Raw genomic sequence first — 114,756 nt, 5'->3', positions numbered from 1 at the left:
AACGTCTCGCAAACGCGCGCGCGTTTGCGAGACGCGCGCAAAATTGCCCCCGCACGGGTCACCAATCTGCGCGCACCTGACGAATGCGCGCGCGTTTGCGACTGGCCGACCGAGAAACGGGGAACGCCGAACGATGTCGCGCCGCGGTATTCAGCTTCCGCCCACACCCTCCGCCCCCCGACCCCCGCAAATGCGCGCGCGTTTGCGAGACGCGCGCGGAATCGCCACCGAGCGGATCACGAATCCGCGCGCACCCGACGAATGCGCGCGCGTTTGCGATAGCCGAACGAGAAACGGGGAACGGGGAACGCCGAACGGGGTCGCGCCGCGGTATTCAGCTACTACCCTCACCCTCCGCCCCTCGGCCCCCGCAAACGCGCGCGCGTTTGCAATACGCGCGCGGAATCGCCACCGCACGGGTCACGAATCCGCGCGCACCTGACGAATGCGCGCGCGTTTGCGACTGGCCGACCGAGCTCAGGCTGGGGCGAGGAATGCCGCCAACGCGTCGGCGTATGCCTTCACGTCGGCAGCTCCCATCAATTCTCGTGACGAGTGCATGGCGAGCTGAGCTGCTCCGACGTCCACCGTCGACAGGCCGGTGCGCGATGCGGTGATGGGTCCGATGGTCGATCCGCACGGCAGATCGGCGCGATGTACGTAGCGCTGCAAGGGAACCCCGGCCTGATCGCAGGCGAGCGCGAACGCACCAGCACCCGCGGAATCCGTTGCGTAGCGCAAGTTCTGGTTGACCTTGAGCACCGGTCCCCCACCGAGTTCGATGCGATGCGCGGGCTCGTGCCGGTCCGGGTAGTTGGGATGCGTCGCGTGCGCCATATCGCCCGAGGCACAGATGGATCCGGCCATCGTGCGCAGGAATTCCTCACGCCCACCGCCGCGTCCGAGCACGATGCGCTCGAGCACGGTGTTCAGCAGATCCGAGAACGCGCCGCGGTCGGACATACTGCCGACTTCCTCGTGGTCGAACAGTGCCAACACCGGCGTGACTGCGGTCGGATTGTCCACTGCGGCAAGCAAAGCCTGAGTTCCGGCGTAGCAGGTTCCTTGATTGTCCAGACGCGGCGCACTGACCAGTTCGGACTCGACGCCCACGACGGCACTGGGTGCGAGGTCGTGGGTCATCAACTCCCAACCCAGTACCGAATGCGGGTCGACGCCTTCTCGCTCGGCGACGTAGGCGATGAACGACTGAGGTGAATTGCCTACGCCCCAAATGGCATTGACGTGTCGCTGCGGATCGAGGGTGACGCCCTTGCGATCCTCGGACAGGTGGATTGCCAGCTGCGGAACTCGCAGAATGGGCTCGTCGACCTTCACCAGTACCTCGCGGGCGGTGTTGCCGTCGCGCACACTCAACCGGCCGGAGATACCCAGATCGCGATCGAGCCAGGAGTTGAGCCAGGCACCGCCGTACGGTTCGAGGCCCACCATCTGCCAGCCCGCGGATTGCAGATCTGGATGTTGCTTCACGCGAAGGTTGGGGCTGTCGGTGTGTCCGCCGACGATTCGGAACGGGCCGTCAGGAGTGGAGCCTGCGGAACGACCCGAATTACTGTGCTCGGTACTCCACGCGACGAGTGATCCGCCGCGAACGAGGTAGTAGCGGCCCGGGTCCGTCGACCAGGCGTCGGTCTCCTCGAGGCGTACGAATCCGGCGTCCTCGAGCTGCACCGACACCGTGTTGCAGACGTGGAACGGGGACGGCGAGACGTCGACGAAGTTGCAGAGACCGGTTGCGGAGGCGTGAGTCGACATGGGAACCATTGTGGCAGCCGCCGCGTCGAACACCTCGAGAGCACACACCGACCGGGGGGACGACGTCATGAAATTTCATTCTTTGCCCGACTACGGCGCAGTTCACGCGACCACATTCGCCATCGTGCGGATGAAGACGATCGAAGCATTTCGCAAGCGCGGGGTGGTGGTTCACCGCGAGGACGCGACGACTTTGGCGGTGGGCTCGGGCGTTCGCATGTCACTGAACAATGTGTTCGCCCGATGCTCCGGGGTGAGTCGATCGGCGTGGGACGGCATCATCGCCGGCCATGTCGACCTCATGATCGAGACGATGCGCGAGGCGGATCCCACGTTCTTCACCGGATTGTCGGACGACGAATTCCACTCGAGGCTGCGCGAGCGCGTCATCGCTCCGTCAGCCCTGGCGGCTATGGGTGAGTGCGAGTACGAGTATTCCGTCCCACTACTCGACGTGCCGGGCGCACCGCGACGGGTGCTGAACCTGTCTTCTCCGAATCGCGCTGTGACACTGGCAGATCGGCATCTCGTCGGCCGAGACCTGAACGCCGCCTGGGCTGCCGGACGAAGGAACACCGCGGCGCTGAAGTTCGAGGACGGCCGAATTCTCAGCAGAAACAGCATCGACATCGAGGTCCTCAGCGGTGATTCGATCTACCTCGCGTCGAAGGTTGCCGATATGACCACGCTGATCTCCGCGCACCTCGGCGAATGTCTGTACGGCGTATTGTTCGTGGTTCCCAATGCCTACGAGTTCGTTTTTCACCGGCCGCGCAACGCCGACATGGCGCTCACGGCAGCAGCCGAGCTCGCCGATCTGGCGGATATGTTCAGTCGTGATACACCGAGCCCACTGTCTCGCTCGGTGTTCTTCTGGAGAGACGGCGAGTACTGCCAGGTGTTCGACGGGATCTCGATCGAACCCACCGGCATCTTTGCCTCGACTGTGACCGAGCTGCGAGAGTGTGCGGCATGACTGTGTTCGACGGTCCGAACGCCTGGCATTCCCGACGAACGCCCCGCATTCCAGAGACGGAATGCTGGGCGCTCGTGTCCTGATAGGACGCGCGCTATTCGGGCGGCGGGACGGTGGGTCGTCCCGCTGCGGCGTCGCGAATCCACTGAGGTACCTCACGCCCGTTGCGTTCACGGATTGCGATCGATGCGCGAGCGGCGGCCGCGGCGACTTCCGGACGCCCAGCTTTGATCTTGCGTTCCTCGGCGGTGGTCATCGCGGTTCCTCCAGTTCATCGACTCGATTGTCAGTGTCCCCGCATTCAGAGGGTTCCGCCAGTGCGCGTCGGAGGGCGCGATCGGCAACGGCAACGAGAACGTCCTGTTCTGTTCTGGTTATGAGTGGCGAATCTGTGACCGCCCCGTAGATATCCCACCCCAGGGCAGCTTCGGCGTCGTCCGTGCTGACTGTGTGGTCGAGGCACCAGGTGATCCGCTGCCATGCCTGCGCTCGTTTGTCGGCGACGGTGCGCTGACGAATGGTGAGAGCGACTCCGACGACGGCGAGGACGCCCACCACCAGAGTCACCCATGCCCGGGCCGGCATTCACTGCTCAGTGCGACCCGGACACGCAGAACACGTTGCCGTCGGGGTCGCTCAGCGTCACCCAGCGAAAGTCGCCCATGGTGTGCTGCGCAACTTCGCGTGCACCCGCCTCGACCAGCCGCGCGACCTCGCCGTCGAGGTCAAGGGTGGTCATGTCGAGGTGGACGCGATTCTTGCCCGGCGTCGGGTCCTCGATCTTCTGGAAGGCCATCCGGTACGGGGCCGCAGCGAGAGCGACGACGTAGAACCAACCGTCGTTCTCCTCCACGATCGTTCCGTCCACTTGTGCCGCCCACCAGTGTGCGAGCGGTTCCGGATCGGCGGTGTCGAACGTGATCATGCCCAAGGTCAGTGTCATGGCGGCACAGTAACTGCGACCACCGACACGTTCGGGTCAGGCGTTGACGATCGTGTCCAGTGCCGAATAGAAGATGCCGAGGCCGTCGTCGCTCGGTCCGGTGAGCGGCTCGGTTGCGTGTTCGGGGTGCGGCATCAAGCCGACGACTCGACCGTTGGCCGAGGAGATCCCGGCGATCCCACGCTGCGATCCGTTCGGGTTGCTGCCGCTGTAACGGAAGACCACCCGGCCCTCGCCCTCGAGCTCGTCGAGCACGTTCTGCGGTGCCTGGAACCGGCCCTCGGCATTCTTGACCGGGATCAGAATCTCGGCACCGGGCTCGTAGCGCGACGACCATGCGGTGTCGGTGTTCTCCACCTTCAGCCACTGATCGCGGCAGACGAAGTGCAGACCCTCGTTACGGGTCAGCGCGCCGGGGAGCAGGCCGACTTCGCAGAGCACCTGAAAGCCGTTGCAAATGCCGAGGATCGGCATGCCACCCTCGGCGGCCTTCACGACGGACTCCATCACGGGGGCGAAGCGAGCGATCGCACCGGCCCGGAGGTAGTCGCCGTACGAGAATCCGCCGGGGACGACGATGGCGTCGACGTTCTTCAGATCCGCATCGGCATGCCACAGACTGACGGCCTCGCCACCGGCGAGGGTGACGGCGCGCGAGGCGTCGACGTCGTCGAGGGTCCCGGGAAACGTGATGACCCCTACGCGGGCGCTCATGCGGCGGGCTCCACCGAGACGCGAGTGACCGTCCAGTCCTCGATCACGGTGTTGGCCAGCAGTGATTCTGCGATCTTCTCGAGTTCAGCGTCGTCGACGGTGTCGTCGACCTCGAGCTCGAAGCGCTTGCCCTGGCGGACGTCGGACACGCCGGAGATCCCCAGACGGCCGAGCGCTCCTGCGATCGCCTGACCCTGCGGATCGAGAATCTCGGCCTTGGGCATGACATCGACAACGACTCGGGCCACGAAAGCGCTCCTTGAAATACGTACGGCTGGTTACCGGCAGGTGGGAGTCTACGCAGCCCTGGCGGGAGGCGCGAAACCGCGCTTACTGTGGAGTCCATGCGGCTGACACACTTCGGACATTCCTGCGTTCTCGTCGAACTCAACGGCACCACCGTGTTGTTCGATCCCGGCACGTTCTCTCACGGGTTCGAGGGCATCACCGGACTCGACGCGATCCTCGTCACCCATCAGCATCCGGATCACGTTGATCTGCAGCGACTTCCCGAACTCGTCGAGGCGAATCCGCGAGCGGCACTGCACGCCGATCCGATGACCGCAGGCCAGCTCGGCGGCAGATGGGCGGCAGCTCCCGCAGGCAAGGCCTTCACCGTCGGCGGCATCACGGTTACCGGCGTCGGCGGCACGCACGCCGTCATCCATCCCGAGCTGCCCGAGATCGACAACACCGGCTACCTGCTCGGCACCCCGGAGAACCCCGGCCAGCTCTTCCATCCGGGCGACTCGCTGTTCGTCCCAGAACAACAGGTCGACGTGCTCGCACTTCCTGCGGCAGCGCCCTGGTCGAAGCTGTCCGAAACCGTCGAATTCCTGCGTGCGGTGGCGCCGCGGATAGCCTTCCCCATTCACCAGGCCGTGGTTGCGGAGCAGGCCAGGGGCATCTATTACGGCCGCTTCAAGGAGATGTCCGACGCCGAAATCCGCGAGCTACCCGAGGAATCCTCCGTCTCGATCTAGCCGATGACCTCGGGCGGGAGGGTCCCGATCATGGTCACTTGCGTCCCGTCCCACCGATAGTCGATCGTCACCGGGCCGCCGGTCGGATTCGCGTTGGCGTCGTTCGCGAGAGGCCAGCGGTAGTTCACGGTGACGGTGTCGGCGGTCTGGCCCACCACCGAGGTGAACGCGGTGGGCTCGAGCGTCGCTGTGCCCAGGTAGTCGTAGTTGTGACCTGCGAAGAAGAGAAGGTGCGTCGGAGACGACACGGTCCCGCCGGTGTCGGCTCGCACCCAGGTGAACGGCGCGCAGGCGTCACCGATTTTCGTTGCGATCCACGGCTCGCCCGGGAAGTACTCCGGCAACGACGCGACCGCGTCGACCACCCTCGTGGAGTCCAGCCCCAGGCAGATGGGGTACTCCGAGCCCGGTGCATGCTGTTCGCCGTCGGGCAGGGAGTTGTTCTCCGGTAGTTCCTCGGTGTTCGAGTCGACCGGACCGTTCGGCTCTGCGCCCCCGGCGTCGACGATCGGCCGGCCCTCGTCCTGCTGGGCCTGTGGCTGGGTGGCCGGGGCCTGAGCGCTCGAGGTGAACGCCGTGGTGGGGGCAGCAGTGACCGGCGCTGCGCTCGGTTCGTCCGAGTTTCCGCACGCGACAAGGCTGAGAGCAGTGAGGGTGACGAGGAGAATTCGCTTCATGAGACCACCTGGTTCGATTTGCCCGACGCCAGGTATGTCCGCCCGCAAACATGTTCCGTTACATCACGTTTCGGTCAAGAGGGCGTTACCTTCGCAGCGATCTGCATTTTTCGCACCACTACGCGCACATTTCGCGACATTCCCGCGGATACTGCGGCACAGTGCAGCACCAGGTGCACACTGGAGCGCGCGTCATTCAGGCCAGCCGATGTCGAGCCGAACCAATTCACGAATTGCCGACTCGTCGACCGTGTCGAGTCCGTCGAGGAACGCGGCTGCGAAGGATCCCGGCCGCGACGTCGACCGGGCCGCGATCTCCGACGCCACCGCGACATGCGCGTGCGCCGCGACGGCACCGATCAGCGCATTCGGTGACACCGAGCAGTAGGCAGCCGTCAGTGCACCGAGCGCACACCCGGTCGCCGTAACTCGCTGCAGCAGTGCACTTCCGCCGCCCACCTTCACCAGGCCGCCGGGGCCGAGGATGTGATCGATCTCCCCCGATGCAGCCACCACGTCCACTCGATCGAGCAGCGACCGGGCCGCTTCGACCGAATCTGCCACGGCTGCAGACGAATCCACCCCGCGCGATCCGCCGTCAGCGCCCGCCAGTCCCATGACTTCCGACGCATTTGCGCGAATGACGCTGGGCCGGTTGGCAAGCAGCTCCACGGCCACCTGGGTTCGCCACGGCAGACCGCCCGCTCCCACCGGATCGAGCACCCACGGCTTCCCCGCTGCCCTCGCCGCGGCCGACGCCAGCCGAGAACTCTCCACCTGCGCCGCCGTCGGAGTTCCGAGGTTGACCAGCACTGCATCGGCGATCTCGGCGAATCCGGCCGCTTCCTCGGGGTTGTCCACCATCGCCGGAGCGGCCCCTGCGGCCAACAGCGCGTTCGCGACGAACTGCACCGACACGGTGTTGGTCAGACACTGCACCAGCGGATTGCGATCGCGCAGAATACGATGCGCGGCGACGATGTCGTCCAGGGTCACAGTCGAGACACTCATTGTTGCGAGTCTACGACCGCGCCCACCCCGTTCGCGTCAATGGACCGTTGCATACGTCTGGGCGCTGCAAAGTGCCATTCACGCCACAACCCCGTGCGCGTGAATGTCGCATTGCATACGTCTGGGGAGTGCAATGGTCCATTGACGCGAGAGCGAGCGAAGCGAGCGAAACGGTCCGCTAGGCCACGCGGGATTTGGTGCGTGGGGTCCATTCGTAGACCCCGGCCTCGGCTCCGTGGTGCAGGGAGAGGTCGATGGCGTCCAGGATTGCCTGGCGCGGTCCGGGTCGTCCGAGTTGCTTGGCGCTGATGGCCAGGCGTACCACTCCGTCGCGGCGGGCGGTGCGGCCTGCGCCGAGTACCAGTGCTTTAAACCACCAGGGTTCGGCTTTGAATCCTTCGCCGATTCCCCAGACTCGGGCGCGGACGACATCGTCCCGGTCGAGGTCGTGAATACCGTTGAGCGCAGCCAACGTTCGGAATCCCGCGTCGGGCAGTGCTTCCACGGCGCCGGGTGAAGCGATCCAGCGGGGAGCGGCGAACACCCGGGTGCGCAGGCCGGTCTGTTCCATGACGCGGTCGGCGGCCATCAGTCGAAGTCGGGCTTCGTGACGCGGCAGTGCGGAGAACTCGGAGCGTCGACGCTTCGTCGCGGCCTGGTCGTAGCCGTGCAGAACGATCGCGTCGCCGCCGTCGCGTCGCGCCCGCAACCATTCCTGGGTGGGCACGTCCGCTGCGAGACGGTATTTGTCCTTCAACCGAGGCGCGACGAGCAGTGAGAGCGGAACGCCTCGTCCGTCGAGGATCCGCGCGAACTCGGCGGCGTGCTCGTAGGTGTCGTTCTTGATACCGCTCACCGACACGATCAGACGTCCAGACATGACTCGAGCCTCGCACACCAGCGTGAACGAGACTCGAAGTCGATGCAGACAGAAGCTAAACGGTCATCGTTTCCTTCGGCAGGATCTTGTCGATCGCTGCGAGCACCTCGGGGGCGTCCGGCTCGGTGCGCGGACGGAAACGGTTGGTGACGACGCCGTCGGGCGAGATCAGGAACTTCTCGAAGTTCCACTGGACGTCTCCGGCCTTGCCTTCGGCGTCTTCGGTCTTGGTCAGTTCGGCGTACAACGGGTGCTGATTGTCACCGTTGACGTCGACCTTCTCGGTCATCGCGAACGTGATGCCGTAGGTGGTGGAGCAGAAGGTTTCGATCTCTTCTGCCGTGCCGGGCTCCTGGCCACCGAACTGGTTGCAGGGCACTCCGACGACCGACAGGCCACGAGAGGAGTAATCGTTGGCGAGCTTCTCGAGCTTTTCGTACTGCGGGGTCAGTCCACACTTGGACGCGACATTGACCACGAGCACGGCCCGTCCGGCGTACTCGTCGAGCGAGGTGGGCGCACCGCCCAGCGTGTTGATGCCGATGTTCTGAACTTCAGTCATCATCCGAACTTACCTGTGAGTACGCCGAGAACGGGAACCGACGTGGAAAACAAGAACGACCCCGCTGGTGGCGGGGTCGTTCTCGGTTTTCCGAACCGGGCGACGGGGGGATGCGCGGCGCCCGGCAGGCACTACGCCTTGGCGGCGTGCTTTTCGATGATGACCTGCTTGTCTGCAGGCCGGTCGTCCTCGGGGAGGTGGTCGTCGACCATGGTCTCCTCGTCGAACGGAAGGCCGCCGTCGAGCACCGTGTTGACCCGGTCCTTGTCGATGGTCTTGGTCCAGGTGCCGACCAGCAGGGTGGCGACGGCGTTACCCGAGAAGTTCGTCAGCGCACGGGCCTCGGACATGAAGCGGTCGATTCCGACGATCAGGCCGACTCCGTCGAGCAGTTCGGGGCGATGGCTCTGCAAGCCACCGGCCAAGGTGGCCAGACCGGCTCCGGAGACGCCGGCTGCGCCCTTGGAGGCGATGATCATGAAGAGCAGCAGCGAGAACTGCTCGCCGATCGAGAGCGGCATGTTCATGGCGTCGGCGATGAAGATCGAGGCCATCGTCAGGTAGATCGCGGTGCCGTCGAGGTTGAACGAGTATCCGGTGGGGACGACGATGCCGACGGTGGTGCGCTCGACTCCTACGTGCTCCATCTTGGCGATCAGACGCGGCAGGGCCGACTCGGAGGACGACGTGGCGACGATGAGCAGGTACTCACGGGCCAGGTACTTGACCAGCTTGAAGATCGAGAAGCCGGAGACGAAGCGCAGGATCAGTCCGAGGAAGAAGAAGACAAAGATGAAGCAGGTGATGTAGAAGGCGAGCATCAGGGTGCCGAGCTGGATGACGGCGTCGAACCCGGTCTTGCCGACAACACCGGCAATGGCACCGAAGGCACCGATCGGGGCGAGCCACAGGATCATGGTCAGGATGCGGAAGACGAGCTTCTGCACCGAACCGATGCCCTTGAGGATGCCCTCGCCGCTCTTGCCCATGGCCTGCAGCGCGAAGCCGACGAGGATGGCGACGAACAGCGTCTGCAGGACGGATCCGGCGGTCAGCGACGACAGCAGACTCTCGGGGATGATGCCGGCGATGAAGTCCATGGTTCCGCCTGCACCCTCTGCGGTTTTGGCGTACTCATCGCCACCGCCGGGCACGATATTGAGTCCCTCGCCGGGCTGAATCAGGTTGCCGACGACCATGCCGATACCGAGGGCGATGGTCGACATCGTGATGAAGTAGGCCAGGGCAAGGCCGCCGACCCGTCCGACGCTGGCTGCCGCTCGAACCGATCCGATACCGAGGACGATGGTGCAGAAGATGACGGGGCTGATCATCATCTTGATCAGGCTGACGAAGAGCGTGCCGAGGACCGCGAGCTCGACGGCGAAGTCCTTGGCGGTCAGTCCTACGATGACGCCGGCGACGACGGCGATGATCACGGCGATGTAGAGCCAATGAGTCTTGTCGCGCTTCTTCTTGGGCTCGGTGGGCGGATTGTCGAACCGCTCCGCATCGATGGTTGTCATGAATGTTCCTTCTGGTTCAGGTGAAGCGCGAGTCGAACTGCTGACTTCGTGACTACTGGGAGTGGAGTGAGGTGGATCACCCCTGCTGAGAGATGATGTTGCTGCACCGGGTGACAGGAGTCACCTATACGTTCATTTCGTTCACGTTCGATGTATTGCACGAAAGGATTGCGTTGTCCTCGAAGCGCCCACTGAGCGTCGCCGGCCAGGTGTTGGTGCTCCAGCTCGTCGTCATGGCGGTCGTCGTGTTCGCCGGCGGCATCCTGACGGTGCTCAACGAGCGGTCCAACAGCGACGACGCGACCCGACGCGAAGTCACGGCGATCGCGGTCAGTATCGCCAACGAACCGTCGACGCCCATTGCGATCGAGTCCGACGATCCGACGTCTCGGCTGCAGCCGGAAACCGAGAAGATCCGTCAGGTCACGGGTGTCGATTTCATCGTGGTCATGGCCCCGGATCGGACCCGTTTCACCCACACCACCGTCGACCTGATCGGTAAGCCGTTCAGCGGCAACATCGATCGCGCGTTGCAGGGTGAGACGTTCACCGAGACGTACGTGGGTTCTCTCGGCCCGTCGATCCGCTCGGTCACGCCGGTCACCGATTCCTCCGGCGAGATCGTCGGCCTCGTCTCGGCGGGCGTGACCAGGGCCAAGATCAGCGACCAGTTCTTCCAGGGTCTACCCCTCATCGTCGGGGTCGTTCTCGCCGCCTTCGTCGTCGCCGCCGCGGGATCGACGCTGCTCAGCCGCCGGCTCCGGCGTCAGACACTGGGGATGGCTCCTGCGGAGCTGCGCACGATGTACGAGCATCACGACGCCGTTCTGCATTCCATCGGTGAAGGCTTGCTGGTGTTCGGTCGGGGCGACGAGGCGGAGTTGGTCAACGACGAGGCCCGACGCCTCCTCGATCTGCCCGAGGGCCCTGTCTCGTTCGGCTCGTTGCCGGAGTCGATGCAGCAGATGGACACCGGCATCGTGCGCGGTGAACTGCATCTGACGAAGGATCGCGTGCTCGTGGTCAATCAGGATCCGGTGATGTGGGAGGGCCGACGCCTGGGCAACGTACTCACGATTCGCGATCAGACCGAATTGCGTTCGTTGATGGGTGAATTGGACTCGGTGCGCAGTTTCGCGGAGTCGCTGCGTTCGCAGGCTCACGAGTCGGCGAACAGGCTGCACACCGTCATCACGATGGTCGAGCTCGGCCGACCCGAGGAGGCAGTCGAATTCGCGACGGCCGATCTGGAGCTGTCGCAGGCTCTCATCGATCGCCTGATGAACGCGGTCAGCGAACCTGCACTCGCTGCACTGCTGCTGGGCAAGGTCAGTCAGGCCGCCGAGCAGGGCGTGGAGCTGACGATCACCGACGACACGGCCATGGAGCACGAGGGTGTGCTCACTGCACGTGAATTGGTCACGCTGGTAGGCAATCTGATAGACAATGCCATCGATGCCTCGAAAGAATCCGACCAGCCGTGGGTCGAAGTGACGGTCCGTGACGCCGATGGTGAACTCGTCGTCCGAGTCGCCGACAGCGGTCCCGGAATGCCGCCGGAAACGCTCAAAGCTGCTCTGCGGCGCGGCTACTCGACCAAGTCCGGCTCACGCGGTCTCGGCCTCGCCCTGGTGACTCAGGTGATCGGTCGCCATCGCGGCACCTTGACCTCGGAAGTGACGTACGGATCGGTCATGGTCGCCACCATCCCGGGATCGCTCTCGTGATCCGCGTCCTGATCGTCGACGACGAACCGCTGATCGCCGAAGCGCACAAGACGTACGTCGAGCGAACCCCGGGCTTCGAGGTGGCCGGGGTGGCGCACACCGGAGCGTCGGCCATGCGCTTCGCCAGCACCGAGGCCGTCGATCTGGTGTTGCTCGACATCGGTCTGCCCGACGCGAGCGGCATCGACGTGGCGGCGGCGCTCGGCGGTCTACGCCCGAGTCCCGACGTCATCGCCATCACCTCCGAACGGGATCTGTCGGTGGTGCGCTCCGCCGTGGCACACGGCATCGTGCTGTATCTGCTCAAGCCGTTCACGTTCGCCGCGTTCCGCGACAAGCTCGAGCGCTATCGCGAATTCCATGCCGCGTTGCCTGCCGGAGAGAACGCGTCGAGTCAACGCGACATCGACCGCGCGATGGCGCATCTGCGGACCGCCGACGAACGCGTCTCGACACCCAAGGGCATCGCCCCGCAGACGATGGACGGCATCACCGCGAGCATCAAGGAAGCGGCCGACGGACTCAATGCATCCGAGGCCGCCAAGGTCGTCGGAGTGTCCCGAGTGACGGCGTGGCGATATCTCGAGCGCCTCGCCGACGACGGACTGGTCACCCGACACACCGAATACGGCAAGGCCGGGCGACCGCAAGTCCGCTACGTGTGGCGTTAGAGCGGCTGCGCCGCATGTGAGCGGAAATTCGTAGCAGGCTACGAATTTCTATGCACGTGCGCCGGAGGCGCTCACGATCCACGCGTACTCGAAAGCCGCTTCTTTCCACTTCTCGTAGCGTCCGCTGACTCCGCCGTGTCCGGCGCTCATTTCGGTCTTGAGCAGCAGGTCCGAGTCACCGGTCTTCGTCGCACGCAGAGCCGCAACCCATTTGGCGGGTTCGACGTAGAGGACGCGAGTGTCGTTGATGGACGTGATCGCCAGGATCGACGGGTAGTCCTTGGCCTCGACGTTCTCGTAAGGGCTGTACGACTTCATGTACTCGTACACCTCCTCGTCGGCCAACGGGTTTCCCCACTCGTCCCATTCGATGACCGTCAGCGGGAGCGACGGGTCGAGGATGGAGGTGAGCGGATCGACGAACGGAACGTTGGCGAGGATGCCGTTGAACAACTCCGGTGCCATGTTCGCCACCGCTCCCATGAGCAGTCCGCCCGCGCTGCCGCCGTCGGCGACCAGATGCTTCGGTGAGGTGCGCCCGGTGTCGATGAGATGCTGTGCGGCAGCGATGAAGTCGGTGAAGGTGTTCTTCTTCTTCAGCGTCTTGCCGTTGTCGTACCAGTGCCGACCCATCTCGCCGCCGCCGCGTACGTGTGCGACGACGAACACGATGCCGCGGTCGAGCAACGACAACCGGGCGACCGAGAAGGACGGGTCCATCGACGCCTCGTACGATCCGTAGCCGTAGAGCAACGTGGGAGCCGGCCCCTCGGGGACATCCTTGCGCGCGATGACCGACAGCGGAACCTGAGTTCCGTCCGGCGCAGTGGCCCACTCACGATGCTGCACGTAGTCACCGGCGTCGAACTTGCCCAGGACCGGCTGTGATTTGCGGAGCAGCAGTTCGCCACTGGCGATGTCGAGGTCGTAGACCTGGCCGGGGGTGATGAATGAGGTGTACACCATCCGCAGCAGCGGCTGATCCCATTCCGGGTTCGAACCTGCGCCGACGGAGTAGAGCTCCTCGTCGAATTCGAGCTCGCGGTACTCGCCGTACCCCTCGTCGGTCAGCGGCCAGATCGCCATGCGCGTCAGGGCTTCTCGTCGGTACGTGAAGATCAGGTGGCCGGCGAACGCATCGATGTCCTCGACGCGGACGTCGTCGCGATGCGGAACCAGCGTGCGCTGATCGAGTGGGTCCGAGACCGGAGCCTCGGCGAGCAGGAAGTTCTCGGCCTTCTCCCCCTCGGTGCCCCAACCGTTCACCGAGCCGTTGTGGGTGATGAGGAATCGATCCTCACCGGCCACGACGGCGTGCTCGATGCTGTATTCGACGCCGTCCGTGCGGGGCAGTACGACGCGGAACTCGCCCTCGGGATCGGTGGATTCCAGCACCAGGCACTCGGAGGTGATCTTCGAGCCGACCCAGATCATCAGGTACTTCTCGCTGCGGGTGGAACCGAATCCGACCCAGTAACTTTCGTCGGGCTCGTGGAAGACCTGGACGTCCTCGGACTTGCCGAGGGTGTGCCGCCAGACGGTGTCGGGACGCCAGGATTCGTCGACCGTCAGGTAGAACACGTGGGTGGCGTCGGCCGTCCAGGTGGCCCCGGGCGCGACGTTCTCGATGGTGTCGGCGAGCAGCTCGCCGGTCTCGAGATTCTTGAAACGCAGTGTGTAGCGCTCGTCGCCCTCGGTGTCGGTCGAATAGGCCAGCAGGTTGCCGTCGAGGCTGATCGAGAACGCGCCGAGGGAGAAGAAGTCGTGTCCCTTCGCCTCTTCGTTGGCATCGAGCAGGATCTGCTCACCGGGGACGTCCACGTCGGACGACAGGGTGGGCGGGGTCCAGTCGTCGAGAGAGTCGACGGGACAACGGCATTGGAGTCCGTAGGACTGTCCCTCGACGGTGCGCGAGTAGTACCACCACTGCCCCATGCGCGTGGGCACGGACAGGTCGGTCTCCTGGGTTCGCGACTTGATCTCGTCGAAGATCTTTCCTCGCAGTGACTCGAGGCCGGCCGTCTGCTGCTCGGTGTAGGCGTTCTCGGCTTCGAGGTGGGCGATCACCTCGGGATCGTCCTTGGCCCGCAACCACTCGTAGTTGTCGATGAACGTGTCCCCGTGATGGGTGCGCTCGTGCGGCACCTTCTTGGCAACGGGAGGGGTGATCGTCATGGCGTGACCCAATCGTCGAAGTTCAGACCCGAGATGCGCTCGTAGGCCTCGATGTAGCGGCTGCGGGTTGCGGCGACGATGTCGTCCGGCAACGGTGGCGGTGGAGTGTCGGAGCTGCGATCCCAGCCGGATTCGCCCGTCAACCAGTCGCGGACGAACTGCTTGTCGAAGCTGGGCTGGACGCGGCCTTCCTGGTACGAATCGGCAGGCCAGTAGCGTGAGGAATCAGGGGTGAGAACCTCGTCGGCGAGGACCAGGTTGCCGTCGGCGTCGGTACCGAACTCGAACTTGGTGTCGGCCAGAATGATTCCGCGCTCCAGAGCGAAGTTGGCTGCGCGCGTGTAGATCTCGATGGTGTCCTCGCGCAGCTTGAACGCGAGTTCGGCACCGACCTGCTCGACGGCCTGGTCGAAGGTGATGTTCTCGTCGTGGTCGCCGATCTCGGCCTTCGACGCGGGCGTGAAGATCGCCTGGTCGAGCTTGCTGGATTCCACGAGCCCGGGGGGAAGCTGCACGCCGCACACGGCTCCGGTCGCGTTGTAGTCCGCCAACCCGGATCCGGTGAGGTACCCACGCGCGACGCATTCGATCGGCACCATGTTCAGCTTCTTCACCACCAGGGCACGGCCGAGCAGTTCGGCGGGAATGCGTTCGTCGAGCGGATCGCCGGCCAGGTGGTTGACGCCGCCGAGCTCCTCGAAGAAGAACACGCTCATCGCCGTCAGCACGCGTCCCTTGTCCGGGATCGGGGTGTCGAGGATGTGGTCGTAGGCCGAGATTCGGTCGCTCGCGACGAGCAACAGATGCGCGTCGTCGATCGTGTACAGATCGCGGACCTTGCCGCCGGCCAGATGCTCGTAGCTACTCAGTGATGGTCGCACGGTGTTCAACACTATCTGGGCCGGTGGCCGCGGGGGTGCCGGCAGGCATCAGACTGGTAGCTGTGGCAACGAACAACACGACATCGGATGTCGGATTCCGCTCCGAACGAGGACCGATACTGGTTGCGCTGATGCTCAGCACGTCTCTGGTCGCTCTCGACTCGACCATCATCGCCACGGCGGTGCTGTCCATCGTCGACGACCTGGGCGGGTTCACTCAGTTTCCGTGGCTGTTCTCCATCTATCTTCTGGCGCAGGCGGTATCGGTGCCGCTGTACGGCAAACTGGCCGACCTGTTCGGCCGCAAGAAGATCATGCTGTTCGGCATCGCGGTGTTTCTGCTCGGCTCGATCCTGTGCGGCCTGGCCTGGAGCATGCCCGCCCTGATCGCCTTCCGTGCTGTCCAGGGTCTCGGTGCGGGTGCCGTGCAGCCGATGGCCATCACCATCGCCGGCGACATCTACACCCTGGCGGAGCGCGCCAAGGTGCAGGGCTACCTCGCCAGCGTATGGGCGATGTCCTCGGTACTCGGCCCGGCGCTCGGCGGTATCTTCTCCGAGTTCCTGACGTGGCGTTGGATCTTCTTCGTCAACATTCCGCTGTGCGCGCTGGCCGCGGTGATGCTGTGGCGCAAGTTCGACGAGGGAGCCGTGGAACGCACCAAGCCCAAGATCGACTACCTCGGTGCAGGCCTGCTGACGGTGGGTGCGGCGATGGTGCTGCTCGGGCTGCTCGAGGGCGGACAGTCCTGGGCCTGGAACTCCCCCGTCAGCATCGCCATCTTCGTCGCCGGATTCTCCTTGCTGGCCGCGTTCGCGGTGGTGCAGACCAAAGTCGAGGAGCCGATCCTGCCGCTGTGGGTGTTCACCCGTCGGGTGCTGGTGGTCAGCAGTTCCATCTCGCTGCTCGTCGGGGCATTGATTCTCGGCCTGACGTCCTACGTTCCGACGTTCGTGCAGGGCGTGCTCGGCACCGGCGCGATCGTCGCCGGATTCGCCCTGTCCACCCTCACACTCGGCTGGCCCATCGCGGCATCGCTCTCCGGGCGGGTGTACCTGCGGTTCGGCTTCCGCACCACGGCGCTCATCGGTGCCTCCATCGCGGTCGTCGGAGCGGCATTCGCCACCGGCCTCGGTGCCGGTTCACAGGTGTGGCAGGTGGGCGCGGTGTGCTTCGTCATCGGCCTCGGTATGGGTCTGATCGCCAGCCCCACTCTCATCGCCGCTCAGTCGAGCGTCGAATGGTCCGAGCGCGGCGTCGCCACCTCGACCAACATGTTCGCCCGCTCCATCGGCAGCGCAGTCGGAGTCGCGGTGTTCGGTGCCATCGTCAACTCACGGATCTCCGCCGACCCGAGCCCCGAACAACTGTCCGACGCCATCCATCCGGTCTTTCTCGGTGTCCTGGCGGCGGCAGCGGTGATGGCCGTCGCGGCACTGTTCATGCCCAAGCGTGGAGCGGAACCGAGCCGATAGCGTTCTTTCGAATGCTTGTCGGCATGGCCCTCATTTCGTCGGTCCGGCGCGCGATCGTGCCGGGCACGGCCGGTCGTGCCGGTGCGTCTGCGAAAACTAGTCCGCCGAACCCTCGAACCAGTGCACCGGCGATGTCACCGTGACGTCGACGGCGGTGCCGGGGGCGAGTCGGTCGCCGGTCCGGGCGATGGCTCGAAGCCGCAGCCCGGTGGCGCTGTGCCGCAGGGTGACCGAGGATTCGGGGCCGGTGAAAAGCTCGTGTTCGACGACGAACGCGCCGTCGTCGAACTCCGAGACCAGCAGCTGCTCGGGCCGGAGCAACGCCTGTCCGTTTCCCGTCTCTCGAGTGGTGGATTCGAGACGCCCGAGGACGGTGTCGACGTGGCCGCCGTGGGCCGCAGCGTCGACGAAGTAGGCGTCGCCCACGAAGCGCGCGATCGCGGGTGTGGCGGGTCGCTCGTACACCTCACGCGGGGTGTCGATCTGGGCGCAGCGACCACCCAGCAGCACGGCGACCCGATCGGCAGTTCCGAGTGCCTCGGCGCGGTCGTGGGTGACCAGGATCGACGCGGTCTTGCTGGACTGCAACAACTCTCGCACGTCCTGCCTGATCGAGGTACGCAGCCCCGCGTCGAGGGCGGCGAACGGCTCGTCCATCAGCACCACCGACGGAGCAGGCGCGAGCGCCCGCGCCAACGCGATGCGCTGCTGTTGGCCGCCCGAGAGCTCGCTGGGTCTGACCCCACCGGCGTCGGGCAGTCCGACGAGCTCGAGCATCTCGTCGACCCGCCGCGTGCGCTCTGCGCGACCGGACAGATGGGGTCGCAGAAACCCTGCACGCAAACCGAATTCGATGTTTCGTCGTACCGTCAGGTGTGGGAAGAGTCCACCTTCCTGCGGCATCAGGCCTATTCCCCGCTTCTCCGGTGGCACCTGAATCTGCCCCGCCACCGAGATGTCCCTCCCGTCCGAGGTGATCCGGCCCGCGTCGATGCGGTGCAGTCCCGCAATGGATCGCAACAGCGTCGTCTTGCCGCAGCCGGAGGGGCCGAGAACGGCAAGCATCTCGCCGTCGCCGAGGTCGAGGTCGATCCCGTGCAGCACGGCCGTACTGCCGTACGAGGCAACGAGTCCGGAAATCACCATGCTCATGGCAGTGCTACTCGCTTCCGCGTCGTGCGCCCCAGCGCCCGTGTCAGTACGACGGTCGGGACCACCGAGATCAGGATCAGGGCCAGGGCGTAGGGAGCCGCCTCGCCGTATCGGAACGCCTCGGTGGTGGACCACAGCGTGGTCGCGAGCGTGTCGACTCCCCGAGGACGCAGCATCAGCGTCGCCGGTAGCTCCTTGGCGACGGTCAGGAACACCAGAGCGGCCCCGGCGGCGATGCCGGGAGCCGCGATCGGAATCGTCACTCGAAGGTCGGTCTGCAGCCGGCCCGCGCCCAGGGTCCGTGAGACATCCTCGAGGACAACGGGAGTGGCGTCGACGACCGCTCTCGTACTGCCGACGGCCAACGGCAGGAACAACACCACGTATGCCAGCACCAGCAGCACCGCCGTCTGATAGAACGACGGCAGGAACCTGATTCCGAGAAAGACCGTGGCGAGCCCGACGGTGATACCCGGTAGTCCGTGCGCGATGTAGGTGGACAATTCGGCACCGCGGGCGGCCCTCGACGTGGATCGGGCCGCGAACAGCGCGACCGGCAACGCGAGCACGGCCACCACCACCGCGGCGATCGCGGAGTACTGGACGGTCTTGGCCGTGACGGCCAGCACGTCCACCCAGTCGACGGTGAAGCGCAACGATCGACTCAGCCACCGCGCCAGGGCCAGAAGCGGTACCAGCACCGAAACACCAAGGGCTGCAACGACAACGGCCAGAGCAGGCACGCGCCACCGGCCCAGAACCACAGGCTCGGCCATCCGGTCCGTTCCCGATCCCACCCTCGCCGTGGCACCGCGTCGGGCACGCCGTTCGAGGAGGGTGAGCACCAACGCGCCCACCACGAGGACCAGTCCGAGAACCGCGGCCGCGGTGCGATCGAGTCCCCCGCGGTACGCACTGTAGATGCCGAGCGTGAAGGCGTCGTATCGCATCAGAGCCACCGCCCCGAAATCACTGATGGTGTACAGCGCGACCAGCAGCGCACCCGCCGCCGCGGCCGGAACGACGCGACGGCACTCGACGGTCAGCGCCGTGCGCACAGCGCCTCGACCGAGGGTGCGCGAGACCTCGGCCAACGACGGGTCCGCAGTGGCGAAGGCCGCGGACACCGGCAGCATCACCAGCGGGAAACAGGACAGCGTGAGGACCAGGGCTGCACCGGAAAAGCCTGCCAACGAGGGGAACTCGGCGATCCACAGATATCCGGACACGTACGACGGGATGGCCAGCGGGGCGGCGAGGACCATCGCGAAGAAGCGTCGCCCCGGTAGATCGGTCCGTACGGTCAACCACGCCAGCAGCGTCCCGACCACGACCGATGCAACGAGCACGGTGAGCGTCAGTGTTGCCGTGCGGATGGCGAGGTCGAGTGTGCGTTGCCGCAACAGCAGCCCCAGGACCTTCTCGGTGCCGCCGTCGAACGCTCGGACGAACAGATACACCAGCGGTGTCAGCGTCAGCGCTCCCACGCACAACGCGGCCGTCCCGAGAACGGGACGACCGCCGAAGTGGTGCCGCCGAAGCGGCTGGAGTGCAGACACGAGCCCGGAACCGAGGATTGCCTAGATGATTCCGACGTCGGTCAGCAGGGTCTGGGTGGCCTCGAGAGACGAGAGGCGACCCAGATCGAGATCGGTCGAGCCCAGCTCCGACAGCGGCGGCAGGTCGTAGTCGGAGGTGACTCCGTCGATGACGGGATATTCGGCGGTCTCGTTCGCGAAGTAGGTCTGCGATTCGGTCGAGAGCAACTCGCGCACGAAATCGAAGGCCGCTTCCTGGTTGTCCGAAGCAGCCAGCACACCCGCACCGGCGACGTTGATCAGTGCGCCGGGGTCGCCGGGCTCGAAGTAGTGCAGCTCGACCGGGGCGTCGTCGCCGTTCTCGTCCTTGAAGGGGTACCAGTAGTAGTGGTTGAGCAGACCGGTGGCCACCTGTCCGTCGTTGACGGCGGTCAGCAGCGGGCCGTTGCCCTCGAAGGCGACGGGCTCGTTGGCGACGAATCCCTCGAGCCAGGTGCGGGCACCGTCCTCGCCGCGCTGCACGCGCAGGGCGGTGACGAAGGCCTGGAACGAGGCGTTGGTCGGTGCGTAGCCGATCTGTCCGCGCCAGCGTGGGTCGAGCAGTCCGTCGATGCCGGTGGGCAGGTCGGCTGCCTGCACCGAATCGGAGTTGTAGGCCAGCACACGAGCCCGCGCGGAGGTGGCGACCCAGGTGCCGTCGGCACCGCGGTACTGCTCGGGGACCAGGGAGAGGATGTCCTCGGGCAGCGGTGCGAGAGCGCCCGCCTCGTCGAGGGCACCGAGTGCTCCTGCGTCCTGTCCGTAGAAGACGTCCGCCGGGGTCGCGTCGCCCTCTTCGAGGATCTTTGCGGCCTGGGCGTTGGTGTTGCCGGAGTAGTCGACCTCGATACCGCCGCCGATGCGCTCGATCAGGGGGTCGACGAGCTCTTCACCGCGGCCGGAGTACACCACGAGGGCAGACTCAGCGGAGGCGGACTCGGAGGTGGACGTGCCGTCGTCGGACGAGCCGTCCGAGCTGCATGCGACGAGACCGAGGGCGAGGGTTGCGCTGATCGAGAGCAGCGCCAGACGGCGAACGGTGAACACGGTTCTCCTGACGAAAACGGGACATTGAAGACAATTCGATGAAAGTACACCACAAAGGTGAGGCTCAGCTACTTTCCCTCCGGGATTGAACGACCGGCCGCCCGGGCATGCGCGCCCCATGACTTCTCGTGTTCTCGTCACCGGTGCCAGCATCGCCGGTCCCACCGTGGCGTTCTGGCTGGACCGAGCCGGCTTCGAGGTCACCGTCCTCGAACGCTCACCGCAACTGCGACTCGGCGGCCAGAACATCGACGTTCGCGGCTCCGGCCGCGAGGTACTCCGGCGCATGGGCCTGGACGCGACCCTCCTCGCGAACGGAACCACCGAGAAGGGCACCCGATTCGTCGACGACGCCGACGCCACCATCGCGGCCTTCCCGGCCGGCGACGGAACCCATGACGGGCCGACGGCGGAGTTGGAGATTCTGCGCGGCGAGTTCGCGCGGATCCTCGTCGCATCCGCCGGACCACGGACCGAGTATCGCTACGGCGATCGCGTCGTCGGCGTGGTCCAGGATGCCGACGGAGTCGACGTGACATTCGCAACGGGCGCAGCGGAAAGGTTCGACCTCGTTCTCTTCGCCGACGGAATACGTTCCAGCAGCAGGGAACTGGTGCTCTCCGGGGAGGCCGAGACCACACCCGTCGGCCTGTACACCGCCTACGGCGTACTGCCGAAGGGACCGAGCGACGACGGCTGGTGGCGCTGGTACAACGCCCCCGGATCTCGCGTGGCGAATCTACGACCGGACAACCTCGGCACGACGCGATTCAGCCTGTCCTGGGTGTCCGACGACAGCGGCTACGAGGGCGCGTCCACCGAACGCGTCATCGCCGCCCTGCGTTCGACATTCGCAGATGTCGGTTGGGAAGTGCCCCGGATCCTGGACTCGCTGGGACCGGACTCGGAACTGTACGTCGACTATCTGGCGCAGGTGAAGGCCCCGCGCTGGTCCGACGGCAGAATCGGCATGCTCGGCGATGCCGCGTGGTGCGCAACGCCGTTGAGCGGCATGGGAACAACGTTGTCGATCACCGGGGCGTACGTGCTCGCGGGCGAGCTCGCGCGGGCGAATGATCATCGCGCCGGTTTCGAGGCCTTCGAGGCGCGTATGCGTCCGTTCGTCGAGCAGGCGCAGAAGCTTCCGCCCGGTGTGCCTCGCGTCGCGCATCCGAAGACCTCGGCAGGAGTCGCTGCATTCCGCACCGTGCTGCGCCTGGCCGGATCCAAGCCTGTACAGGCCGTGACCAGCAAGTTCCTCGGTCCCGACGCGGCGACGCTCGAGCTGCCGGATTACGAGTTCGACGCAGCCCCACGTGAGCGGTAATTCGACCCCTGCTACGAAGTTCTGCTCACCTACAGTCCTACACGTTCCAGCAGCGCATCGAATGCTTCGCTGGCTTCCTGCTCCGAGCGGCCGGATTCGATGACGCCGTTGTACACCGCCAGCGCCTCCTCCTGATACTGCTTGTACTTCTCGAGCCACTTCTCGGAGTCGGCACGCCAATATCCGATGATGTCGAAGTACGCGATGTCGTAGCCCAATTCCTTGCGGAAGTACTTGCGCACCCGACGCGAGGACGACGCCTCGCCGGCGAACCACACGTAGCCACGTCCCTCGGGCAATGGGTACGCCAGCACCGAGTCGTCGAGAACGCTTGCGCTGTCGCCGTTTCCGGATCCGATACGCCAATCGAACGTCACGTCGGCGGGGGTCTCGAAGGATTGGATGTCGCCGCGCTCGAGCACCTCGACGATCGCGTGCGCACGCGTTCCGGCGGGCAACTGCTCGACGAGACGACCGAGTGCGGGCAACCCGGTCATGTCCGCGACCAACAGCAGCCATTCGACGTCGGCGGGCGGTGAGTACCAGGAGCGCGGGCGGGTGAACAGCACCGTCTGCCCCGGGGCGGCCTGCTGGGCCCAGGTCGATGCGACACCGCCCTCGTGTGCGAAGAAGTCGATGGTCAGCTCACCGCGCTCCTCGTCGAGGCGGCGAATGGTGTAGTTGCGTCCTTCGGGAGCGTCGTCGAGACCGTGGAACCACCAGAGACCGTCGACCTCGGTCATCGGCGGCGGGATCACTTCGCCTGCCCTGGGGAAATAGACTCCGACGCATTCGTCGGGCACCCCGAGCGTGCGGTAGCCGGCGACGTGCTCGCCGCCGAAGGTCACACGCACCATGTGCACCGTGAGTCGTTCCACCGCAACGACGTCGGCGTAGTGGAAGCCACGCGGTTGTTCACTCATCTTCGTCCTCGATACATATCTCGACGTCACTCCTGCGAGAAACCCTCAGGGCCGACTCGGGGCCGTTCTCCCTCAACTTTAAACTAAGCCTTGCCTAGCCTGCGACCGACCACCTTGGGGATCACCAGCGGAGTGTGCGATTCCGGATCGTCGATGATGCGGCACGGCAGCCCGAAGACCGCCTCGACCAGCTCGGCGGTGACGACGTCGGCGGGCGCGCCCTCGGTGACCACTGCGCCGTCCTTCATCGCGATGATGTGGTCGGCGTACCGGCAGGCGTGGTTGAGGTCGTGCAGCACGGCGACGAGAGTGCGGCCGTTCTCGCGGTTCAGAGTGGCCAACAGGTCGAGCAGTTCGATCTGGTGGGCGATGTCGAGAAAGGTGGTCGGTTCGTCCAACAGCAGCAGCGGTGTCTGCTGCGCCAGAACCATTGCCACCCAGACGCGTTGCTGCTGTCCGCCGGACAGTTCGTCCACCGGACGAGCCGACAGCGATGTCACTGCCGTTGCGTTCATGGCCTCGATCACCGCAGCCTCGTCCACCGCCGACCACTGCCGGATCAACTTCTGATGCGGATAACGGCCCCGCGCAACGAGATCGGCCACCGAGATCCCGTCGGGCGCGATGGAGGTCTGCGGAAGCAGGCCGAGGCGTCGGGCAACTTCTTTCGCGGGATACGACGAGATCGCCTTCCCGTCCAGCAGAACGGTTCCGTGCGTCGGCTTCAGCAGCCGCGAGAGCGCCCGCAGCAGAGTCGACTTACCACAGGCATTCGGTCCCACGACGACGGTGAACTTGCCGTCGGGAATCTCGACGGTCAGGTTCTCGCTGATGACGTTGCTGTCGTATCCGACCGTGATCTCGTCGGTGTGCAATCGAGGCTTCGTCACTGCTTCCTGCCTTCCCGCGCCAACAACCACACGAAGTATGCGCCGCCGACCGATACGGTCACCACACCCACCGGCAGCTGGGTGGGAGCGAACACGCGCTGCGCGACAACGTCGCTCACGACCAGCAGCAGCGCTCCCATGCACGCGGCAGGCATCAGCGCCACCGACGAGGTGCCGGTGAGGCGGCGAGCCAACTGCGGCGCGGCGAGCGCGATGAAGGAGATGGGTCCCGCGGCCGCGGTGACCATCGCGATCAACGCGACACCCAGAAACACCAGCATCAGACGGGTCGGCTCGGCGCGCACGCCGAGCGCCCTCGCCGCGTCGTCCCCCATCTCCAGCATCGGCAGCCGACGCGAGAGCACCGCCGAGCACGACGCGATGACGACCGACACTGCCAGTACAGGCCCTACCTGCGACCACCCCAGCCCGTTCAGGGTGCCCGCACCCCACACGGCGGCCGCGATGGCGTCGTCCAGATCGGCCCTGATCACCAGCCAGGTGTTGACGGAGGCCAGCACGGCGCTGACCGCGATCCCGACGATGATCAACCGAAAGCCCTGCACCCCGCGCCGGTACGCGAGCAGGTAGACCACGGCGGCCGTTGCGAGTCCGCCGACGAGCGCGCCTGCTCCGGTCCGGTAGTAGCCACCACCGAGAGTGAGGATGACGACGAGCGCGCCGGTGTAGGAACCGGTACCGAACCCGATGATGTCCGGGCTGCCCAACGGATTTCGCGTCAAGGATTGAAAGACCGCGCCCGATACACCGAGGGCGCCACCGAACAGGAAGGCCAGTGCCACTCGGGGAAACCGCCACTCCATCACCACGATCTCGGTCAGGCGTGGCGCATCGCCGAACACTGCGGCGAGCACCTCGTTCGGCGGAATGTAGAGGTCGCCGGTACCGACGGCGACGATGGAGACCACCGCCGTCACGGCAAACAGGGCCGCGCAGACGCCCACCGTTCGGATGCCGATGCGGCCGTCCACTCGATCCCGCACTCGCACGACCCACAACTTTCGGCCGAAATCGATGTTGCCGCCGCGTTGCTCACCGATCACAGTCCGCTCGCCTTCTTCCGGCGAACCAGCACGATCAGCACCGGTGCGCCGACGAACGCGGTGACGATACCGACCTGCAGCTCCCCCGGCCTGATGACGATGCGGCCGACCACGTCCGAGAGCAGCAGCAATCCCGGTGCCGCGAACACCGTGTAGATCAGAATCCAACGCTGGTCCGGTCCGACGATCCAACGCACCATGTGCGGGATCATCAGTCCGACGAATCCGATGGGCCCGGCCGCCGCCGTCGCGGCTCCGGCGAGCAGAGTCACAGCGACGACGCCGACGATTCGCGTCCGAACCACGTTCGCTCCCAGTGACCGGGCCAGATCGTCGCCGAGCGATATCGCATTGAGGGGACGAGCGATCAGGGCCGCCAGAAAGACTCCGAGCGCGATGAACGGGGCAACCTCGGACGCGATGTCCAGGCCTCGACCGGCCAACGACCCCGCGCCCCAGAACCTCATCCTGTCGAAGGCATCCGGATCGAGCAGCAGCATGCCCGAGGTGACGCCGCCCAGTACCGCACCGAGCGCAATTCCGGAGAGCGTCAAGCGAATCGGAGTGGCTCCGGCGCGCCCCAGTGACCCCAGCGCGTACACCACGATCGTTGCGAACACCGCCCCGGCGAACGCGAACCAGATGTACGAGCCGATTCCGGTGAAACCGAACACGCCGACGGCGATCGCGACGAAGAACGCGGCCCCGGCGTTGACGCCGAGAATTCCCGGGTCGGCCAGCGGATTTCGCGTCATCGCCTGAATCAGCGCACCGGCGACCCCGAGGGCGAGTCCGACGAGCAAACCCAGAACCGTACGCGGAAGCCGCAGTTCGCGGACGATCACGGATTCGGTGGATCCGTCGGCGTGTAGCAGCCCGTGCCACACCCGACCGATCGGGATGTACTCGGTGCCCACCGAAATGCTCACCAAGCACAGCGCTGCCAGAACACCCAGGACGACGAACAACCCTGCGGCCCGACGCGCATCGGTGCGAGCGAGACCACCGACTTCGGCCGGAACATCTCGCTGTTCCGGCTCGTCGCCCACGCTCGCACTCACCCGATTCACACCACCGATCGCACCCTCGCGCTCACTGCGGACTTCACGATCTCACCGCTGCGAACAGCGATGTTCGACAGCAACGACGAGGTCAGACCGTGCGTGTGCTCGGTACCGCCCTGCAGGTAGATCGAACCCGCACTCGGTTCGCGCGTCACGAGTCGGTAGTCCCGCGTCACGCGAGGACCGCGGGAGTCGTATTCGACGGCGTCGAACAGCGGACCGAGGATCTCGGGTAGATCGAGGGACGTGAAGCCGGTGGCATAGACGACAGCGTCGCACAGTATGTCCTCGGCCAGACCCGTCGGGCCGTGCTCGACGGCGACCCGGACGCCGGACGGCTCCTCGACGGCGTCGACCACTCGAGATGCTCCGTGCACGAACAGCCTGCGCTGCCCGCTGACCCGCTCCGCGTACTCGCGCGAGTACAGCTCCTCGATCAGGGGCAGGTCGACGGCGGAGTAGTTGGTACCGCGGTGATACTGCAGCAGCTGCTCGCGCAGCGTGTGGGACGACGAATAGAAGTCGTCGACGGCCGTCGGATCGAAGATGCGATTGGCATAGGGGCTGTCGTCGGCGGGGCTGTACCCGTACTTGCGGAGCACCGCGTGCACGGAGGAATCGCCGTACGACGAGTGCAGGTAGTCCACCACCTCGGCCGCGCTCTGCCCGGCACCGACGACGACGAACGTGCGATGCGTCCGCGACGGCAGGCGGTCCAGGTGCCCGAGGAGATCGTGGTTGTGGAACTGCCGCGCCGACGCCGTCACCCCGTCCGGCAGGGTGGCCGTCAAACCGCCGGCGAGCACGATGTTGCGACCCCGCACGGTCCCGGTTCGTCGTCCCTCGGTTCGGACGCCGTAACCGTCACCGGTGTCGACGACGTCCACTGCCCGGGTGCCGTAGTGCACCGTCGCGTCGACCTTTCCGGCGGCCCACGTCAGGTAGTCGTGGAATTCGAGCCTGCTGGGGAAGAACGTCTGCAGGTTGATGAAGTGATTGAGTCGACCGTGCTCCGACAGGTACGCCAGAAAGGTGTACTCGCTGCCTGCGTTGCGCTGGGTCGCCAGGTCCTTGAGAAACGAGATCTGCATCGTCGTCCCCGGCAACAACATGCCGGGGTGCCAGGCGAACTCGTCCTTGGACTCGACGAAGCAGGCCGTCAACCGTTCTGTGGGAGCGCAGGTTCGGTTGTGCTCCTCGATCGCGATGGCCAGTCCCAGATTGGAGGGCCCGAATCCGACGCCGACGATGTCGTAGTTCTCGTGCGACGTCATCGAACGCTCGCCCCCGACATCTGATCGACGGCACCCGGAACCGGCTCGGACGGGTCGACTCCGAGAGCGACGATCTCGTTGGCAGAATCGACGTGCACCACCGACGGGGTGTGCGAGGACAGCTCGGAGTCTTCCACCTGTCGGAACGACATGATGATCACCAGATCACCTGGAGACACCAGATGCGCTGCTGCGCCGTTGATTCCGATGACACCGGAACCGGGGTGCCCTTCGATCACATACGTCACCAGGCGCGCTCCGTTGGTGATGTCGACGACGTGAACCTGTTCGCCCTCGATCAGGTCGGCGGCGTGCATCAAAGTGGAGTCGATGGTGATCGAACCGACGTAGTGCAGGTCGGCGTGAGTGACAGTGGCGCGGTGGATCTTTCCACCCAACATGGTGCGATGCATCAGGCGTCTTCCTCCTTCTTACGGACGAGATACGGGGCGACGCTGCCGAGTTTCTCGCAGGTTTCGTCGAATTCACGATCGGGAGTCGACTGGCCGACGATGCCGGCACCGGCACGCAGCCATGCCGATCCGCGCTGTTCGTACACAGCTCGAAGCACCAGCGCCGCTTCGAGTTCCCCCGCGGACGACGCCTTCACGACGGCCCCGGAGTACAGGCCGCGAGGCGGGTCGTCGAGCCGCCCTATCGCCTCGATGGCCTCACGTTTGGGAATGCCCGATGCCGTGACGGCCGGGAACAGTGCCCCGAAAGCGTCCCAGCAGGACAGGTCGTCACGCAGACGTGCCCGCACGGTCGACGCGAGGTGCTGGACGCTTCCGCGCTCTCGCACACTCATGAAGTCCGACACGGCGGTCGACCCGGGTCGTGCGATCGATTCCAGCTCCTCGAACGAGGTACGAACGGACACAGCGTGTTCGGTGATCTCCTTGGGATCCTGCTCGAGATCGGATTTCGCTGCGGAGTCGGCATCGGAACCCAAGCCGAAGGCCCGCGTGCCTGCCAACGGTTCGGTGGTGACCACACCACGTGCGTCGACGGACGCAACCAGCTCCGGGCTGAAACCCGAGGCACGTAGGTCACCGAGGTGCAAAAGGAACGAGCGAGCCGGAGTGTTCGCTGCTCGCCCCGCCCGGTAGGTACCGGGCATGTCCAGATCGAACGGAATACGCACCGTGCGAGAGAGAATGACCTTGGCGTACTCACCTCGGTGAATCTCTGCAACAGCTTGCGCCACCCGACCGCGATAGTCGTCGAGGTCGCCGCCGACATCGAGCGGGTGGACCGTCGGTGGCTCGTCGACGGAGGCGGCGGTGAGTACGGCGAACACCGCGGCGCGGTCCTCCTCGGTCCCGGTGACCTCGATATCGTCGCAGTCATGTCCGAATCGGACCTCGACTCGCGGCACGACCAAATGGGCGAGCACCTCGTCGGACTCGGACTCGGCGACGGCGTCGTGCAGGTGGGCTGCGAACCCGAATCCGACGTAGCCGTACGCATTCCAGGATTCGCGAGTGAGACCGTCGCAGGCCTCACGCAACGCCGCCGCCGGGTTGCCGGACCACCGACGCACCGTCGGTGCCCCGCTCCCCCACGTTGTCGTGACGACATCCGGTTGCAGGACGATGCGAGCGACCACGCCACCCGCGAACACCCAGCGTCCTCTGTCCTCGTACACGACGTACTCGTCGAACAAGCCGGACTCGGCCAACGTGACCACCGTCTGCAACCCGCGCTGCAGGATGGTCGTATCGGCCGTGCCCGACGCCGTTTCTTCGACAACGGTCATGTGTATGTGCACTCCTGACGGTGAATCGGTCCGAGACCGCGCATCGCGCGCAACCGACATGCCGAGAGCATCGCCGCGCGCCTTCAGTAGGCAACGCTAACCTAACTAGGCCTCGCGCACAACGGCTTCGGACGCACGCCGCAGGTCGAGTACGGCGATGCCCCAACCGACCAGTCGAGACGCGGTCACCGTCAGTCCCGCCGCGGCTGCCACCGAGTCGAACTCGGCTCTGGTTCGCACTCCGCTGCCGTGCATGCACAGCATCAGCAGATCGAACTCGGCCTGGTCCTCGTTGATCGACTGCTCGTCCGACAGCCGTTCCACCACAATCAGTTTGCCGCTCTCGGAGACGCCCGATGCGGCACTCGCCAGCAGCAACGCCAGATCGTCGTCGCGGTAGTGCCCGGTGACCTCGAGCAACAGATACGCGTCGAATCCACCGGCCGGGGTCGTACGCGGTTCGGACACGACGCTCTGAGCGCACTCGGTCACGCGCGCCGGAAGTTCCGGCCTCGTCTGCAGATCACGTCGGACGAGGTCGAGCTCGCTCGGCAATCCGAGAACGGTTGCCGATATCGCGTCGTGGGCCGTCAGGATCGAGCCGAGCACCACACCGGAGGCCGCACCGGTCACCGCCAGCGTCGACACGTCGTCGAACGAATAGTCCTGCACGAGGGCCGGACCGAGGAACGCAGCCTCGTCGGCGATGTGGTTGTGATGCAGTTCGGTCAGCCGGGACGAACCTGCGAGGTCCTCACTCAACGTCCTGCCGGTGAGCAGGCTGGCGCTGGCACCGCCGGTGCGCAGGCTCTCCACGAGGCCGGTGATCGACAGTTCCACTCGCGCCTCGATTCCCTCGAGATCCAGCCAATGCGAGATCCAGTCGTCACCGAGCATGGCCTCACCGATATCGGCGAGGACCACACCGCCGTCCGAGTCCTCGCCGAGCACGTCGACGGCCCGCAGATAGCGGACGAATTTTGCCAAGGCTCGCACGTCGGTGCCGGTGACCGTCGCCAGCTCACCAACGGTGCGTACGCCGCGCGAGACATGCAGCGGGATGCGCAAGGTGTTGGCCGCTCTGATTGCGAAGGGCGAGAACAACTCCGCACGTTCGGCGAGCCTGTCGAACGGCTCGGATTCGCGGGCGGTCAGATCGGGAACTTCCGGATCGTCCGTGCGAGTGAGAACCTCTGCGCGACGCCAGTATCCGGTGACCTCGACCATTTCGGGCGGTAGGGCGCGATCCTCCCGCAGGTATCGCCTGATGCCCTTGAGGGCTGTGGATTCGCCTGCGACCCAGGCGAACACGGTTCCGTCCCACCAGGGCGCTCTGCGCACGGCCGTTTCGAGCAGATCCCCGGTGCCTGCAACTGCGCCGTCGCGGTGGAGCCAGGTGATCTCGGCGTCGGCGGCCGTCGGCAGCGGTAGTTCTCGCTCGGCGTCGGCCACCTCGACGAACACCCGGATTCGCTCCCCAGCCGCGGCCTCGTCGAGATAGCGAGCAACGGCAGGCAACGCTGTCTCGTCGCCGACGAGCAACACCCAATCCACCTCGGCGGGTGCATGACCCGACCGCACCGGACCGAGCAGCGGGATGGAGTCACCCACCGAGCAGCGACGCCCCCACGTCGATGCAATTCCGGTGTCGTGGGTGACGAAATCGAGCGTCAGTTCCGCACTGTCGGTATCGACGCTGCGCACGGTGTAGTTGCGAGTAACCGGCCGCGGGTCGCGCGGCCACTCCACCGTGCGCTCGTGCTGGACGGGCAGCGCCATCGTGCCCATGTCGTCGAGAGGAAAGAACAGGCGAACGAAATCGTCGAATCCCTCACTGCGCAGCGCCGGGAACTCGAATCCGTCACGCGTGAACTCACGCAGCTGCGGCCCACCCAACACGATCCTGCGCATTCCAGGACCGAGTTGCCGCGTGTCGATCACGGTGGCCGTACGGATGACTTCGGGAAAGACGACCTGAAGTCGGTGGGACCTTGCCACGGTGAAACACGCTCCTTCTCGGATGAATGCACGTCTGCGGTGCGTCGGGTGGGCCTGCGCTCGGATCAGCCCTGGACGTTCTCGGCGGCGGTGTTCAGCGCCGATGCCACGTCATCGAGGATGTACGGAATGGTGAGCACCGTCAGGCCGCCGAACGCGAAGTTCTTGTCTGCACTGAGGTTCTCGGTCGATGCAGTGCGCCCCTGCGCCAGCACGGGCTGCGAGGCCACGGCCGGTTCGACGAGGAAGGCACCCAGCGATTCCTTGTCGTAGGCGACGACGAACAACACATCCGACTTCAGCAGCGAGGCCTGCTCGAGGCTGAGCTCGAAGTACACGGCATCGGGATCCTCGACCGGGTCGGCCTCCTGGATAGTGGGCTCGTTGACCAGACCGAGCTGTTCGAGGAACTCGACGCGCACGTCGTCGTCCTTGCTGACGGCGAACGTGCCGGGCGCGTTGGGCAGCGCGATGGTGACCGTCTTACCCTTCAGCGCCGGATATTTCGCAGCCGCGTCGGCGATGGAACCCTCGACTCCGGACACCAGATCGGCGGCCTCCTTCTCCTTGCCCAGGGCCTTGCCCGCGATGGTCAGCTGGTCCTCCCACGAGGTGGTCCACTGCTCGTCCGGGTACGCGACGACCGGCGCGATGTCGGAGAGCTGGTCGAACTCCTCCTGGGTCAGTCCCGAGTACGGGGCGAAGATGAGATCGGGGGCGGCGGCGGCGAACTGCTCGACCGGGACCGCGCCGGTTCCGTCACCGGAGAGCAGCGTGGGTGTTTCGCCGCCCAGGTCGGCGAGCGCCTTCGCGTCCCACTGCAGAATGCCGCGGTCGTCCGCTCCGTACTGAGCGCCGTCGAAGGTCGGCATGGCGACGGGCACGACACCGAGGGCGAGAATGGCGTCCTGGTTGGACCAACCCCAGGTGGCGATCCGCTCGGGTGCCTCGGGGATCGTCGCGGATCCGAGTGCGGAATCGATGGTGACCGGGAATGCCGATTCCTGCGCAGCAGTCGTGGATTCGGCTGTGGGTGCCTCGTCGGTACTACCGCTGCACCCGGCGGCGAGGGCGATGGTCAGCCCTCCGGCGAGCGCGATCGACGCGGCGCTCCTCATCCACTTCGTACGAACCTTCATCGTTGCTCGGTACCTCTCGACTCGACCACGCGCTTCGGCGTCCAACACCCGACCGGGTGAGGCGACTGACAAGGTAACACTTATGAGGTAACCCTTGCCTCACTAGGAGCATCAGCAGTGAGTATTCGGCACGTGGCCGACAACGCGTCGTGCCACAGCCCTGCGAGTTCCTCGACACCGGACAGCACCCCCTCCGGCCAGCTCATCGTCACACCCAGCACGGACGAGCCACGGAGGTCGTGGATGTAACTGTCCACGATCAACGCGTAGCCGCAGGGGGTGTTCACCCCGGGGGTCGAGTCGAGGCTGCTGCGCAGCCGACTGGCGCCGAACGGCCCGTCGGTTGTCGCGTCGAAACGACCTAGGTAGTTGAATTCGATGTCTGCACCGGGTGTTCCGCGCAGAGTCTCGCCGGCGTCGCCGCCCATCCACCGCAACAGTCCATAGGTCGATCCATCTCCCGGCACCGAGTCCCTGGACGCCTTGGCGGCGGTTGTCAGTTCACGCAGAACGGACTCTGCCGCAGGGAGATTCCCCTCGTGCGCGGTCAAGGTGCGGTGATCCCGAGGCTTCGCGGTCAGACGGAGCGGGAACACCGCAGTGAGCCATCCGACCACGGCCGAGCCGTCCACTCGGTCGGAGGCCACTCCCGAGCGTCCGTGACCTTCGACATCGACGACGAACGACTGCGGGTCCACCGCATCGGGATTCGTCCAGTGTGCCGCTGCCGCAGCGAAAGTCGCCAACAGCAGGTGTTCGACGGAGACTCCGAGGTGAGTACGAGCCGCCGATATCAGCCCTGCACTCTCGTCCTCCGACAGGGCGAAGAGAGTGGTACGCACGCGGGCACCGGTGTCGATCGACGGGTCGAGTGGCCGCGTCGACGGAATCTGCGCCGCTCCGTCACCGATGCTCGCCCAGTAGTCGAGATCGGCGAGCACCTCGGGCGAGTCTGCGAGACTGCGCATCTCGTACGCCCACTGCCGCATCGACGGACCGACGGGGTTTCGCTCGACGGCGGCCTGCGTCCAGCAACCGACCAGATCGGGCAACAGTATCCGCCAACTCACTCCGTCGACCACGAGGTGATGCAGCGTGATCAGCAGCTCTCCCGACGACGCGGGATCGCGTCCGTGCCGCAGCCACACGACATCGACCATCCTCGCCGCGGCCGGATTCAACCGCGCACGTGCAGAACGTGATTCGGCAGCGACCCGATCCGCCGGCTCGGACTCGGTCGTTCCGTCGCAATCCTCGATGCGAATCCACTCGGTCACATCGGCGGTGCCGTCCGGCAACACCGTGAAGCCGGACTCCGAACCCGGGCTCCGCTGGAATCGAGAATGCAGAATCGGATGCCGAGCAACGAGGCGGACGAGGAGCTGCGTCAGCGAGTCCTCGGTGAGCGACGCCGGAGCATCGAGCAACACCGCCTGCGAGATCTCGTCGATGGGCCCGTCGAGTGCGTCCATCCACCGGACGATCGGTGTCAGCGGAACGTCCCCGTAGGGGCCGACAGCAGGGGTTGCGTTCGACGGTTCGCTCGACTCGAGCTGACCTGCAATGGTTTCCGGCGTACGGAGCGACACGATGTGCCGCGGTGACACCCCGACGCCGGCCGATCGGAGCCTCGCGGACAGCTCCATCGCCATGATGCTGTCGCCGCCCAGATCGAAGAAATCGTCGTCGGCACCGACCTGGGGCAGGTGCAACACCTCGGCCACGGCAGCGCAGATCCGCCGCTCGGCATCGGTACGTGGAGCACGCCCGGTCCGTATCGAGAACACGGGCTCGGGCAACGCGGAGGCATCGACCTTGCCGTTCGGCAACAGCGGAAAAGCATCGAGCACGGTCAGTGACGCCGGCACCATGTACGACGGCAGCAGAGCCCGCAACCGGGCACGGGCAAGATTCGTGTCGAGCTCGCGATCCGACGCCGCAACCAGATACCCGGCGAGCGTGGCGTTCCCGGTATCGGCACCTCGGACCACCACTCGCGCGTCGGCGACTGCGTCGAGGTCGCGCAATCGAGCCTCGACCTCCCCCACCTCCACTCGGTGGCCACGAATCTTGACCTGATCGTCCGAGCGGCCGCCGTATCGCAGCGCAGCGTTCTCGGTCCACGCCACGAGATCTCCGGTCCGGTACAACCGCGTGCCGTCCGCAGCGAAGGGATCGGCAACGAAGCGGTGAGCCGTACGCCCCGGTGCGTGCCGGTAGCCCCGCGCGACTCCGGGACCGGCCAGGTAGAGCTCGCCGAGCACGCCGGGCGGGACCAGCCGCAGATTGCGGTCCAGCACATATGCCCGCATGTTGGTCACCGGCCTACCGATCACCGGCTCGCTCACCAGTTCGGTGGAGGTGTACACCGCATCCACCGTCGCCTCGGTCGGGCCGTAGAAGTTGTAGGCCACCAGGGTTTCACTGGTGCGCAGTCGATTCCACAAGTCCGCAGATACCGCTTCTCCGCCGACCCCGACCGTGGACAGCGTGTCGATCGATCCCACTCGCATCATCTGCTCGAGCAACGACGGCACGACCTCGACGAAGTCCGCCGACAGCTCCGTCAGCCGGGCTGCCAGTTCCACCGGGTCGAGGACGGTCCCCGGATCGATCAGATGAAGTGTGTGACCGCCGAACAGCCACAGCTGCGGTTGCCAGGACGCGTCGAAGGCCATCGACCACGCGTGCGCAACGTTCAGTGTGGGCCTGCCCGCGCGAGCGATCGCCGGAGTGTGCACGTTCTCGCGGTGCGAGTGGTACAGATTGGCCAGGCCTCGATGCGAGACCAGAACGCCCTTGGGCACACCCGTCGTACCGGAGGTGTAGATCGTGTACACCGGATGATCGGGATGCAACGATGCCCGACGCTCCGCATCGGTCACGGCGACGGAATCCGTGGACGACGGCTGCAGCGCCGCAACGGAATCCGTGGTCACCGTAACCACCGGCTGTGCTTCGTCGAGGATCTGGCGAGTACGCTCGACCGGCCAGTTCGGATCCATCGGCAGGTAGGCAGCCCCCGACTTCATCACGCCGAGGATCGCTGCCATCGTCGTCGCCGTGCGCGGGGCCTCGACGGCCACGATGTCCTCGGCGCCGATTCCGGATCCGATGAGCGATCGTGCAATTCGATTGGACACGCGATCCAACTCCGCGAACGTCCACACCGTGGTGTCGTCCTGAACAGCGATCGAATCGGGCTGCTGCGCAACACGATCGGTGAACAAGTCGACCATTGTTCCGTCAGGGTAGGCGCGCTCGATGCCGGCGCACTCCGAGGTCAGCCGAGCCGCCGTCGACTCGTCCACGAGGGACACCGACGCGATGGGCGGGTCGCCCGGCTCGGCGAACGTTCGAAGCACTGCCGTCATGGCCGACGCCACCGCATGTGCGCGCTCCGCCGACACGGCGTCGCTGCGGTATTCGAGCACCAGCCGCAGTCTTTCGCCGGGGAACACCGTCAACGTCAGTGGGTAATGAGTCACCGTATGGAACCGGGCGACCGAGACCGAGAAGTCCTCCGAGTCGATACCGTTCGTTTCGGCGGTGGCGAAGTTCTCGAACACCACGAGGGTGTCGAACAGTGTCCCCCGGCCGACTGCCTTCTGGATGTCCGACAGGCCGACGTGATGATGCGCGGCAACGGCGATGGAGAACTCGCGCAGGCCCGCGAGAATCGACGACAGGGTGGCATCGCGACCGACCGCGGCGCGCACCGGGATGGTGTTGATGAACAACCCGACCATGTCCCCGACACGGTCCAGGTCCGTCGGGCGGCCGGATACCGTCGACCCGAACACGACCGATTCGCTGTCGGTGAAGGACGACAGAACCACGGCCCATGCCGCATTGATCAGCTCGCTCGCCGTCACCGATCGCCGACGGGCGGAGTCGGTGAGGCGAGCAGTGTCGTCGGCATCCCAGCCGATCTCGATCTCCCGAACCTCGGACCGGTCGTTCGAGGTCAGCGGTGCGGACGGCGCGATGGTCGTGGGAGCGACGTCCGGGCCGAGCGCCTCGCGCCATACATCGATCGACGAGTCGTCCCGACGCGACAGCCACTGCAGGTAGTCGTCGAACGGAGCCGGAGCCGGTAGATCTCGGCCTCGGTACAGCATGAACAACTCGGTGCCGACGGTCCCCATGGACCACCCGTCGACGAGCAGATGGTGCACGGTCAGCACCACACGGTGCAGCTGTTCTCCGCAGTCCAGCACGAGAACTCGCACGAGCGGATCGTGCTCGATATCGAAGGTACGGCGATCCTCTAGCACCGATGCGCGCGCCGAGTACGAATCCGGATCGTCCACCGCGTGCCTGACGACCTGCACCCGACCCGCATCACGGACGGCGACGGTGGTCCCCGTACTCAGCGTGAGAAAGCGTGAGCGCAGAGCAGGATGACGATCGAACAGCGCGTCCAGCGCGGCGTCGAGTCGATCGGTGCGTAGCTCGCCGCGCACCTCGAACTCGGTGGCGATGACGTAGATCTCCGCGACGCCGTCCCCGGCGGCAACGGACTGGAATGCCAGACCCTGCTGCAGCGGAGTCGCCGGACGTGCGAGATCGGCGTCGACACCGAGTCGGCTCAGTTCGGCCAGATCGTCTGCATCGAGCAACGGGGTAGTGCTGTCGGGTTCCGCTGCGCCGACGGCACATTCGGCCTGTCGGGCTCGTCGGACGAGTCCGGAGACGGTACGGCATTCGAAAACGTCCGCCGTGGTGATGGCCAACCCGGCTCCCCGCGCGTGATACACGAGCGTGATGGCGGTGATGCTGTCGCCGCCGAGTGCGAAGAAGTCGTCGTCGACGCCGATGGACTCGGCACCCGCACGAGTGGCGTCGACGAAAAGGCCGACGAGGCAACGCTCGTCGTCGGTGGCAGCTGCACGTGAGCGGCTGGGTTCGCTGTCCGGAATTCCTCTCTGTACCAGAGCGATCCGGTCCGTCTTGCCGTTGGGAGTGTTCGGCAGTCGGTCGAGCGGCACCCAGAACGTCGGCACCAGGTAGTCGGGTACACGGGCGCGCAGAGCGTCGCGTACTGCCGCGGTATCGACACTCTCGGGGGTCAGGTAAGCAACGAGCACGGTCGCGCCTGCGCTGTCCGTCACCGCCACCACCGCGCATTCGTTCACGGATTCGCTGTCGGCCGTGAGGTTCTCGACCTCACCGAGCTCGACGCGATGTCCCCGGACCTTGACCTGCCTGTCGTCGCGTCCCAGGAATTCCAGCGCTCCGTCGTCGACGATGCGGGCGCGGTCACCGGTGCGATACATTCGCCCACCGTCGACGCGAGGGTCCGCGACGAAGCGAGCCGCGGTGTCCGCAGGCCTGCCGGCGTACCCGCGGGCAAGTTGGGCTCCCGAGACGTAGATGTCGCCGCCGACGCCCGTCCGTACCGGGAGCAAGCGGCCGTCGAGCAACCCGAGGACCGTGTTGTTCACTGCCGTTCCGATGACCGTCGGATCACCTGCGACGCGATGCACCGCGACGTCCCCGGCCACCTCGGACGAGCCGTAGGAGTTGTGTACCGAGGCGTGGGGCGTGGCGTGTCCGATGGCGTCGATCGTGCTGCTGGTCAACGGCTCTCCGCTGAGTATCCAACCGGTCAGCGAACGGCATTCCGGCGTCGAGGTGGTTGCCAATGCCGCAGCGAGTGACCCCACGGCGGTGATCTGCTCGGCACCGGATCGATCGAGGAGCGCAGCCAACGCGCCCGCGTCGGCGTACTCGTGGTCCTGCGCCAACACCACTCGTTGACCCGCGAGGATTCCGGTGAGCAGTTCCGTGGCCCCGTCGATGAACGACAGCGAGCTCTTGGCAATCCGACTCGTGGGTCCGCCCCATCGCTCGGTCGCCCAGTGCAGGCGATTGGCGAGCGCGTTCCTCGAGCCGAGCACACCCTTGGGTGTACCTGTCGAACCCGAGGTGTAGACGAGATATGCCCCGCAGTCGCCCGGAATGCTCAGGGCGAAGGGTTCTTCCACCGCCCCCGTAGCCGAACTCGAACGGGTTCTCGTCGCGGTCTCGAGTTCGGCCAGCGCGGCAGGTGTGGCGTCGTCGACCAACAGGATGTCGTGGCACGAATCCGACAACAGGTGGTCGATACGCTCGCGCGGGTAGCGAATGTCGATGGGAACGAACACCGCACCCACGTCGATGGTCGCCAGCAGCGCGGCCACCATGTCCGTACCCCTGCCGAGGGCGATAGCGACACGGCTCTCGGTCCCGACGCCGTGGGCGCGCAGGAGCGCCGACACCTCGGACACCCGAGTCCGGAGTCGGCCATACGTCGTCTCATTGTCGCCGACCACCAGCGCGATGTCCTCGCTCGACCGCGCGAACCTCTCTGCAAGGGCCGCTTCCAGCGTCGGCACCGACCGGTGTGGCCCGATGCTGTATCCCTGGCCGTCCGGGGCCGACAAGAGCTGCGGCACATCGACGTCCGGACGGCTCGTCAGTCGGTCCAGCATCTCGACGAAGGTCTCGGCGCACACCGTGGCCGAACGATGATCGACGGCTGCGTCGTCGTGCAGGACGAATGCCCACAGCGTCGGGTCGGGCCCGACGATCAGAGCCATCGGAAAACTCATGTGCGCGCCCAGTACCGTGACCTCGTCCACGACGGGGTGCTCGACGGCCGCCTCGCTCGCATTCGGGACCGGTGCCGGATAGTTCTGGTACACGACGATGGTGTCGAACAATTCACCGCCACCAATGGTTCCGGCGATGTCGGACAGGCCGAGGAATCGGTGCTCGTCCAGGTCGAGATGGTCTGCCTGTAGGCTGTCGACCACCTCTGCGACCGCCGACGTCGAATCGAACCGAAGCCGCACGGGCACGGTGTTGAGCAGCAGACCGACCATCGCCTCGGCCCCGTCCAGATCGAACGGCCTGATGGAGCTCGCCATTCCGAACGACACGTCGACTGCTCCGGTGCGAGCTGCCAGCATCGACGCCCACGCCACCTGCACCACCACGTTCGTGGTCACTCCGCGGCTCCGCGCGTAGTCGGCGACGCGTCGTCCCAGCCGGTCGTCGATGTCGAGATCGATACGGGAGGATGAATTCGCCTGTGACGGTGCGCCGTCTGCGATCAGGGTCGGAGAATCGAAGCCGTCGAGATACTTCGCCCACCGCGCCAGCGCCGCATCACGATCCTGACCGGCCGTCCAGGCCAGGTAGTCGGAAAAGTCCGGAGCAGGGGGCAGAGCAGCCGACTCCACCGATGTGTAGAGGGCGATCAATTCACGAACGAAGATGGCCTCGGACCATCCGTCCATCAAGGCGTGATGGTAGGTGATCAGTACCCGTGGCGACCGAGGATCGGTGGAGTACGCGAATCGGATCAACGGACCTTCGAAGAACGCGAATCCGGCGGACCTGTCGCGGCCCAGATGATCGTTCCACTCTCCGACGACAGGTGTCGGTTCCGGTGTCGATGCGCGCGGAACCACCCACACCAGGTCGCCGTTACGGCGCTGGCGCAGCTGCGCTTTGATGTTCGGATGACGCTCGAGCAGATGTTCGAGGGCGCGGGTGAGACGGCCGCGATCCACCGGAGCAGACAGGTCGAGCACTGTCTGCGACAGGTACGGGTCCTGTGTCGCCGCAGCAAGACTCGACTGCAGGTACATGCCGGTCTGCAGCGCCGTCAGCGGGAGGACAGCGGCGATCTTGGATTGCGAAGCGGCCGCGGTATCGGTCGTCGTCTCGGTCACTCAGATACTGCTTTCGAATTCGTCGAGCTCGTCCTGGGACAGATCCACGGTGACCGCCGCAGCAGAGACCGCAGGCCGGGCGGAGTCGTCGGTGACGAGCTCCGCACCGAACATCCGCACTGTTCGGTTGCGCATCACCTCACGCGGTGCCAGCGGTATCGAGGCCTTGCGCGCCCGCGATGCCACGGCGAGGGAGGTGATGCTGTCACCGCCGAGGGCGAAGAAATCGTCGTCGATACCCACCCGGCCGACCCCGAGAACCGCCTCGACGATCTCGCACAACATCGTCTCCACCGGTGTTCGCGGCGGCACGAACGTACCGCCGCCCGCGGCGTCGACGGCGGGCAGAGCTCGTACGTCGAGCTTGCCGTTGATCGTCATCGGAACGCGATCCAGAGCGGCGAACAGCGTGGGCACCATGTACTCCGGCAGGACGGCCGCGAGCTCGTCCCGAATGGATCCGAACAACGCGGAATGGTCCTCGCCCGCAGCGGTATCGCGGGGAACCACGTACGCGGCGAGCGCCCGGGTACCCGCGCCGATCTCCACCGCTCGCACCACCGCACCGGCAACCGCGTCGCAGTTCGTCACTGCCCGCTCGACTTCCGCGGTCTCCACGCGATAGCCGCGGATCTTGACCTGGTCGTCGGCACGGCCCAGATAGTCGAACAGGCCATCGGGCCTGATCCGCACCAGATCGCCGGTGCGGTACATCCGCTCGCCCGGCGACCAGGGATCGGCGACGAAACTGGTTGCCGTCTGCGCGTATCGGTGCAGGTAACCGCGGGCCAGACCCACACCCGACAGATGCAGCTCACCGACAGATCCCACGGGGACGGGACGTAGCCACTGATCCAGAACGTACGCGCGGGTTCCGAGGATCGGTGCACCGATCGACGGGGTGTCACTGTCTCGGGTACCTGCACCGAGCGCATTGATCGTGTACTCGGTAGGTCCGTAGAGGTTGTAGCCGACACCGCCGAGCTGCTGCCACAACGAATCGGGCACCGCTTCCCCGCCGAGGAGCACCAGCGGAATCCGATGTCCGTCGTGCTCGTTCAGCAATCCCAGGTCCAGCAGGTGCCCGGCGTACGTGGGCGTCACGTTCACCACGTCGATCAGGTTCTGCTCGCAGTATCGCGCCAATGCTTCACCGTCACGGCGTAATTCCTCGTCGCAGACATGCACCTCGTGGCCTTCGACGAGCCACAGCAGCTCTTCCCACGACATGTCGAAGGAGAACGAAACGGTGTGCGCGATCCGCAGCGTCCGATCCCCGGCCGCGGCGATGGTCGGAACGAAGATCTCGTCTCGGTGGTTGATCTGCATGTTCGTCAGACCCCGGTACGGGGTGACGACGCCTTTGGGCGTGCCGGTCGAGCCCGAGGTGTAGATGACGTAGGCCGGGTGCTCGAGGCGGCCGGGTGTCCCGGGCGCGAACGGCCCCGAGTCGAACTCCAACGGCTCGATGCGTTCCGCCAATTCGGCTGCCACGGCGGGATCGTCGACGATCATCTCGGTGGCGTCGGTCGTCAGTCCTCGGGCCTGCGTCTCGGTGGTCGTCACCAGGATCGCGGGCCGCGCGTCGGCCAACATCAGGTCGAGGCGATCGCTCGGATAGTCGAGTTCGAGGGGCAGATAGGCCGAGCCGGTGCGCAGTACCGCGAACAGCGCCACCACCATCTCCACCGACCGCGGCAGCGCGAGGGCGACGATGCGTTCCGGACCGGCACCTCGGCGCAGGAGTGCCCGTGCGCACGCACCGACGCGCGCGTCCAAGTCTCCGAACGTCACTCGTTCGGCCCCGAACACCAGCGCGGTCGCGTCGGGCACGGATGCGGCCCGGTCGGCGAGCAACTCGGCGATCGTGGAATCTCCCAGGCGCTCGAGCCTGTCGTCGAAACCGTTGTCCACGATGCTCACCGATTCGGTGGCCGGTGCCGGCCACTGCGATATCGGCAGATCGGGCTGCTCGGCAACGGTTTTCAGAGCGTTCTCGAAGGACTCGAGCAGATACCCTGCGCGATCGTCGTCCACCGAGTCGGGCAGGTACGTCACCGACAGGTTCAGCTCGCTACCCGGGTCGACGGCAATCGACACCGGGAACTCCGAGCCGTCGACGGTCGAGACGTGTCGTACCCGATGCTCCGACGGAGCACCGGTGCCGACTGCAGGACCGGCCGCGTTGCGCAGCACCAGCAGGGTGTCGAACAGCGCACCGGCACCGATCGCCTTCTGAATTCCGCCGAGACCGAGGGTGTCGTGTGCCATCAGATCCAGGCGCTGATCCTGCACTCGCGCAGCGATGCTCGCGACGGTGTCGGATCCGCCTGCCGTGACCCGGAGGGGAACGGTACTGATGAACGCGCCGATGGCATGCTCCGAGCCCGGCACCTCCATCGGGCGCCCGGCAACGGCGGTACCGAACACCACGTCGGACCGACCGGATATGCGCATGAGCACGCCGGCCCACACGGCCGCCAACACGGTGAAGAGCGTCGACCCGGATTCGCGCGCAATCGAATCCAGTCGTCCGGAGACCGCCTGCGACAGTCTCCGTTCGACGCGTCGAGGAGCCTCGTCGCCGCCCTGACCCGATTCGGCCACCAGCGTGGGCGTGTCGACATCGCCGAACCAGCGCTGCCATGCCCGCTCGGACTCGACCCGGTCGCGAGAGGCCAACCAGCGCAGATACTCCCGGTAGCCGTGATCGAGGTTCGGGCTCGCGCCGTCGTACTGTTCCAGGACACGCGAGACCAACAACGCCGAGGACCCGCCGTCGAAACACCCGAACCAATAGGTCGTCAACAGGTGATCGACACCGTCGGGAAAGTGCACGAGCGTGACCCGGAACAGTGGCGGCGCAGCGATGTCGAACGACCGCTGCCGGTCGTCGGCGAGTATCCGGTTCCACTCTTGGTCGATCTCGCTCGCCGAGCAGCTACCGAGGTCCACCACCGTCAACGGTGCCTGCACCGTCGACAGAACCACTTGCACCGGCATGCCGCCGTCGGGAGTGACGAATGCCGTGCGCAGCGCCGCAGTGGAGTCGACCACCGACTGCAGAGCACGACGAACCCTGTCGCCGTCCAGAACCCGGTTCACCTCGACCACGGTACGAACGGTGTAGAGCTCGGTGGCGTCCGCATCCACGCCGACCTGATAGACCAGCCCGAGCTGCAGCGCAGACAACGGCCATACATCTTCGACGGAGCCGAATCGTGCTTTCAGCGAACCGAATTCGGTCGATTCGAGGTCGGCGAGAGGACCGCGCTCGATCTCGGCGGTCTCGCCACCTCGGGCGCGCCGGAGCCGATCCGCCAGCAACCGGCGCTTGATGTCGTCGAGATCGGTCGCCTTCATCGAGTCGCCTGCCGTTCGGAGGATTGCGTGACGAGCAAGGACTTGTCCACTTTGCCGATTGCCGTCACGGGCAGCGACGGTCGGGTCACCACACGGTCGGGCAGCTTGAACCCCGCGCAGCCTGCGGCCGTGAGGAATGCTCGCACCTCGGCGACGGTCGGAGCGCTGTCGTTTCCAGCGCCGTCGTTCCGAGCACTGTCGTTCGGCACGATCACGGCGCAGATGCTCTCTCCCACATCGGGATCGGGTACTCCGATCACCGCAGCTCGGGCAACTCCGGGATGGGTGAGCAGGAGATCCTCGAGCTCGTCGGCCGCGACGTTCTCCCCGTTGCGGGTGATGACGTCCTTGATCCGGCCGGTGACGACCAGGTGACCGGAAGGCAATCGTCGAACCTGATCTCCGCTGCGGTAGAAACCGTCGGGGGTGATGGCCGTCGTATTGTGCTCTGCCGCAGCGTAGTAGCCGTTGATGGTGTACGGGCCGCGGGTGAGCAGCTCGCCCGTCTGCCCTGCCGGGACGTCGTGACCGTCGGCGTCGACGATCCGGATCTCGTCGTGCTCGCACAGGGGACGTCCCTGGGTGCCGATCACCAGCTCCGGTGCGTCGTCGGTCCGTGTGTAGTTCAAGAGCCCCTCGGCCATCCCGAACACCTGCTGCAACCGGCACCCGAGCGACGGTTCGACGATCTTGGCGATCTCGGGTGTCAGCTTCGCTCCCCCGACCTGCAACAAGCGCAGGCTGGACAGGTCCGCCTCTTCCCAGTCCGTCGCCTCGCACCACAGATGTGTCAACGTCGGAACCAGCGCGGTGACCGTGACCCGATGCCGCTCGATCACCGCGAACACCTGATCGGGACTGGGGGTACGGGAGAACACCACTGTTGCTCCGACCCCGAGAGCACCGAGCAGACCAGGACAGGCCAGCGGAAAGTTGTGCGCGGCAGGCAGAACCGCGAGGTACACGTCCTCGGCCGTCAGCTCACAGACCTGCGCGCTGGCCCGTGCGTTGTACTCGTAGTCGTTGTGGGTACGCGGAATCAACTTCGGCAGACCCGTCGTTCCGCCGGATACCAACAGCACCGCGATATCCGCAGGGGACGCGCGCGGAAAATCCCGTGGCGTACCGACGACCTCGGACAACGGACTGTGCGAGCCGCACGATCCATCGACGAAGACGTCCCGAATGCTCGGTACCGCCGCCACTGTCTCGTCGGCGAGCGCACGGTAGTCGAACTGTCCGTCCCGGTCGGCGATCACGTACGCCACGGCCTTCGATGTGGCTGCCAGATGGATGATTTCGCGTCGGCGATGTGCGGGGAGAGTCAGTACCGGGACCGCGCCGCACTCGAGCAACGCCAGCAGTACGACCGCGAACGACACCGAATTGGGTAGTTGCACCACCACTCGATCCCCCGGCCCGATGCCGCGGTCGGCAAACCCTGCTGCGGTCGTTCGTACTCGCGAATACAGCTCGTCGTACGTCAGCTCCTCGGATTCGTCCACTACCGCGCGTCCGGAGCCGAAGCGGTGCACCCACGAGGTGAACACGTCGGGAAGTGTTGTCTCGCGCCAGAGTCCGGCGTCGAGGTACGTTCGGGCGCGGCCCCGGTCGAACGGTACGAAGTCAGCGTTGTGCTCGATGACTGGGTGCACTGTGGATTCCCGATCGTGAAAGGAGTGGGTGGGCATGTCGATTCAGGGGGTGTGCTGGTGGTCGAGTGCGGCCAGCAGTTGGTCCTCCGTCATGGATTCGATCGATACGTAGATCTCTGCGGTCGCCTCCAGCAGTTCGGCGTCACCTTCGGCTGCGATCATCGACTCCGCCAGACCCGACACGGTCGGCGCGGAGAACAGCATCCTCACCGTGACGGAGGTGATGTCGAAAGCCGCGCGGATTCGAGCGACGATGGTGGTCGCGAGCACGGAGTCGCCGCCCAGCGCGAACAGGGTGTCGGTGACTCCCACCTCCTCGGCACCGAGCACGCTCTGCCAGATCAGGGCGAGTGCACCCTCGAGTCGAGTTCGAGGCGCGACACGAGCCCTGACCCGCTCGGTATCACCTGCCGCCCGGCACAGTCGGACGATTTCCGCCGAATCGATCTTCCCGTTGACGGTCAGCGGCAGGGCCCGCAGTGCCACCATCCGGTCCGGCACCATGTGGGCAGGCAAACGGTCGGCAACCCTGGCGGTGATGCCCGCGACGGTCTCGTCGGAATCCGCGTCGGAATCGCCGAGCACCACCGCTGCCATCACCACCGCAGCGCCCGAGCGATCGACAACTGCCGCGGCGGCGGCTACGTCGGGATCGCCGACCAGGACCGACTCGATCTCTCCCAGCTCGATGCGAAACCCGTTGATCTTGATCTGATTGTCGACGCGGCCGATGAATTCCACCATCGAGTCCGTGCCGTAGCGAACCAGATCGCCGGTGCGGTACCAGCGATATCCCTCGACCTCGACGAAGCGTTCGCTCGTGCGCTCGGGGTCGTCCAGGTAACCGTCGGCCAATCCTGTTCCTGCCACCCACAGCTCGCCGGGCACCCAGTCCGGCACCGGATACCCGCGCGCATCGACGACCCGCAACGCCATCGAACGCAGCGGCAGTCCGAACGGCACCGTACGCCAGTGCGGATCGACCTCGACGACCTCGCAGATGCTGTTGTGGATGGCCGTTTCGGTTGCGCCGCCGAGTCCGGCGAATCGGCATTCCGGAACGGCTGCCCTCAGTCGGCGGTAGAGATCGACACCGACCTTGTCGCCGCCGAGCATGACGACCTGCAGCGAGTCACCCAGATCCTCACCGGCGGAGAGGATCATGTCCAGCAGCGGCGGTACGCAGCTGATCACCGTGACTCGATGCGCACGAATCAGAGCGGCCCACCGCTGCGGATCCTTGCGCTCGTGCTCCTGGACGAGCACGGCGCTGCCGCCGGCGGCGAACACCGAGAACAGGTCGAACGTGCAGAGGTCGAAATCCAACTCGGACAGGCACAACGGGCGGTAGCGCTCGTCCAGCGCGAATCGGTCGACCAGGTCGCCGATCGTGTTCATCGCCGCACGATGCGACACGACCACACCCTTGGGCTCCCCCGTCGAACCGGAGGTGAAGATCATGTACGCGGGAGCGGTGTCGGGTCCGAGATGTGGGGCGGGCAGAGCGTCACCGAGGACCGCGTCGGACACCGCGAGGCCGTCGCCACCCGATCCTCCGATCGTCACCGCGAACCCTGCTTTTCGCGCGATCAGTGCAGCGCGACTCGCCGGTTGGTCGACGCCGATCGGGACGTACACCCCGCCCGCGGCGAGCACACCGAGAACGGCGACCACTTGATCGGGCCCCTTCGGCAGCGTCACCCCTACGGTGTCGCCCACTGCCACATCTCGATCCTTCAGTGTCGCAGCCACTCTCAGCGCTCGGTCACACAGATCGCCGTACGTCATCGACTCGTTCTCGCCCCACTCGAGCGCCACCGCATCGGGATTCTGCGACGCGCGATCGAAGAAGGCGCGGTGCAGGGACTCGTTCCCGACTGCCTGCGACGCGTCCGTTCGGGGTACATCGGCCGACGGAGTTCGTGAGACCAGCTGACGCGGCGGAACCAGCCGACCCACCGGTTCCGCCCACACGGTGTCACCGTCGACGACGAGTCCGCGAACCAGCGCCTCGAAAGCGTCGAACATCGCCTCGGAAACCCCTGGTAGGAACTCGTTCTCGCGAATGTCCCAGTTGACCAGCACGCCGCCGTCGAGCTCGGTGATCTGGGCGTCCAGTACGACCTGCGGTCCCTGCGACATGATCCACACCGGGTCCCCGAAAATCTCCCGCGCGCGGGCGTCGAACAACTCGCCCAACCCGAGCGCACTGGTGAAGACCACGGGCGCGAGTACCGGTTCTCCCCGACGACGGCCGAGGTCACGGAGAACCTCGACTCCGGAGTAGTCGACGTGCGAGGCATCCTCGTGCAGTCGAGCCCTCAGTTGCCGGGACCGCTCGGCGAACGACAGGTTCTCGCTCAGATCGACGTCCAGCATGACCGAGGACGAGAAGTCGCCGACGAGATCACCGACAGCGGGGTGCGTCGGGGCGCGGTCGAACATCGGAACGTTGAGCAGAAATCGCTGCTCACGTGACCAGGCCCCGACCACCTCGGCGAACGCCGCTGCCACCGCTACCGCCGGGGTGACGCCATGTGCGCGAGCCCGCGACTGCAAGAGCGAATAGTTCTGCGAATCGAGGTGAAACGACCGCCTGGTCGCCGACGGAGATCCCGAATGATGTTCCAGCAGAGGAAGAGTGGGCGCACCGGGCAGAGCGTCGAGTCGATCGGTCCAGTATCGCTGTGCCTGCGCTCGCGCCTCGCGGCGATCCTGCGGGCGGTCGGCGAGGTAGCGCGCATAGCTGTAATCGACGGTGGGAAGCACCTGTCCGTCGTATGCCTTGGCCAGATCTGCGACCAGGATTCTGAAGCTGACGGCGTCGCCCGCAATCATGTCCATGTCGAGATGCAGTCGCGTTCGACCGTGCGGGAGCAACGACAGATCGGCCGAGAACACCTCTCCGGCTTCGATGTCGAGCATCTGGTGCGTCAGGCGTTGACGAGTTCGTTCCAGCTCGTCCGTTGCGTCGTCCTCGCTCCGCAGATCGTGCACCGTCAACCCGCGCCACCCTGGCGTGGACTCGATCACCTGCTGCCCGTTGTCGGTGATCCGAGCCCGCAGCATGTCGTGCCTGCGGGCCACGGCTTCGAGTGCTACACGGAGTCGATCGGGATCGACTGCGCTGCCGTCGAACTCGGTGTAGAGGTGCGGCGAGACGCCACCGAACCGCTCCTCAGCGCTGCGGCCGATCCAGTAGGCATGCTGCAGCACAGCGAGATCGAAGCTGTCCGTGTCGAGCGTGCGCGCGGCCGTTACCGCCTCGGGGGAGGGAGCCCGGGGTGCCGGTTCGTCTGCGGCACCGACCAATTCGCACCACGCCGATATCGTCTGCTGCGCCGCGAGATCGGCGAACGTCACCGCACTGCCCTGTTTGCGAAACCTACCGACCAACCGCATCAGCACGATCGATTCCAGCCCCAACTCGAACAGGTTCGCATCGACCGGCACAGCGTCGGGCTCGGAGCCGATCAGCTCTGCGACCGACGTTCGCAGTTCGTCGAGCCCTGTTCCCTGCTGATCCATTCGGTGCGTCCCCTTCGATCGGCTGCTGTGCGTCGTACCGGTCGCGGCCAGGAGGTTTGCCACCCCAAAGGCATAAGGAAAGGCTACCCTCGCTTAGTCGACCCTCAGCAGGCTAACATCTGTCCGCCCGGAGGAGTGGTCGGACCTGCATCACCCGCCCAGGACTTCGGACCGGCAGACCCACAACGGAAGTGACTCATGATTTCCCACCACAACCACAGGACGGGCCACTTCGGATCCCGACAGCACGCACTCGTCGGAGGCGTCGCGGTCCTGGTTCTTCTTGCTGCATCGGCGTGCAGCAGAAACGACACGGACCTGGAAGACCACCGCACCCAGGTCGTCGACCTGAACGCCAACCCGGCCGCGTGCAGCGAGAACGACCGCGTCGACACAGTCGATCGAGAAGAAGGACCGTTCACCTACACCGACGGCCGCGGTCGGACCATCTCGCTCGAGTCGCAACCGACCAGAATCATCGCCGACGAGGAATCCGCCGCAGCGCTGATGTCGTACGGAATCAAACCCGTCGCCATCTGGTCGACGACGCCGATGAGCACCAGCCCCATTCTGAGCTGCTCCGACCTGTCCGGCATCGAATCGGTCGGCGAGAGCTGGGGGACATTCGATTTCGAGAAGGCTGCGAGCCTCGACCCGGATCTGGTCGTCGGTGAGTTCAACCCTCGATTCGGGCAATTCGGCAAGCTGACCACCACGGCGGATTCGTCCGAGGCCGACACCATCGATCAGCTCGCTCCCACCCTGGGAGTCACCTTGGACACGACCTCGACGGCAAAGACCATCGAGAACTACGCGGGGCTCGCGTCCTCACTCGGAGTCGACCTCGACACCCCACAACTGGCAGACATCAAGGCCGAATACGACGCTGCCGTCGCGAATTTCGAGAAGGTTACTTCCGAACGCCAGGACCTCACCGGCGTCGGAGTCTGGCCACTCGACGTCGCGTACGTACTCGATCCGTCTGCGGACCCCGACTTCGGCGACTACCAACGCTGGGGACTGGAGATGTACACCCCCGACGGTACCGACGACGGGTACTGGAAGAAGGTGTCGTGGGAGAACGTGTCGACCGTCGACGCCGACGTGGCGTTCGTCTACCACGACGTCGCCAACGCTGCCGACGTGAAGCTTGCGGACATTCCCGGCCGCTACCCCGGCTTCGACGCCATCTCGGCCGTCGACAACCAGCAGATGGTGCTGTGGGACTACGGCGCCAACAAGAGCTACAGCCGGTACACCAAGACCATCGACATCTACGCCGACGCACTGTCCAAGGCGAAGAAGGTCACGGCCGAGTGAGAGCCGCGGCGATCTCGGCGGCCTGCCTGTCCAGTTCGGATCGCTGCGGCGACGACGGCCGAGCCCGCAGCCCGAAGCCGTCGCCGATCATCCGGGGGATGACGTGCAGGTGCACGTGGAAGATTTCCTGACCGGCCACCGTGCCGTCGGCGAGAAAGAAGTTGACGCCGGCGACACGCGGGTTGCTCGCTCGCACAGCGGCGGCCACCTTCTGCCCCACCACGAACAGGTGCGCCCCGATCTCGGGTGGCAACTCCGCCAATGTCCGGAACTGCTGCCGGGGCACCACCAACACATGTCCGCTGGTGAGCGGGCGAATGTCCATGAACGCAACCGCTGTCTCGTCCTCGTGGACGCGCGACGCCTCGGCCGTCCCGGCAATGATCTCGGCGAAAATCGTGTAGGGGTTCACAGTCACCGACTCTAGGGCTTTCGCTCCCTCTCGATTTCTTCCATCGGGAAAGGCGTTTCCTTGCTGTCGCTGACGAGGCGTCGGTGGAAGGCATTCAGCAGGGCTGTCGGACGAACGTGGCGATCGATCAGTGCGGCGAGGTCCGACGTGACGCCATCGGGGCGTGCACGTCCGATCCAAGTGTCCGGAAATTCGGCGCGTTCGGTCTCGGTGAACTTTTCGGCGATCACGCACCGAAGCAAATGCCCGGCGCAGTAGACACTGTCGTACAACAGGTGGCGGGCGAGAAACGTGGACTCGCGCATCGACAAGTCGAAGCTCGAGCTCAGGGCGAGTCCGAAATCGGCGAAGTAGAGCTGCTGCCCGTCGGTCAGAATGTTGGCGAAGTGAGCATCGAAGTGGACGAGACCATGCGCACTCATGAAAGCAGTTCCGCGAGCGAGTGCGTCCTCCATCCAGAAATACATCGAATCGTCGTCGGTGTCGGAATTGTTGTGTTGCAGGGCAATCCATTCGGCGAGGGTGTGTGGCACATACTCCAGGAACAGCACCACACTGTGCGTGCACTCGCCGATCGCCTTCAAACGACTCCGCACTGCAGGCGACCGCTCCCAGTAGGTCACCGCGCGTTCCACGCCTCCGAATTCGTCGACGAATCCTTCGGGTATCGAGTCCGGGAGAATCCGCCAGTGATGCATCAACGGAAATCCTGAAAAGGTCCCGCCGAGGACCCACTCGGTCGTCATGGTGTGAGCGGCGAGTTCTCGCCACGCACCGAAACCGGACGACCCCAACCCGTACTGATAGAACGTCGGGAGTCCGAAAACGTTCGCGGTCGAGAACATGTTCTGCGGCAGCATCTCGATGTCGGTCAGGGGGATTCGTTTGACGAAGACCCGGTCACCATCGAGGTCCATCGCCATCGAGCGACCGCCGATTCCTGCACCGAGCGGAGCGGCCGTTGCTACTGCCCGCGCGAGTTCTCGGTCGCTCATCGATGACAGAAGTGCACTCGCAGCCATGTGGCGGGCGCAGCGCGCGACATGGTGTGCATCCATCGCGGGCTCCTCACTGCCTACATCGGGCGCTGTCGACCCTACGTGGACGAGATGGCTGAGGCTGCAGGCGTTCGGTAACCCGACTACTGTTTGCCGATGAGCATCGGCGGGGTTCTCTTCGACATCGACGGCGTCCTGGTCACGTCGTGGCAGGCGGTGCCAGGGGCAGCGGACACTCTGAAGTACCTGGACAGCAAGGACATTGCGCGCGCGTTTCTGACCAATACGACGTCGAAGACGCGTGAGCAGATCGCTACGGCACTGCGCGAGGTGGGGCTGGACGTGCACTCGGACGAAATCGTCACGGCCGCGTCACTCACTGCGGACCATCTCCGGGAGAACTATCCCGACGCGCGGGTGGTGCTGATCAACAACGGCGAGATCGCAGGCGACATGCCGGGAATCGAGTTCGTCGACGAGACGTCCGATGATCCCGATGTCGTGGTCGTCGGCGGCGCAGGCCCGGAGTTCACGCACGAGCGGCTCAGCCGCGTCTACGACTGGCTGTGCCGAGGCATACCCGTCGTTGCGATGCATCGATCGCTGATGTGGAGCACCGGTGCCGGGCTGCGCATCGACACCGGCATGTACCTCGGCGGTATGGAGCAGGCGTCGGGGCACACCGCGAAGGCCATCGGTAAACCTGCACCACTGGGATTCCGGACGGCGTCCGAGCGAATGGGCGTCGACCCGGACGACGTCGTCATGGTCGGGGACGATCTCGACAACGACGTACTCGCCGCCCAGGTCGTCGGGATGACGGGAGTGCTCGTGCGCACCGGAAAGTTCCGTCAGGACATGCTCGATCGACGCATCACGGACGAGTTCGCGATGGAACCCGACCACGTGATCGACTCGGTCGCCGACCTGCCCGACGTCCTCTCCTGACTACAGAATCGGCGACGGCGTGTACGACGCCCCGGCCGGGAATTTCGCGATCAGCCGCTCCACTGCCGAGACGACGGCAGCGACCTGGGCGTCGGCCGCCCCGATGAAGGCCGTCTTGTCGGCCAGCGCCGCATCGAGGGCAGCGCGATCGAGGGGCAGGCGATCGTCGGCGGCCAGACGGTCGAGCAGGTCCGGTTCCAGTCCCTGCTCACGCATGGCCAGCGCCACCGCGACGGCGTGTTCTTTGATCGCCTCGTGTGCGGTTTCGCGTCCGACGCCCGCGCGCACGGCAGCCATCAGCACCTTGGTCGTCGCGAGGAACGGCAGGTAGCGGTCGAGTTCCTTGGCGATGACGGCCGGGTACGCGCCGAATTCGTCGAGCACCGTCAGGAATGTCTCGATGAGTCCGTCGATGGCGAAGAAGGCGTCGGGCAGCGCCACGCGGCGCACGACGGAACAGAAGACGTCGCCCTCGTTCCACTGCGCTCCGGCGAGCTCGGCGGCCATCGAGCCGTAGCCGCGCAGCACCACCTGCAGGCCGTTGACGCGTTCGCACGAGCGAGTGTTCATCTTGTGCGGCATCGCCGACGAGCCGACCTGTCCCGCCTGGAAGCCCTCGGTGACGAGTTCGTGGCCCGCCATCAGGCGAACGGTGTGGGCGAACGAGGACGGTCCGGCACCGATCTGGACCAGCGCGGAGACGACCTCGTGGTCGAGCGAACGGGGGTAGACCTGGCCGACACTGGTGAGCGTGTGCCGGAAACCGAGGTGGTCGGCGACGATGCGTTCGAGCGCAACGAGCTTGGCGGAGTCGCCGCCGAAGAGATCGAGCATGTCCTGCGAGGTGCCCATCGGCCCCTTGATTCCGCGGAGCGGATAACGAGCGATCAGCTCCTGCACCCGGGCCAGAGCCAGCAGCAGCTCGTCCGCCGCGGACGCGAAACGCTTGCCCAGCGTCGTGGCCTGAGCTGCGACGTTGTGGCTGCGGCCGGCCATCACCAGGGAGGAGTATTCGGCAGCGCGCTCGGCCAACCGTTTCGCGACGGCGACACCGTGCGCGTGCACGTGTTCGAGTGAACGCAGAATCTGCAGTTGCTCGACGTTCTCGGTGAGGTCGCGGCTGGTGAGCCCCTTGTGGATGTGCTCGTGGCCGGCGAGGGCGTTGAACTCCTCGATGCGTGCCTTCACGTCGTGCCGGGTGACGCGCTCACGCTCGGCGATGGACGCGAGATCGACCTGGTCCACGACGGCTTCGTAGTCGGCAATCGCAGCGTTGGGTACGTCGACTCCCAGGGAAGACTGCGCGCGCAGCACAGCGATCCACAGTTGGCGTTCCAGGGCGATCTTGTGCTCCGGAGACCACAGCTCCACCAGTTCGGGACTCGCGTAACGGGTGGCCAGGACATTCGGGATGCTCACGAGCACCCAGCTTACGTGGCGCAGTTGTCGGCCTCGGAAGACGACCGCACTCTTTCGTAGAGGACTGCACCACCGACCGCCCGCGTTCGTGCACGCGTCTCGTTCGCCAGTCGACGCCGCGTGGAATAACCGCAGCGCATTCCGCTGTTGGAGGCGTCGTGAGCCGAACAGTGAAGGTCGACATCTGGTCCGATATCGCATGCCCGTGGTGCTTCGTCGGTAAGCGCCGTTTCGAGGCAGGTGCCGCGGAATTCACCGCCGGGGGCGGGACGCTCGAGGTGGAGTTCCACTCGTTCGAGCTGGCACCCGACACACCGGTCGACTTCGACGGCAGCGAGGTCGATTTTCTCGTCTCCCACAAAGGCATGCCGGCCGCCCAGGTCACGCAGATGTTGGGGCAGATGACCGAGCTGGCCGCAGGCGAGGGGCTCGCGTACGACTTCGACGCCCTGCAGCACACCAATACAGTCAAGGCGCACGAGCTGCTGCATTTCGCCAAGTCGAAGGGCAAGCAGGTCGAGATGAAGGAGCGCCTGCTGGCGGCCTATTTCGAGGAGGGGCGCCATGTCGGCCGCACCGATGACCTCGCCGACCTGGCCACGGAGGTCGGCCTCGACCGTGACGAGGTGGTCGAGGCGCTGAAGTCCGAGGAATTCCTGCCGGCGGTGCGCGCGGACAAGGAGCAGGCCATCGCCTACGGAATCAGCGGTGTGCCGTTCTTCGTGATCGACGGACGGTTCGGTGTGTCCGGCGCGCAGGACCCGTCGGTGTTCGCCGACGTCCTGCAGAAAGCCGCTGCCGGCTCATGAGCGGTCCTCTGGAGATCGTCGGCGACGACCACGGCCTCGTCTGCACGGACGGCGTGTGCGAGGTGCCACCGATCGACGCAGACTCCGGCGAGACCGACCGGGCCGAGTCGGGGCCGAACATCTCGGCTCGGTAGCAGTCAGTCCGCCGGCACCTGTTCCGCCGGTGCGACGATGTCGATGACGGCCAGCAACATGCTTCGGGCCATGTGGCGGGGGTCGGGGTCCACTTCGCTGAGCGCGCCCACCACGGCTCCGTCCACCACCGCCACGAGTCGTCGAAGCTGCTCTTCCTGCACGGTTCGACCCGACCGGCGCAGGACGTCGGTGAGCAGGTCGTCGATCTGGGCGCGTAGGCGCAGCTGAACCTCTCGCAGCTCGGGATGGCGTGCCGAGGCGATGAAGCGTTCGTATCTCGCGATCAGCTGCTCGTGTCCGTCCTGGGGTCCGATCAGCAGGTCGACGATGAGGTCGACCGTCGACTCCATTTCGTTCGAGCACTTGCCCTCGTCCTCGATGCGGCCGCGCATCACATCGATCTCACGGGTGCCCACGACGTCGACCGCCGCGGCCACCAGGTCTCCGAGGGACTCGAAATAGTAGGTGGTCGACGCAAGAGGGAGCCCGGCTCGTGCGGCCACGGAACGGTGCCGCACCGCGTCGAATCCACCTTCGACGAGAAGGTCCGCAGCGGCCGACGCCAGTGCCTGCCGGCGGCGTACCCCCTTCGGAGTCGCACCCGACACCTTGTGCTGCGACTCGGTCGGACCTGCGGACATTCAAGTCATCGTGCCAGCTCGAGGCCGTTCGTCGGACTGCTTTCGCGCTATGGAATTGTCAGTATTCGTGGCACATCGAACGATCGACCTCCGCTCCGACACCATCACCCGACCCGATTCGGTCATGCGAAAAGCCATGGCCGACGCCGAAGTGGGCGACGACGTCCTCGATCACGATCCGACGATGGCGGCACTGGAAGAAGCCGTCGCAGGTCTGCTCGGATTCGAGGCGGCACTGTGGGTGCCGTCGGGGTCGATGGGCAACATCATCGCGCTGATGCTGCATCTGCAGCGCGGCGATCGATTCCTGGCACCCGAGCACGCCCATGTGCTGGGGTCCGAGCTCGGTACCGCCGCATGGTTGGCGGGCGGAATGCCCGACGCCCTCCCCCACGACGGTGGGCCCGGCCGTCCCCTCGCGTCGACGGTGCGCGCGAAAGCGGGCGGCGACGGACCGTACTTCGCGCTGCGGACCACGCTGCTGTCGCTCGAGAACACCCACAATTTCGCAGGCGGTACCGTGTTCGGACCGGACGAGTGGTCGGATCTCGTTGCCGCCGGACGTGATTGCGGGCTGAAGGTGCACCTCGACGGCGCGCGACTGTGGAATGCCGCGGTGGCTCTGGATGTTCCGATCGCCTCGCTCGCTGCCGGTGCGGACACGGTGCAGGTGTGCCTGAGCAAGGGCCTCGGCGCGCCGGTCGGTTCGATGTTGGTCTCGGATTCCGCGAGGATTCACGAGGCTCGGCGTGTACGAAAGATGTTGGGCGGCGGCGTCCGTCAGGGCGGCGTCCTGGCTGCGGCCGGGCTCGTGGCGTTGGATCGGATCGGTGATCTGGCCGTCGATCACGCCAACGCGTCGACCCTCGCGTCCGGTTTGCGCGAGCGTGGTTGGGAGGTGACCGAGCCGGAGACGAACATCGTGCTCGCAACGGTTCCCGACCCGGCATCGACGGTCACCGAGTTGGCCGAGTCGGGTATCGCCGCGGTGACCGTCGCGGGCAAGGTGCGTTTCGTGACCCACCGCGACGTCGATGCCGCCGATATCGCCGAGGCGCTGGAGCGGCTGCGCCGCATGTGAGCCCCGTGCCGTCCCGTCGTTCCGCAGGCTCCCCTCCTGCCTCGTAACCTGCTACGAGGAAACACTCACATGCGACGAAGGCGCTCCAACGCCTCCTCGACGTCGGCCGTGGTGCCTGCGAACGAGAATCGCACAGTGTGGTTCCCGCGTACGGTGTCGAAATCGATGCCCGGTGCCAAAGCGACCCCGGTCTCGGACAGCACTCGCGCACACCAACTTCGCGAATCGTCGGTCAGGTGCGCGATGTCGGCGTACACGTAGAAGGCACCATCGGCCGGTGCGAGGTCGGTGATCCCCATGGCCGGCAAACCGTCGAGCAGAATGCGGCGGTTGACGGCGTAGCGCTCGACATGTGAATCCAGCTCGATGCGGGACTCCTCGGTGAACGCCGCGATGGCGGCAACCTGGGAGATCGCCGGTGGGCAGACCGTCATGTTCGACGCCAATCGTTCGACGGCTCTGCGCAATCGCGTCGGCAGCAGCATCCAGCCCAGCCGCCACCCGGTCATCGAGAAGTACTTCGACACCGATCCGATGGCGACGGATTCCTTGGAGGTCTCCCAGGCGCTGGACGTCCGCGCGTCCCCGTAGGCGATGCCGTGGTAGATCTCGTCCGAGATCAACAGAGTTCCGTGCTCGTCGCACCAGCGCGCGATCGCGGCGAGCTCGTCGGGGTCGATGATCGTGCCGGTGGGGTTGGCCGGGCTCGCGATGATGAGCCCGGCGGGCGGCTCGGGCAGTTCCTCGAGCATGGCGACGGTCGGTTGGAACCGCGTCTCTTCGACGCAATCCAGTTCGACGACGCGACAGCCCAACGCCGCCAACGTGTTTCGGTACGCGGGATAACCCGGCCTGGCCATGACGACCGTGTCCCCCGCGTCGAACGCAGCGAGGAACAGCAACGTGAATGCGCCCGACGACCCGGTCGTGATCACCACGTCGTCGGCGTCGACGGAGATGCCGTACCGCGCGCTGTGGTACTCGGCAATCGCGCGACGCAGCGGCAGAATGCCCAGCGTCTCGGTGTATCCGAGCAGCTGCGCGTCCAGGGCCTCGCGGGTGGCGCGCAGTACCGGCTCGGGCGCTCGCGTCGAGGGCTGACCTGCAGCAAGCGAGAGAACGTCGCCGTGAGTGCGCGCCCGCTCGGCCGCCGCGGCGAACACATCCATCACGTGGAACGGCTCGACCATCGATCGCTGGGATTCACTGTGCATTGTTTCGACCCTACTGATCCCGGGACGCTCGGTACCTCACGCCTTCGCAAACGCGCGCGCATGTGCCATGTGCGCGCAAAATCGCGTCGTTTCGGAGGCGGTTTCGCTCGCATCCGACAAATGCGCGCGCGTTTGCCCCCGACGACCGGCTTCGACGAACCCGGCCGACGCGGCGCACCTACAGCGAGATGCGACCCTCCACCGCAGCCAGGCCGATGTCGGTGCGGAAGTGACTGCCCGGCAATCGGATTCCCGCGATACGGGAGTATGCGTCGTCGCGGGCGGCGGTGAGGTCGAATCCGGTGCCGACCACGCTCAGCACGCGTCCGCCCGCGGAGACGACTGCGCCGTCCTTCACCGCGGTGCCTGCGTGCAGCACGCCTTCCCCGTCGGAGCCGAGGATCTCGTCACCGGTGCGCGGTCGACCGGGGTAGTTCTCGGCGGCGATGACGACGGTGACGGCCGCACCGTCCTTCCAGCGCAACGGCGCAAGTGAGGCAAGCGTGCCGGTCGCCGTCGCGTTCAGCACCTCACCGAGAGGGGAATCGAGAAGCGCCAGCACCGCCTGGGTCTCGGGATCACCGAAGCGGCAGTTGAATTCGACGACCGCCGGGCCGTCGGCACCCATCGCCAGACCGGCGTACAGCAGACCGGAGAACGGCACGCCACGCTGCACCATCTCGGCGGCAACGGGTTTCACCACATCACGGACGATCTCCTCGACTGCGCCCTCGGGCAACCACGGCAGCGGGGTGTATGCGCCCATGCCGCCGGTGTTGGGTCCGGTGTCGCCGTCGCCGACGCGTTTGTGGTCCTGCGCAGGCAGAAGAGGCACCACGGTCTCGCCGTCGACGAGGCAGAACAGGGACACCTCGGGTCCGTCGAGGAACGATTCGAGCAGCACCGGGTGGCCGTTCTCGAGCAGTTCGGCAGCGTGATCGCGCGCGACGAGGCGGTCGGTGGTGACGACAACCCCCTTGCCTGCAGCCAGGCCGTCGTCCTTGACCACCCAGTTGGGGCCGAAGCGGTCGAGGGCTGCGTCGAGCAGGGCGGGTGAGTCGACGATTTCGCTGTGCGCGGTGCGGACACCTGCTGCTGCCATCACGTCCTTGGCGAAGGCCTTGGATCCCTCGATGCGAGCGGCGTCGACGGAGGGGCCGAATGCGGCGATGCCTGCCTCGCGGAGAGCGTCGGCCACACCGAGGACCAGGGGTACCTCCGGTCCGATGACGACCAGGTCGGCGTCGAGTTTCTTCGCCAGCGCGGTCACCGCCTCACCGGAAGCGACGTCGACCACGTGCTGCTCGGCGAGCTTCGCGGTGCCTGCGTTGCCGGGAGCCACGAACAGCTTCTCGACCGACGGATCGGCCTTCAACGCAAGTAGAAGGGCGTGCTCACGAGCACCGGAACCAATGACTAGTACGCGCACAGTGCATCAGACTATCTGCTCGACGCGAAAGCGCCCCGCACCTGTCATGGTGCGGGGCTCTTTCGTGGTGGTTCGGTGTTACTGCGTGAGGTCGTAGAACGTCACGTTGTCGACCGTGGTGGCGGTGAAGTTCTCGGTGACCCAGGCGGAGATCTCCGCCGAGGTACCCGACTCCATTCCCGGCATCCCTCCGCCGCCGATGAAGTAGTGGATCTGCCCCTCGGCGACGTACTGCTGGAACTCGGCGAGAGTCGGGGACGGGTCGGTGCCGTTGAACCCGCCGACGGGCATGACGGGCTCCTCGGTGGCCAATTGATAGCCGGCCGCCGTGTTGGCTCCGATGGCCGCTGCCACCCAGGTGTAGGAGTCGGCGTCCTGCTCGAGCATCTCGGTGATCGCGGTGGTCGGCTTGCTGCCCTCGAGAAGACCGCCCATTGCGCCGCCCATGCCGCCCATCTCGGCGCCACCTGGCATCTGGCCGGGAGCACCGGCCTGTCCCGGGAATCCCGCCGGTGGCTGCATCCCGGCCGGTAGCTGGACGCCTGCCGGCAACTGCACTCCGCCCGGCATACCGCCCTGACCGCGACGGCCCTCGCCCATACCGCCGAACCCGCGCATACCGGTGTTCGGGCCGGCCGAGACGATGGCACCGGTGTGCGGAGTACCGATCGTGTCGACCGCGTACGCCGTCGGCCCGGCGAGACCGGCGAACATCACCGCCAGGATCGACACCGCCGCCAGCCTGCCCCGGGTCAGCGCGGGTACGAGCAGCGTCACGACGGCCACAACTCCGACCACGAGAATCGCCCACTTCAACCACGGCACGAAACTCTCACTGCGGCGCAACAACACCCACGCCATCGCCACGGTGGACGCCACGGCGACGGCCATCGCGATGCGTACCCAGTACGTATCGCGTCGACGCCACAGCACCACGCTGCCGATGCCGATCAGCGCGGCGACGGCAGGTGCGAGAGCAACGGTGTAGTACGCGTGGAAGATTCCGGCCATGAAACTGAACGTCAGCCCCGTCACGAGCAACCACGATCCCCACACGATCAGCGACGCACGCTGCCCGTCGGTTCGAGGTGCTCTGCCGCGCAACACGAGTCCGACCACGAACAGGATCAACGCGGCCGGGAGAAGCCAGGCGATCTGGCCGCCCTGGGAGGCGTCGAACATGCGGAGGATGCCGGTCTCTCCCCAGATACCACCGGGCATGCCCCCGGGCATTCCCCCGGCCATGTCGGCACCCATACCCCCGCCCATACCGCCGCGGCCGGGGGTGACACTTCCGGTTTCGTCACCGCTGAGCCGACCGAATCCGTTGTAGCCGAGCGTGAGTTCGAGGATCGAATTGTTCTGCGAACCGCCGACCCACGGCCGCGACGACGCCGGCCAGAATTCCTCGATCAGAATCCACCATCCGGCCGAGACGATCATCGCGCCGAGTGCACCGAACAACTGCATCAGCCGGGTGAGAAACTTCGGCGGTCCGGCGATCAGGTAGGTCAACGCCAGCGGCGGTACGACGAGCATCACCTGGAGCTGCTTGGTGAGGAAGCCGAATCCGACGAACATGCCGGTGATCAACAGCCACTTGGTCTTTCCGGTCTCGACGCCGCGCAGCAGTGCCCACACCGATGCGATCATCAGCAGCACGAGCAGCGCGTCGGGATTGTTGAACCGGAACATCAGTGCGGCAACCGGAGTCACGGCCAGCACCAGGCCCGCGAGCAGACCGGCCGCGCCGCCGAAGCGACGCTTGACGGTGGCGCGCAGCAGGGCCACCGAGGCGACTCCGAGGAGCGCCTGCGGCACCAGCATCGCCCAGGCGTTGAGGCCGAAGATGCGCACCGACAACGACATCAACCACAGCGACATCGGGGGCTTGTCGACGGTGATCGAGTTGGCGGCGTCGGAGGATCCGAAGAAGAAGGCCTTCCACGACACCGAACCCGCCTGCACCGCAGCGGAATAGAAGGAGTTGGCCCAACCCGAGGCACCGAGTCCCCAGATGTAGGCGACGCCGGTGCCGACCAGCAACGCGACCAGACCGATCCACTCCCATCGCGGGGAGGTGACGGGCGCGGCCGAGGCGTCCGCGGCGGGGCGTTCGATCGTCGTCGTCACAGATTCTTCTCCGAACCGGCAGGCTGGGAATCGGCCGACGTGGAGCTACGGAAGACCCACCGCAGTGCGATGAATCGGCACACCGTGGCAACGAGATTGGCGACGATGAGGACGGCGAGTTCGACGTGCCGAGACACATCGGGCACCCAGGAATGCAGTACCGCGAGCGATCCGCTGGTGACGAGCAGAGCGAAACCGAAGATCGCCAGTCCCTGCAGTTGATGCTTGCCTGCGCCGTCCGATCCGCGGACGCCGAAGGTGAAGGCGCGGTTGGCCGCGGTGTTGAGTACCGCGGTGATCAGTAGTCCGAAGAAGTTCGCGGCCTGCGCGCCGATCAACGAGTGCAGCACCAGGTACAGCAACGCGTAGGCGACGGTGCTGGCGATGCCGATGATGCCGAATCGCACCATCTGGCTGATCATTCCGTGCGGTACTCCGGGCACGAGCGGCTCCCGTCCCAGGCTTCGACGCAGTTCGGCGACCGGCAGTACGCCGGTGGCCAGGGCGCGGCCGACGCGCCAGCATCCCTGCAGGTCCTTGACGGCGGTGTCGACGATGTTGACGCTGCTGTTCGGGTCGTCGACCCAGTCGACGGGCACCTCGTGGATACGCAGGCCGACTTTCTCTGCGATGACGAGCAATTCGGTGTCGAAGAACCATCCGGTGTCCTCGACGAGCGGCAACAGCTGTCGGGCGACGTCGGTGCGCATGGCCTTGAAACCGCACTGCGCATCCGAGAAGCGTGCGCGCAGCGACGTGCGCAGAATGAGATTGTAACTGCGCGAGATGAATTCGCGTTTCGCGCCGCGGACCACCCGGGACGATCGGTTGAGTCGTGATCCGATGGCGAGGTCGGAGTGACCGGACATCAACGGCGCGATCAGCGGCATCAGAGCGTTGAGGTCGGTCGACAGGTCGACGTCCATGTAGGCCACGACATCGGCGTCCGATGCGAGCCAGACGGCTTTGAGTGCTCGTCCGCGGCCCTTCTCGTCCAGGTGATGAACCCGGACTCCTTCGATCTCGTCGGCCAGCCGGTGTGCCACCGCGAGGGTGCCGTCGGTACTGGCGTTGTCGGCGATCGTGATGCGCGACCGGAACGGGATCCGGTCTTCCAGATGCTCGTGTAGACGACGAATGCACTGTTCGAGATCCGCCTCTTCGTTGTATACCGGGATGACCACCTCGAGAGTGGCCGTGGCGTTCGAGCCGGGCCGCTGGCCTGCTCGTGCGAGGGAATTCGTTGTCATGTGGACCAGAATCGGGCCCCGAGCTGGACCCACCCTGCGATGAACCTGGCAATCACCTGGGAGACGCGACCGGTGGAACGGCCCCGGTCGAATCGGGTAGGGCATCCTGTTCCCATGGCTTCCATTTTCAGCAAGATCATCGCCGGCGAAATCCCGGGACGTTTCGTCTGGCAGGACGACGACGTGGTGGCGTTTCTGACGATCGCACCGGTCACTCAGGGCCACACACTGGTGGTTCCGCGCGAGGAGATCGACCAGTGGCAGGACGTCGACGGTGCCGCGTTCGCGAAGATCACTGCCGTTGCCCAGATCATCGGCCAGGCGGTCAGGACCGCGTTCGACGCTCCCCGCGCCGGACTGCTGATCGCCGGGCTCGAGGTGCCGCACCTGCATCTGCACGTGTTTCCGGCATACGACATGGGCAACTTCGACATCTCCGGTGCCGACCCGAATCCGTCGGCGGAGTCCCAGGACGAGGCGGCGGCCAAGCTCCGAGCAGCGTTGCGTGAACTCGGCCACGAGGCACACGTCCCGAGCTGACGCACCTCGCTCACCGCAGAGGCGTGAGCAAGCGTCGACGCGTCCGCAGGTGCATGGACACCTCGTCGGATCGGGTGTCGGGGTCGTAGCCCGGGCCGATATCGGTGTCGATGTCGTGCGGACCGGGCGCGAGTCCGCATTCGGGGCAGATCCCCAACGGTCCGAGGTCGGTTCCGCAGGTCGCGTGCAGGAACCGTCGACGCTTCCCTGCGGGTTTCGCCGTCTGTTCCTCACCCCAGTAGCTCAGGGCGAACACGGCGGGCCACAGTCGTTCGAGGGCGACGGTCGGGACGTAGTCGTCGCGTCCGCCCTCGACGGCGCGGGCTCGTCGTTCGAGCAGCCCGGCCTCGACCAGTGCGCCGAGTCGTTGCGCGAGGACCGCCTTGGAGATGTCGAGGTGGACCTGGAAATCACCGAAGCGTCGGACCCCGAAGAAGCAATCGCGCACGATGAGCATCGTCCATCGCTCGCCGACGAGTTCGAGGGCACGGGCCAGGGAGCAGTCCTGGCGGGCGTAGTCGGTTCCGAGTGCCATGACGCGATAGTACAGTCTGTTGACCGAACCAAGTTGGGCGTTTACAGTTCGATCACCAGACCAAAAGGACGACGATGACCGACGCTGCACCCTCGCCCGTCAGCACCGACAACAGCACCCGCGCGCTCACCATCGCAGCGCTGGGCACCCTGCTGACTCTGATGGCGTTCACCGCACCACTCGCCACGATCAACAGCACCGCCGCGGACCTGATGTCCGACGCAGCAGGACGCACCTGGATTCTCAGTTCGATGAGCATCGGCCTCGCTGCCGCCCTGCTCACCACCGGTACCGTCGCCGACGACTTCGGCCGCCGACGCACCTTCGCACTCGGTGCGGCGGTCCTGGCCGTCGGTGCGATCGTCTGCGCCGTCTCTCCCGACACTCTGATCTTCGTCCTCGCCCGCATCCTGCAGGGTCTCGGCGGCGCGGCCGTCATCGCGTCGAGCCTGGGGATCATCGCGCACACTCACCCGGCCGGTCCGGTGCGCGCGAAGGCGAGCGGGGTGTGGGGCGCGAGCGTGGGTGCAGGCATCGCTCTCGGCCCGCTGCTCGCCGCCGTACTCGATCGCTGGGCGAGTTGGCGGGAGGCCTACGTGGTTCTCGCGGTTGCCACGGTCGCATTGGCCGTCGCCGCGCATGTGCTCGTCGAAGAATCCAGGTCCGACGCCCCGCGTGGCCTCGATCCGGTCGGTGCGCTGCTGTTGGCCACGGGCGTCGCCGCGTTGCTGGCCGCGCTGGTCGAGGGCAGGCAGGGCTGGATCGCCGTCACTCCGATCGTGCTCTTCGTCCTCGCGGCCCTGCTGCTGTCCGCGTTCGTGGTCCTCGAATTGCGCGGTGCCACTGCGATGCTCGATCTGACACTCTTCCGGCACCCACCATTTCTGGCCGCCACGGTCGCCGCGCTGGCCACCGGCGGCGGCATCATCGCCCTGATGTCGTACATGCCCGGATTCCTCGGAACCGCGCTGGGTATCGATGCGCTCGGTGCCGCCCTGCTGCTGTTCGGGTGGTCGGCCACGTCCGTGGTCACCGCCTTGCTCGCCCGCAGGCTGCCCGCATCGATGAGCGGTCGGACGCAACTCGCCGTCGGTCTGGTCGGCGTCGCGATCGGCATGGTGATGCTCACGGGGTTGTCCGAGAACGCATCCTGGCCGCGACTGCTGCCGGGACTGCTCGTGGCAGGAGTCGCCAGCGGGATACTCAACGCCGCCCTCGGACGCGAGGCCGTGGCCAGCGTGCCCACCGGCCGCGGCGGCATGGGCAGCGGTGCCAACAACACCGCGCGCTACGTCGGCTCCGCCATCGGAGTCACCGTCGTTGCGGTGGTGGCCGTTCCGGCCGGCGGGAGTGGAGCCCGCGGAATGACCCAATTTGCGGGCAGTGGAGCCCGCGGAATGACCCAATCGATCAGCAGCCACAGCACGACTGCGCTGACCGAAGGGTGGAACACCGCAGCTCTGGTCACCGCGGCGATCTCCGTGGTCGGAGCCGTGGTCGTGGCGGTCTCACGCTCCCGGCGGTAACGAGTACTCCTGCTCCGGCCTGCCGGTCGACCCATAGCGCAGCTGCATGCGCAGTCGACCCTTGGACACGAGGGTGGCCAGGTAACGCTGCGCGGTCGCACGTGAAATGCCGATGGCCGCAGCAACTTCACCCGCCGACATCGGATCGGCGGTCGCGCGCACGGCGTCGAGCACCAGATCACGGGTGACGGACTGCGAGGACGGCAGCGGTGCCGCCGCGCGCGGACGCAACGCGTCGAGTCCGCTGTCGATGTCGGCCTGGCTCAGCTCGTCCGAACGGTCGAGAGCGCCGCGGTACGTCCGGTATCCGGTGAGGCGATCGACCAACGCCGAGCGCGGAAACGGTTTGATCAGATACGTCCAGGCACCCGCGGCCAACGCCGATCGAACGGTCTGCTGATCCGCCGCCGCGGAGAGCACCACGGCGTCGCACTCGAGTTCGCGTACCAGGTCGATTCCCGATCCGTCGGGCAGATAGACGTCGACCAGCGCCAGATCGAACGCCTGCGTCGACGCCAACTCCCGCGCCTGGGCGATGCTCGTCGCCACCGCGGCCACCTCGTAGTCGTCCAGCGAATTCACCAGTGCCGCATGTAGATCCGCGACCCGGAAATCGTCGTCCACCACCAGTACTCTCATTGCGACACCTCGTCGGTCAGTAGTGCGTCCGGGATCGACGCGATGAACACTGCGCCTCCTCGTTCGTTCTCGTCGGTGATCTGCCCACCGACATCGGCCAGCGTCACGTCGCCGCCGCGGGTACGTGCGATCTGCCGACTCAGCGCCAATCCCACCCCTCGGCCGCCCGGTGAGTCCGCCGTCGACTTGGTCGAGACTCCCTCCACGAACACCTGATCGACTTCCAGATCCACACCGTCGCCGGAATCGACGACCACGATGTGCAGGGTCGAACCGTCCTGCACCAGTTCCACTTCCACCTCGGCGGGCCTGCGGACTCCCAGCCTGGCAGCATCGATCGCATTGTCGACGAGGTTGCCCAGCACAGTCGTCACGTCGACGGGAACGGCGACCTCTCCCCCGACCCAGGTGTTCTCGCCCAACACCATTCGCACCCCGCTCTCACGCGCGTGCGCGGCTTTCGCGGTCAGGAACGACCGCAGATAGGCGTCGGACAGCGCATCGATACCCTCGACGGTTTCCGATCTCGGCCCCACGCCGAGTATTTCGTCGATGTACTGCGACGCACGATCCGGGTGGCCCTCGTGCAGCAGTCCGCTGACCAGATGCATTCGGTTCGCGAACTCGTGGCGCTGGGCGCGCAGTACGGCGGACATCGACTGCACCGCGTCGAGTTGACGCGTCAGCGTCTCGACGTCCGTTCGGTCACGCACGGTCAGCACCGTACCCAGATTTCGATTGTCACGCAGCACTTTTCGAGCGGCTGCGACGACCACGACCTCGTTCACCGCCGCGAGTACGGGTTCGGCCGTCGGAGATTCGATGACCTCGAGCAGTCTCGGAGTCAGACCGATGTCCTCGATCCGCATCCCCGGCTTACCGTCGATCGAGAGCAACGAGCGCGCTTCGTCGTTGACGACCGTGACGACGCCGTTCGGATCGATGGCGACCACGCCCTCGCCGATGCCGTGCAGCACGGCCTCCTGTTCACGCACCAATTCGGCGAGCTCCTCCGGCTCGAGCCCCAGCGTCAGTCGTTTCCACCTGCGCGCCAACAGGGTCGAGCCGGCCAGCCCGAGCAACAGCACGGCACCGGTCACCAACCCGCCGTTGACCAGATCCTTCACCAGCTCGGTACGCACGGCCGTGGTCGATATGCCCACGCTCACTTCGCCGACCACCACGTCGGTCGAACCGAGCGCCAGCACAGGCACTTTCGCGCGTACGGAGTCGCCGAGGGTGCCGCGCTCCTGCTCGACCACCTCGTTGCCCGCCAGCGCACCGGATGGATCGGTACTCACCCGCTGGCCCAACACCGTCGGATCGGGGTGCGCCAAGCGAAGACCGCGATCGTCGGTGATGACGACGAACAGGGCGTCGGTGCGGGTGCGGGCGCCCTCGGCCGCGCGCTGCAAGGCCCCGCCCGCCAGCACTCCCGCGGGCGCGGCGTCGGTGCCTGCGGTGTCGACTGCCGAGAACTGCTCGACGAGCGAGCGCACCTCCGGGTCCGACGCCACCGTCCGGGCGACCGCGAGCGCGCGCTCGCCGTACTCCTCGCTCGCCTGCCTGCCGCTGCTGATCGCGAACACCCCGAACGCCACAGCCAGGGCCACCGCCACCAGCGCTGCCTGCAACAACAGCACCTGGGTCCTCAATCGCACTCGTTCAGGCTATGCGTCGGGCGGGCTCGAGCACAATGCGCAAAAGGCTCTTTACGTTGCTTGCGCGGGTAGTGCGCACAACGGCGACCATGTGATGCCGGTTACGTAACTTCAGTCACACACGCAGTCCAACCGGACCCACCTCACACATTCGAGAAGGAGTGCACGATGTTGGTGATACTCGGCTTCCTCATGGTAGCCGCCTTCATGTTCTTGATCCTGACCAAGAGAGCCACGCCCGTCGTCGCACTCACCCTCGTACCCGTCATCTTCGGTCTGCTGGCCGGCGCAGGGCTCGGCATCGGTGACATGATCACCGACGGCATCAAGTCGCTGGCCCCCACCGCGGCCCTGCTGTTCTTCGCCATCATCTTCTTCGGCATCATGATCGACGTCGGACTGTTCGACCCACTGGTGCGCGGCATTCTGCGCCTGGTGCGCAACGATCCGATGAAACTCGTTGTCGGAACGGCCATTCTGGCCATGGTCGTCTCGCTCGACGGTGACGGCTCCACCACGTTCATCATCGTCACGTCCGCCCTGTTGCCGCTGTATCTCAAACTCGGTGTCAGCCCGGTCATTCTGACGGTCGTCGCCGGTCTCGCCAACGGCACGATGAACATCATTCCGTGGGGCGGCCCGACGGTTCGCGCTGCTTCCGCTCTCGGCATCTCCCCGTCCGACGTGTTCGTTCCGATGGTTCCTTCCATGATCGTCGGCCTGATCATCGTGCTGCTCTTCGCCGTTCACCTGGGCATCATGGAGCGCCGACGCATCGGCAAGCTGATCTACGAGCCCGAGTTGGTGGCCTCCGGTGGCGGCGGCAGTATCCGCAAGGGTGGCAAGGCAACCGGCGGTGCAGGCACCGGCGGATCGGACGACGGCGAATCGGGTCAGTTCTTCGACGGTCTCGACCCCAACCGCGACACCCTGCGCCCGAAGCTGCTGTGGTTCAACGCTGCTCTGACGGTCATCCTCCTCGTCATCCTCGTCATGGACATCCTGCCCATCCCGGTGCTGTTCATGATCGCTGCCTCCATTGCCCTGACGGTCAACTTCCCCAAGGTCAAGGAGCAGGGCGACGCGATCGCACGGCACTCGTCGTCCATCGTCTCGGTGGTCGCCATGGTGCTCGCCGCGGCAATTCTGACCGGCGTCTTCCAGGGCACCGGCATGGTCGAGGCCATGGCGGAGTGGCTGCTCAACGTCATCCCGTCCGGCATGGGCCCGTACCTGGCCGTCATCACCGGCATCCTGAGCATCCCGCTGACGTTCTTCATGACCAACGACGCCTTCTACTTCGGCATCCTGCCGGTGCTGACCGAGACCGCAGGCAAGTACGGCATCGACCCGGTCGAGATGGCCCGTGCGTCGATCACCGGTCAGCCCGTCCACCTGCAGAGCCCGCTGGTTCCGGCCATCCTGCTGCTGGTCACCCTCGCCGGAGTGTCACTGGCCGATCACCACAAGAAGGTGCTGTGGCGAGCGGTGGTCGTCTCCCTCGCGATGCTTGCCGTCGGCATCGTCCTCGGCCAGATCCCGTTCGGCTGATCCCCCACCCCATCTCGCGTAGGAGAAACCGTCATGACTGTTGGCGTACTGCACAACAATTCACCCGAGGGCCGCGCAGCACTGGCGGCAGCCGTTCGAGAAGCACGCATCCGCGAGACGGACCTGGTCGTCCTGCACGCACTCTCCGGATCGGCCGAACCGTCCGCCGAGGCCGCCGAGACGCAGGCCGTGTCCACGTCGGTGGAGACCGCTCTGACCGACATCGACCACGCCGACGCGGTCTCCTGGACCGTGGCAGTCGGTCGGCCCGACCCCGACGCCGTCAACACACTGCTGACCCTGGTGGAGGAGCAGAAGTCGGAGATCCTGGTGGTGGGTTCGCGGCACCGCTCGGCGGTCGGAAAGTTCCTGATGGGACAGACCATTCAGCGTCTGCTCCTCGAGATCCCGGTCCCGGTTCTGCTGGTCAAGTCCGGAGCATGAGTGCTCCCACACCGATGAAACGAGTACTCGGGTACAGCCTCCGATGGATCGGCCTCGCGGCCGTATCCGTCGGGGGCTGGGCCCTTTTCGCGACTCTGGGTCTGACAGCACCGTCGCTGTTCGCCGCACTTGTCGTCGCCGTTGTCTTCGCACTCACCGGCCTCGGTCCGGCTGCCGTCCCCCGTCCGGCATCGATGGCGGCGCAGGGCACACTGGCGGTGACGATCGGGTTGATGCTCGACACCGACACACTGGGTGCGTTGGGCGAGAACTGGATTCCCGCAGTTCTCGTCGGTGCGGGGACACTGGTCGTCAGTGCAGGCTGCGGCGCGCTGCTGGCTCTGCATCGCGACGTCGACCCGGTCACCGGAGCGCTGTCCCTGATTGCCGGTGGCGCAACGGGTCTGGTGTCCATCGCCCGAGAGCTCGGCGGGGACGAGCGCATCGTCGCGGTGGTCCAGTACCTACGCGTCGCACTCGTGGTGGTCACGATGCCGCTGATCGTCACGTTCGCGTTCCATACCGACACCGGTGGTGGGACAGCGTCGTCCGAGCAGTCGACGACGCCCTGGTACATCGGTACGGCCTTTCTGATCGCTGCCGTCATCGCCGGAATCGTTCTCGCTCGGATCATCCGACTACCCGCGCCCGCCACCCTCGGACCACTGATCGTGGCCGGCACCTGCGAACTGCTCGGCTGGCCGGTCGACATCTCGGTACCCGCCGTGCTGCTGCCGGTGGCGTTCATCGTCATCGGATGGCAGGCGGGGCTCGCCTTCACCGTCTCCAGTCTGCGGGCGATCGGTCGGATCTTCCCGTGGGCTGCTCTGCTGGTCGTATCGATCGGGGTGATCTGCGCACTGTTCGGCTGGGCACTGTCTGCGATCACCGGAGTCAGCATGCTCACCGGCTACCTCGCGACCACGCCCGGTGGATTGGCCGCCGTGCTGGCCGTGTCCGCGACGACGGGATCGGACGTCACCTTCGTCGCGTGCGTTCAGGTGATTCGGTTGGTGTCGATGCTCGTCGCCGCGCCACTCGCCGCAGCCGCGTACACGAAGCTGGCCGAACGCAAGAAGGGCGCAACGGCACGCGAATCAACCGTCGGCGCGGGGTAATTCGACTCGGAAGGTCGCGCCCTGCCCCGGGGCGCTCTGCACTGTCACAGTTCCGCTGTGCGCCGCTACCAGGGCCGCCACGATCGACAGACCGAGCCCGCTGCCCCCGCTCTCGCGTGTGCGCGAGGAGTCGGCTCGATAGAAGCGCTCGAAGACGTGCGCGGCCTCTTCCTTGCCCAGACCGGGTCCGGTGTCCTGTACTTCGAGCAGCACCGACGACTGGGTGGTCCCGACGCATACGGTGATCGACGCGGATTCCGGCGTGTGCCGTACCGCGTTTCCGACGAGGTTCGCGAGCACCTGACGCAGCCGCGCGTCGTCGCCGCGGACTTCGGGTATTCCCGGCCCCGCCAACACTTTCAGAGAGATGTCCCGCGTGGGCGAGACGGCCTTGGCGTCGTGCACCGCATCGGCGGCGACGGTCAGCAGGTCGACGCGCCGCATGTCCAGAGGCCGTTGCGCGTCGAGGCGCGCGAGCATCAACAGGTCTTCGACGAGCAGGCCCATGCGCGCCGACTCGCCCTCGATTCGATTCATCAGCAGCGAGATGTCACTCATCGCACCCTGTCGGTACAGCTCGGCGAACCCGCGAATGGTCGTCAGCGGTGTTCGTAATTCGTGGCTGGCGTCGGCGACGAAGCGGCGCATTCGATCCTCGGATGCGCGCGCGGCCTCCTCGGAGGCGGCAGTGGCCGCGAACGCACGCTGAATCTGCGAGAGCATGCCGTTCAGGGCCGCCGACAACCGGCCCACCTCGGTCTTCTCACTCCACTCGGGAACTCGACGGTGGAGGTCTCCGGCGGCGATGGCCGCGGCAGTGGTCTCCACCTCACGCAACGGTCGCAGGCTGCGCCGCACCACGAAGTAGGCGATCACGGCCAGTGCCAGCAACACGGCTGCGCCGATGTAGAACTGGAGTACCACGAGTCTGCTGACGGTCTGCTGATTGGCGTTGAGCGACATGCCGACGGTGGTGGAACCCTCGCTGTTCGTCACCGTGATCACCCGCCACTGCTTCGACGGGTCGCCCTCGGAACCGACGGTTTTCGGGGCCGCCGACGGCGTGCCCGACAGATCCGGAACATCCTCTGTCACATCGTTGATCGGGCCGCGCACGGTACCGTCGTCGGCGACGAAACGAACGTAGAAGTTGGACGGCGGGCGACTTGGATTGGGCTCGTCGACCGGGAAGGGCGGGCGTTCGTTACCCGGCCTGGCCCAGCCCACGGACGCCTCGATCAGTTGTTGATCGAGACGACGCATCAACGACGTCTCGAGCGAGGAGGTCACGGCAATCCCCGACGCCAACAGGCCGAGACCGACCAGGAGCAACAGCGCGGCGACCAAGGTGAAGCGCAGCGGCAGACTTCGAATCCGACCTCGAATGCCGGTCACCGTGGCTGGCGCATGACGTAGCCGACGCCCCGCAACGTGTGGATCAATCGGGTGTCGCCCGTATCGACCTTGCGGCGCAGATAGGACACGTACGACTCCACCACTCCCACTTCTCCGCCGAAGTCGTAGTGCCACACGTGATCGAGAATTCGCGGCTTGCTCAGTACCGTTCCCGCGTTCACCATGAAGTACCGCAGCAGTGTGAATTCGGTGGGCGAGAGCGAGACCGGCTCGCCCGCCTTCCAGACCTCGTGGGTGTCGTCGTCGAGTTCGATGTCCGCGAACGCAACTCGGGAGGGCTGCGCGTCCTCACTCTTGCCCGAACGGCGCAGGATCACCCGGAGTCGGGCCACCACCTCCTCGAGCGAGAACGGCTTGGTCACGTAGTCGTCCGCACCGAGGGTCAGCCCGGTCACCTTGTCCTCCACGGAGTCTCGTGCGGTCAGGAACAGTGCAGGCGCATCGATTCCGTCCGCCCGCAGCCGACGCAGCAGACCGAAGCCGTCCATGCCGGGCATCATCACGTCGAGAATGAGAGCCTCGGGCCTGAAGTTGCGGGCCTTGTCCAATGCCTCGGGGCCGGACGACGCCGTCGCCACCTCGAATCCCTGGTACCTGAGGCTGACCGACAGCAGTTCGACGATCGTCGGTTCGTCGTCGACGATCAGGACTCGGGCCTCGGGTGTCTCGCTCACGGTGTCCATCATCGCGCGAGATGCTGCCCGTTCGCTGGACTCTCGCTGTGAGGTTGCTGTGAGCCCCCGACGAGGAGGCATGATGGCAGCACCATGGTCGACGCGAACCCGGGCACCCGCACCAGGGTTCGGCCTCCCGTGTCATCCATGCACGTATTCGCAACTCTGCTCGTGTTGGGCATCGCGTTCGGTGCCGACGTTGCCCGGTGGGTCGACTCGTCCCCTGCACTGCGGACCGGAGCGACGGTGTTCACCGGGATCTTCGTGCAGGCGACGCCGTTCCTGGTGCTCGGAGTGCTCGTCAGCGGAGGCATCGCCGCCTTCGTCTCGCCCGCGGTGCTGCAGAAGGTGGTGCCGAAGAACGCCACCGCTGCCGTCGGAGTGAGCGGACTCGCGGGAATGGCGTTGCCCGGTTGCGAGTGCGGTGCCGTTCCCGTTTCGCGCCGGCTGATGGATCAGGGTGTTCCGACGTCTGCAGCCCTGGCGTTTCTGCTCTCGGCACCGGCGATCAACCCCGTCGTCCTGGTCTCCACCGCGGTGGCCTTTCCCGGCGAGCCGGCGATGGTTCTCGCGCGGTTCATCGGCTCGCTCGCAACCGCTCTGGTGATGGGCCGGCTGTGGACAAGGTTCGGCAAGGCCGAGTGGATCACCGCTCGCCTCGCCGATCGCGAACACCGGCACGGCACCTCGAAGTGGGAGACGTTCCGTGAGTCCGCGCGTACGGACCTGCTGCAGGCCGGAGCCTTTCTCGTGTTCGGAGCAGCGGCCGCCGCGTTGCTGCATCTGGTGGTCCCCGACTGGGTGTTCGCCCATCTCGCCGGCCAGTTGTTGCTGTCGATCCTGGTGATGGCCGTCCTCGCGGCGGTCCTGGCGTTGTGCTCGGAGGCCGACGCGTTCGTCGCGGCGAGCATGTCGATGCTGCCGCTGCTGCCGCGGCTGGTCTTCCTGGTGGTGGGACCAGCTGTCGACGTGAAGCTGATGGCGATGCAGGCGGGCAGCTTCGGACGCGGCTTCGTGGCTCGCTTCGCTCCCCTGACCTTCGTCGTGGCGATCGTGTGCGCCTCGGTGAGCGGCTACGTGTTCCTGGGTGTGCGATGAGACGCGAGGTACAGAATCTGCTGCTGTTGCTCCTCGGCGGAGCCACGGTCAAGATCTCGGTGGACGGAAGCTTTGTGCGATACGTCAAACCGTCACTGCATCCGTATCTGCTGACCGCCGGGGTGTTGATCGCCGCCCTGGCGATCGCGTCGATCGTCGCCGACATCCGCCGCGGTGGGCCCGGAGACGACGGACACGACCATGATTCGCGACCGTACTGGCTGCTCCTGGTTCCGCTCGCGGTCATCCTGTTCGTCGCACCGCCCGCGCTGGGAGTCTCGGCAGTGGGTGATCGATCCGTCACCTCGGCGTCCGATCGTCAGAGGACGGCGTTTCCAGCCCTGCCGGACGAGTACGCGCCCGAGGTTCCGCTGCTCGATGTCGTGCAACGCGCGGTCAGGGACACCGAAGGCAGCCTGGACGGACGGGAGATTCGCGTCACCGGATTCGCCGTCGCCACCGCGAACGGAGGCTCGCCGCGCGCCGACGGCACGAGAGAGGGCCTCGACCTCGCCCGCATTCTCATCATCTGTTGCGCGGCCGACGCCAGGTCCGTTCGCATCCATCTCGACGCAGGTAGCGCGGCTCTCGACGACATTCCGGACGGCACCTGGCTGGAGATCTCGGGGACGGTCGACGCGGCGACCGCGACCGAGGACACGTCGTTCACACCCACGATGACGGTGTCGGCGGTCGCGCGGATCGAGGCACCGGCGAACACGTACGCCTACTGACGCCATGGCCACCGTGCACACGAATTGGTACGATCGTACAAGTCACTTCCGACAATCGGACGAGCGCACCGTACCCGAACAGCGACAAGACGGTGCAAGGAGTGATTTCTCATGGCTTGGCTGATTCTCGTCGTCTCCGGCGTCCTCGAAGCGATCTGGGCAACCGCACTCGGTAAGTCCGAGGGCTTCACCAAACTCGGACCGTCCGTCGTCTTCGGCGTCGCGGTGGTGCTCAGCATGATCGGCCTCGCGATCGCGATGCGATCGTTGCCCACCGGCACCGCCTACGCCGTCTGGGTGGGAATCGGTGCCACCCTCACCGTCACGTACGCCATGATCACCGGTGCAGAATCCGCCTCGCTGCTCAAGGTTGCGCTTCTGGTCGGCATCGTCGGATGCGTCGTCGGACTGAAGGTTCTTCACTGATTTTCCGGGCTACGAGCAGTTACAGTAAAACGATGAACTGGGTGTCAGCGATCACACTGCCCGCGCGCGCCGGAATTGCCATCGCCGAACAGGCGATCGGCGTCGCGGAGGTCGCTCTGGCGACCACCAGGATGGCCTTGGCCACCGGTGCGTCGGGCACCGCAGGTGTCGCCTCGCTCGCCAACCCGCGCGGCGGCACGATGCAACTGCTGGCCCAGCTCGGCCAGCTCACCTCCGACGACCGCGCCCTGGGCAACGCCCTCAAGGAAGGCGGGCCACTCGATCGCCTGCTCGCCCAGGGTGGCGTCGTGGACCGCCTCACCTCCGAGGACGGCACCCTCGAGCGGCTGCTGTCCCCTGGCGGCCCGGTCGAGCGAATCCTGGCTCCCGGCGGACCCCTGGACCGGCTGCTCGCCGAGGACGGACCGCTCGAACGACTGCTCGCCGAGGGCGGTCTGCTGGACCGCATCACCGCCACCAACGGACCGCTGGAACGACTGACGGCCAAGGACGGCCCGCTCGAGGTGCTCACGCGTCAGGACGGCCTCATCGAACGCGCCATCGCCGAGGAGGGCATCCTCGAAACGCTCCTCGCCGAGGACGGAGCCATCGAGCGACTGACCGCCAAGGGTGGCCCGCTCGATCAGTTGGTCAAGCTCTCGGAGACGTTGACGTCGGTGGCCCCCAACATCGAGCGGATGAGCATCTCGATCGACATCCTGCAGGATTCCGTTGAGATCCTCTCGGCCGCGGTACATCCGCTGGGAGAGCTGGTCGGCCGACTCCCGAGTCGCTGGCTCAAGAGCGGCAAGCAGTCGGTGCACGAACTGCACTGACCCGTCCGACGGGTACGTCCCTGGCCTTTTCGAGTCGGCCGATGTTAGCGCTCACACTGGTCACGCGGGTGCGAAAAAGAAATCTTTGACAATGCCGATGTTATCGCTCACACTTTCGTCTTGATGTGATGCGAACCACACGGGACACCCCGGCGGACAGCGCTTCACGGTCTACTCCACTACGCAGGGAGAAACGATGAAGTTTCGACACCTATCCATCGCCGCAGCCGCGGTGGCGCTCACCCTCACGCTCGGCGCGTGTGGATCGAGCACCAAGACCGCGGACCAGGCTCCGGCCGAAGGCGGCAGCACGGCAGGCGCGCTGATCGGCGTGACGATGCCGACGAAGTCCTCGGCTCGATGGATCGCCGACGGCGACAATCTCAAGAGCGCGCTCGAGGGCCAGGGCTACAAGGTCGATCTGCAGTACGCCGAGAACGACATCCCCACTCAGGTCAACCAGATCGAGAACCAGATCACCCAGGGCGCAAAGCTCCTCATCGTTGCTTCGGTGGACGGCACGGCCATCACCACGCAGTTGCAGGAAGCCAAGGACAACGGCATCGGCGTCATCGCGTACGACCGCCTCATTCGCAACTCCCCCAACGTCGACTACTACGCGACGTTCGACAACTACAAGGTCGGCGTCGACCAGGCCACGTCGCTTCTCGTCGGTCTCGGCCTGAAGAACGAGGACGGCACCGACAAGGCCGATGCCCCGGCCGGCCCGTTGAACATCGAGGTCTTCGCCGGTTCGCCCGACGACAACAACGCCACCTTCTTCTTCGACGGTGCCATGGACACCCTGAAGCCGTACCTGGACAAGGGAACTCTGAAGATCGGTAGCGGCGAGTCCGATTTCGAGACGGCTGCGACACTGCGCTGGGATCCGGCCACCGCCCAGAAGCGCATGGAGGATCTGCTCACCAAGACGTATTCCTCCGGCCAGAAGGTGCAGGGCGTGCTCTCGCCGTACGACGGCTTGTCCATCGGCATCCTCTCCGCACTCAAGAGCAACGGCTACGGAACAGCAGGGCAGCCGTACCCGATCGTCACCGGACAGGACGCCGAAGTGCCGTCGGTGAAGTCCATCATCGCCGACGAGCAGTACTCCACCATCTACAAGGACACCCGCGAACTGGCCGAGGTCACCATTCAGATGGCACAGTCCATGCTCGACGGTCAGACGCCCGAGACGAACAACACCACGGACTACGACAACGGTGAGAAGGTCGTTCCCGCTTACCTTTTGCAGCCCGAGATCGTCAACAAGGGCAACTACGAGCAGGTTCTGGTCAAAGGCGGCTACTACACCCAGGACCAGTTGAAGTGAGTTCGGAGATGACGAGCCCGATCCTGGAGATGCGTGGCATCACCAAGACCTTTCCCGGCGTCAAGGCTCTACAGGACGTCACTCTCTCGGTGAATCGCGGCGAAATCCACGCGATCTGCGGCGAGAACGGCGCAGGCAAGTCGACGCTCATGAAGGTGTTGTCGGGTGTGTACCCACACGACACCTTCGACGGCGACATCGTGTTCGACGGTAAGCCGTGCGAGTTCTCCGACATCCGGGGCAGCGAGGCCGAGGGCATCGTCATCATCCATCAGGAACTCGCGCTGAGTCCGTACCTCTCGATCGCCGAGAACATCTTTCTCGGCAACGAGCGGTCCAAGCGCGGGTTCATCGACTGGAACCGCACCAATTCCGAGGCCGCAGCCCTACTGAACCGGGTAGGGCTGCGGGAGAACCCCGTCAGCGTCGTCAGCGACCTCGGTGTCGGCAAGCAGCAGCTCGTCGAGATCGCCAAGGCGTTGTCCAAGGACGTGACGCTGCTGATTCTCGACGAACCGACTGCGGCACTGAACGATTCGGATTCCGCTCACCTCCTCGACCTGCTACGCGGTCTGCGGGACGAGGGCATCACGTGCGTGATCATCTCGCACAAGCTCAACGAGATCGCGGCCATCGCAGACCGGACGACGATCATCCGTGACGGCCGGACCATCAAGACCCTGGATATGCGAGACCCGGAGGTCACCGAGGATCGCATCATCTCGCTCATGGTCGGCCGCGATCTCGAGCACCGGTTTCCGCCGCACGAATCGACCGTGGGAGAGGAAGTTCTGCGTATCGAGGACTGGACCGTGCACAGTCCGACGCAGCACGGCCGGACCGTTGTCGACAAGGCGAATCTCAGTCTGCGCCGCGGGGAGATCGTCGGTCTTGCCGGCTTGATGGGTGCCGGACGCACCGAGTTGGCCATGAGCGTCTTCGGCCGAAGTTACGGCATCGACATCTCGGGGCGACTGTACAAGTACGGCGAGGAAATTCACGTCAAGTCGGTCAACGATGCCATCCATCACGGGATCGCCTACGCCACCGAGGACCGAAAGCGGTACGGCCTCAATCTGATCGACGACATCAAGCGAAACATCTCCACCGCCGCCCTGGACAAGCTGGTGACGGGAGGCTTCGTCGACGACAACCAGGAGTTCAAGGTCGCCGAGGGTTTCCGCAAGAGCATGAACATCAAGGCACCGAACGTCGCCGCCGTGGTCGGCAAACTCTCCGGCGGCAATCAGCAGAAGGTCGTGTTGAGCAAATGGATCTTCAGCGATCCCGATGTGCTCATTCTCGACGAACCGACACGAGGAATCGACGTCGGCGCGAAGTTCGAAATCTATTCGATCATCAACGATCTCGCCGACGCCGGAAAGGCGGTCCTGGTGATCTCCTCCGAGCTCCCGGAACTGCTCGGGCTGTGCGACCGGATCTACGCACTGTCGGCAGGCCGTATCACCGGTGAGGTCACTCGCGAGGACGCGACCCAGGAATCGCTCATGCATCTCATGACCCGTGGAACAGGAGTACTTCGATGAATCAGTTGTCGACCGTGCGGGGGTTGCTCACGCGCAACCTTCGCCAGAGCGGAATCTTCATCGCCTTCGCGCTGATCATCGTGCTGTTCACCGTGCTGACGGGCGGTCAGCTTCTGGTGCCGCAGAACATCAGCAACATGGTGGTGCAGAACTCGTACATCCTCATCCTGGCCATCGGCATGGTCGTGATCATCATCGCGGGCCACATCGACCTGTCCGTCGGCTCGGTCGTCGCGGCCACCGGTGCCATCGCCGGTGTCCTCATGGTTCAACAGAACGTGCCGTGGCCACTGGCGGTGCTGATCACGTTGATCGTCGGCGGCCTGATCGGTGCCTGGCAGGGCTATTGGGTCGCGTACTTCGGCATACCGGCGTTCATCGTGACGCTGGCAGGGATGCTCGTCTTCCGCGCAGTCACTCTCATCGTTCTCGGCAACCAGGGCATCGGGCCGTTCCCCGGGCCGGTGCGCACACTGTCCAACGGCTTCCTGCCCGGCTTCCTCGGCAACGTGGGACTCGGACCACTGGGTGGGGCTGACATCTTCACGTTGCTCGTCGCCATTGCAGCGGTCGTCGGAATCGTGTTCAGCCAGTGGCGATCTCGCACGGGTCGGCAGAAGTACGGCCAGACCGTGGACGCACTGCCGCTGTTCCTGATCAAGATGGCCTTCGCTGCCGCTCTCGTACTCGCCATCGCGGTGCAGCTGGCGCGGTTCAAGAACCTGCCGTACGTACTGATCCTGCTCGCCGTGCTGGTGATGGGCTACTCCACCCTCGCGGGCAAGACGGTGTTCGGTCGGCACGTGTACGCGATCGGCGGCAACATCCACGCTGCCTCGCTGTCCGGCATCAAGGTCAAGCCGGTCACCTTCTGGATCTTCGTCAACATGGGTGTGCTCTCGGCCCTGGCCGGAATCATCTTCGCCGGTCGACTCAACCAGGCCGGACCGACCGCGGGCAACGGCTTCGAGCTCGACGCCATCGCGGCGGCCTTCATCGGCGGCGCGGCAGTGCAAGGCGGCGTCGGCCGCATCGTCGGCGCACTCACCGGCGGGCTGATCATCGCCGTGATCAACAGTGGAATGTCGCTCATCGGCTCACCCAGTGAGCGCGTTCAGCTGGTCAAGGGCCTGGTCCTGCTCGCGGCGGTTGCGTTCGACATCTGGACCAAGCGTCGAGCAGCGAGCGGCAAGGGCAACAAGGGCGACAAAGCCGCGCCCCCGAGCAGCTATCTCGGTGTGCCCGTGCCCGCCGAGATGTTCACCGGTGCCGAGCAGGGCAAGCCTGCGCCCACCACGACCGGCACGGCGGTGAACACACCCACCTGACGTGCATGTTCGCGGGCGCCGAGGGACCCGGCATGCTGTGATTGTCTTCGACGACGCGAGAGGAGCAGCACGACGATGACGCCGACACGCGGACCAGCCATGACCGATGTCGCCCGGCTCGCAGGTGTGTCCCACCAGACCGTCTCCCGCGTCATCAACGGTCATCCCAACGTGACCGAGGCGACACGAACGAAAGTGGATCGGGCGATCTCGGAGCTCGGATACCGCCCCAACACCGCCGCTCGTGCTCTGGTAACCGGCCGCAGCAAGACCATCGGAATCGTCGGCACCGGAAACGCTCTGTACGGCCCGGTCTCGACCCTTTACAGCGTCGAGTACGCAGCACGCCACGCCGGCTACTCGGTGGTGGTCGCCGTCCCCACCTCGTTCGACGAGTCGGCGATCATCACCTGCGTGCGCCGGTTGCAGAAGCAGGGCGTCGACGGCGTGGTCGTCATCGCGCCACTGCGCACCGACGGCGGCGACATCGCCGATCTGGCCGGGGAGCTGCCGCTGGTGGCCGTCGAGGGTTCGCCCGCCGGCGATCTGGCCGTGGTCTCGGTCGATCAGATCGCCGGAGCCAAGGCCGCAACCGCGCACCTGCTCTCGCTCGGGCACCGCGCCGTGTGGCACGTTGCCGGGCCGCTGGGGTGGTACGAGGCCACCGATCGCGTCACCGGGTGGCGGATGGCCCACGAGGATGCCGGCGCGGAGCCACCGCCCACTCTCGGCGGCGACTGGACCGCGAGATCGGGGTTCGAGGCCGGCAGCGAACTGGCCGGGAACGCCGACGTCACCGCGGTGTTCGCAGGCAACGACTCCATGGCGCTCGGGGTGCTTCGCGCACTGGACGTCCACGGCAGGCGAGTACCGCAGGACGTCAGTGTGGTCGGCTTCGACGACGTTCCCGACGCGGAATTCTTCTCGCCGCCCCTGACCACCATCCGCCAGGAGTTCACCGACGTCGGCATCCGGAGCGTCGAGATTCTGCTCGACCAGATCGACACCGGGAATCGAAGCACCATGCGTTCGAGCATCGAACCGAGCCTGGTGATCAGGTCGAGCACCGGTGCCGCACGTGCATGAAAATTCGTAGCCTGCTACGAATTTCCGCTCACGTGCGGCGAAGCCGCTCTCACATGCGCAGCTGCAGTTCCACCAACAGGCGAGCATCGGAGTCGCCGAGATCGAGGTCCAGAATCTGCTCGACGCGTCGAATGCGGTAGCGCAGGGTGTTCGGGTGGATGTGCAGTCGCTCGGCGGCCGCCCGAACGTCACCGAAACACGCCAGGTACGACTCGAGGCTCTCACGCATTCTGGAGTCGTTGGTCGCGTCGTATCGGTCGAGGGCGGTGATGCGCGGGTCTCGTAGCTGTTCGTGATTGGCGATCAGTTCCAGGATTTCGCCCAGCAGTACCGAGGTTCTCGACTCCTCGAGCGTCGTGACCCGCACCTCGCCGGTGGTGCCGTCGAGCACTCGGTCGACCTCGAATCTGGCCACGGCCACCCCGTCGAGATCGGCGATCGGTGCGGCGACCGCAGCGCGCAACGCCAGCGAGGTGCGCGTCTCGATTCGCCCGACGGCATCGGCGGTCCACGCCGCGATCCCCGTGCCCGACGCCACCCCGGGAAACAGTGCGTAGATCCTCTCACCGATGGTGGTGACCAACGAGTCTCGTCGAAATGCGCTGGCGTGCAATCGGATAGACGGTGCCAGGGCGCTGATCTCGAATTCCCCGCAGGCAGCGAATCCGACGACCGCCGCCGATCCCGAGGCGGGGATCGACAGTGCCGACGCGAGCGACGGGACGTCGACACCGCCACCCCGTGCACCGAGCAGGCGCTGAATCTGCAGGGCCTCGTTGGTCGGAGCGTTCGCGATGCGGGTGATCAGTCGAGCCGCGACGGCCGAGGCACCGCGCAGTACCGCGTCGGCGTCGGCGGCGAGCGGGGCGGCACCCTCCTGCACCCAGATCGTCCCGAGAGTCGTCGCGCTCCCGTGCATGCGACGTATCCCGACCGCGAGGCGTCGCCGAATTCCCAGTTCGGTATCGGCCGGTACGTCGATCACGTCGTCGGTGCGGCGGAGTCGATCGAACACACCTCGCTCGTGCAGTCTGCGCAGGTAGTCGGCCGGACCTTCGCGTCCGAGGATCGACAGGGTCCGCAGTTCGTCGGCCGCGTCGTCGGATGCCGAGTAGGCCAACACATGTGAGCGCTCGTCCTCGATGCTCACCATGCCCTTCGTCAGCGACGCCACCGTCTGCGCGAGTTCGTAGAGATCGGTATCGGCTCCGAACAGTCCGTCGTCGGAGCTCTGGGCACGGACCTGGTCGAGAACTCCCCGCATCATCGACAGCAACAGCTCCCACCGTGTCTGCTGGTGCACCGCGACCAGTGCGATACCTGCCTCCCGCGCACCGTGGGACAGCGCAGTCGAGGCGGCGACCTTGGTCAGCACCGCGAGCGGTCGATCCGCCACCGGGCGCAACGCGAGATCGTCGAACCACCGCACCACGTCGGCCTCGGTCACGCCCACCAGCAGCGTCAGATCGGAGGATGCTCCCGGAGGCAGCCGCAGGTCGTCGGCATCGAGCAGCGCGACGGACTCGACCTCCATATCCGTTCCTGCCGGCGCGAGGACGAGTTCGACGACAGCGCTGTGCAGCGAGGTCAGCATCGAACGCAGCGACACAGTGTTGGCCATGCGGACAAGTAGATCACCGATTCTTTGGCCGGTGGGCTGATTGAACGAGGTGCGGATCGGACTTCAATGAGCAGCACACACCGAAGACGAGGAGCAGCCATGGACGCCGTCACATCCGTCCCCACCCCCATCAACGAGCCGGTCAACACCTACGCCCCCGGAAGCCCGGAACGGGCCCGCTTGCGCAGCCGATTGGACGAGCTCCGGAGTTCCCCCGTCGAGATCCGTCAGGTCATCGGCGGCATTCACCGAGAGGCCGACGGCCCGGTCGAGAACGTCGTCGAACCGCACAGACACTCGTCGGTCATCGGTAGCTTCACCGGTGCCACCCACGGGGACGTGCGCGACGCCATCGATGCTGCGACGGCAGCGGCCCCCGCGTGGCGCGAGCTTCCCTTCGACGAGCGCGCCGCGGTGTTCCTGCGAGCCGCCGATCTGCTGTCCGGTCCGTGGCGCGAAAGAATCGCTGCGGCAACGATGCTCGGTCAGTCCAAGTCGGCCTACCAGGCGGAGATCGACGCACCCTGCGAGCTGATCGACTTCTGGCGGTTCAACGTCGCGTTCGCCCGACAGATTCTCGCCGAGCAGCCGGTCTCGGCACCGGGAGTGTGGAATCGCGTCGAATACCGTCCGCTCGAGGGCTTCGTCTACGCCATCACCCCGTTCAACTTCACCGCCATCGCAGGCAATCTGCCCACCGCACCTGCGCTGATGGGCAACACCGTGCTGTGGAAGCCCTCGCCCACGCAGGCCGTCGCCGCATATCTGACGCTCCAGTTGCTCGAAGCCGCAGGCCTTCCGCCGGGGGTGATCAATCTGGTTCTCGGTGACGGACCGATGGTCTCCGACGTGGCCCTTGCCGATCCACGGCTGGCCGGTATCCATTTCACCGGGTCCACCGCGACATTCCAGACGCTGTGGCGCGAGGTGGGCAACAACATCTCGAACTACCACTCGTATCCACGGCTCGTGGGTGAGACCGGCGGCAAGGACTTCGTCGTCGCGCACAGCTCCGCCGATCCGGATGTGCTGACCACCGCCATGATTCGCGGTGCCTTCGACTTCCAGGGTCAGAAGTGCTCGGCAGCGTCGAGGGCCTTCGTACCGAAGTCGCTGTGGGCCTCGATGGGCGACGGGTTCATCGAGCAGGTCTCGGCACTGAAGTACGGCGACGTGACCGACCTGTCCAACTACGGCGGTGCCGTCATCGACCGAAAGGCGTTCGACCGCAACGCAGCTGCTCTCGATCGAGCGAAGTCCGTTCCCGGCCTGACCATCGCCGCCGGTGGTACCTGCGACGACTCGGAGGGGTACTTCGTCTCCCCCACGGTGCTTCTCGGGGACGACCCCACCGACGAGGCCTTCACCACCGAGTACTTCGGGCCGATCCTGGCCGTGCACGTCTACGACGACAGCAGGCCGGACGCCTATGCCGAGACACTGCGCACCGTCGACACCGGATCGAAGTACGCGTTGACCGGAGCGGTCATCGCCACCGATCGCACCGCCGTCGAACAGGCCCATGCGGCACTGCGATTCGCCGCAGGCAACTTCTACGTCAACGACAAACCGACCGGCGCGGTGGTGGGACAGCAACCGTTCGGCGGGGCCCGCGCGTCGGGAACCAACGACAAGGCGGGTTCACCGCAGAACCTGCTGCGGTGGACCTCGGCCCGCACCGTGAAGGAAACGTTCGTCCCGCCGACCACTCACGGCTACCCGCATCAGGAAGGCGAGGGCACGCGATGACCACCCTGCTGAGCAATCCGCTGCGTCCGGCCCTGCTCGCGGCCGCACGTTCACCCAAACTGCAGGCGACCGTGACACGTCTACGCGCCACCCGGTCCCTCGTCGACCGCTTCGTTGCGGGCGAATCCGAGCCCGCGGCCGTCAGCGCAGTCGACGCCCTGCTGGCGTCGGGCCGGTTCGTCTCGGTGGACTACCTCGGTGAGGACACCACCGACCGAGGCCAGGCGAAGGCAACCGTGGACGCCTATCTTTCACTTGTACAACGCTTTTCGACGCGAGAAGCCGACGCAACCGCGCTCGAGATTTCACTCAAGCTGTCTGCACTCGGCCAGGGAATCGACCGAACTCTGGCGCTCGAGAACGCACGGACGATCTGTACGGCCGCGGCCGCGGCCGGGGTGTGGGTGACGGTCGATGCCGAGGACCACACCACCACCGATTCGACCCTGTCGATCGTCCGGGAACTACGCGTCGACTTCCCCGACCTGGGCACGGTGTTGCAGGCCTACCTGCGGCGCACCGAGGCCGACTGCCACGACCTGTCCGGGCCGAGATCTCGTATCCGACTGTGCAAAGGTGCGTACAACGAACCGTCGTCGGTGGCGTTCCAGGGTGCACGCGAGGTCTCCGACTCCTACCTCCGATGCCTGCAGATCCTGATGTACGGCCGCGGCTACCCCATGGTGGCCTCGCACGACCCGGAGATGATCGAGGCGGCGGACAGGCTGGCGTCGGCTGCAGGACGATCGTCCGAGGAGTTCGAGTTCCAGATGCTGTACGGAATCCGCGATCCCGAACAGCGTCGACTCGTGGACGCGGGACGCAAAGTACGCGTGTACGTACCGTACGGATCGCAGTGGTACGGCTACTTCATGCGCAGGCTTGCCGAACGCCCCGCGAACCTGATGTTCTTCGCGCGATCGGTCCTCTCGCGTACCTGAGGGTGCACCAGAACTCAGTCACCGAACCACCCGGTCGCCGCACCACCCGGTCGCCGCACCACCCGGCCACCGCAAACGCGCGCGCGTTTGCCAGGTGCGCGCAGAATCGCGTCGTATCCGAGGCGATTTCGCGCGCATTCGACGAATGCGCGCGCGTGTGCGGATCCCAGGAGTCGGCCGCCGCGTTCCCGCGTGGATTAGGTTCTGCGACATCGGGGCACCCTGGCTGCATGGCAAATTACAGAGTTATCGATCCGCACGGAACCGTCGTCGCGACCAAGGACATCTCCAGTTCCGAGGACGCGCACGCCTGGTTCAAGGACAGCCGCGCCGACAACGAGGAGTTGGGGTGGCGGCTCGAGGTCGAGCACGACGGCGACTGGGCGTTCTTCAGCGATTCCGAAGGAACCAAAGACTAGTTCGCCTGTGCTGCAACACTTTCGGACGATCCTGAGCTTCGGTCACACCGTCGATCAGGGTCGTCCGTTCTGTTCATCGGGGTCAAGTGAATGGGCACCCGACGAACAGTGGGCAGCCCCTGTACTGGAGCTGCCCACCTCTTGTCGCGGCGATGATCGCCGGAGTATTACCGGTCGTTCGAGGGACGAGCCGTCGGAATCGTGGACTCGAGGTCGGCGACCTGGATCAGACGTGAGACCGAGCGTCCTGCGACGATCGACCATGATGCACCGATGCCTGCCGTGTACTCACGGACTGCATCGAAAACGGTGAGACCTGCGATGCCGAAGAATTCGACATCGGACAGATCGAGGGTGACATGCCTTTTGCTGGACACGCGGCTGCAGACGAAATCGGAGAACATCGGCGCGCTGCGCATGTCGATGTCGCCGTGGACGGCGACGACGAGTGAGCCGTCGGGGCCGTCGTGCGCGGTGAAGATTGCTCCGGTTGCTGCGACGGACACGGACTTCTCCGCGACAGTCACCGGGGTGGTTCGAACTTTGTTGCCTGAAGATTCAACACTCATGGCAGATCCCATCGATCGGTCGAACTGAGGGGGAAACCGATCGATGCAGCGGGAGCAGAATGTTGCCTGACCCGGACGCCGACTTCGCTGCGTTTCCCCGTGACCGGCTGTTAGCTCAACCAGCGCCAACCCTACGGCACTCGCACGCTCGGAGTCCAGCATCTTCTCGAGCAGGCCGCCCACCAGCGGTTCGAACATCGCGCTCAGGCGCGGCCCCTACGCGCGACGGCTGTTTCCCAGGTCGGCGTGGTGTTCTCGCATGGCTCCGATGAGCGCTTCGAACACCCGGTGTGCGGCAGCGAGATCGGCGTCGGGGAGGTCGGCCAACGCGGCGCTCGTGCGCCTGCCGAGGGGGCCGAAGAACCCGCGAGCGACCTCCATCCCGTGCTCGTCGTATCGCAGAATGACTTTGCGTCGATCGGATGCGTCTGATTCGCGGCGAATGTGACCGGAGGTGATCATGCGCTCGACGAGGTAGGTCATCGCCGCCGACGACAGCCCCAGCATCGTGCCCAGTTCTCCCGCGGTCAGCGGCGCACCCTCGACATCGGCGACCATGACGTGGAGAAGCGCTCGAAAGTCGTTGGGCCGCAGGCTGTGCAGAGCACCGAACACTTGGCCGATCTGTTCGGAGACCGACGACAGCGCTCGTAGATCCGCGGAAATCGCGGATTCGAGGTGGTTTCGGTCGGCCATGTCGATGGTAACTCCTTCGCTGCGGTCATGGTCAGACTACTGCCCACAAGAGATTCAGTTGCTTAATATCTAAGTAAATGAGATTGTTTGTCACGTGGACAGCACTCGAACCGAGAACACCGCAGTCTGGGACCGCGTCGCCGCAGTCGTGACGCACCGTGGATCGTGGGCGATCACGCTCGCCGTCCTCGTTCTGTCCGTCGCCGTGATGGGTCTGGTCGGCAGCAACGACTCCGCCGGCCAGTCACCGAACTCGTTGCCGACGTCGGCCGAGTCCTACCAGGTGGACGAGCTCCTCTCCCAGTTCCCCGACTCCGACACCGCACCCGTCATTCTGGTTCTGAGCCGCACAGACGGCGGTGACCTCACACCGGCCGACATCGAGGACGCAGCTGCCGCGAAGAGCCGGTTGATCGCCGTGGATCGCTCGGTACCGGACGAGCCCGGCCCGCCCCCGATCGTCGCACCCGACGGCAAAGCTGCGATTGCGCTGGTTCAGGTCGATTCCGAGTTGTCGGGCTTCACCCTCAACGAACTGATCACCGAACTGCGGTCCGCAGCAACCGAGGGCCTGTCGCCCGATCTGACCGCTCAGGTCACCGGCGGACCGGCCTTCGGAGCCGACATCGCGAACTCGTTCTCCGGTGCCAACTTCACCCTTCTTGCCGTTACCGCGCTCGTGGTGGCCGTCCTGCTCATCGTCACCTACCGATCGCCCATCCTGTGGTTGGTGCCGTTGGCCGTCATCGGTTTCGCAGACCGATTCGCCACTACCGTCGGCACCGCGCTGGCCGAGGTCACCGGTCTGTCCTTCGACGGGTCCACGTCGGGCATCACCAGCGTGCTGGTCTTCGGTGCCGGCACCAACTATGCGCTGCTGTTGATCTCTCGGTACCGCGAGGAACTGCGGCGCGAGCCCGATCATCGCCTCGCCCTGCGCCACGCCGTTCGCCATGCCGGGCCCGCCATCCTCGCCAGCAACGCCACCGTCGTCCTGGCGCTGCTGACCTTGCTCCTGGCAATATTGCCCAGCACCCGCAGCCTGGGTGCCCTGGCCGCCGCAGGCCTCGTCGTGGCAGCGGTGTTCGTGCTGTTCGTACTGCCGCCCCTGCTGGCACTGTGTGGCCCGAAGCTGTTCTGGCCCTTCGTCCCCAAGGAGTCCGACCGTGACACCACCACGGAGGGCGTCTGGCACTCGATCGCGGCAGGTGTTGCCCGACGCCCCGTGGCGACGGCCTCGGTGACCATCGTCGCGCTGCTGGCCTGCTGCGCGGCCTTGTTCGGAACGCAGATCGGACTCTCGCAGACCGAGCAGTTCCGTGTCACCGCCGAGTCCGTCGAAGGCTTCGACACTCTCTCGCAACACTTTCCGGCCGGATCCGCCGATCCGATGACGGTCCTGGCTCCCACCGCAGACATCGACGCAGTCATCGGCACCGCCCAGGGCATCGACGGTGTCGTGTCGGTCGATCGCGTCGCGGATTCCGACACCGGACTCACCCGCCTCTCGGTCGTCACCGATGCGGCCCCCGCGTCGGACGAGTCGTTCGCCGTCGTACAGGACCTGCGCGCCGCACTCGCTGGCGTGGACCGCGCACAGGTCGGCGGCAGCGACGCCAAGGCACTCGACACATCCGAGGCAGCCGCCCGCGATCGCCTCGTGGTCATCCCCGCGATCCTCGCGGTCGTGCTCGCCGTGCTCTTGGTACTGCTGCGTGCCCTCGTCGCACCCGTGATCCTGGTTGCCACAACGGTATTGAGTGCAGTAGCAGCGATCGGAATCGGCAGCTGGGTGAGCCTGCACGTCTTCGGCTTCCCCGCCCTCGACGACAACACCCCGCTGTTCGCGTTCCTGTTCCTGGTCGCGCTCGGTGTGGACTACACCATCTTCCTGGTCACTCGTACCCGCGAGGAGACGCCTCGGCACGGCACCGGATCGGCCATCGTGCGCGCCGTCTCGGCCACCGGCGGTGTCATCACGAGCGCGGGAATCGTTCTGGCAGCAGTCTTCTGCGTGCTCGGCGTCCTGCCCCTGATCACCCTGACCCAACTCGGTATCATCGTCGGACTCGGCATTCTGCTCGATACCTTCGTGGTGCGCACCGTCGTGATTCCCGCCCTGTTCACCCTCATCGGCCCGAAAATCTGGTGGCCGAACAGAATCGATTCCAGCGAGACCGTAACCACAACCGCAACACAAGGAGCGAATTGATGAACATCCGTACCGCACTCGGACGCACCGCAATTGCCGGAGTATTGGCCGCAGGCGCACTGCTGACCGCGGCCCCGGCTCAGGCGCAGCCGGTCGGTCCACTGGGATCGGTCGGCCTGGAGCCGCTGGCTCCGATCCCGTCACTCGATGTCGAGCGCTACCTGGGCACCTGGAACCAGGTTGCCGCGGTGCCACAGCCGTTCAACCTGATCTGCGCTCGTGACACCCAGGCGAACTACCAGATGATCGACGAAACCAACATTCGCGTCGAGAACACCTGCACCACCTGGACCGGCGGCGAGAACCGCATCGTCGGAAACGCCAGGGTCAACGACACCGTCACCAATGCCCAACTGCACGTGAGCTTCCCGGGGGTGCCCACCCAGGAGAGCCTCGACGGTCCGACCAACTACATCGTCGCCTACATTGCCGACGACTACTCGTGGGCGTTCGTCGGAAGCCCCAACCGCACGTCCGGATTCGTGCTCAAGCGCACGCCCGACGTCAGCGTCGAGCAGTTCCGCGAGATCCGCGGCGTCGTCGAATCGCTGGGTTACGACTCGAACTTCATCACCACGACACCCACCCCGGGTGGCGCGACGACCATTCAGCAGCTCTCGACGGTGTAAGTGCGGCGGAGCCGCAGTGGTGCGGTTGTGTGCCGTGAAGGGCGCACAACTGCACCACTGCCGGAGGCACTCAGCTCGCGGACAGGATCGAGATCGCGAAGATCAAGCTGTCTCCCGGCTCGATTCCGGCTGCCGGATTGCCGGTCGCGTATCCATCGGCCGAGGTGACCGCCACGGCGACGGTCGAGCCGACGGTCTGTCCGGCGATGGCCTTCTGGAAGCCGGCGACGACTCCGTCCAGTGGAAATTCGATCGGTGCACCCCGCTCGAAGCTGCTGTCGAACGTCTCTCCGGTACGTCCGTTGACGCCCACGTAGCAGACCGACACCTCGGCGTCGGACGCGATGACCGGCCCGTCCCCCGCTGTCAACGTTTCGACCTGGGTCTCGGCGACGCTGAACGGGGTGTCGACGGTGACCGCGGGCGCGGCGGTGTCGGTGGATCCGACGACGGCGATGCTGCCCGAGTCCCCGTCGAGGGTCCAGTCGGGGGTGGCCGCGGCGTCGGGTGCCGCTGTGGGGCAGGTGCTCGCGGCGGCCGGGGCACCGGCGGCGGACGAAGCCGAGGACGTGGACGTCGCCGAGGACGAGGCGTCGGAGTCCGAGCTGCACGCACCCGTCAGCAGGACGAGCGAGACGGAGGCGGCCAGGAACATGGTGCGGGTGTAGGAGTGATTCACCGCGCCCACGCTACAAGTACCGCCCCCGATGCCCGTCACACTGCGGCGCGGAGTACTTCTGCGGCCGGAGTGGATGCTCGACCGATCAGGGCCTGCAGGTCGCCGGAGTCGGTGTCGAGCTCGCCGCGCGCGATTCCCGCATCTGCGCTGGCCAACATGGTTGCCACGAAGTCGGGCAGTCCTGCGCCCTGGAGGATCGCGGCGTACTCGGACTCGGAAACGTCCTTGTAGGCGATCGACTTGCCGGAGATCTCGCCGATGACGGCCGCGAGCTCGGCGTAAGTGAGGCGTTCGTCGCCACCGAGCTCGTAGATCTTTCCGCCCTGATCGTCGAGCGTCAGCACAGCGGCGGCCGCGTGCGCGAAGTCGACGCGGGACGCGGCTGCCAGCTTGCCGTTTCCTGCCGCGCCGAGGAGCACTCCGCCCTCGATGGTCTGCGCGAGCGAGCCGAGGTAGTTCTCCCAGTACCAGCCGTTGCGCAGGAACACCGCGGGAATGCCGGACGCGGCGAGGCGTTCCTCGGTGGCCTTGTGCTCGGGCGCGAGGCTCACTCCGGATGTATCGGCGGCCAGCAGGCTCGTGTAGGCGATGAGGCCGACTCCGGCTGTCTCGGCTGCCTCGATCACGTTGGTGTGCTGTGCAATTCGCTGACCTACCTCCGAACCCGAGACGAGCAGCAGCTTGTCGACGCCTGCGAGAGCTGCCGTCATCGCGGCCGAATCGGAGTAGTCGGCAACCCGAACCACGACGCCGCGTTCGGCCAGTGGCGAGGCCTTGTCTGCGTTTCGGACCACCGCCACGATCTCGGCGGGTGCAACGCCACGCTCGATGAGTGCGTCGACGACGAGGCCGCCGAGGTTGCCCGTTGCTCCGGTTACCGCTGTGGTCATGATCGAGCTCCTGAGGTTGAGGTTTCAAGTACTCACCCACTATGCACTTACTTTTCGTGCAGTGCAACCCCCATAGTCATCACTATGCCTTTCGCATGCGCTAGCATGGAGGTATGTCCGAGGCCACCGAATCACTCGAAGCGTCCGTCTTCGCGCGGGACTGTGCGTCGAGGCAGACGTTGCAGAACGCCACCAGCAGGTGGGGCGTTCTCGCGCTCGCGGCGCTCACCGAGGGTGATTACCGGTTCAATGCGTTGCGCCGACGCGTCGACGGCGTCAGCGAACGCATGCTCTCGCAGACTCTGCAGACCCTGGAACGGGATGGTCTCGTGATTCGCACCGTGCAGGGGACCATTCCGCCCAAGGTGGAGTACAGCCTCACCCCGCTGGGACGCGAAGTCGGTACCCGATTGAGCGATCTGATCGAACTCATCGAGGGCAACATGCCCACCGTCCTCGAATCACGCGCCGAACACGACACTCGCTGATCGACCGAGCTCACCCGGGCGGCGTCACCAGGCACCACTCGTTGCCCTCGGGGTCGAGGAGCACCTGAAAGGATCCCGCCGCGTCGGAGTGCCGGTCGCCGAACACCGACGCGCCCAGGACAACGGCCCGCCCGACGGCGTGGTCCACGGTCGAGTACACGAGCACCCACCGTTACTGCAGCGTTTCCGTACCGTGATGGTTCTGTGATGTGAGCGATCCCCCGCTGCGCCCGGGCGGGTCGAGACTCGATGTCAGGGAGTCGGGTCCCCAGCAACACGGCCCAGCGACCGTCACGCTCGGCACACCGGTGCCGACGCACCGATCTCGGGAGGCATTCACCATGTTCCACACCAAGAGGATTGTCGGCGGAGCCGCAGCATTCGGATTCGCCTGCGCGTTCGCGGCACTGGTACCCGGCACCGCATCAGCAGCGCCGGTCGCCTGCACCACCGCACCGGGAGGGGCGGATATAGCTGCGATCCTCGGAGGATCGCAGTGCGACAGCTCCGCAGACGTCGCGAGTGCGGCGGCCGGCCTCGGCCTCGAGGGGTGGGGTTCGGCCGAGGCAATGAACAATGCCGCAGCCCTTGCACTCGGACTGAACGGTGGAACCGCAGTCAGCAACGGCAGTTTCGGTGGTGCGCCTGCAGCGATCGCATTCGGCCCCGGTGCCGTGGCACAGAACACGGCAGCCGGCCTCGGGCTCTCCATCGCGGTGGCAGCACCGGGCTCCACCGTCACTCTCACCCCGACCGGCGCGGTGTGCGACGGTGCCGGAATCGCGGGCAGCTTCACCACCCTGCAGGGCTGCATCGGCTGACGTGCGCCACGGGGGGCGAGTGCGCGATATGGATGTCACCGACGGCCGCGTGATCTAGAGTCTGAATGACCCACAGTCTCGGTCACCCACAGTCTCGGAATGCGAGTCGGCAACGACCCGCTGAACAAGGAGTTCGACGGCAATGATGTCCTACCTGCTCTACGACGTTCTGCTCCCCCAACTCGGCCACGACGTCGCGTCGTACTGGGCACACCTGCTGGTTGTCGCCCCGGTCTGAGATCTGCGACCCGATACGACAAAGCATCCCCGCTCGGCCACGTAGGCCGGGCGGGGATGCCTCGTTCGAAGGCGGAATCGAATCAGACGGGTTGTGGCAACAGCCGCGTCAGCACATCGGACAGTGTCACGACGCCGACGCTGCGCGCCGGATCGTCAGCAGCAGCAGAACCGTCGACCACCAGCGCCAGGTGGTGCCTGGTCTCCCGCATCGACTGCAGCGCAACGTACACCGGGGTCGTCGACTCCAGCGTGTACGCCGGACGCGTGATCTCGGCGAGGGTCTGCGGTGCGGTCAACGTGTCGCGGACGTGCACCACTCCTTTGACCACATCCGCGTCGCTGACCAGGATCCGCAGATGCCCCGAGCGACGCGAGGCCTCGCGCACGTCGTCGATGGTCGCCGTCGACGGTACCGACGTGGGCTTGCCGAACTCGCGCACCAGGTCACCGACCGTCAGCTCCTGCAGTTCGAGCGCACTCGAGATCTGCGCCTGGTAGCTGGCATCGAGAGCACCGACGTTCACCGAATGCTCCACCAGCTGACGCAGATCGTCCGCGTTCTGGCCCGTGCCCACGGTGTCGGCCGGCTCGACGCCGACCCGCCGCAGGCACCAGTTGGCCATGTTGTTCAGCGCCGTCAGCACCGGACGGGTGAGAAACATGAAGCCGCGCATCGGGATTGCGAGCATCGTCGCGGACTTCTCCGGATGGGCGATGGCCCAGGACTTCGGAGCCATCTCCCCGACCACCAGGTGCAGGAAGGTGACGACGATCAGCGCGAGCACGAAGCCGAGAACGTCGGCGAACCAATACGGCAGGCCGCCGCTCTCGAACAGCGGCGTGAGCCAGTAGTGCACGGCCGGTTTGGTCGTCGCACCGAGACCGAGGGTGCAGACGGTGATACCCAGCTGGGAGCCGGCGAGCAGGACGGTCAGCTCGGACGAGCTGCGCAGAGCTGCCCGCGCAGAGCGTGAATTGGGAGCGGCGTCCTCGAGTCGGTGCCGCTTGGCGGCCAACAGCGCGAACTCGACGGCGACGAAGAAGGCACTGGCAGCGATGAGGCCGATCGTGACGGCCAGGAAGACCCAGATGTTGCTCATCGGTGCACACTTTCCTTCGTCTCGGCCGACTCGTCGTCGTGCTCGGGGTCACGCTCGCCGAGCGTCAGGGTCAGCAGGGACGGGACGTGGCTGTCGATCTCTTCGATCTCCAGGATCACGAAGCGAACTGGACTCTCCTCGTCGTTCGCCAGATCGGCGTTGTCCGGTGGTAGGTCCACTTCGATCCGTTCCCCGACGTCGGGGAGAGATCCGTTGTGCGCGATGGCGAAACCGGCGATGGTCTCGTAATCACCCTCGGGCAGATCGATGCCGATCGCTCGCTCGACCTCGTCGACGTGTACCTCACCGGCCATGGTCCAGCTGCCGTCGTCGGCACTGACCGGGCTCGGATCGGACAGGTCGTCGTCGTGCTCGTCGGTGATCTCGCCGACCAGCTCCTCGGCCAGGTCCTCGATCGTGATGACGCCGGTCAGACCGCCGTATTCGTCGATCACACAGGCCAATTGGTTCTTCGTCGAGCGCAACTCGCGCATCGCGTCGGGCAGGCTCTGAATCTCCGGGAGGATCAGCGCGTCCCGCGTGAGCTCGGAGATCGGGGTGGACCCCGGCACCGTCGCGGACAGGACGTCCGCGAGATGGACGACGCCGACGATGCCGTCGTCCTCGTCGAGCACCGGATATCGAGAATGCTCCTGACCCATCAGAGCCGCGACCTCGGCGAGGGTGTCGGTGTCTCGGACCGTGGCCGAGCGCGAACGCGGGATCATCGCGTGTTCGACTGTGCGAGTTGGGAAGTCGAGGATACGGTCGAGCAGTGTCGACAGTTCGTCGGGCAGATCGCCTGTCTCGCGTGAGTCCGAGACGATGTGCTCGAGGTCGCGCAGGCTGGCCGAATGCTCCACGTCGTGCACCGGCTCGATCTTGAGCGCTTTGAGCAGCAGGTTCGACGACTGGTCGAAGATGGTGATCAACCAGCCGAAGAGTTTGAGGTAGATGGTGGTCGAGAGCGACAGCCAGCGGGCCACCGGCTCGGGACGCGCGATGGCGAAGTTCTTCGGAAACAGTTCGCCGAAGAGCATCTGCACGAATGTCGCGAACGTGATCGCCAGTACTGCACCGAGTCCGACACCGACGGCCGTCGGAACCCCGACGCCGCCCAGTATCGCGCCGAACGACTGCCCGATCAGCGGTTCGGCCACGTAGCCGACGAGCAGGCCGGTGACCGTGATGCCCAACTGCGCACCGGACAGCATGAATGAGGTGCGTTTGGTGACCGTCAACGTCCGAGCCGCGACGGCGTCACCGGCCTCGGCGCGAGCCTTGAGCCGGGAGCGGTCGACGGTCATGTACGCGAATTCCTGGGCTACGAAGTAGCCGGTCGCGACGGTGATGAGAAAAACGACGAGCAGGCCGAGCAAGAGAGTGAGCACTACGCTCATTCGCCGGACACCGCCTCGCACGTAGTAGCCGTAGTGCGGGGAGCCGTGTCCGGCCCGGGTTTATCGCTGTCCATGATTCCTCAGGGTCGTGTGGTGAGAGTTTTGTCCGATACTACCGTGCGACGTCGTGGTCACGGTGCCTTGACGACGAGAACGGGCACCGGGCAGTCGAGCAGCACTCTCTGCACGGTGCTGCCCATCAAGAACTTGCCGACCGCGGATCGACGCTTGGAACCGATGACGACCATTCCCGCACCGACGTCCGCGACGAGGTCGACCAGAGCACCGGCCGGGTCTCCGCCGTCGGGTTCCACTCGAACCATGGTCGCGATACCGGGCAGAGTCCGTTCGACCTCGGCCTGCGCGGAGTTGCGGTCGTCCGCGGACACCGAATCCCGGTCCACCACGGACAATACGATCAACGGAGCCTGACGAAGTTCGGCCTCGGCGGCACCGCGACGCAACGCTTCCTGCCCCTCCGGTGTGTTGCTCATCGCCACTGCCACTGCGCTCGATACCGACACGTTCTCTCCCGTTGTTCGTTGCTCGTTGGTCGTATCCACCGAGGATCACCTCGGAGAGTTGTGAACTGGACTAATCAGACAAACTGTATCTAACCTGACGCTGTGACACACCACACGAAAGGTCTCTGATGGCGATATCGCCCACACTGCTACGGACGGTCGGCGCATTGGTGGTGGTGGGAGCGGTGACCGTGGCAGGTATCGATGCCGCTCGCAGCGCCAGCGGCTCGGACGCACGAGCGAAACTGACGCTGATCGCGCCCGCCGCCGCAGGTGGCGGCTGGGATCTCGTCGCCCGTGAATCGCAGCAGGCACTGCGCAGCGACGGCATCGTCAACAACGCCCAGGTCGTCAACGTCCCCGGTGCAGGCGGCACCATCGGTCTGAGCCAGCTCGAGAACCTGAGCGGGCAACCCACCACCGTCATGATCACCGGCACCGTCATGCTCGGCGGCATCGCGATCAACAACTCCGAGACCACTCTGGCCGACACCGTCCCGATCGCGAAACTGGCCGAGGACTTCGAAGTGTTCGTCGTGCCGAGGGATTCACCGATCCAGAATCTCGAAGACATGATCGAGGCGTGGCGGGCGAACCCCGGAGGACTTCCGATCGGCGGCGGTTCGCTCGGCGGCATCGACCACATCGTCGCGGGCCAGTTGGCACAGGAAGCCGACATCGACCCGGCCGCAATCAATTACATCGCCTACTCCGGCGGCGGTGAAGTACTCACGTCACTGCTGTCGAACACCGTCGGTGTGGCAGTGAGTGGGTTCAACGACTTCCGCGATCAGATCGAGGCGGGCAATGTGCGCGCACTCGCAGTCGCCGCGCCCGAGCCCCTCGAGGGATTCGACGTGGACACGTTCATCGAACAGGGGTACAACGTCGACCTCGTCAACTGGCGCGGAATCGTTGCCCCACCCGGCATCTCGGACGAGGACCGACAGACGCTGGTCGAGATCGTCTCCGAGATGGTGGAGACCGAACAGTGGGCCACGGCCGTCGAACGCAACCGCTGGAAGGAATCGGTTCTGACCGGAGACGAATTCGGAGAGTTCCTCGACGTCGAACAGACACGTATCACCGGAATTCTCGAGGAGTTGGGACTGGTATGACAACGACGACCACCGACACGGACACGTCCCGATCGTTCTGGACGGGCCGCAGTGGACTGATCGTTCCGGCGCTGCTCCTCGCACTCGGAGCCTTCCTGGTCTACGGAACCGTCACGATGCAGGTTCCGCCCACCGCCACATCACCTGGCCCGCAGGTCTTTCCGGCCATCGTTGCAGGAGGCTGCTTCGTCGTCGCCCTGCTGGTCACCTTTCAGCTGTTGATCAAGCCCGACGTCGTCGACCGTGGGGTGGACGGTGACGGCGTGCCGCACACCGGCACCGTCAGCAACTGGCGAACCCTGTCGATCACCGTCGGATCGGTGGCAGTGTTCATCGCACTGCTCGATCCGCTCGGGTGGGTTCTCGCCGGCGCGCTGTTGTTCTGGGGTGTCTCGATCGGATTGGGCGGTCGCCGTTACGTGTTCGACGCCGCCGTCGCTCTGCTGGTCTCGAGCGCGGTTCAGATCGCATTCTCCGCGGGCCTCGGCCTGACCCTCCCCGGCGGCGTTCTCGCCCAGATCTTCTGACGGAGCTGAACTTACGATGGATTCACTGAGCAATCTGATCGACGGGTTCGGCACCGCGCTGACCCCGATGAACCTGGTCTGGGTGTTCGTCGGCGCGCTGCTCGGCACCGCCGTCGGCGTCCTACCCGGTCTCGGTTCCGCCATGGCGGTGGCCCTGCTGCTGCCCGTCACCTTCACCCTCGACCCCACCGCAGCGTTGATCATGTTCGCCGGAGTGTATTTCGGCGGCCTGTTCGGCGATTCCATCTCCGGCATCCTGATGAACACACCCGGCAACAGCACCGCGATCGCCGGGACGTTCGAGGGGCACCGGATGGCCAAGAACGGCCGCGCCCCACAGGCTTTGGCCACCTCGGCCATCGGAGCGTTCATCGGCGGCATCGTCGCCACCACCCTGGTGGTGTTCTTCGCTCCCACCCTCGCGTCGTTGGCGACGAACTTCGGCCCGGCCGAGTACCTGGCCCTCGCAGTGTTCGCGTTCATCGCCACCTCGGCCGTGGTCTCGGACTCGGCCCTCAAAGGCCTGACTGCACTGCTGATCGGCCTCACCCTGGCCGTGATCGGCATCGACGGCCCCTCGGGCGCTTCACGATTCACGTTCGAGGTACCCGCCCTGTTCGACGGCATTCACATCGTCGTCATCACCGTCGCGATGCTCGCGCTCGGTGAGGTCATCCACATCGCGTCCAAGATCGGTCGCCCCGAGGATCGCAGCCTGATCAAGTCGCAGGGACGCCCCTGGCTGAGCAAGGCCGAGTTCCGCGATGCGATGCCGGCGTGGTTGCGCGGCACGGCATTCGGTGTGCCGTTCGGTGTGATCCCCGCAGGTGGTGCCGAAGTGCCGAGCTTCCTGGCGTACGGCACCGAGCGCAGACTCGATCGCAAGCGCACGAAGCCGATGTTCGGAAAGGGTGCCATTCGCGGTGTCGCGGGACCCGAGGCAGCCGGCAACTCCACGGCAGGTACGGCCATGGGAGCGCTTCTGGCTCTGGGTCTTCCGACGTCGGCGACGGCGGCCATCATGTTGGCTGCCTTCCAGCAGTACGGCATGCAGCCAGGACCGCTGTTGTTCGAGCGCAGCGGCGACATCGTCTGGGCCCTACTGGCCAGCCTGTTCGTGGCGATGATCGTGCTGTTGATCCTCAACCTGCCGTTCGCACCGTTGTGGGCGCAGTTGCTCAAGATCCCGAAGAACTACCTCTACGCCGGCATCTCGGTGTTCGCGGCCCTCGGCGTGTACGCATCGAGTGCCTCGATCGTGGATCTGATCTTCATGCTCGGGCTCGGCATAGTCGGATTCATGATGCGCCGCTACGACATTCCGTTGGCACCGGTGTTGATCGCGGTGATCCTCGGCCCGCTGGCCGAGGAGTCACTCCGACGCGCACTGGCCGTCAGCGAGGGCGACCCGTCGATCCTGGTCGGCAGCGCGATCACCATCGTGCTCTACGCACTGATGATCATCGCCGTGGTGTTCTCGATCGTCAGCAAGATCAGGGCCCGCAAGACCGCCGACTTCTAGTGCGCTCCGCGCAGTGGTGCGGCTCTGTTCTCGGGTCGTTCCGCAGGCTGCATTCCTGCGTGCCCTCAGGGGCACTCGACCGCACCACTGCCGCAGGCACTCTCAGTGCTGCAGGGCCGGGTAATCCGTGTAGCCCTTGGCACCATCGGTGTAGAAGGTGCTCGGATCGGGCTCGTTCAACGGCAGATCCTCGCGCCAGCGGTAGGCGAGGTCGGGGTTCGCGATCGCCGGGCGGCCGACGACAACTGCGTCGCCGATTCCGTTGTCGAGGAGTGAAAGCGCCTCGTCGCGGGTGGTGATCTCACCGAAGCCACTGTTGACGAGCACCGGTCCGCCGAATGCCTGTCGCAGACCCTGGACGAGATCGCCCGACGGATCCTTGTGCAGCACACTGAGGTACGCCAGTCCCAGCGGCGCGAGCCGCTCGACCAACGCACGGTAGGTGGCGCGCACGTCGTCGGCGTCCGTCTCGAGCGCATCCTGGATGTTGTGCTCGGGTGAGATGCGAATTCCGACCTTGCCCGCTCCGAGAGCAGCGACCACTGCTTCGACCACCTCGGCCACGAAGCGCGCCCGGTTCTCCGGCGAGCCGCCGTAGGCGTCGTCGCGCTGGTTCGAGGCGGGCGAGAGGAACTCGTGCAACAGGTAGCCGTTGGCACCATGAATCTCGACGCCGTCCATTCCGGCGGCGATGGCATTCTTCGACGCCTGCACGAAATCTGCGATCACGGAGGGCAATTCGTCTTCGCGCAGCGCACGCGGGGTGGGGTACGGCTTCTTAGCCTCGTAGGTGTGGGTGTCCCCCTCGATGGCGATGGCACTGGGTCCGACGACCTCGTGGCCACCCGTCGTCGCCTCGTGCGTCACCCGACCTGCGTGCATCACCTGCGCGACGATCAGTCCGCCGTCGGCATGGACCGCGTCGGCGACATTGCGCCAGCCGGCGATCTGCTCGTCCGTCACCAGGCCCGGCTGACCCGGGAAGCCCTGGCCGGCGTGGCTCGGGTAGGTGCCTTCACTGACGATCAGCCCCAGCGATGCGCGCTGCTTGTAGTGCTCGACCACCAGCGGGCCCGGCACACCGTCCTTGCCGGAACGCACGCGTGTCAACGGGGCCATCACCAACCGGTTGTCGAGCTTCAGCTCACCGAGTGCCAACGGGGAAAACAACTTCATGAATCTCTCTCCTCACGAGTGCGTGCACAGTCTTTGCCACTGTTCACTCCGAACCCGAAAGATCCATCGAGCTATTCCGACTCGAGATATTGCTCACCCCGAACACAACAGTGGTGTGGATAAGTGCCCTCCGGGGCATTTATCCACACCACTGCGCTATCCGGTCGTTCCGCAGGCTCCACTCCTGCCCGCAGCGCACTACAGGATGTACAGCATCTCCTGGTACGTCGGCAGCGGCCAGAGATCGTCCGCCACCATTGCCTCGAGGGTGTCCGCGGCAGATCGAACGGCGGCCATTGCCGGCAGCAGTTCGTCCTTCGCGTGTGTCGCCTCGGCGAGTGCCTCGCCGCCGGGATCGGCTTCGAGGGCGGTCTTCAACGTCGTCAACGCTGCGCGCAGCTCCGACAGTGGAGCCGACACTGCTTGCAGCGCAGTCATGTCCACATCGTCGACACCGGCACCCTTGAGCGCGCTGACGTTCTGCGCCAACTCGGTCTGGTATCGCACCGCTGCGGGCAGGATGGAGGTCTGGCCCATCTCGAGGGTCAGACGAGCCTCGACGAACACCGTCAACGCGTACTGTTCGAGTCCCACCTCGTAGCGCGAGTGCATCTCACGGTGGTTGAAGACCTTGTACTTCTCGAACAGCTCCATGGCCGAATCCGAGATCAGCTCCGGCAACGCGTCGAGCGTCGTACGCAGGTTCGGTAGACCGCGTGCCTCGGCCTCGATCTGCCAGTTGTCGGAGTAGCCGTCGCCGTTGAACACCACGGCGCCGTGTTCGGTGATGATCTCCGTCAACAGGTTCTGCACCGCGGTGTCGAAATCGGTGCCGTCGGCGACGGCCGTCTCGAGGTTGGTCGCCATGTAGTCGAGAGCCTCGGCCATGATCGTGTTGATCGTGACCATGGGGCCGTTGACGGTCTGCATCGAACCGGGTGCACGGAACTCGAACCTGTTGCCGGTGAAGGCGAACGGGCTGGTTCGGTTGCGGTCACCGGGATCGGTCGGCAGCACGGGCAGGGTGTCGGCACCGATCATCATGGTGCCCTTGCCCTTCGACGAGGTGGCCGCGCCCTTGGCGATCTGATCGAACACGTCGGCGAGCTGATCGCCGAGGAAGATCGAGATGATCGCGGGCGGAGCCTCGTTCGCGCCGAGGCGGTGGTCGTTGGTCGCCGACGCCACCGACGCGCGCAGCAGACCGCCGTACTTGTGTACCGCGCGGATGACGGCGGCACAGAAGACCAGGAACTGCGCGTTGTCGTGTGGGTTGTCGCCGGGAACCAGCAGCGATCCGAGGTCGGAGTTTCCGAGCGAGAAGTTGACGTGCTTGCCGGAGCCGTTGACGCCCTCGAAGGGCTTCTCGTGGAACAGGCACTCCATGCCGTGCTTCTTGGCGATGGTCTTGAACGTCGTCATCAGCAGTTGCTGGTGATCGGCCGCGATGTTTCCGCGCTCGAACATCGGGGCGATCTCGAACTGTCCGGGTGCGACCTCGTTGTGCCTGGTCTTGGCCGGGATGCCGAGCTTGAACAGCTCGCGTTCGGTGTCCATCATGAAGCCGAGCACCCGCTCGGGGATGGCACCGAAGTAGTGATCGTCGAACTCCTGGCCCTTGGGCGGCTTCGAGCCGAACAGGGTGCGGCCTGCATTGAGCAGGTCCGGCCGGGCGAGGAAGAAGTGCCGGTCGACGAGGAAGTACTCCTGCTCGGGGCCGCAGAACGAGACGATGTTCTCGACGTTCTCGTGGCCGAAGAGCTTCAGGATGCGCTCGGCATGACCGCCCATCGCCTGCTGGCTGCGCAGCAGCGGCGTTTTGTGGTCGAGGGCTTCACCGGTCATCGAGACGAACACCGTCGGGATACAGAGAGTGTTGCCGTTCGGGTTCTCGAGCACGTATGCCGGGCTGGTGACGTCCCAGCCGGTGTATCCGCGCGCCTCGAACGTGTTGCGCAGGCCGCCGTTGGGGAAGCTCGATGCGTCGGGCTCGCCCTGGATCAGGGTCTTGCCCGCGAATTCCGCGAGTGCGCTGCCGTCACCGACCGGATCGAAGAAGCTGTCGTGCTTCTCGGCCGTCAACCCGGTGAGCGGGTAGAAGACGTGCGCGTAGTGCGTCGCGCCTTTCTCGAGTGCCCAGTCCTTCATCGCCGACGCGACAGCGTCGGCGACCATGGGGTCGAGCTTCTTGCCTTTGTCGATCGTTGCCATCACCGATTTGAAGACCGATTTGGGCAGACGCTTCTGCATGACGACCTTGCTGAAGACGTTCTCACCGAAGATCTCGCCCGGCTTCTCGTCTCCGACGAAGCTGACCGCAGGCGGTACATACGCCTCGACGTCTTTGATCGCCTGCAGGCGGACGGTATTTCCACTCATGGCTACCCCTTGACAAGGTGCTGCTCCGCACCTGGATTGTGCGGAGTCCGACCCGGCGACTGTACGAACGATTGGTGGCGGTCGTGTTTCGTCGCTGTGTCCACTGCGAGGCAAAAACGGCGATCGGAGTTTCTTTCCCCGCAGACGGGGGTAAGTCCGTAGCCAGCACAAATAACTGAAAGGCGTGTTCCATGACCGACGAGTTGACCGTTAGGCGCGTGATCGACGCTCCCCCCGCCTCCGTGTTCACCGCGCTCGTCAACCCCGAGGTCCAGGCAGCGGTCGACGGCTCGGAAATGCTGCGTGGGGCGATCGACCCGATGCCGTTGGGGGCCGTGGGCGACACCTTCGCGATGGACATGTATCAGCCGGAGCTCGGCGAGTACGTCATGGAGAACACCGTGTTCGTGTTCGAGCAGGACCGGCGCATCGGATGGATTCCTCGTCGTCGAGGCATGGAGCCTCGCGGTACGCGGTGGTCCTGGGAGCTCGACGCGGTCTCCGAGGATCGCACTGCCCTGACTCAGGTCTACGACTGGTCACGCGTCACCGACCAGGAGTTCAGGAAGATGGCCGGCTTCCCCCGGGTGACCGAGGATCAGATCGTCGACACCATGCGCCGTCTCGCCGACCATCTCGGCGTCCGCCTCGAAGACTGATCCACACGAAGAAGAAAGAGAGAGCGTCATGGTCGACGTCACCAGAACATTCACCGCCGCAGTGGAGATCGAGAAGGCAGCGGCATTTCTCCGGGACTTCTCCAATGCGGCAGCGTGGGATCCCGGGACCCAGAGTTGCACACAGATTTCCGACGGTCCGGTTGCCGTCGGCACGCAGTGGCACAACGTTTCGAAATTGTTCGGTATCACCACCGAACTGACCTACGCATTGGTCACCGACGAGCCCGATCACGTCGTGTTCGAAGGTGAGAACAAGACGGCCACGAGCGTCGACGACATCACGTTGACCGCCGAAGGACCGCGCTCGACCCGAGTCGACTACCACGCGAAAATCGAATTCAACGGTGCCGCCAAGGTGGCCGGCCCGTTTCTGAAGGCAGGGTTCGAGGCGAAGGTCGCGCCGGATACGGTGGAGAAGATGACCGAGGCACTCGAGCGACTGGGCTGAGGGCCCTATTTTCGCGCGACGACGGTGAAGTTGTCCGCCGAGCTCGTCGGAGCGTCGGGGGCCACGATCGAACCGTCGTCGGCGAAGATCTCGGAGATGGTGAATCCGGCGTCGGTCACCAGTCGTCGCACATCCGTCACCGTGGTGAAGTGCATGATCGGAGCGAAATCGTGCGCAGCGAGCGGAGCGACGGCCCACGTTCCGCGATCGACGACTCGACTGCGCGCAGACCACCAATTGGCAACGCTACGAACGACTCCGGCGGGATCGAGCAGTCGCCTGCCGACGGCGGTCACGATGCGCTCGAGTGAGAACGTGAATTTCTGGGTCGGCCTGCTCAGCTGAAACGGCTTCTCCCCGAACGACGGTCCATTGCGGTTGAGAGTGGAGAAGACCAGAGTTCCGGACTCGCCGACGACTCGGTGGAATTCTGCCAGCACCCGACGGCGTTCGTCGTGTGTCACGGTGTCGATTCCGTTGTTGCTGAACACAACCAAGCCGAACTCGCCGTCGGCGAAGTCCGCGAGATCACGTGCGTCGGCCACGTGCGCCGGTAGGTCGGGAAAGTTCCGTCGAAAGCTCGCGATCATGTTCGGTGCGTAGTCGATAGCGACGTAGTTGTCGCTGAGCAGTCGCAGCAGCGCCGTGGTTCGGCCGCTGCCGACGCCCACATCCAGTACCGGTTTCCCGCGAGCAACCCCGGCTGCTGCGACCAGCGCCGCCGCCTCCCCACGGTCGAGAAACCCATCGGTGGGACCCGCGTACTCCACGTATGCAGCGGCTACCCGCGCGCTGTCGAACACGTCTCGATTGTGGTCTATGGACATACGAACACCTCCGCTTCACCGACCGCAGAAACGGGCTCTCCGCCCCCGTGACGAAACGGTACCGGCGAACCCTGAGGTGCGCCTGAGTCGAACCCTCGGCGGACGTGCGCACTCTCCGCCACCCACACCCCCATCCGGGGGTATTCGTGGGGTGACCCGGGTCACTACCGTTCGTCGCACTCGGTATCGCACATTTACCCGATACCCGACAAAACGGAGGAACAATGACCACTGTCTCACCCGACGACCCGGGTGTGTCCGCGTCGACGCCACCTGCGGTGCAGACCAAGACCAGTGTCCGCCGGGTCGCTGTCGCCAGTGGCATCGGCACGACGATCGAGTTCTACGACTTCTTCATCTACGGCACCGCAGCAGCGCTGGTCTTCCCGACGATCTTCTTCCCGGCCCTCGGCTCCACCGCAGGCACGGTGGCCTCGTTCGCGACGTTCGCCGTCGCGTTCATCGCCAGGCCCGTCGGCGCAGTGCTGTTCGGACACTTCGGTGACCGCATCGGCCGCAAGAAGACCCTGATCTCGACACTGCTGCTGATGGGTGTGTCCACGTTCGCGATCGGTATGCTCCCCGGCGCCGAGACCATCGGCGTGGCCGCGCCGATCATCCTGGTACTGCTCAGGTTCGGACAAGGGTTCGCGGTCGGCGGCGAATGGGCCGGCGCGACCCTGCTCACGGCCGAATACGCACCGCCCGGCAAACGCGGGTTCTACGCGATGTTCCCCCAGCTGGGACCGTCGGCCGCCTTCATCTTCTCCAGCGCGACATTCCTCGCCACCGGTCTCCTGCTCGGCGATACCAACGAGACGTTCCTCAATTACGGTTGGCGAATCCCGTTCCTGCTCAGCGCCGTTCTGGTACTCATCGGCCTGTACATGCGGTTGGCCATCGAGGAGACCCCCGTCTTTCGCGCCAACAAGCTCGTCGAGGAGCAGGCACCGGCGAACGCGGCTCCGACGAAACTGCCGATCTTCGACGCCTGGCGCATCCAGAAGCGTGAAATCATCACTGCTGCAGGTGCATTGGCATCACTGTTCGCTTTCTTCTACATGGGAACCGCGTACCTGACGAGCTACGGCACCAAGACACTCGGATTCGAGCGCCCGTTCGTGTTGATCACCGGAATCGGAGCCGCGGTGATCTTCGGAATCGCGATCGCGGTCTCTGCCACCTACTCCGATCGGGTGGGACGTCGGCGGGTGATCATGGGAGCGTGCATCATCGCGATACCCTGGTCGATCGCACTGTTCCCCGTTCTCGACACCGGGTCACCGGCAGCGTTCGTGATCGGCATGTGCGTCACGCTGGCCATCTTCGGAGTGGCCTACGGACCGACCGGAGCCCTGCTCCCCGAGCTGTTCCAGACTCGATTCCGTTACACCGGAGCAGGTTTGGGCTACAACCTCGCCGGAGTTCTCGGTGGAGCGATTCCGCCGATGCTCGCGGCACCGCTCACGGCCGCATTCGGCAGCATCTCGATCGGCGTCATGCTGGCCCTGTTGTCGGTACTGAGTCTGGTGTGCACCAAGAGGCTGATCGAGACCAAGGACGTCGACATGACCTGACCCACCACAACGCAGAACCGCGGCCACCCGGAAGTCGGGTGGCCGCGGTTCTTGTCTGCTCTCTACGGACGAAACTCAGTCGTCGCCGCGGGGCGGTGGCGCAACGTCGACGCCACCGGAGTTGTGCTCGGGCCCGGCTGCCGGGTGCCCGGCGGGCACGCGCCCACGCGTCTTCGCGGCCTCGCTGTCCTTGGTGGCACCCTCGGCGAACTTACGACGCCAGCTCTCCTCAGGCCGGTAGGGGCCCGGCTTCGGCCGAGTCTTGCCGCCCGGGAACGCCAGCCGTGCGATGGTCCGCTGGACCATGCCCCACTGCTTGAAGAACGGTCCGGTGTTGTACGGAAGTTCGTAGCGCTCGCAGATGTCCTTGATCTTCGGCGCGACGTCCGCGTAGCGAGTGCTGGGCATGTCCGGGTAGAGGTGGTGTTCCACCTGGTAGCTGAGGTTGCCGCTCATCAGGTGGAACAGTGGTCCGCCGTCGATGTTGGCGGCACCGACCAGCTGACGGACGTACCAGCCGCCGCGAGTCTCGTTCTCGACCTCTTCCTGGCTGAAGGTGTAGGCCTGGTCGGGAAAGTGGCCGCAGAAGATGATCGCGTTCGACCAGACGTTGCGAATGATGTTGGCGGTGAAGTTGGCGGCCAACGTGGACAGGAACGTGCTCTCCACTCCACTGAACCGGCTGTCCAGGAAGGACGCCGTCCTGCGGTTCTTTCCGAACCGAGCCGACCCACGCAGCTTGGACGCCAGACGCGACCTCTTGCTCTCGGGCAACCGGCCACCCGAAGCCAGCTGCGCCAGCGCGAACGCACCGGCGCTGATGATCGGCCAGCCCACGTAGTCCTTGACGAACTGCTTACGAGCCTTGACGCCGATGCCCTTGAGGTCCTCGACGAGATCCTTGATCGGCTTCTCGCCACGACGGATGGCCTCGATGTCGAGATCGTGCAGGGCCACGCCCCACTCGAAGAACGCCATCAGCAGAACGTTGTAGAACGGCTGGGCCAGGTACGCAGGGTGCCACTTCTGACGTGGGTCGATACGCATGATCTCGTACCCGAGATCCTTGTCCTTGCCGCGAATGTTCGTGTACGTGTGGTGCACGTAGTTGTGGGAGTGCTTCCACGAACTGGCGGTGGAGGCGGTGTCCCAGTCCCACACGGACGAATGGATTTCCGGATCGTTCATCCAGTCCCACTGGCCGTGCATGACGTTGTGGCCGATCTCCATGTTCTCGAGGATCTTCGCGATCCCGAGGCATGTCGTTCCGGCGAGCCAGGCCGGCTTGCTGGTGGAGCCGAGAAGCAGCACACGCCCCGCGACCAGCAACTGACGCTGGGCGGCGATCACCGACGTGATGTACTTGCGGTCCTTGTCGCCGAGGCTGGCGTACACCTCGTCGTGTATGGCGTCGAACTCCTTGGCCAGTTCGGCAATGGTCTCGTCGCTCAGGTGCGCCAACGGGTTCACCGGTTCGTCACTGGTGCCGGTACGCCTGGTGGTTTCGTCGATCGTCATGAATTCCCCTGTTCGATGGTTGATCAGAGTTCGATTTCGATGTCGCCCTCGGCGGTGTTGACACAGATCCGAACCGCTTGCCCCGTAGGTTCGGAGATATCCCCGTTACGTAGGTCACGTAAACGCCCCTTTTTGAGGGTACCTACACAGGTGTGGCAGATGCCGATGCGGCAGCCGTAGGTCAGATCCAACCCGGCTTCTTCACCTGCGGCGAGAATGGTTGTGCCGCCGTCGCATTCGACGTCCTTCTTGCTGTTGAGGAAGCGCACGGTGCCGCCCTCGCCCGCGTCGTCTCCGCCGCCGATGACCGGTTGGAAGCTCTCGTGATGGAATCTGTCGTAGTCGCCCTGGTCTTTCCAGTACGAGCGCAGATCGTCCAGATGTTCACCCGGGCCGGAGCAGAATGCTTCACGCTCACGCCAATCGGGAACCAACTCGTCCAGTTCGGAGGCCTTCATCCGCCCCTCGTCGCTGGTGATCCGCAACTTCACCGTGAGCCCGGCGTGTTTGGCTTCGAGCTCGTCGAGCGTGTCCGCGAACATCAACTGCTCGCGGTTGTGCACCGAGTGCACCACGACTGCATCGGTCACCTGATCGTGGTGGTCGAGGGCGCGCAACATGCTGATGATGGGCGTGATCCCGCTGCCCGCGCTGATGAAGACCATTTTTTCCGGAATCGGGCTCGGCAGAGTGAACTCACCCTCGACTTCGCTGAGCCGGACGATATCGCCCGTTCTGATGGTGCCCACCAGGTACGGCGAGACAGTGCCCGAGGGCACCAGCTTGGGGCTGACACTGACCAGGCCGTCCACCGGATCCGGATCGGAGGTGATCGAGTACGCCCGCCAGTGGTACCGACCGTCGATGAGCACTCCGAGTCGGACGTACTGCCCGGGCGTGTGGCCCTGCCACTCGAAACCTGGACGGATGTACACCGAGACGGCCTCCGACCCCTCCGGAACCACCCGCTCGACCTTCCCTCGAAGTTCGCGAGTGGTCCACAGCGGATTGATCATCGACAGGTAGTCGTCGGGACGGAGCGGATTGAACAACGATCGGACTGCGCGCAGCATCGTCCGTCTCACAAAAGAAACCTGGGGCTTGGCCCCCCGTTCAGCCATACTCAACGGTAACCCTGCGCGCCGCGCTGCACATCCGAATCGCTCAGACTCGAATGAGACTGCTACACAAGGTGAACAGAACCGAGCGATACCGGCCGGTCAGCGCACTCGCGAGACGCGGTCGCCCAGGGCCGCACTCACTTTTCCGTACCAGCCGAGCGGACGCGCAGACCCGCGTGTCGGCACGTCGGCCAGCAGCGCTTCGGCGGTTTCCTCGGCGTCGATCTTGTTGTCGCCGATGCCACCGGTGGCACCTCTCTTGGCCCAACCGACGACGTAACAGCCTGGAACCGGAGTGCCGTCGGCGGCGGTGATACGACCACCCTCGTTGCGAATGGTGCCCGTGATGTCGTCGAACGGGATGCCCGGTGACGGGGTTCCGCGGTATCCGATGGCGAGCAGCACCAGCTCCGACGAGAGAGTGACCGCGTGTTCACCCACCCCCACCTCGATGGACTCCACCGAGCCGCTTCCGTGCAGAGCAGCCGGTGCCCGGCCGAACGCGAAGACGATGCGCCGGCCCTGCACAGACGATCCCAGTTCGACTCGCGTTGCCCCGGCAAGAGCCGATGCGGGGGCGGACAACGGCAGGCGATCGATCGCGTCGACGATTCCGTCCGGACCTGCCACCACGACTTCGACGCCTGCCCGATCGACCAGAGCCTTGCACTCGGAACGAGTGAACGCCGCGAACTCGGGCCCACGACGGGCGAGTACGACGACCTCGTTCACTCGATGGCGACGCAGCTCGGCCAGCGCGTGCGGGGCGATCTCGGTTCCGTCGAGCCCGTCCGGGTCGGCGGTGAGGATACGAGCCGCGTCGAGCGCGACGTTGCCGTTTCCGATGACGGTGACGCGGTCGACGCCGGCGAGATCGATCGCGTCTGCGGGAACGTCGGGGTGGCCGGTGTACCAGCCCACCAGGGTGCGCGCGCTGACGGATCCGTCGAGGTCGATACCGGGAATCTCGAGGGCCCGGTCCTTGTCGGCACCTACGGCGTAGACCACCGAATCGAACTTGCGGGCCAGTTCGACGTGGTCGACGTCCTTGCCGACCTCGACGCCCAGCTTCATCGTCACCCGAGGATGGGCGAAGATCCCACGGAAGTGCTCGCTGATGCGTCGGGTACCCAGGTGATCGGGAGCGACGCCGTAGCGGGCGAGACCGCCCGCGACGGGCAGCCGGTCGTAGAAGGTGACGCTGGTGCCGGGCACCCTCAGCAACGCCTGAGCGGTGTAGCAGGCCGCAGGCCCGGTTCCGACGATGGCGATGTCGATCGGCGGTAGGTCGTTGACCGTCGCCACCGGGAATCGGGGCGCGCCCCACTCGGCCACGGCGGGCTTGTCCTTGTAGTAGTCGGCGTTGATGTCGGCATAGATCTGCTGATCCGGCGTCAGTCTCGAGACGCGCGTGATCGCGTCCACCGGACACGCGTCGGCGCAGGCTCCGCAGTCGATGCACGAGCGCGGATCGATGTAGAGCAGTTCCGTCTTACCGAAGTCCGGCTCGTCGGGTGTCGGGTGAATGCAATTGACCGGACACACCGACAGGCAGGATGCGTCGTTGCAACAGTTCTGCGTGATCGCGAACGGCATGGGTTATCGGATGTCCTTCACGGCCTCGAGCGGGAGCGGTGCGATCAGAGCATGTGCAAGCGACGGTAGATCATCTCGGCCGGCTTGGTGATCAAACCGCAGTCGAGAAGAAATGCCATCAGGTGCTCGCTCGAAGTACGCATCATCGTGTGGTGGTGCGCGTTGTTCTTCGCTTCCTTCACCGCGCGGTCGACGTCGAGGCCCGCTGCTGCGTAGACCTCCTTGTTGACCATGTTGGACACGATCAGCCGAGCAGCGATCGCGACGACGAGCGCACTGGTCTTGCGGCGAGCCGGGCTCTTCTGGGCGATCTCCTCACGCATCTGAGCGCGCGCGAAGGTCATGTGCCGTGATTCCTCGACGACGTGGATCTTGCTGGTGGTGCGCACGAGTGGCAGCACGTTCTCGCCGCGCATCCAGTCGCGCTGCATGACGTCGAGCACCTCTTCGGCGACGAGGATGCCGCCGTAGGCGACCTCGGCGGCAGCGAGAGCCTTGAAGCCGCGGCCGAGTTCGATGCTCGATCGACGCGGCAGGTATGCCTTGATGCCCATCTTCTGGCAGGCGCGGGCGAACATGATCGAGTGACGGCACTCGTCGGCGATCTCGGTGAGCGCGAACTGGAAGTCGGAGTTCGACGAGTCCTTGCAGTACTGATCGCGCAGAACCATCTGCTGCAGGATCATCTCGAACCAGATGCCGGTGCTCATGATGGAGCAGACCTCGTGGCGAGTGAGCGTGATGCGCTGCTCCTCGCTCATCTCGTCCCACAGCTTCGTCCCGTACAGGGTGCTCCACTCCGGATTGAGTCCGTAGAGGGAGGGATCGAGGTCGGCTTCCCAGTCGACTTCCTCGGACGGGTCGTAGGACAGCTGGGCGGCGGAATCGAGCAGACGAGCGGAAACGTCCTCCGGCTCGAGAACGTCGTTCCGGGACAGTGTGCTGGTCATCGCCGTGGTTCCTTCCATCGTCGAAAAGCTGTAGGTAACTGTTACGGAGATTACCAGGTACTCAACGACACAGGTAGTCGTTCGGGCAGAAGTTCCTGGATTCTTTTCGCCGGACCCCTAGAGTTCGAGCGTGCCGAACACGGAGAACCACCGGTGATCGCCGCCCTGCGATCTGCCCTCGAACGCAGACCCATGCGTCTGTACGCGGTGGGAATGGTGTCGGCCAACGCCATCGGGGCCGTCATCGTGTTCGTTTTGGCGCGCTTCGTCCTGCCGCTGCCGGTCGGTTCCGAAGAGATCCTGTCGGACCGAAATTACCTGGCGTTCTTCGTGTACCTACCGGTCGCGATAGCCATCGGTATCGGGCTCGGGCTCCGCGTCGCAGCACCCCTGATTCGGTGGCTGCACACCGGAGGAACGCCGACGGACGAGACCGCGATCGCCGTCGTCCGACTGCCGTTGCGCCAACTCGGCGTCCACGTTCTGCTGTGGGCGCTCGGCGTCGCGGTGTTCGTCTCGGTCAATGCGTCGGCCGGTGCCGCGCTGTCGATCATCGTGGCGATCGCCGTCAGCTTCGGCGGCTTGGCAACGTGCTCGCTGGGTTACCTGGTGGCCGAACGAACTCTTCGCCCGATCACAGCCGCGGTGATGGACGTCGGTGCGGTCACCGATTCCGCAGCTCTCGGTGTTCGGCTTCGTGTCGTTCTCATCTGGGTCCTGAGCACGGCGATTCCCGTTCTCGGGTTGGGCCTCATCGGACTCGGCAGGTTGATCGACACCGTCATCCCTCCCGACGTCGATCTTTCCCCCGCGATGGTGTCGCTCTCCGCGGTTGCCCTGGTCGTCGGATTCGGCGGCATGTTTCTGGTCGGACGCTCCGTCTCGGACCCGCTGCAGCAGGTCAGCAGCGCCATGCAACGCGTCGAAGCCGGGGCGACCGATACCCGTGTCGACGTCTACGACGCCTCCGAGATCGGCCGTTTGCAGAACGGGTTCAACAAGATGGTGGTCGGACTGGACGAGCGCGAACGTCTCCGATCGCTGTTCGGTCGCCACGTGGGCCAGGACGTCGCCCAACGAGCGCTCGCGAGCGCACCCCGCCTCGGCGGCGAGAATCGGACTGTGGCGGTGCTGTTCGTCGATCTCGTGGGTTCGACGGCTCGCGCCGAACGAGAATCGGCCGAAGCCGTGGTGGACTGGCTCAATCGATTTTTCGCGGTCGTCGTGGAGCACGGTGAGCGAGGCGGGGGATTCGTCAACAAGTTCGAGGGTGATGCCGCATTGCTGATCTTCGGTGCTCCGGTCGATCACCCGGATCCCGCGACCGCCGCACTACGCACCGCGCGCACCCTGGCGGCCGAACTGTCCATCGACGGCGACTACGAGTTGGGCATCGGAGTCACGTACGGATCGGTCATCGCAGGCAACATCGGCGCCGAGTCACGTTTCGAGTACACCGTCATCGGCGACACGGTGAACCAGGCGGCCCGGCTCACCGATCTCGCCAAGGATGACCCCGACACCGATGTGCTCACGTCGTCGACGGTGCTCGATCACGCATCCGACGACGAACGCATGCACTGGACGACGGGCGAGACGGTGACACTGCGCGGCCGCTCGACACCGACCATTCTGGCTGCTCCCGTGCGGCCCCGCTGACGATCGCTCGGCCGAAAAAAATTCGAAGGTTTCCCGTTCGACTCCGATGGGGCATACCCCCCGAACCAACTCACCCCATCGCGCTTACGCGAGACGTTGACTGGTACAACGTCTCTCGCTTCGAAAGGCAACCATGCCCGCAATTCTGTTCGGCTCGATCAGCACACTCGTCGACACGTCCGAACTGCAGCGTCGCTCGTTCAACGAGGCGTTCGCAGCGCACGATCTGAACTGGAACTGGTCCCGGGACGACTACCGGGCCATGCTCGGGTCGAACGGTGGTGCCGACCGCATCAGCGAATACGCGTCCGAGACCGGTACCGAGGTGGACGCCGCGGCAGTACACGCCACCAAGTCGGAGATCTTCCAACGACTGATCGGCGAGTCCGACGTCAAGACGCGTCCGGGCGTCGCCGACACGATCGACTCCGCCAAAGCGAACGGCCTCAAAGTCGGCTTCGTGACGACGACCTCGCGAGAGAACATCGACGCGCTCCTCGCGGCTCTGTCTCCCGAACTCACCGCCGACTCGTTCGACGTCATCGTCGACGCCACCTCGGTCGAGCCGGGAAAGCCCGACCCCGCCTCGTACCAGTACGCGCTGAAGACGCTGGGCGAGAACGCGTCCGACAGTGTGGCCATCGAAGACAACGCCGGCGGTGTCCAGGCGGCAGCGGCTGCGGGTATCACCTGTGTGGCATTCCCCAACGAGAACACTGCGGGCACCGAATTCGACTCGGCCACCGAGACCGTCGATGCACTCGATCCCGAGCGCGTCCGAGCTCTGCTCTCCGCCTGAGCCCGACCTGCGGAGCGCGCGTTTTGTCTGACCTTTTCATCCAATCCTCCAGGAGTAACCAGTGAGCAATCTTCAGGCCCAGGTCGTTGCCGGGGACAGGTCGTTTCGCGTCGAGGGATACGAGCGCATCGAGTACGACCTGATCTACGTCGACGGGGTGTTCGCGATCGAGAACACCGAATTGGCCGACAGCTACCGGCCGTACGGTCGCGCGCTGATGGTCGTCGACGAAGCGGTGCACGACATCTACGGCGACCGGATCAGCGCATACTTCGATCACCACGAGATCGCACTGACGGTGGTTCCGGTGCACATCGCGGAGACCGCCAAGTCGCTGGAGACCTTCGAGCGCATCGTGGGTGAGTTCGATGCATTCGGTCTGGTCCGCACCGAGCCGGTACTGGTTGTGGGCGGCGGACTGACAACGGACGTAGCAGGATTCGCGTGCGCCAGCTACCGCCGCAACACCCCGTACATCCGCATTCCCACCACCCTGATCGGCTTGATCGATGCAAGCGTGTCCATCAAGGTGGCCGTCAACTACGGAAAGCACAAGAACCGCCTCGGTGCCTACCACGCGTCACAGAAGGTGCTGCTGGACTTCTCGTTCCTCGGCACGCTGCCCGAGGACCAGGTGCGCAACGGCATGGCCGAGCTGATCAAGATCTCCGTGGTCGGCAATCTGGAAATCTTCGAGATGCTCGAACAGTACGGGCCCGAACTGCTGCGAACCCGATTCGGCCATCTCGACGGAACAGCGGAATTACGTTCGGTCGCAGACAAACTGACCTACTCGGCGATCGCGACGATGCTCGAACTCGAGGCCCCCAATCTGCACGAGATCGATCTCGATCGCGTCATCGCCTTCGGTCACACCTGGAGTCCGACGCTCGAGCTGACCCCGCCTGCACCGTTCTTCCACGGTCACGCGATCAACATCGACATGGCGCTCTCGACGACCGTCGCCGAGCAACGCGGACATCTGTCCACGGCCGACCGCGATCGCGTACTCGGTGTGATGTCCAGCATCGGCCTGGCCCTGGACAGCCCGTACCTGACACCCGAATTACTTTCCGAGGCAACGGCATCGATCCTCAAGACACGCGACGGGATCCTGCGTGCCGCAGTGCCCGATCCGA

98 protein-coding genes and 1 riboswitch (1 of these 99 running past the window's edge) are annotated in these 114,756 nt (G+C 65.5%); of the genes, 40 read left to right on the top strand and 58 right to left on the bottom strand.

What is annotated here, in order from left to right:
* Positions 1-477: 477 nt before the first annotated feature.
* Positions 478-1,785 carry a M18 family aminopeptidase gene (locus tag CH276_RS06850; RefSeq protein ID WP_094630448.1) on the bottom strand — a complete coding sequence of 436 codons (1,308 nt, stop codon included), beginning with the start codon at positions 1,783-1,785 and terminating at the stop codon, positions 478-480.
* Positions 1,786-1,843: 58 nt separating this feature from the next.
* On the opposite strand from CH276_RS06850, the gene CH276_RS06845 reads away from it, so the two are divergent.
* Positions 1,844-2,752: a hypothetical protein gene (locus CH276_RS06845; RefSeq protein ID WP_176459134.1), complete on the top strand. Its 909-nt coding sequence runs from the start codon at positions 1,844-1,846 to the stop codon at positions 2,750-2,752.
* Positions 2,753-2,846: 94 nt separating this feature from the next.
* On the opposite strand, the gene CH276_RS28410 is transcribed toward CH276_RS06845, so the two are convergent.
* The 5 genes from CH276_RS28410 to purS are packed head-to-tail and all read right to left on the bottom strand — an operon-like array spanning position 2,847 to position 4,657.
* On the bottom strand, positions 2,847-3,008 hold the full coding sequence (locus tag CH276_RS28410) for a hypothetical protein (protein WP_155290807.1): 162 nt from the start codon (positions 3,006-3,008) through the stop codon (positions 2,847-2,849).
* On the bottom strand, positions 3,005-3,337 hold the full coding sequence (locus CH276_RS06840; protein WP_094630447.1) for a hypothetical protein: 333 nt from the start codon (positions 3,335-3,337) through the stop codon (positions 3,005-3,007). The genes CH276_RS28410 and CH276_RS06840 overlap by 4 nt, the downstream gene beginning before the upstream one ends.
* A gap of 7 nt (positions 3,338-3,344) precedes the next feature.
* The gene (locus CH276_RS06835; protein WP_094630446.1) at positions 3,345-3,695 is read right to left on the bottom strand and encodes a VOC family protein; all 351 of its coding nucleotides are present in this window, start codon (positions 3,693-3,695) and stop codon (positions 3,345-3,347) included.
* Positions 3,696-3,731: 36 nt separating this feature from the next.
* Positions 3,732-4,409 (bottom strand): phosphoribosylformylglycinamidine synthase subunit PurQ, encoded by a 678-nt coding sequence (purQ, locus tag CH276_RS06830; protein WP_094630445.1) that lies wholly within the window; start codon positions 4,407-4,409, stop codon positions 3,732-3,734.
* The gene (gene purS / locus CH276_RS06825) at positions 4,406-4,657 is read right to left on the bottom strand and encodes a phosphoribosylformylglycinamidine synthase subunit PurS (protein WP_032395924.1); all 252 of its coding nucleotides are present in this window, start codon (positions 4,655-4,657) and stop codon (positions 4,406-4,408) included. Before purS ends, purQ begins: the two co-directional genes overlap by 4 nt.
* A 96-nt stretch (positions 4,658-4,753) precedes the next feature.
* Between purS and CH276_RS06820 the strand changes: the two genes are divergently transcribed.
* Positions 4,754-5,392: an MBL fold metallo-hydrolase gene (locus CH276_RS06820; protein WP_094630444.1), complete on the top strand. Its 639-nt coding sequence runs from the start codon at positions 4,754-4,756 to the stop codon at positions 5,390-5,392.
* On the opposite strand, the gene CH276_RS06815 is transcribed toward CH276_RS06820, so the two are convergent.
* The 5 genes from CH276_RS06815 to CH276_RS06795 all read right to left on the bottom strand — a co-directional run bounded on the left by CH276_RS06815 (position 5,389) and on the right by CH276_RS06795 (position 10,048).
* On the bottom strand, positions 5,389-6,069 hold the full coding sequence (locus CH276_RS06815) for an LppP/LprE family lipoprotein (RefSeq protein ID WP_094630443.1): 681 nt from the start codon (positions 6,067-6,069) through the stop codon (positions 5,389-5,391). The genes CH276_RS06820 and CH276_RS06815 overlap by 4 nt on opposite strands.
* A gap of 192 nt (positions 6,070-6,261) precedes the next feature.
* A complete protein-coding gene (gene thiM, locus CH276_RS06810) occupies positions 6,262-7,080 on the bottom strand; it encodes a hydroxyethylthiazole kinase (RefSeq protein WP_176459133.1) in 819 nt (272 codons plus the stop codon).
* A 178-nt stretch (positions 7,081-7,258) separates the two neighbouring features.
* On the bottom strand, positions 7,259-7,960 hold the full coding sequence (locus CH276_RS06805; RefSeq protein WP_094630441.1) for a DUF2334 domain-containing protein: 702 nt from the start codon (positions 7,958-7,960) through the stop codon (positions 7,259-7,261).
* A gap of 55 nt (positions 7,961-8,015) precedes the next feature.
* Positions 8,016-8,525 carry a glutathione peroxidase gene (locus CH276_RS06800; protein WP_032395929.1) on the bottom strand — a complete coding sequence of 170 codons (510 nt, stop codon included), beginning with the start codon at positions 8,523-8,525 and terminating at the stop codon, positions 8,016-8,018.
* A 128-nt stretch (positions 8,526-8,653) separates the two neighbouring features.
* Positions 8,654-10,048 (bottom strand): cation:dicarboxylate symporter family transporter, encoded by a 1,395-nt coding sequence (locus tag CH276_RS06795; RefSeq protein ID WP_032395930.1) that lies wholly within the window; start codon positions 10,046-10,048, stop codon positions 8,654-8,656.
* Between the two features lie 233 nt (positions 10,049-10,281).
* On the opposite strand from CH276_RS06795, the gene CH276_RS06790 reads away from it, so the two are divergent.
* Both CH276_RS06790 and CH276_RS06785 read left to right on the top strand, forming a co-directional pair.
* Positions 10,282-11,775: a sensor histidine kinase gene (locus tag CH276_RS06790; RefSeq protein ID WP_230596876.1), complete on the top strand. Its 1,494-nt coding sequence runs from the start codon at positions 10,282-10,284 to the stop codon at positions 11,773-11,775.
* On the top strand, positions 11,772-12,446 hold the full coding sequence (locus CH276_RS06785) for a response regulator (RefSeq protein WP_032395931.1): 675 nt from the start codon (positions 11,772-11,774) through the stop codon (positions 12,444-12,446). The genes CH276_RS06790 and CH276_RS06785 overlap by 4 nt, the downstream gene beginning before the upstream one ends.
* Positions 12,447-12,494: 48 nt before the next feature.
* Here CH276_RS06785 and CH276_RS06780 read toward each other — a convergent pair whose 3' ends face one another.
* Both CH276_RS06780 and CH276_RS06775 read right to left on the bottom strand, forming a co-directional pair.
* Positions 12,495-14,621, bottom strand: coding sequence for a S9 family peptidase (locus tag CH276_RS06780; RefSeq protein WP_094630440.1), 2,127 nt, complete (start codon positions 14,619-14,621; stop codon positions 12,495-12,497).
* Entirely contained in the window at positions 14,618-15,502 is an 885-nt protein-coding gene (locus CH276_RS06775; protein ID WP_045200314.1) for a phosphoribosylaminoimidazolesuccinocarboxamide synthase, read from the bottom strand. The genes CH276_RS06780 and CH276_RS06775 overlap by 4 nt, the downstream gene beginning before the upstream one ends.
* 62 nt (positions 15,503-15,564) lie before the next feature.
* Between CH276_RS06775 and CH276_RS06770 the strand changes: the two genes are divergently transcribed.
* Entirely contained in the window at positions 15,565-16,977 is a 1,413-nt protein-coding gene (locus tag CH276_RS06770) for an MDR family MFS transporter (RefSeq protein WP_094630653.1), read from the top strand.
* 96 nt (positions 16,978-17,073) lie between these two features.
* On the opposite strand, the gene CH276_RS06765 is transcribed toward CH276_RS06770, so the two are convergent.
* From CH276_RS06765 to CH276_RS06755, 3 genes are read right to left on the bottom strand one after another with little or no spacing between them, the layout of a single operon-like run.
* A complete protein-coding gene (locus CH276_RS06765) occupies positions 17,074-18,129 on the bottom strand; it encodes an ABC transporter ATP-binding protein (protein ID WP_094630439.1) in 1,056 nt (351 codons plus the stop codon).
* Positions 18,126-19,688, bottom strand: coding sequence for an ABC transporter permease (locus tag CH276_RS06760; RefSeq protein ID WP_369597426.1), 1,563 nt, complete (start codon positions 19,686-19,688; stop codon positions 18,126-18,128). The genes CH276_RS06765 and CH276_RS06760 overlap by 4 nt, the downstream gene beginning before the upstream one ends.
* 21 nt (positions 19,689-19,709) lie before the next feature.
* The gene (locus CH276_RS06755; RefSeq protein WP_045196680.1) at positions 19,710-20,753 is read right to left on the bottom strand and encodes an iron ABC transporter substrate-binding protein; all 1,044 of its coding nucleotides are present in this window, start codon (positions 20,751-20,753) and stop codon (positions 19,710-19,712) included.
* Between the two features lie 118 nt (positions 20,754-20,871).
* Here CH276_RS06755 and CH276_RS06750 point away from each other — a divergent pair, with 118 nt between their 5' ends.
* The gene (locus tag CH276_RS06750; protein WP_094630438.1) at positions 20,872-22,080 is read left to right on the top strand and encodes an FAD-dependent monooxygenase; all 1,209 of its coding nucleotides are present in this window, start codon (positions 20,872-20,874) and stop codon (positions 22,078-22,080) included.
* 29 nt (positions 22,081-22,109) lie between these two features.
* Here the strand turns inward: CH276_RS06750 and CH276_RS06745 are convergent, their stop codons facing one another.
* From CH276_RS06745 to CH276_RS06685, 13 genes are all read right to left on the bottom strand, one after another.
* Positions 22,110-23,003, bottom strand: coding sequence for a siderophore-interacting protein (locus CH276_RS06745; protein WP_094630437.1), 894 nt, complete (start codon positions 23,001-23,003; stop codon positions 22,110-22,112).
* Positions 23,004-23,086: 83 nt separating this feature from the next.
* Complete coding sequence (locus CH276_RS06740) at positions 23,087-23,893, bottom strand: ABC transporter ATP-binding protein (RefSeq protein WP_094630436.1); 807 nt, start codon at positions 23,891-23,893, stop codon at positions 23,087-23,089.
* A complete protein-coding gene (locus CH276_RS06735) occupies positions 23,890-24,954 on the bottom strand; it encodes a FecCD family ABC transporter permease (RefSeq protein ID WP_094630651.1) in 1,065 nt (354 codons plus the stop codon). Before CH276_RS06735 ends, CH276_RS06740 begins: the two co-directional genes overlap by 4 nt.
* Complete coding sequence (locus CH276_RS06730) at positions 24,954-26,018, bottom strand: iron chelate uptake ABC transporter family permease subunit (protein WP_094630650.1); 1,065 nt, start codon at positions 26,016-26,018, stop codon at positions 24,954-24,956. The genes CH276_RS06735 and CH276_RS06730 overlap by 1 nt, the downstream gene beginning before the upstream one ends.
* A 5-nt stretch (positions 26,019-26,023) precedes the next feature.
* Positions 26,024-27,295: a lysine N(6)-hydroxylase/L-ornithine N(5)-oxygenase family protein gene (locus tag CH276_RS06725; RefSeq protein ID WP_045196691.1), complete on the bottom strand. Its 1,272-nt coding sequence runs from the start codon at positions 27,293-27,295 to the stop codon at positions 26,024-26,026.
* Positions 27,292-27,708, bottom strand: a complete 417-nt coding sequence (panD, locus tag CH276_RS06720; RefSeq protein ID WP_032395938.1) for an aspartate 1-decarboxylase — start codon at positions 27,706-27,708, stop codon at positions 27,292-27,294. Before panD ends, CH276_RS06725 begins: the two co-directional genes overlap by 4 nt.
* Entirely contained in the window at positions 27,708-29,054 is a 1,347-nt protein-coding gene (locus CH276_RS06715) for a salicylate synthase (RefSeq protein WP_094630435.1), read from the bottom strand. Before CH276_RS06715 ends, panD begins: the two co-directional genes overlap by 1 nt.
* A 105-nt stretch (positions 29,055-29,159) precedes the next feature.
* Entirely contained in the window at positions 29,160-31,052 is a 1,893-nt protein-coding gene (locus CH276_RS06710; RefSeq protein WP_094630449.1) for a siderophore-interacting protein, read from the bottom strand.
* A gap of 65 nt (positions 31,053-31,117) precedes the next feature.
* Positions 31,118-32,191, bottom strand: coding sequence for an ABC transporter substrate-binding protein (locus CH276_RS06705; RefSeq protein WP_254924184.1), 1,074 nt, complete (start codon positions 32,189-32,191; stop codon positions 31,118-31,120).
* Between the two features lie 80 nt (positions 32,192-32,271).
* Positions 32,272-39,915 (bottom strand): non-ribosomal peptide synthetase, encoded by a 7,644-nt coding sequence (locus CH276_RS06700; RefSeq protein WP_094630433.1) that lies wholly within the window; start codon positions 39,913-39,915, stop codon positions 32,272-32,274.
* Entirely contained in the window at positions 39,916-43,278 is a 3,363-nt protein-coding gene (locus tag CH276_RS06695; protein WP_094630432.1) for a non-ribosomal peptide synthetase, read from the bottom strand.
* Positions 43,275-44,969, bottom strand: a complete 1,695-nt coding sequence (locus CH276_RS06690; RefSeq protein WP_176459132.1) for an AMP-binding protein — start codon at positions 44,967-44,969, stop codon at positions 43,275-43,277. The genes CH276_RS06695 and CH276_RS06690 overlap by 4 nt, the downstream gene beginning before the upstream one ends.
* 6 nt (positions 44,970-44,975) lie before the next feature.
* A complete protein-coding gene (locus tag CH276_RS06685; protein ID WP_094630431.1) occupies positions 44,976-48,461 on the bottom strand; it encodes a non-ribosomal peptide synthetase in 3,486 nt (1,161 codons plus the stop codon).
* A gap of 198 nt (positions 48,462-48,659) precedes the next feature.
* On the opposite strand from CH276_RS06685, the gene CH276_RS06680 reads away from it, so the two are divergent.
* On the top strand, positions 48,660-49,781 hold the full coding sequence (locus CH276_RS06680) for an ABC transporter substrate-binding protein (RefSeq protein WP_094630430.1): 1,122 nt from the start codon (positions 48,660-48,662) through the stop codon (positions 49,779-49,781).
* Here the strand turns inward: CH276_RS06680 and CH276_RS06675 are convergent.
* Both CH276_RS06675 and CH276_RS06670 read right to left on the bottom strand, forming a co-directional pair.
* Complete coding sequence (locus CH276_RS06675) at positions 49,768-50,193, bottom strand: HIT family protein (RefSeq protein ID WP_045196704.1); 426 nt, start codon at positions 50,191-50,193, stop codon at positions 49,768-49,770. The genes CH276_RS06680 and CH276_RS06675 overlap by 14 nt on opposite strands.
* A gap of 11 nt (positions 50,194-50,204) precedes the next feature.
* Entirely contained in the window at positions 50,205-51,251 is a 1,047-nt protein-coding gene (locus tag CH276_RS06670) for a hypothetical protein (protein ID WP_094630429.1), read from the bottom strand.
* Between the two features lie 96 nt (positions 51,252-51,347).
* Here CH276_RS06670 and CH276_RS06665 point away from each other — a divergent pair, with 96 nt between their 5' ends.
* The gene (locus CH276_RS06665; RefSeq protein WP_032395946.1) at positions 51,348-52,139 is read left to right on the top strand and encodes an HAD-IIA family hydrolase; all 792 of its coding nucleotides are present in this window, start codon (positions 51,348-51,350) and stop codon (positions 52,137-52,139) included.
* On the opposite strand, the gene purB is transcribed toward CH276_RS06665, so the two are convergent.
* The gene (gene purB / locus CH276_RS06660) at positions 52,140-53,558 is read right to left on the bottom strand and encodes an adenylosuccinate lyase (protein ID WP_045200318.1); all 1,419 of its coding nucleotides are present in this window, start codon (positions 53,556-53,558) and stop codon (positions 52,140-52,142) included.
* Positions 53,559-53,716: 158 nt separating this feature from the next.
* Here purB and CH276_RS06655 point away from each other — a divergent pair, with 158 nt between their 5' ends.
* Both CH276_RS06655 and CH276_RS28405 read left to right on the top strand, forming a co-directional pair.
* Positions 53,717-54,367, top strand: a complete 651-nt coding sequence (locus CH276_RS06655; RefSeq protein ID WP_094630428.1) for a DsbA family oxidoreductase — start codon at positions 53,717-53,719, stop codon at positions 54,365-54,367.
* Positions 54,364-54,501 carry a hypothetical protein gene (locus CH276_RS28405; RefSeq protein WP_176459131.1) on the top strand — a complete coding sequence of 46 codons (138 nt, stop codon included), beginning with the start codon at positions 54,364-54,366 and terminating at the stop codon, positions 54,499-54,501. Before CH276_RS06655 ends, CH276_RS28405 begins: the two co-directional genes overlap by 4 nt.
* Before the next feature lie 3 nt (positions 54,502-54,504).
* Here CH276_RS28405 and CH276_RS06650 read toward each other — a convergent pair whose 3' ends face one another.
* Complete coding sequence (locus tag CH276_RS06650) at positions 54,505-55,143, bottom strand: TetR/AcrR family transcriptional regulator (RefSeq protein ID WP_045196709.1); 639 nt, start codon at positions 55,141-55,143, stop codon at positions 54,505-54,507.
* A 67-nt stretch (positions 55,144-55,210) separates the two neighbouring features.
* On the opposite strand from CH276_RS06650, the gene CH276_RS06645 reads away from it, so the two are divergent.
* Complete coding sequence (locus CH276_RS06645; RefSeq protein ID WP_254924182.1) at positions 55,211-56,224, top strand: GntG family PLP-dependent aldolase; 1,014 nt, start codon at positions 55,211-55,213, stop codon at positions 56,222-56,224.
* Between the two features lie 65 nt (positions 56,225-56,289).
* On the opposite strand, the gene CH276_RS06640 is transcribed toward CH276_RS06645, so the two are convergent.
* The 4 genes from CH276_RS06640 to CH276_RS06625 form a co-directional block, all read right to left on the bottom strand.
* Positions 56,290-57,438 carry a pyridoxal phosphate-dependent aminotransferase gene (locus CH276_RS06640; protein ID WP_094630426.1) on the bottom strand — a complete coding sequence of 383 codons (1,149 nt, stop codon included), beginning with the start codon at positions 57,436-57,438 and terminating at the stop codon, positions 56,290-56,292.
* Between the two features lie 178 nt (positions 57,439-57,616).
* Positions 57,617-58,867: a phosphoribosylamine--glycine ligase gene (purD, locus tag CH276_RS06635; protein WP_094630425.1), complete on the bottom strand. Its 1,251-nt coding sequence runs from the start codon at positions 58,865-58,867 to the stop codon at positions 57,617-57,619.
* 78 nt (positions 58,868-58,945) lie between these two features.
* The gene (locus CH276_RS06630) at positions 58,946-61,000 is read right to left on the bottom strand and encodes a glycosyltransferase family 39 protein (protein WP_094630424.1); all 2,055 of its coding nucleotides are present in this window, start codon (positions 60,998-61,000) and stop codon (positions 58,946-58,948) included.
* Positions 60,997-62,250 (bottom strand): bifunctional glycosyltransferase family 2/GtrA family protein, encoded by a 1,254-nt coding sequence (locus CH276_RS06625; RefSeq protein ID WP_094630423.1) that lies wholly within the window; start codon positions 62,248-62,250, stop codon positions 60,997-60,999. Before CH276_RS06625 ends, CH276_RS06630 begins: the two co-directional genes overlap by 4 nt.
* A 114-nt stretch (positions 62,251-62,364) precedes the next feature.
* Here CH276_RS06625 and CH276_RS06620 point away from each other — a divergent pair, with 114 nt between their 5' ends.
* Positions 62,365-62,790 (top strand): HIT family protein, encoded by a 426-nt coding sequence (locus tag CH276_RS06620; protein WP_094630422.1) that lies wholly within the window; start codon positions 62,365-62,367, stop codon positions 62,788-62,790.
* Positions 62,791-62,800: 10 nt separating this feature from the next.
* On the opposite strand, the gene CH276_RS06615 is transcribed toward CH276_RS06620, so the two are convergent.
* Positions 62,801-63,325 carry a winged helix-turn-helix transcriptional regulator gene (locus tag CH276_RS06615; RefSeq protein WP_094630421.1) on the bottom strand — a complete coding sequence of 175 codons (525 nt, stop codon included), beginning with the start codon at positions 63,323-63,325 and terminating at the stop codon, positions 62,801-62,803.
* A 74-nt stretch (positions 63,326-63,399) separates the two neighbouring features.
* Here CH276_RS06615 and CH276_RS06610 point away from each other — a divergent pair, with 74 nt between their 5' ends.
* Complete coding sequence (locus CH276_RS06610; protein WP_094630420.1) at positions 63,400-64,851, top strand: MFS transporter; 1,452 nt, start codon at positions 63,400-63,402, stop codon at positions 64,849-64,851.
* On the opposite strand, the gene CH276_RS06605 is transcribed toward CH276_RS06610, so the two are convergent.
* On the bottom strand, positions 64,834-65,490 hold the full coding sequence (locus tag CH276_RS06605) for a response regulator (protein WP_094630419.1): 657 nt from the start codon (positions 65,488-65,490) through the stop codon (positions 64,834-64,836). The two genes, CH276_RS06610 and CH276_RS06605, sit on opposite strands and share 18 nt — an antisense overlap.
* Positions 65,487-67,151 carry a sensor histidine kinase gene (locus tag CH276_RS06600; RefSeq protein WP_094630418.1) on the bottom strand — a complete coding sequence of 555 codons (1,665 nt, stop codon included), beginning with the start codon at positions 67,149-67,151 and terminating at the stop codon, positions 65,487-65,489. Before CH276_RS06600 ends, CH276_RS06605 begins: the two co-directional genes overlap by 4 nt.
* Before the next feature lie 168 nt (positions 67,152-67,319).
* Here CH276_RS06600 and CH276_RS06595 point away from each other — a divergent pair, with 168 nt between their 5' ends.
* From CH276_RS06595 to CH276_RS06585, 3 genes are read left to right on the top strand one after another with little or no spacing between them, the layout of a single operon-like run.
* Entirely contained in the window at positions 67,320-68,702 is a 1,383-nt protein-coding gene (locus tag CH276_RS06595; protein ID WP_032395959.1) for a CitMHS family transporter, read from the top strand.
* A 33-nt stretch (positions 68,703-68,735) separates the two neighbouring features.
* Complete coding sequence (locus tag CH276_RS06590; RefSeq protein ID WP_032395960.1) at positions 68,736-69,146, top strand: universal stress protein; 411 nt, start codon at positions 68,736-68,738, stop codon at positions 69,144-69,146.
* A complete protein-coding gene (locus tag CH276_RS06585) occupies positions 69,143-70,264 on the top strand; it encodes an AbrB family transcriptional regulator (RefSeq protein WP_094630417.1) in 1,122 nt (373 codons plus the stop codon). Before CH276_RS06590 ends, CH276_RS06585 begins: the two co-directional genes overlap by 4 nt.
* On the opposite strand, the gene CH276_RS06580 is transcribed toward CH276_RS06585, so the two are convergent.
* Positions 70,244-71,629, bottom strand: coding sequence for a sensor histidine kinase (locus CH276_RS06580; protein WP_094630647.1), 1,386 nt, complete (start codon positions 71,627-71,629; stop codon positions 70,244-70,246). The two genes, CH276_RS06585 and CH276_RS06580, sit on opposite strands and share 21 nt — an antisense overlap.
* Positions 71,630-71,655: 26 nt before the next feature.
* Positions 71,656-72,363 (bottom strand): response regulator transcription factor, encoded by a 708-nt coding sequence (locus tag CH276_RS06575; RefSeq protein ID WP_032396315.1) that lies wholly within the window; start codon positions 72,361-72,363, stop codon positions 71,656-71,658.
* Positions 72,364-72,501: 138 nt separating this feature from the next.
* Here CH276_RS06575 and CH276_RS06570 point away from each other — a divergent pair, with 138 nt between their 5' ends.
* The 8 genes from CH276_RS06570 (at position 72,502) to CH276_RS06535 (ending at position 80,742) form a co-directional block, all read left to right on the top strand.
* Positions 72,502-73,452: a permease gene (locus CH276_RS06570; RefSeq protein ID WP_254924179.1), complete on the top strand. Its 951-nt coding sequence runs from the start codon at positions 72,502-72,504 to the stop codon at positions 73,450-73,452.
* Positions 73,449-74,186, top strand: coding sequence for a TIGR03943 family putative permease subunit (locus CH276_RS06565; protein WP_094630415.1), 738 nt, complete (start codon positions 73,449-73,451; stop codon positions 74,184-74,186). Before CH276_RS06570 ends, CH276_RS06565 begins: the two co-directional genes overlap by 4 nt.
* Positions 74,187-74,222: 36 nt before the next feature.
* A riboswitch (guanidine-III (ykkC-III) riboswitch) is annotated at positions 74,223-74,285 on the top strand.
* 12 nt (positions 74,286-74,297) lie between these two features.
* The gene (locus tag CH276_RS06560; RefSeq protein WP_032395964.1) at positions 74,298-74,612 is read left to right on the top strand and encodes a DMT family transporter; all 315 of its coding nucleotides are present in this window, start codon (positions 74,298-74,300) and stop codon (positions 74,610-74,612) included.
* Positions 74,613-74,644: 32 nt separating this feature from the next.
* Positions 74,645-75,448 (top strand): hypothetical protein, encoded by an 804-nt coding sequence (locus CH276_RS06555; protein ID WP_037194493.1) that lies wholly within the window; start codon positions 74,645-74,647, stop codon positions 75,446-75,448.
* A 196-nt stretch (positions 75,449-75,644) separates the two neighbouring features.
* Positions 75,645-76,781: a multiple monosaccharide ABC transporter substrate-binding protein gene (chvE, locus tag CH276_RS06550; RefSeq protein ID WP_094630414.1), complete on the top strand. Its 1,137-nt coding sequence runs from the start codon at positions 75,645-75,647 to the stop codon at positions 76,779-76,781.
* Between the two features lie 8 nt (positions 76,782-76,789).
* Entirely contained in the window at positions 76,790-78,328 is a 1,539-nt protein-coding gene (gene mmsA, locus CH276_RS06545) for a multiple monosaccharide ABC transporter ATP-binding protein (protein ID WP_094630413.1), read from the top strand.
* Positions 78,325-79,656 (top strand): multiple monosaccharide ABC transporter permease, encoded by a 1,332-nt coding sequence (gene mmsB / locus CH276_RS06540; protein WP_094630412.1) that lies wholly within the window; start codon positions 78,325-78,327, stop codon positions 79,654-79,656. Before mmsA ends, mmsB begins: the two co-directional genes overlap by 4 nt.
* A gap of 75 nt (positions 79,657-79,731) precedes the next feature.
* Positions 79,732-80,742: a LacI family DNA-binding transcriptional regulator gene (locus CH276_RS06535; RefSeq protein WP_094630411.1), complete on the top strand. Its 1,011-nt coding sequence runs from the start codon at positions 79,732-79,734 to the stop codon at positions 80,740-80,742.
* A 49-nt stretch (positions 80,743-80,791) separates the two neighbouring features.
* Here the strand turns inward: CH276_RS06535 and CH276_RS06530 are convergent, their stop codons facing one another.
* On the bottom strand, positions 80,792-82,363 hold the full coding sequence (locus CH276_RS06530) for a PucR family transcriptional regulator (RefSeq protein WP_094630410.1): 1,572 nt from the start codon (positions 82,361-82,363) through the stop codon (positions 80,792-80,794).
* Positions 82,364-82,462: 99 nt separating this feature from the next.
* On the opposite strand from CH276_RS06530, the gene pruA reads away from it, so the two are divergent.
* The 3 genes from pruA to CH276_RS06515 all read left to right on the top strand — a co-directional run bounded on the left by pruA (position 82,463) and on the right by CH276_RS06515 (position 85,472).
* A complete protein-coding gene (gene pruA / locus CH276_RS06525; protein ID WP_094656524.1) occupies positions 82,463-84,112 on the top strand; it encodes an L-glutamate gamma-semialdehyde dehydrogenase in 1,650 nt (549 codons plus the stop codon).
* Positions 84,109-85,053, top strand: coding sequence for a proline dehydrogenase family protein (locus CH276_RS06520; protein WP_094630408.1), 945 nt, complete (start codon positions 84,109-84,111; stop codon positions 85,051-85,053). Before pruA ends, CH276_RS06520 begins: the two co-directional genes overlap by 4 nt.
* Before the next feature lie 230 nt (positions 85,054-85,283).
* Positions 85,284-85,472, top strand: coding sequence for a hypothetical protein (locus tag CH276_RS06515; RefSeq protein ID WP_094615637.1), 189 nt, complete (start codon positions 85,284-85,286; stop codon positions 85,470-85,472).
* Between the two features lie 167 nt (positions 85,473-85,639).
* Here CH276_RS06515 and CH276_RS06510 read toward each other — a convergent pair whose 3' ends face one another.
* Positions 85,640-85,978 (bottom strand): STAS domain-containing protein, encoded by a 339-nt coding sequence (locus tag CH276_RS06510; protein WP_254924178.1) that lies wholly within the window; start codon positions 85,976-85,978, stop codon positions 85,640-85,642.
* A gap of 279 nt (positions 85,979-86,257) precedes the next feature.
* On the bottom strand, positions 86,258-86,737 hold the full coding sequence (locus CH276_RS06505; protein WP_176459130.1) for a MarR family winged helix-turn-helix transcriptional regulator: 480 nt from the start codon (positions 86,735-86,737) through the stop codon (positions 86,258-86,260).
* A 148-nt stretch (positions 86,738-86,885) separates the two neighbouring features.
* On the opposite strand from CH276_RS06505, the gene CH276_RS06500 reads away from it, so the two are divergent.
* Both CH276_RS06500 and CH276_RS06495 read left to right on the top strand, forming a co-directional pair.
* Entirely contained in the window at positions 86,886-88,949 is a 2,064-nt protein-coding gene (locus tag CH276_RS06500) for an MMPL family transporter (RefSeq protein WP_441344226.1), read from the top strand.
* Complete coding sequence (locus tag CH276_RS06495; RefSeq protein ID WP_045196754.1) at positions 88,949-89,578, top strand: lipocalin family protein; 630 nt, start codon at positions 88,949-88,951, stop codon at positions 89,576-89,578. The genes CH276_RS06500 and CH276_RS06495 overlap by 1 nt, the downstream gene beginning before the upstream one ends.
* A 70-nt stretch (positions 89,579-89,648) precedes the next feature.
* Here CH276_RS06495 and CH276_RS06490 read toward each other — a convergent pair whose 3' ends face one another.
* Entirely contained in the window at positions 89,649-90,233 is a 585-nt protein-coding gene (locus CH276_RS06490; RefSeq protein ID WP_094630644.1) for an FKBP-type peptidyl-prolyl cis-trans isomerase, read from the bottom strand.
* A 59-nt stretch (positions 90,234-90,292) separates the two neighbouring features.
* A complete protein-coding gene (locus CH276_RS06485; protein ID WP_032395974.1) occupies positions 90,293-91,147 on the bottom strand; it encodes an SDR family oxidoreductase in 855 nt (284 codons plus the stop codon).
* Positions 91,148-91,260: 113 nt separating this feature from the next.
* Here CH276_RS06485 and CH276_RS06480 point away from each other — a divergent pair, with 113 nt between their 5' ends.
* The gene (locus CH276_RS06480; protein WP_032395975.1) at positions 91,261-91,635 is read left to right on the top strand and encodes a winged helix-turn-helix transcriptional regulator; all 375 of its coding nucleotides are present in this window, start codon (positions 91,261-91,263) and stop codon (positions 91,633-91,635) included.
* A gap of 10 nt (positions 91,636-91,645) precedes the next feature.
* Here CH276_RS06480 and CH276_RS06475 read toward each other — a convergent pair whose 3' ends face one another.
* Complete coding sequence (locus tag CH276_RS06475; protein WP_254924177.1) at positions 91,646-91,795, bottom strand: VOC family protein; 150 nt, start codon at positions 91,793-91,795, stop codon at positions 91,646-91,648.
* Between the two features lie 49 nt (positions 91,796-91,844).
* Here CH276_RS06475 and CH276_RS06470 point away from each other — a divergent pair, with 49 nt between their 5' ends.
* Positions 91,845-92,456: a DUF6764 family protein gene (locus tag CH276_RS06470; RefSeq protein WP_254924176.1), complete on the top strand. Its 612-nt coding sequence runs from the start codon at positions 91,845-91,847 to the stop codon at positions 92,454-92,456.
* A 320-nt stretch (positions 92,457-92,776) separates the two neighbouring features.
* Here CH276_RS06470 and CH276_RS06465 read toward each other — a convergent pair whose 3' ends face one another.
* The 3 genes from CH276_RS06465 to CH276_RS06455 form a co-directional block, all read right to left on the bottom strand.
* Complete coding sequence (locus tag CH276_RS06465) at positions 92,777-93,796, bottom strand: hemolysin family protein (protein ID WP_032395977.1); 1,020 nt, start codon at positions 93,794-93,796, stop codon at positions 92,777-92,779.
* Positions 93,793-95,196 (bottom strand): hemolysin family protein, encoded by a 1,404-nt coding sequence (locus CH276_RS06460; protein WP_094630407.1) that lies wholly within the window; start codon positions 95,194-95,196, stop codon positions 93,793-93,795. The genes CH276_RS06465 and CH276_RS06460 overlap by 4 nt, the downstream gene beginning before the upstream one ends.
* Positions 95,197-95,327: 131 nt before the next feature.
* The gene (locus tag CH276_RS06455; RefSeq protein WP_230596844.1) at positions 95,328-95,759 is read right to left on the bottom strand and encodes a universal stress protein; all 432 of its coding nucleotides are present in this window, start codon (positions 95,757-95,759) and stop codon (positions 95,328-95,330) included.
* 89 nt (positions 95,760-95,848) lie between these two features.
* Between CH276_RS06455 and CH276_RS06450 the strand changes: the two genes are divergently transcribed.
* Genes CH276_RS06450 through CH276_RS06440 form a run of 3 tightly spaced genes read left to right on the top strand, consistent with a single transcriptional unit; the run spans position 95,849 to position 98,887 of the window.
* Positions 95,849-96,838: a Bug family tripartite tricarboxylate transporter substrate binding protein gene (locus CH276_RS06450; RefSeq protein WP_032395980.1), complete on the top strand. Its 990-nt coding sequence runs from the start codon at positions 95,849-95,851 to the stop codon at positions 96,836-96,838.
* Positions 96,835-97,365 carry a tripartite tricarboxylate transporter TctB family protein gene (locus tag CH276_RS06445; protein ID WP_094630406.1) on the top strand — a complete coding sequence of 177 codons (531 nt, stop codon included), beginning with the start codon at positions 96,835-96,837 and terminating at the stop codon, positions 97,363-97,365. Before CH276_RS06450 ends, CH276_RS06445 begins: the two co-directional genes overlap by 4 nt.
* Before the next feature lie 16 nt (positions 97,366-97,381).
* On the top strand, positions 97,382-98,887 hold the full coding sequence (locus CH276_RS06440) for a tripartite tricarboxylate transporter permease (RefSeq protein WP_032395982.1): 1,506 nt from the start codon (positions 97,382-97,384) through the stop codon (positions 98,885-98,887).
* Positions 98,888-98,989: 102 nt separating this feature from the next.
* Here the strand turns inward: CH276_RS06440 and CH276_RS06435 are convergent, their stop codons facing one another.
* Positions 98,990-100,063 (bottom strand): alkene reductase, encoded by a 1,074-nt coding sequence (locus CH276_RS06435; RefSeq protein WP_094689107.1) that lies wholly within the window; start codon positions 100,061-100,063, stop codon positions 98,990-98,992.
* Positions 100,064-100,261: 198 nt separating this feature from the next.
* Entirely contained in the window at positions 100,262-102,442 is a 2,181-nt protein-coding gene (locus CH276_RS06430; RefSeq protein ID WP_032395984.1) for a glutamine synthetase III family protein, read from the bottom strand.
* Between the two features lie 191 nt (positions 102,443-102,633).
* On the opposite strand from CH276_RS06430, the gene CH276_RS06425 reads away from it, so the two are divergent.
* Entirely contained in the window at positions 102,634-103,101 is a 468-nt protein-coding gene (locus tag CH276_RS06425) for an SRPBCC domain-containing protein (protein WP_032395985.1), read from the top strand.
* Between the two features lie 28 nt (positions 103,102-103,129).
* Positions 103,130-103,570 carry an SRPBCC family protein gene (locus CH276_RS06420; protein ID WP_094630404.1) on the top strand — a complete coding sequence of 147 codons (441 nt, stop codon included), beginning with the start codon at positions 103,130-103,132 and terminating at the stop codon, positions 103,568-103,570.
* Between the two features lie 5 nt (positions 103,571-103,575).
* On the opposite strand, the gene CH276_RS06415 is transcribed toward CH276_RS06420, so the two are convergent.
* The gene (locus tag CH276_RS06415; protein WP_094630403.1) at positions 103,576-104,397 is read right to left on the bottom strand and encodes a class I SAM-dependent methyltransferase; all 822 of its coding nucleotides are present in this window, start codon (positions 104,395-104,397) and stop codon (positions 103,576-103,578) included.
* A gap of 224 nt (positions 104,398-104,621) precedes the next feature.
* On the opposite strand from CH276_RS06415, the gene CH276_RS06410 reads away from it, so the two are divergent.
* Positions 104,622-105,974: an MFS transporter gene (locus tag CH276_RS06410; protein WP_094630402.1), complete on the top strand. Its 1,353-nt coding sequence runs from the start codon at positions 104,622-104,624 to the stop codon at positions 105,972-105,974.
* 75 nt (positions 105,975-106,049) lie between these two features.
* Here CH276_RS06410 and CH276_RS06405 read toward each other — a convergent pair whose 3' ends face one another.
* The 4 genes from CH276_RS06405 to CH276_RS06390 all read right to left on the bottom strand — a co-directional run bounded on the left by CH276_RS06405 (position 106,050) and on the right by CH276_RS06390 (position 111,159).
* Positions 106,050-107,492, bottom strand: coding sequence for a fatty acid desaturase family protein (locus CH276_RS06405; protein WP_094630401.1), 1,443 nt, complete (start codon positions 107,490-107,492; stop codon positions 106,050-106,052).
* Positions 107,493-107,515: 23 nt separating this feature from the next.
* The gene (locus tag CH276_RS06400) at positions 107,516-108,613 is read right to left on the bottom strand and encodes a ferredoxin reductase (protein ID WP_176459128.1); all 1,098 of its coding nucleotides are present in this window, start codon (positions 108,611-108,613) and stop codon (positions 107,516-107,518) included.
* A 99-nt stretch (positions 108,614-108,712) separates the two neighbouring features.
* Positions 108,713-110,209 carry an FAD-dependent oxidoreductase gene (locus CH276_RS06395; RefSeq protein ID WP_094630400.1) on the bottom strand — a complete coding sequence of 499 codons (1,497 nt, stop codon included), beginning with the start codon at positions 110,207-110,209 and terminating at the stop codon, positions 108,713-108,715.
* Positions 110,210-110,253: 44 nt separating this feature from the next.
* A complete protein-coding gene (locus CH276_RS06390) occupies positions 110,254-111,159 on the bottom strand; it encodes an AurF N-oxygenase family protein (protein WP_094630643.1) in 906 nt (301 codons plus the stop codon).
* A gap of 153 nt (positions 111,160-111,312) precedes the next feature.
* On the opposite strand from CH276_RS06390, the gene CH276_RS06385 reads away from it, so the two are divergent.
* The 3 genes from CH276_RS06385 to CH276_RS06375 all read left to right on the top strand — a co-directional run.
* Positions 111,313-112,818 (top strand): adenylate/guanylate cyclase domain-containing protein, encoded by a 1,506-nt coding sequence (locus tag CH276_RS06385; RefSeq protein ID WP_094630399.1) that lies wholly within the window; start codon positions 111,313-111,315, stop codon positions 112,816-112,818.
* A 133-nt stretch (positions 112,819-112,951) separates the two neighbouring features.
* Positions 112,952-113,617 (top strand): HAD-IA family hydrolase, encoded by a 666-nt coding sequence (locus CH276_RS06380; RefSeq protein ID WP_032395993.1) that lies wholly within the window; start codon positions 112,952-112,954, stop codon positions 113,615-113,617.
* A gap of 61 nt (positions 113,618-113,678) precedes the next feature.
* Positions 113,679-114,756, top strand: the 5' portion of a protein-coding gene (locus CH276_RS06375) for a sedoheptulose 7-phosphate cyclase (RefSeq protein ID WP_045196776.1). Its footprint extends 134 nt past the window's final position; only the first 1,078 of its 1,212 coding nucleotides appear in the window; it begins with the start codon at positions 113,679-113,681; its stop codon lies beyond the right edge, outside the window.

This window comes from Rhodococcus sp. 06-470-2, from assembly GCF_002258235.1.
Lineage (GTDB): Bacteria > Actinomycetota > Actinomycetes > Mycobacteriales > Mycobacteriaceae > Rhodococcoides.
This window is presented reverse-complemented; position numbering and strand designations above follow the sequence as displayed.

Bases quoted from the DNA above. Each gene is read 5' to 3' on its own strand.
- CH276_RS06590 (WP_032395960.1), top strand. From the start codon at position 68,736: ATGACTGTTGGCGTACTGCACAACAATTCACCCGAGGGCCGCGCAGCA.
- CH276_RS06620 (WP_094630422.1), top strand. From the start codon at position 62,365: ATGGCTTCCATTTTCAGCAAGATCATCGCCGGCGAAATCCCGGGACGT.
- CH276_RS06565 (WP_094630415.1), top strand. From the start codon at position 73,449: ATGAGACGCGAGGTACAGAATCTGCTGCTGTTGCTCCTCGGCGGAGCC.
- CH276_RS06690 (WP_176459132.1), bottom strand. From the start codon at position 44,969: ATGCCCACCCACTCCTTTCACGATCGGGAATCCACAGTGCACCCAGTC.
- CH276_RS06625 (WP_094630423.1), bottom strand. From the start codon at position 62,250: ATGACAACGAATTCCCTCGCACGAGCAGGCCAGCGGCCCGGCTCGAAC.
- panD (WP_032395938.1), bottom strand. From the start codon at position 27,708: ATGCATCGCACCATGTTGGGTGGAAAGATCCACCGCGCCACTGTCACT.
- CH276_RS06465 (WP_032395977.1), bottom strand. From the start codon at position 93,796: ATGAGCAACATCTGGGTCTTCCTGGCCGTCACGATCGGCCTCATCGCT.
- CH276_RS06835 (WP_094630446.1), bottom strand. From the start codon at position 3,695: ATGACACTGACCTTGGGCATGATCACGTTCGACACCGCCGATCCGGAA.
- CH276_RS06780 (WP_094630440.1), bottom strand. From the start codon at position 14,621: ATGACGATCACCCCTCCCGTTGCCAAGAAGGTGCCGCACGAGCGCACC.
- CH276_RS06530 (WP_094630410.1), bottom strand. From the start codon at position 82,363: ATGGCCAACACTGTGTCGCTGCGTTCGATGCTGACCTCGCTGCACAGC.
- chvE (WP_094630414.1), top strand. From the start codon at position 75,645: ATGAAGTTTCGACACCTATCCATCGCCGCAGCCGCGGTGGCGCTCACC.
- CH276_RS06605 (WP_094630419.1), bottom strand. From the start codon at position 65,490: ATGAGAGTACTGGTGGTGGACGACGATTTCCGGGTCGCGGATCTACAT.
- CH276_RS06595 (WP_032395959.1), top strand. From the start codon at position 67,320: ATGTTGGTGATACTCGGCTTCCTCATGGTAGCCGCCTTCATGTTCTTG.
- CH276_RS06570 (WP_254924179.1), top strand. From the start codon at position 72,502: ATGCACGTATTCGCAACTCTGCTCGTGTTGGGCATCGCGTTCGGTGCC.
- CH276_RS06725 (WP_045196691.1), bottom strand. From the start codon at position 27,295: ATGACGTCGCACGAGAACTACGACATCGTCGGCGTCGGATTCGGGCCC.
- CH276_RS06440 (WP_032395982.1), top strand. From the start codon at position 97,382: ATGGATTCACTGAGCAATCTGATCGACGGGTTCGGCACCGCGCTGACC.
- CH276_RS06390 (WP_094630643.1), bottom strand. From the start codon at position 111,159: ATGACCAGCACACTGTCCCGGAACGACGTTCTCGAGCCGGAGGACGTT.
- CH276_RS06800 (WP_032395929.1), bottom strand. From the start codon at position 8,525: ATGATGACTGAAGTTCAGAACATCGGCATCAACACGCTGGGCGGTGCG.
- CH276_RS06750 (WP_094630438.1), top strand. From the start codon at position 20,872: ATGACTTCTCGTGTTCTCGTCACCGGTGCCAGCATCGCCGGTCCCACC.
- CH276_RS06765 (WP_094630439.1), bottom strand. From the start codon at position 18,129: ATGAGCATGGTGATTTCCGGACTCGTTGCCTCGTACGGCAGTACGGCC.
- CH276_RS06485 (WP_032395974.1), bottom strand. From the start codon at position 91,147: ATGACCACAGCGGTAACCGGAGCAACGGGCAACCTCGGCGGCCTCGTC.
- CH276_RS06845 (WP_176459134.1), top strand. From the start codon at position 1,844: ATGAAATTTCATTCTTTGCCCGACTACGGCGCAGTTCACGCGACCACA.
- mmsB (WP_094630412.1), top strand. From the start codon at position 78,325: ATGAATCAGTTGTCGACCGTGCGGGGGTTGCTCACGCGCAACCTTCGC.
- CH276_RS06515 (WP_094615637.1), top strand. From the start codon at position 85,284: ATGGCAAATTACAGAGTTATCGATCCGCACGGAACCGTCGTCGCGACC.
- CH276_RS06695 (WP_094630432.1), bottom strand. From the start codon at position 43,278: ATGAAGGCGACCGATCTCGACGACATCAAGCGCCGGTTGCTGGCGGAT.
- CH276_RS06665 (WP_032395946.1), top strand. From the start codon at position 51,348: ATGAGCATCGGCGGGGTTCTCTTCGACATCGACGGCGTCCTGGTCACG.
- CH276_RS06575 (WP_032396315.1), bottom strand. From the start codon at position 72,363: ATGGACACCGTGAGCGAGACACCCGAGGCCCGAGTCCTGATCGTCGAC.
- CH276_RS06670 (WP_094630429.1), bottom strand. From the start codon at position 51,251: ATGGATGCACACCATGTCGCGCGCTGCGCCCGCCACATGGCTGCGAGT.
- CH276_RS06425 (WP_032395985.1), top strand. From the start codon at position 102,634: ATGACCGACGAGTTGACCGTTAGGCGCGTGATCGACGCTCCCCCCGCC.
- CH276_RS06790 (WP_230596876.1), top strand. From the start codon at position 10,282: ATGGCGGTCGTCGTGTTCGCCGGCGGCATCCTGACGGTGCTCAACGAG.
- CH276_RS06435 (WP_094689107.1), bottom strand. From the start codon at position 100,063: ATGAAGTTGTTTTCCCCGTTGGCACTCGGTGAGCTGAAGCTCGACAAC.
- CH276_RS06805 (WP_094630441.1), bottom strand. From the start codon at position 7,960: ATGTCTGGACGTCTGATCGTGTCGGTGAGCGGTATCAAGAACGACACC.
- CH276_RS06615 (WP_094630421.1), bottom strand. From the start codon at position 63,325: ATGGCACTCGGAACCGACTACGCCCGCCAGGACTGCTCCCTGGCCCGT.
- CH276_RS06795 (WP_032395930.1), bottom strand. From the start codon at position 10,048: ATGACAACCATCGATGCGGAGCGGTTCGACAATCCGCCCACCGAGCCC.
- CH276_RS06555 (WP_037194493.1), top strand. From the start codon at position 74,645: ATGAACTGGGTGTCAGCGATCACACTGCCCGCGCGCGCCGGAATTGCC.
- CH276_RS06400 (WP_176459128.1), bottom strand. From the start codon at position 108,613: ATGGCTGAACGGGGGGCCAAGCCCCAGGTTTCTTTTGTGAGACGGACG.
- CH276_RS06495 (WP_045196754.1), top strand. From the start codon at position 88,949: ATGAACATCCGTACCGCACTCGGACGCACCGCAATTGCCGGAGTATTG.
- CH276_RS06420 (WP_094630404.1), top strand. From the start codon at position 103,130: ATGGTCGACGTCACCAGAACATTCACCGCCGCAGTGGAGATCGAGAAG.
- CH276_RS06490 (WP_094630644.1), bottom strand. From the start codon at position 90,233: ATGTTCCTGGCCGCCTCCGTCTCGCTCGTCCTGCTGACGGGTGCGTGC.
- mmsA (WP_094630413.1), top strand. From the start codon at position 76,790: ATGACGAGCCCGATCCTGGAGATGCGTGGCATCACCAAGACCTTTCCC.
- CH276_RS06815 (WP_094630443.1), bottom strand. From the start codon at position 6,069: ATGAAGCGAATTCTCCTCGTCACCCTCACTGCTCTCAGCCTTGTCGCG.
- pruA (WP_094656524.1), top strand. From the start codon at position 82,463: ATGGACGCCGTCACATCCGTCCCCACCCCCATCAACGAGCCGGTCAAC.
- thiM (WP_176459133.1), bottom strand. From the start codon at position 7,080: ATGAGTGTCTCGACTGTGACCCTGGACGACATCGTCGCCGCGCATCGT.
- CH276_RS28405 (WP_176459131.1), top strand. From the start codon at position 54,364: ATGAGCGGTCCTCTGGAGATCGTCGGCGACGACCACGGCCTCGTCTGC.
- CH276_RS06450 (WP_032395980.1), top strand. From the start codon at position 95,849: ATGGCGATATCGCCCACACTGCTACGGACGGTCGGCGCATTGGTGGTG.
- CH276_RS06410 (WP_094630402.1), top strand. From the start codon at position 104,622: ATGACCACTGTCTCACCCGACGACCCGGGTGTGTCCGCGTCGACGCCA.
- CH276_RS06415 (WP_094630403.1), bottom strand. From the start codon at position 104,397: ATGTCCATAGACCACAATCGAGACGTGTTCGACAGCGCGCGGGTAGCC.
- CH276_RS06640 (WP_094630426.1), bottom strand. From the start codon at position 57,438: ATGCACAGTGAATCCCAGCGATCGATGGTCGAGCCGTTCCACGTGATG.
- CH276_RS06445 (WP_094630406.1), top strand. From the start codon at position 96,835: ATGACAACGACGACCACCGACACGGACACGTCCCGATCGTTCTGGACG.
- CH276_RS06650 (WP_045196709.1), bottom strand. From the start codon at position 55,143: ATGTCCGCAGGTCCGACCGAGTCGCAGCACAAGGTGTCGGGTGCGACT.
- CH276_RS06850 (WP_094630448.1), bottom strand. From the start codon at position 1,785: ATGGTTCCCATGTCGACTCACGCCTCCGCAACCGGTCTCTGCAACTTC.
- CH276_RS06685 (WP_094630431.1), bottom strand. From the start codon at position 48,461: ATGGATCAGCAGGGAACAGGGCTCGACGAACTGCGAACGTCGGTCGCA.
- CH276_RS28410 (WP_155290807.1), bottom strand. From the start codon at position 3,008: ATGACCACCGCCGAGGAACGCAAGATCAAAGCTGGGCGTCCGGAAGTC.
- CH276_RS06480 (WP_032395975.1), top strand. From the start codon at position 91,261: ATGTCCGAGGCCACCGAATCACTCGAAGCGTCCGTCTTCGCGCGGGAC.
- CH276_RS06680 (WP_094630430.1), top strand. From the start codon at position 48,660: ATGATTTCCCACCACAACCACAGGACGGGCCACTTCGGATCCCGACAG.
- CH276_RS06610 (WP_094630420.1), top strand. From the start codon at position 63,400: ATGACCGACGCTGCACCCTCGCCCGTCAGCACCGACAACAGCACCCGC.
- purQ (WP_094630445.1), bottom strand. From the start codon at position 4,409: ATGAGCGCCCGCGTAGGGGTCATCACGTTTCCCGGGACCCTCGACGAC.
- CH276_RS06395 (WP_094630400.1), bottom strand. From the start codon at position 110,209: ATGCCGTTCGCGATCACGCAGAACTGTTGCAACGACGCATCCTGCCTG.
- CH276_RS06505 (WP_176459130.1), bottom strand. From the start codon at position 86,737: ATGGCCGACCGAAACCACCTCGAATCCGCGATTTCCGCGGATCTACGA.
- CH276_RS06405 (WP_094630401.1), bottom strand. From the start codon at position 107,492: ATGACGATCGACGAAACCACCAGGCGTACCGGCACCAGTGACGAACCG.
- CH276_RS06535 (WP_094630411.1), top strand. From the start codon at position 79,732: ATGACGCCGACACGCGGACCAGCCATGACCGATGTCGCCCGGCTCGCA.
- CH276_RS06585 (WP_094630417.1), top strand. From the start codon at position 69,143: ATGAGTGCTCCCACACCGATGAAACGAGTACTCGGGTACAGCCTCCGA.
- CH276_RS06840 (WP_094630447.1), bottom strand. From the start codon at position 3,337: ATGCCGGCCCGGGCATGGGTGACTCTGGTGGTGGGCGTCCTCGCCGTC.
- CH276_RS06520 (WP_094630408.1), top strand. From the start codon at position 84,109: ATGACCACCCTGCTGAGCAATCCGCTGCGTCCGGCCCTGCTCGCGGCC.
- CH276_RS06560 (WP_032395964.1), top strand. From the start codon at position 74,298: ATGGCTTGGCTGATTCTCGTCGTCTCCGGCGTCCTCGAAGCGATCTGG.
- CH276_RS06460 (WP_094630407.1), bottom strand. From the start codon at position 95,196: ATGAGCGTAGTGCTCACTCTCTTGCTCGGCCTGCTCGTCGTTTTTCTC.
- CH276_RS06380 (WP_032395993.1), top strand. From the start codon at position 112,952: ATGCCCGCAATTCTGTTCGGCTCGATCAGCACACTCGTCGACACGTCC.
- CH276_RS06820 (WP_094630444.1), top strand. From the start codon at position 4,754: ATGCGGCTGACACACTTCGGACATTCCTGCGTTCTCGTCGAACTCAAC.
- CH276_RS06745 (WP_094630437.1), bottom strand. From the start codon at position 23,003: ATGAGTGAACAACCGCGTGGCTTCCACTACGCCGACGTCGTTGCGGTG.
- CH276_RS06715 (WP_094630435.1), bottom strand. From the start codon at position 29,054: ATGACCGTTGTCGAAGAAACGGCGTCGGGCACGGCCGATACGACCATC.
- CH276_RS06705 (WP_254924184.1), bottom strand. From the start codon at position 32,191: ATGAAGGTTCGTACGAAGTGGATGAGGAGCGCCGCGTCGATCGCGCTC.
- CH276_RS06430 (WP_032395984.1), bottom strand. From the start codon at position 102,442: ATGAGTGGAAATACCGTCCGCCTGCAGGCGATCAAAGACGTCGAGGCG.